92 protein-coding genes and 1 tRNA gene (3 of these 93 running past the window's edge) are annotated in these 115343 nt (G+C 65.1%); 46 read left to right on the forward strand and 47 right to left on the reverse strand.

What is annotated here, in order from left to right:
* The 7 genes from GDH07_RS14810 to GDH07_RS14840 all read left to right on the forward strand — a co-directional run.
* A protein-coding gene (locus tag GDH07_RS14810; RefSeq protein WP_152898019.1) for a response regulator crosses the window boundary here: on the forward strand, nt 1-341 show its 3' portion. The gene continues 19 nt to the left of window position 1, outside the view; 341 of the gene's 360 nt are visible here — the last part of the coding sequence; its start codon lies off the left edge, out of view; the stop codon is at nt 339-341.
* A gap of 74 nt (nt 342-415) precedes the next feature.
* Nucleotides 416-1708 carry a glycosyltransferase gene (locus GDH07_RS14815; protein ID WP_152898020.1) on the forward strand — a complete coding sequence of 431 codons (1293 nt, stop codon included), beginning with the start codon at nt 416-418 and terminating at the stop codon, nt 1706-1708.
* Nucleotides 1709-2101: 393 nt separating this feature from the next.
* The gene (efeU, locus tag GDH07_RS14820) at nt 2102-2950 is read left to right on the forward strand and encodes an iron uptake transporter permease EfeU (protein WP_152898021.1); all 849 of its coding nucleotides are present in this window, start codon (nt 2102-2104) and stop codon (nt 2948-2950) included.
* Between the two features lie 8 nt (nt 2951-2958).
* Nucleotides 2959-4158 (forward strand): iron uptake system protein EfeO, encoded by a 1200-nt coding sequence (efeO, locus tag GDH07_RS14825; protein ID WP_152898022.1) that lies wholly within the window; start codon nt 2959-2961, stop codon nt 4156-4158.
* 18 nt (nt 4159-4176) lie between these two features.
* Complete coding sequence (efeB, locus tag GDH07_RS14830) at nt 4177-5490, forward strand: iron uptake transporter deferrochelatase/peroxidase subunit (RefSeq protein WP_152898023.1); 1314 nt, start codon at nt 4177-4179, stop codon at nt 5488-5490.
* A gap of 36 nt (nt 5491-5526) precedes the next feature.
* Nucleotides 5527-6351: an iron uptake system protein EfeO gene (gene efeO, locus GDH07_RS14835; protein WP_022644256.1), complete on the forward strand. Its 825-nt coding sequence runs from the start codon at nt 5527-5529 to the stop codon at nt 6349-6351.
* A 138-nt stretch (nt 6352-6489) separates the two neighbouring features.
* A complete protein-coding gene (locus GDH07_RS14840) occupies nt 6490-7674 on the forward strand; it encodes an MFS transporter (RefSeq protein WP_152898024.1) in 1185 nt (394 codons plus the stop codon).
* Between the two features lie 165 nt (nt 7675-7839).
* Here GDH07_RS14840 and pssA read toward each other — a convergent pair whose 3' ends face one another.
* Entirely contained in the window at nt 7840-9183 is a 1344-nt protein-coding gene (gene pssA / locus GDH07_RS14845; RefSeq protein WP_022644253.1) for a CDP-diacylglycerol--serine O-phosphatidyltransferase, read from the reverse strand.
* A 179-nt stretch (nt 9184-9362) separates the two neighbouring features.
* Between pssA and GDH07_RS14850 the strand changes: the two genes are divergently transcribed.
* Complete coding sequence (locus tag GDH07_RS14850) at nt 9363-9926, forward strand: TetR/AcrR family transcriptional regulator (RefSeq protein ID WP_152898025.1); 564 nt, start codon at nt 9363-9365, stop codon at nt 9924-9926.
* A 58-nt stretch (nt 9927-9984) separates the two neighbouring features.
* A complete protein-coding gene (locus tag GDH07_RS14855; RefSeq protein WP_103326413.1) occupies nt 9985-10464 on the forward strand; it encodes a nuclear transport factor 2 family protein in 480 nt (159 codons plus the stop codon).
* 149 nt (nt 10465-10613) lie between these two features.
* Here the strand turns inward: GDH07_RS14855 and sfnG are convergent, their stop codons facing one another.
* Nucleotides 10614-11699: a dimethylsulfone monooxygenase SfnG gene (gene sfnG, locus GDH07_RS14860; protein ID WP_031321650.1), complete on the reverse strand. Its 1086-nt coding sequence runs from the start codon at nt 11697-11699 to the stop codon at nt 10614-10616.
* A 333-nt stretch (nt 11700-12032) separates the two neighbouring features.
* On the opposite strand from sfnG, the gene GDH07_RS14865 reads away from it, so the two are divergent.
* Together GDH07_RS14865 and GDH07_RS14870 are read left to right on the forward strand one after the other, a co-directional pair.
* On the forward strand, nt 12033-13268 hold the full coding sequence (locus tag GDH07_RS14865; protein ID WP_152898026.1) for an acyl-CoA dehydrogenase family protein: 1236 nt from the start codon (nt 12033-12035) through the stop codon (nt 13266-13268).
* 124 nt (nt 13269-13392) lie between these two features.
* Entirely contained in the window at nt 13393-14172 is a 780-nt protein-coding gene (locus GDH07_RS14870; protein ID WP_022644248.1) for a TSUP family transporter, read from the forward strand.
* Here GDH07_RS14870 and nudC read toward each other — a convergent pair.
* The 5 genes from nudC to GDH07_RS14895 form a co-directional block, all read right to left on the reverse strand.
* Nucleotides 14140-14970, reverse strand: coding sequence for an NAD(+) diphosphatase (gene nudC, locus GDH07_RS14875; RefSeq protein ID WP_152898027.1), 831 nt, complete (start codon nt 14968-14970; stop codon nt 14140-14142). The two genes, GDH07_RS14870 and nudC, sit on opposite strands and share 33 nt — an antisense overlap.
* A gap of 6 nt (nt 14971-14976) precedes the next feature.
* Nucleotides 14977-15789: a crotonase/enoyl-CoA hydratase family protein gene (locus GDH07_RS14880; RefSeq protein ID WP_053129166.1), complete on the reverse strand. Its 813-nt coding sequence runs from the start codon at nt 15787-15789 to the stop codon at nt 14977-14979.
* A gap of 131 nt (nt 15790-15920) precedes the next feature.
* Nucleotides 15921-16697 (reverse strand): class I SAM-dependent methyltransferase, encoded by a 777-nt coding sequence (locus GDH07_RS14885; RefSeq protein WP_343038241.1) that lies wholly within the window; start codon nt 16695-16697, stop codon nt 15921-15923.
* Nucleotides 16698-16790: 93 nt separating this feature from the next.
* Nucleotides 16791-18089 (reverse strand): ATP-binding protein, encoded by a 1299-nt coding sequence (locus tag GDH07_RS14890; protein WP_152898029.1) that lies wholly within the window; start codon nt 18087-18089, stop codon nt 16791-16793.
* 4 nt (nt 18090-18093) lie between these two features.
* Complete coding sequence (locus tag GDH07_RS14895) at nt 18094-18795, reverse strand: response regulator (RefSeq protein ID WP_022644244.1); 702 nt, start codon at nt 18793-18795, stop codon at nt 18094-18096.
* Here GDH07_RS14895 and GDH07_RS32310 point away from each other — a divergent pair.
* Genes GDH07_RS32310 through GDH07_RS14905 form a run of 3 tightly spaced genes read left to right on the forward strand, consistent with a single transcriptional unit; the run spans nt 18794 to nt 23257 of the window.
* Entirely contained in the window at nt 18794-18940 is a 147-nt protein-coding gene (locus tag GDH07_RS32310; RefSeq protein ID WP_178124065.1) for a hypothetical protein, read from the forward strand. The genes GDH07_RS14895 and GDH07_RS32310 overlap by 2 nt on opposite strands.
* 60 nt (nt 18941-19000) lie before the next feature.
* On the forward strand, nt 19001-20155 hold the full coding sequence (locus tag GDH07_RS14900; RefSeq protein ID WP_152898030.1) for an efflux RND transporter periplasmic adaptor subunit: 1155 nt from the start codon (nt 19001-19003) through the stop codon (nt 20153-20155).
* Between the two features lie 9 nt (nt 20156-20164).
* Nucleotides 20165-23257: an efflux RND transporter permease subunit gene (locus tag GDH07_RS14905; RefSeq protein ID WP_152898031.1), complete on the forward strand. Its 3093-nt coding sequence runs from the start codon at nt 20165-20167 to the stop codon at nt 23255-23257.
* A 142-nt stretch (nt 23258-23399) separates the two neighbouring features.
* Here the strand turns inward: GDH07_RS14905 and GDH07_RS14910 are convergent, their stop codons facing one another.
* From GDH07_RS14910 to GDH07_RS14960, 11 genes are all read right to left on the reverse strand, one after another.
* Complete coding sequence (locus GDH07_RS14910; protein WP_053129157.1) at nt 23400-23909, reverse strand: GNAT family N-acetyltransferase; 510 nt, start codon at nt 23907-23909, stop codon at nt 23400-23402.
* A 72-nt stretch (nt 23910-23981) separates the two neighbouring features.
* A complete protein-coding gene (locus tag GDH07_RS14915) occupies nt 23982-24959 on the reverse strand; it encodes a LysR family transcriptional regulator (RefSeq protein WP_053129155.1) in 978 nt (325 codons plus the stop codon).
* A 177-nt stretch (nt 24960-25136) separates the two neighbouring features.
* On the reverse strand, nt 25137-26096 hold the full coding sequence (locus GDH07_RS14920) for a peptidylprolyl isomerase (RefSeq protein WP_343038242.1): 960 nt from the start codon (nt 26094-26096) through the stop codon (nt 25137-25139).
* A complete protein-coding gene (locus tag GDH07_RS14925) occupies nt 26093-26593 on the reverse strand; it encodes a YbjN domain-containing protein (protein WP_022644235.1) in 501 nt (166 codons plus the stop codon). Before GDH07_RS14925 ends, GDH07_RS14920 begins: the two co-directional genes overlap by 4 nt.
* A 19-nt stretch (nt 26594-26612) precedes the next feature.
* Nucleotides 26613-27260 (reverse strand): DNA repair protein, encoded by a 648-nt coding sequence (locus tag GDH07_RS14930; RefSeq protein ID WP_152898032.1) that lies wholly within the window; start codon nt 27258-27260, stop codon nt 26613-26615.
* 17 nt (nt 27261-27277) lie between these two features.
* Complete coding sequence (locus GDH07_RS14935) at nt 27278-28984, reverse strand: putative porin (protein ID WP_053129149.1); 1707 nt, start codon at nt 28982-28984, stop codon at nt 27278-27280.
* A gap of 39 nt (nt 28985-29023) precedes the next feature.
* Complete coding sequence (locus tag GDH07_RS14940; RefSeq protein WP_152898033.1) at nt 29024-29740, reverse strand: energy transducer TonB family protein; 717 nt, start codon at nt 29738-29740, stop codon at nt 29024-29026.
* 3 nt (nt 29741-29743) lie between these two features.
* Complete coding sequence (locus tag GDH07_RS14945; RefSeq protein WP_053129146.1) at nt 29744-30166, reverse strand: ExbD/TolR family protein; 423 nt, start codon at nt 30164-30166, stop codon at nt 29744-29746.
* A gap of 11 nt (nt 30167-30177) precedes the next feature.
* Nucleotides 30178-31995 (reverse strand): DUF2341 domain-containing protein, encoded by a 1818-nt coding sequence (locus tag GDH07_RS14950; protein ID WP_022644159.1) that lies wholly within the window; start codon nt 31993-31995, stop codon nt 30178-30180.
* A 21-nt stretch (nt 31996-32016) separates the two neighbouring features.
* The gene (locus GDH07_RS14955; RefSeq protein WP_178124066.1) at nt 32017-33705 is read right to left on the reverse strand and encodes a ShlB/FhaC/HecB family hemolysin secretion/activation protein; all 1689 of its coding nucleotides are present in this window, start codon (nt 33703-33705) and stop codon (nt 32017-32019) included.
* Nucleotides 33706-33737: 32 nt separating this feature from the next.
* A complete protein-coding gene (locus tag GDH07_RS14960; protein WP_053129140.1) occupies nt 33738-34340 on the reverse strand; it encodes a transposase in 603 nt (200 codons plus the stop codon).
* Between the two features lie 405 nt (nt 34341-34745).
* Here GDH07_RS14960 and GDH07_RS14965 point away from each other — a divergent pair, with 405 nt between their 5' ends.
* Nucleotides 34746-34961, forward strand: a complete 216-nt coding sequence (locus GDH07_RS14965) for a hypothetical protein (protein ID WP_152898034.1) — start codon at nt 34746-34748, stop codon at nt 34959-34961.
* Nucleotides 34958-35401 carry a hypothetical protein gene (locus GDH07_RS14970; protein ID WP_152898035.1) on the forward strand — a complete coding sequence of 148 codons (444 nt, stop codon included), beginning with the start codon at nt 34958-34960 and terminating at the stop codon, nt 35399-35401. The genes GDH07_RS14965 and GDH07_RS14970 overlap by 4 nt, the downstream gene beginning before the upstream one ends.
* A gap of 16 nt (nt 35402-35417) precedes the next feature.
* Here GDH07_RS14970 and GDH07_RS14975 read toward each other — a convergent pair whose 3' ends face one another.
* The 3 genes from GDH07_RS14975 to GDH07_RS14985 form a co-directional block, all read right to left on the reverse strand.
* Nucleotides 35418-35855: an HIT family protein gene (locus tag GDH07_RS14975; RefSeq protein ID WP_053129134.1), complete on the reverse strand. Its 438-nt coding sequence runs from the start codon at nt 35853-35855 to the stop codon at nt 35418-35420.
* Between the two features lie 50 nt (nt 35856-35905).
* Entirely contained in the window at nt 35906-36574 is a 669-nt protein-coding gene (locus GDH07_RS14980; protein WP_152898036.1) for a class I SAM-dependent methyltransferase, read from the reverse strand.
* A 182-nt stretch (nt 36575-36756) separates the two neighbouring features.
* A complete protein-coding gene (locus GDH07_RS14985) occupies nt 36757-37860 on the reverse strand; it encodes an extracellular solute-binding protein (protein ID WP_152898037.1) in 1104 nt (367 codons plus the stop codon).
* 215 nt (nt 37861-38075) lie between these two features.
* Between GDH07_RS14985 and GDH07_RS14990 the strand changes: the two genes are divergently transcribed.
* From GDH07_RS14990 to GDH07_RS15005, 4 genes are all read left to right on the forward strand, one after another.
* A complete protein-coding gene (locus tag GDH07_RS14990) occupies nt 38076-38921 on the forward strand; it encodes a suppressor of fused domain protein (protein WP_022642174.1) in 846 nt (281 codons plus the stop codon).
* A 19-nt stretch (nt 38922-38940) separates the two neighbouring features.
* The gene (locus tag GDH07_RS14995; RefSeq protein ID WP_152898038.1) at nt 38941-39354 is read left to right on the forward strand and encodes a hypothetical protein; all 414 of its coding nucleotides are present in this window, start codon (nt 38941-38943) and stop codon (nt 39352-39354) included.
* Entirely contained in the window at nt 39351-40208 is an 858-nt protein-coding gene (locus GDH07_RS15000) for a tetratricopeptide repeat protein (protein ID WP_152898039.1), read from the forward strand. The genes GDH07_RS14995 and GDH07_RS15000 overlap by 4 nt, the downstream gene beginning before the upstream one ends.
* A 296-nt stretch (nt 40209-40504) precedes the next feature.
* Complete coding sequence (locus tag GDH07_RS15005; protein ID WP_152898040.1) at nt 40505-42214, forward strand: amidase; 1710 nt, start codon at nt 40505-40507, stop codon at nt 42212-42214.
* A gap of 60 nt (nt 42215-42274) precedes the next feature.
* On the opposite strand, the gene GDH07_RS15010 is transcribed toward GDH07_RS15005, so the two are convergent.
* A complete protein-coding gene (locus GDH07_RS15010) occupies nt 42275-42823 on the reverse strand; it encodes a hypothetical protein (RefSeq protein ID WP_228022286.1) in 549 nt (182 codons plus the stop codon).
* 123 nt (nt 42824-42946) lie between these two features.
* Entirely contained in the window at nt 42947-43318 is a 372-nt protein-coding gene (locus tag GDH07_RS15015) for a hypothetical protein (RefSeq protein WP_152898041.1), read from the reverse strand.
* Nucleotides 43319-43446: 128 nt separating this feature from the next.
* Here GDH07_RS15015 and GDH07_RS15020 point away from each other — a divergent pair, with 128 nt between their 5' ends.
* Nucleotides 43447-43944 (forward strand): hypothetical protein, encoded by a 498-nt coding sequence (locus GDH07_RS15020; RefSeq protein ID WP_152898042.1) that lies wholly within the window; start codon nt 43447-43449, stop codon nt 43942-43944.
* A gap of 36 nt (nt 43945-43980) precedes the next feature.
* Here the strand turns inward: GDH07_RS15020 and GDH07_RS15025 are convergent, their stop codons facing one another.
* The 5 genes from GDH07_RS15025 to GDH07_RS15045 all read right to left on the reverse strand — a co-directional run bounded on the left by GDH07_RS15025 (nt 43981) and on the right by GDH07_RS15045 (nt 51541).
* Nucleotides 43981-46107, reverse strand: a complete 2127-nt coding sequence (locus GDH07_RS15025; protein ID WP_152898043.1) for a TonB-dependent receptor family protein — start codon at nt 46105-46107, stop codon at nt 43981-43983.
* A gap of 167 nt (nt 46108-46274) precedes the next feature.
* A complete protein-coding gene (locus GDH07_RS15030; protein ID WP_246195957.1) occupies nt 46275-46667 on the reverse strand; it encodes a VOC family protein in 393 nt (130 codons plus the stop codon).
* 94 nt (nt 46668-46761) lie between these two features.
* Nucleotides 46762-48333: an FGGY-family carbohydrate kinase gene (locus GDH07_RS15035; RefSeq protein ID WP_152898044.1), complete on the reverse strand. Its 1572-nt coding sequence runs from the start codon at nt 48331-48333 to the stop codon at nt 46762-46764.
* A 13-nt stretch (nt 48334-48346) separates the two neighbouring features.
* Nucleotides 48347-49942 (reverse strand): glycerol-3-phosphate dehydrogenase/oxidase, encoded by a 1596-nt coding sequence (locus GDH07_RS15040; protein WP_152898045.1) that lies wholly within the window; start codon nt 49940-49942, stop codon nt 48347-48349.
* A 3-nt stretch (nt 49943-49945) separates the two neighbouring features.
* Nucleotides 49946-51541: an FAD-binding oxidoreductase gene (locus tag GDH07_RS15045; protein ID WP_022644128.1), complete on the reverse strand. Its 1596-nt coding sequence runs from the start codon at nt 51539-51541 to the stop codon at nt 49946-49948.
* 198 nt (nt 51542-51739) lie between these two features.
* On the opposite strand from GDH07_RS15045, the gene GDH07_RS15050 reads away from it, so the two are divergent.
* The gene (locus GDH07_RS15050; protein WP_152898046.1) at nt 51740-52444 is read left to right on the forward strand and encodes a hypothetical protein; all 705 of its coding nucleotides are present in this window, start codon (nt 51740-51742) and stop codon (nt 52442-52444) included.
* A 169-nt stretch (nt 52445-52613) separates the two neighbouring features.
* A tRNA-Gln gene (locus GDH07_RS15055) sits at nt 52614-52688 on the forward strand.
* Between the two features lie 31 nt (nt 52689-52719).
* Here GDH07_RS15055 and GDH07_RS15060 read toward each other — a convergent pair.
* Nucleotides 52720-53628: a LysR family transcriptional regulator gene (locus GDH07_RS15060; protein WP_152898047.1), complete on the reverse strand. Its 909-nt coding sequence runs from the start codon at nt 53626-53628 to the stop codon at nt 52720-52722.
* Between the two features lie 120 nt (nt 53629-53748).
* Between GDH07_RS15060 and GDH07_RS15065 the strand changes: the two genes are divergently transcribed.
* A complete protein-coding gene (locus tag GDH07_RS15065; protein ID WP_152898048.1) occupies nt 53749-54954 on the forward strand; it encodes an MFS transporter in 1206 nt (401 codons plus the stop codon).
* 92 nt (nt 54955-55046) lie between these two features.
* On the opposite strand, the gene GDH07_RS15070 is transcribed toward GDH07_RS15065, so the two are convergent.
* Entirely contained in the window at nt 55047-55466 is a 420-nt protein-coding gene (locus GDH07_RS15070) for a hypothetical protein (protein WP_152898049.1), read from the reverse strand.
* Nucleotides 55467-55610: 144 nt separating this feature from the next.
* Here GDH07_RS15070 and GDH07_RS15075 point away from each other — a divergent pair, with 144 nt between their 5' ends.
* The gene (locus GDH07_RS15075) at nt 55611-56066 is read left to right on the forward strand and encodes a hypothetical protein (RefSeq protein WP_022644122.1); all 456 of its coding nucleotides are present in this window, start codon (nt 55611-55613) and stop codon (nt 56064-56066) included.
* Between the two features lie 52 nt (nt 56067-56118).
* Here GDH07_RS15075 and GDH07_RS15080 read toward each other — a convergent pair whose 3' ends face one another.
* Nucleotides 56119-56685, reverse strand: a complete 567-nt coding sequence (locus GDH07_RS15080; RefSeq protein ID WP_085598287.1) for a TetR/AcrR family transcriptional regulator — start codon at nt 56683-56685, stop codon at nt 56119-56121.
* Between the two features lie 168 nt (nt 56686-56853).
* Here GDH07_RS15080 and GDH07_RS15085 point away from each other — a divergent pair, with 168 nt between their 5' ends.
* Nucleotides 56854-57651 carry a crotonase/enoyl-CoA hydratase family protein gene (locus GDH07_RS15085; protein WP_152898050.1) on the forward strand — a complete coding sequence of 266 codons (798 nt, stop codon included), beginning with the start codon at nt 56854-56856 and terminating at the stop codon, nt 57649-57651.
* Nucleotides 57652-57752: 101 nt separating this feature from the next.
* The gene (locus tag GDH07_RS15090; protein WP_246195990.1) at nt 57753-58592 is read left to right on the forward strand and encodes an alpha/beta hydrolase family protein; all 840 of its coding nucleotides are present in this window, start codon (nt 57753-57755) and stop codon (nt 58590-58592) included.
* A gap of 60 nt (nt 58593-58652) precedes the next feature.
* On the opposite strand, the gene GDH07_RS15095 is transcribed toward GDH07_RS15090, so the two are convergent.
* The 9 genes from GDH07_RS15095 to gspG form a co-directional block, all read right to left on the reverse strand.
* On the reverse strand, nt 58653-71180 hold the full coding sequence (locus GDH07_RS15095) for a filamentous haemagglutinin family protein (RefSeq protein WP_152898052.1): 12528 nt from the start codon (nt 71178-71180) through the stop codon (nt 58653-58655).
* A 348-nt stretch (nt 71181-71528) separates the two neighbouring features.
* Complete coding sequence (locus tag GDH07_RS15100) at nt 71529-72722, reverse strand: substrate-binding domain-containing protein (protein WP_152898053.1); 1194 nt, start codon at nt 72720-72722, stop codon at nt 71529-71531.
* A 517-nt stretch (nt 72723-73239) separates the two neighbouring features.
* Complete coding sequence (gene gspF, locus GDH07_RS15105; protein WP_053129059.1) at nt 73240-74451, reverse strand: type II secretion system inner membrane protein GspF; 1212 nt, start codon at nt 74449-74451, stop codon at nt 73240-73242.
* Entirely contained in the window at nt 74451-75872 is a 1422-nt protein-coding gene (gene gspE, locus GDH07_RS15110; protein WP_022644113.1) for a type II secretion system ATPase GspE, read from the reverse strand. Before gspE ends, gspF begins: the two co-directional genes overlap by 1 nt.
* Before the next feature lie 67 nt (nt 75873-75939).
* Nucleotides 75940-78339: a type II secretion system secretin GspD gene (gspD, locus tag GDH07_RS15115; protein WP_152898054.1), complete on the reverse strand. Its 2400-nt coding sequence runs from the start codon at nt 78337-78339 to the stop codon at nt 75940-75942.
* A complete protein-coding gene (gene gspM / locus GDH07_RS15120; protein ID WP_053129056.1) occupies nt 78336-78902 on the reverse strand; it encodes a type II secretion system protein GspM in 567 nt (188 codons plus the stop codon). The genes gspD and gspM overlap by 4 nt, the downstream gene beginning before the upstream one ends.
* On the reverse strand, nt 78895-80115 hold the full coding sequence (gene gspL, locus GDH07_RS15125) for a type II secretion system protein GspL (RefSeq protein WP_152898055.1): 1221 nt from the start codon (nt 80113-80115) through the stop codon (nt 78895-78897). The genes gspM and gspL overlap by 8 nt, the downstream gene beginning before the upstream one ends.
* The gene (gene gspK / locus GDH07_RS15130; protein ID WP_152898056.1) at nt 80112-81095 is read right to left on the reverse strand and encodes a type II secretion system minor pseudopilin GspK; all 984 of its coding nucleotides are present in this window, start codon (nt 81093-81095) and stop codon (nt 80112-80114) included. The genes gspL and gspK overlap by 4 nt, the downstream gene beginning before the upstream one ends.
* 7 nt (nt 81096-81102) lie before the next feature.
* Nucleotides 81103-81570 carry a type II secretion system major pseudopilin GspG gene (gene gspG / locus GDH07_RS15135; RefSeq protein ID WP_031321614.1) on the reverse strand — a complete coding sequence of 156 codons (468 nt, stop codon included), beginning with the start codon at nt 81568-81570 and terminating at the stop codon, nt 81103-81105.
* 247 nt (nt 81571-81817) lie between these two features.
* Here gspG and gspI point away from each other — a divergent pair, with 247 nt between their 5' ends.
* Entirely contained in the window at nt 81818-82204 is a 387-nt protein-coding gene (gene gspI, locus GDH07_RS15140) for a type II secretion system minor pseudopilin GspI (protein ID WP_152898057.1), read from the forward strand.
* A 3-nt stretch (nt 82205-82207) separates the two neighbouring features.
* Here the strand turns inward: gspI and GDH07_RS15145 are convergent, their stop codons facing one another.
* A complete protein-coding gene (locus GDH07_RS15145) occupies nt 82208-82642 on the reverse strand; it encodes a type II secretion system protein N (protein WP_022644107.1) in 435 nt (144 codons plus the stop codon).
* A gap of 118 nt (nt 82643-82760) precedes the next feature.
* Here GDH07_RS15145 and gspH point away from each other — a divergent pair, with 118 nt between their 5' ends.
* Nucleotides 82761-83222 carry a type II secretion system minor pseudopilin GspH gene (gspH, locus tag GDH07_RS15150; protein WP_022644106.1) on the forward strand — a complete coding sequence of 154 codons (462 nt, stop codon included), beginning with the start codon at nt 82761-82763 and terminating at the stop codon, nt 83220-83222.
* The gene (gene gspJ, locus GDH07_RS15155; protein WP_053129048.1) at nt 83219-83830 is read left to right on the forward strand and encodes a type II secretion system minor pseudopilin GspJ; all 612 of its coding nucleotides are present in this window, start codon (nt 83219-83221) and stop codon (nt 83828-83830) included. Before gspH ends, gspJ begins: the two co-directional genes overlap by 4 nt.
* A 195-nt stretch (nt 83831-84025) precedes the next feature.
* Here the strand turns inward: gspJ and GDH07_RS15160 are convergent, their stop codons facing one another.
* The 3 genes from GDH07_RS15160 to GDH07_RS15170 are packed head-to-tail and all read right to left on the reverse strand — an operon-like array spanning nt 84026 to nt 86252.
* The gene (locus tag GDH07_RS15160) at nt 84026-84976 is read right to left on the reverse strand and encodes a FecR family protein (protein ID WP_152898058.1); all 951 of its coding nucleotides are present in this window, start codon (nt 84974-84976) and stop codon (nt 84026-84028) included.
* A gap of 38 nt (nt 84977-85014) precedes the next feature.
* On the reverse strand, nt 85015-85560 hold the full coding sequence (locus GDH07_RS15165) for a sigma-70 family RNA polymerase sigma factor (protein ID WP_053129044.1): 546 nt from the start codon (nt 85558-85560) through the stop codon (nt 85015-85017).
* Nucleotides 85557-86252: an STN domain-containing protein gene (locus GDH07_RS15170; protein ID WP_343038243.1), complete on the reverse strand. Its 696-nt coding sequence runs from the start codon at nt 86250-86252 to the stop codon at nt 85557-85559. Before GDH07_RS15170 ends, GDH07_RS15165 begins: the two co-directional genes overlap by 4 nt.
* Nucleotides 86253-86457: 205 nt before the next feature.
* On the opposite strand from GDH07_RS15170, the gene GDH07_RS15175 reads away from it, so the two are divergent.
* Nucleotides 86458-86772: a hypothetical protein gene (locus GDH07_RS15175; RefSeq protein WP_022644101.1), complete on the forward strand. Its 315-nt coding sequence runs from the start codon at nt 86458-86460 to the stop codon at nt 86770-86772.
* Between the two features lie 25 nt (nt 86773-86797).
* Here GDH07_RS15175 and GDH07_RS15180 read toward each other — a convergent pair whose 3' ends face one another.
* Nucleotides 86798-87424: an FMN-dependent NADH-azoreductase gene (locus GDH07_RS15180; protein WP_152898059.1), complete on the reverse strand. Its 627-nt coding sequence runs from the start codon at nt 87422-87424 to the stop codon at nt 86798-86800.
* Between the two features lie 324 nt (nt 87425-87748).
* On the opposite strand from GDH07_RS15180, the gene GDH07_RS15185 reads away from it, so the two are divergent.
* The 4 genes from GDH07_RS15185 (at nt 87749) to GDH07_RS15200 (ending at nt 92342) form a co-directional block, all read left to right on the forward strand.
* Nucleotides 87749-89113 carry a glycosyltransferase family 39 protein gene (locus GDH07_RS15185; RefSeq protein WP_425502109.1) on the forward strand — a complete coding sequence of 455 codons (1365 nt, stop codon included), beginning with the start codon at nt 87749-87751 and terminating at the stop codon, nt 89111-89113.
* A gap of 90 nt (nt 89114-89203) precedes the next feature.
* Entirely contained in the window at nt 89204-90637 is a 1434-nt protein-coding gene (gene pdxR / locus GDH07_RS15190; RefSeq protein ID WP_152898060.1) for a MocR-like pyridoxine biosynthesis transcription factor PdxR, read from the forward strand.
* 105 nt (nt 90638-90742) lie between these two features.
* Nucleotides 90743-91153, forward strand: coding sequence for a cupin domain-containing protein (locus tag GDH07_RS15195; RefSeq protein ID WP_152898061.1), 411 nt, complete (start codon nt 90743-90745; stop codon nt 91151-91153).
* 373 nt (nt 91154-91526) lie between these two features.
* On the forward strand, nt 91527-92342 hold the full coding sequence (locus tag GDH07_RS15200; protein WP_152898062.1) for an META and DUF4377 domain-containing protein: 816 nt from the start codon (nt 91527-91529) through the stop codon (nt 92340-92342).
* A 196-nt stretch (nt 92343-92538) separates the two neighbouring features.
* On the opposite strand, the gene GDH07_RS15205 is transcribed toward GDH07_RS15200, so the two are convergent.
* Nucleotides 92539-93258, reverse strand: coding sequence for a helix-turn-helix transcriptional regulator (locus GDH07_RS15205; RefSeq protein WP_152898063.1), 720 nt, complete (start codon nt 93256-93258; stop codon nt 92539-92541).
* A 308-nt stretch (nt 93259-93566) separates the two neighbouring features.
* Between GDH07_RS15205 and GDH07_RS15210 the strand changes: the two genes are divergently transcribed.
* Genes GDH07_RS15210 through GDH07_RS15225 form a run of 4 tightly spaced genes read left to right on the forward strand, consistent with a single transcriptional unit; the run spans nt 93567 to nt 104047 of the window.
* Nucleotides 93567-100457 (forward strand): non-ribosomal peptide synthetase, encoded by a 6891-nt coding sequence (locus GDH07_RS15210; RefSeq protein ID WP_178124067.1) that lies wholly within the window; start codon nt 93567-93569, stop codon nt 100455-100457.
* A gap of 3 nt (nt 100458-100460) precedes the next feature.
* A complete protein-coding gene (locus tag GDH07_RS15215; RefSeq protein ID WP_152898065.1) occupies nt 100461-100664 on the forward strand; it encodes an MbtH family protein in 204 nt (67 codons plus the stop codon).
* Nucleotides 100665-100695: 31 nt separating this feature from the next.
* Nucleotides 100696-102138 (forward strand): MFS transporter, encoded by a 1443-nt coding sequence (locus GDH07_RS15220; protein WP_152898066.1) that lies wholly within the window; start codon nt 100696-100698, stop codon nt 102136-102138.
* Nucleotides 102139-102151: 13 nt separating this feature from the next.
* Nucleotides 102152-104047, forward strand: a complete 1896-nt coding sequence (locus GDH07_RS15225) for an FAD/NAD(P)-binding protein (protein ID WP_152898067.1) — start codon at nt 102152-102154, stop codon at nt 104045-104047.
* Nucleotides 104048-104122: 75 nt separating this feature from the next.
* Here the strand turns inward: GDH07_RS15225 and GDH07_RS15230 are convergent, their stop codons facing one another.
* Nucleotides 104123-108982, reverse strand: a complete 4860-nt coding sequence (locus GDH07_RS15230) for an NAD-glutamate dehydrogenase (protein WP_152898068.1) — start codon at nt 108980-108982, stop codon at nt 104123-104125.
* A gap of 520 nt (nt 108983-109502) precedes the next feature.
* Between GDH07_RS15230 and GDH07_RS15235 the strand changes: the two genes are divergently transcribed.
* On the forward strand, nt 109503-109856 hold the full coding sequence (locus tag GDH07_RS15235) for a hypothetical protein (protein ID WP_053129031.1): 354 nt from the start codon (nt 109503-109505) through the stop codon (nt 109854-109856).
* A gap of 282 nt (nt 109857-110138) precedes the next feature.
* Nucleotides 110139-111098 carry an AAA family ATPase gene (locus tag GDH07_RS15240; RefSeq protein ID WP_022644092.1) on the forward strand — a complete coding sequence of 320 codons (960 nt, stop codon included), beginning with the start codon at nt 110139-110141 and terminating at the stop codon, nt 111096-111098.
* Between the two features lie 5 nt (nt 111099-111103).
* Nucleotides 111104-112045 (forward strand): DUF58 domain-containing protein, encoded by a 942-nt coding sequence (locus GDH07_RS15245; protein WP_152898069.1) that lies wholly within the window; start codon nt 111104-111106, stop codon nt 112043-112045.
* A complete protein-coding gene (locus GDH07_RS15250) occupies nt 112042-112536 on the forward strand; it encodes a DUF4381 domain-containing protein (protein ID WP_152898070.1) in 495 nt (164 codons plus the stop codon). Before GDH07_RS15245 ends, GDH07_RS15250 begins: the two co-directional genes overlap by 4 nt.
* The gene (locus tag GDH07_RS15255; RefSeq protein WP_053129025.1) at nt 112529-113605 is read left to right on the forward strand and encodes a vWA domain-containing protein; all 1077 of its coding nucleotides are present in this window, start codon (nt 112529-112531) and stop codon (nt 113603-113605) included. The genes GDH07_RS15250 and GDH07_RS15255 overlap by 8 nt, the downstream gene beginning before the upstream one ends.
* Nucleotides 113602-115343: the 5' portion of a vWA domain-containing protein gene (locus tag GDH07_RS15260; protein WP_152898071.1), read on the forward strand. It continues 1 nt past the right edge of the window; 1742 of the gene's 1743 nt are visible here — the first part of the coding sequence; the start codon lies at nt 113602-113604; its stop codon straddles the right edge of the window (only 2 of its three bases are visible, at nt 115342-115343). Before GDH07_RS15255 ends, GDH07_RS15260 begins: the two co-directional genes overlap by 4 nt.
* Nucleotides 115341-115343 carry the 5' portion of a BatD family protein gene (locus GDH07_RS15265; RefSeq protein WP_152898072.1) on the forward strand. The gene runs 1632 nt beyond the window's last position, so the window shows 3 of its 1635 coding nt (coding positions 1-3); it begins with the start codon at nt 115341-115343; its stop codon lies beyond the right edge, outside the window. Before GDH07_RS15260 ends, GDH07_RS15265 begins: the two co-directional genes overlap by 4 nt.

Consider the following 115343-nt stretch of genomic DNA (forward strand, 5'->3'; position numbering starts at 1 on the left):
CCATCCTAGTCGTCGAAGACGATGCCATCGTGCGCATGCTGATCGTCGACGTCCTCGAAGAACTGGAATTTTCGGTGCTCGAGGCCGATGGCAGTGAGGCGGCGCTGGAACGCTTGCAGAACCAGGAGCAAGCCATCGACTTGCTGATGACCGATGTCGGCCTGCCGGGCATGAACGGCAGGGAGCTGGCCGAGCGCGCACTGTTGCTGCGTCCCCGGTTACCGGTGCTGTTCGCCAGCGGTTATGCCGAGTCCATCGACGTACCCGGCGGCATGGCGGTGATCGGCAAGCCGTTCTCCATCGAGCAACTGCGCGACAAGGTGCGCAGCATCCTCGGCTGAAGCGGGTCTGCCCCCGGGGGCTGTGGTTTAATGGCGGCCTTTTTTTTGCCCTCGCCCGCCAGGAACCCTATTCCATGCCCCTCACCGCCGCGACCAAGGTCCTGATCATTGGTTATGTCTGGCCCGAACCGCGCTCCTCGGCCGCCGGCGGGCACATGATGCAGATCCTGCAGTGCTTTCTCGACCAGGGCTGGGACCTGACCTTCAGCAGCCCGGCCAAGCCCGGCGAACACAAGGAAGACCTCGAGGCCCTGGGCATCCGCGAATGCCCGATCGAGCTGAACAACGCCAGCTTCGACCGCTTCGTCGCCGAGCTGGCGCCGGACATCGTGCTGTTCGACCAGTTCATGATGGAGGAGCAGTTCGGCTGGCGCGTGGAGCAGCATTGCCCCGCGGCCGTTCGGGTCCTGGAGACCTCTGACTTGCAATGCCTGCGCCATGCCCGCCACCAGCGCCTCAAGGACCACCTGAACAGCGGCGCCGGGGACGACGATTTCAGCCCGCTGTTCGCCCGGGCCCAGGCGAACGAGTTCCGGTACATGGCCGAGACCGACCTGGCCAAGCGCGAGATCGCCGCCATCTACCGTTGCGACCTCAGCCTGATGATTTCCCAAGTGGAGATCCAACTGCTGCAGGAGCAGTTCCGCCTGCCGCCGGCGTTGCTGCACTGGTGCCCACTGATGCTCGACCCATGGCCCGAGGCCTGCGTGCCCTTCGAGCAACGCGCGCACTTCCTCAGCATCGGCAACTTCCGCCATGCACCGAACTGGGACGCCGTGCTCTGGATGAAAAGCCGCGTATGGCCGCTGATCCGCCAGCAGCTACCCAACGCGCAACTGCAGCTGTACGGCGCCTATACCCCACCCAAGGCGGTGGCGCTGCATAACCCGGCCCAGGGCTTCCACATCATGAACTGGGCCGAAGATGCCTTGCAGGTGATGAGCGCCGCGCGCATCTGCCTGGCGCCGTTGCGCTTTGGCGCCGGAATCAAGGGCAAGCTGCTCGATGCCATGCTCTGCGGCACCCCCAGCGTGACCACGCCGATGGGTAGCGAATCCATGAACGAACCTGGCCTGCCCTGGCCCGGCATGGTCGCCGAATCCGCCAGCGCCCTGGCGACGGCGGCAGTGCGCCTGTACCAGGACCAGGCCTTGTGGCAACAGGCCCAGGCCGATGGCATGCGACTGCTAGAGGCCCGTTACCGGCGGCAAGTCCATGGCCCGGCCTTGATCCAGCGCCTGCAAGAATGCCGCGAGCATCTGGCCCAAGAGCGTCGGGACAACTTCACCGGCGCCATGTTGCGCCACCATCATCACAAGAGCACTCAGTACATGGCCCAATGGATCGAGGCCAAGAACCGCCCCTGACCCTTGGCCGCCGATAATGCAGCGCCGGCGGAAAGTCCCCGGCCAGCCGGCGTTTCGAGCCGTATTCGGGCGGTACATCCCCCTCTTCAACCAGGCCTCTTGCAGCACTGGGGCCTGAGTCCTTGCCCGTGCCACCCGGCACTCCCCTCGCTATCCGGCCTGCGGCCCTCAGCCATTGCCCGGCCAGCCGCGGCCTATCAGGCACTGCGGTTCCCGGTCCGGGACGACGGTCGTCGGCAAGACGCCATCGGCCGAGCCAAACCGACAAAGGCGTCTATTCTGAGAAGCGATCTCGTTCAGCTTCCATTCAGCAGTTGTCAATAATCTTCATTTAGTAATGAGTATCATTATGTTACAACTTAGCTCCCTACCTTGTTTCCCCGCGGGGGCTGAATGCTCGTTCCATTTCTGATCATGCTGCGCGAAGGGATCGAAGCCGCGCTCATCGTTGGCATTATCGCCAGCTACCTGCAACAGACCGGACGCGGCCAATGGATGCCCGCCGTGTGGATTGGCGTGTTCCTCGCCGCGGCCCTGGCCCTGCTGGTCGGCGGCGGGCTGGAGCTGGTGAGCGCCGAGTTCCCGCAGAAGCAACAGGAATTGTTCGAGGGCATCGTCGGCCTGGTGGCCGTGGGCATCCTCAGCTCGATGGTGTTCTGGATGCGCAAGGTCGCACGCTCCATCAAGCATTCCCTGCAAGCCTCCCTGGACCAGGCCCTGGCCGGCTCCCGGAACCAGCTCATTGCGCTGATCGCCATGGTGTTCTTCGCCGTCGCCCGCGAAGGTCTGGAAACCGTGTTCTTCCTGTTGGCGGTATTCCAGCAGAGCGAAGGCCCCGGCGCGCCCATCGGCGCCCTGCTGGGGCTGGTGGCGGCGATCATCGTCGGCTACCTGATCTATACCGGCAGCATGCGCCTGAACCTCGGCGCCTTCTTCCGCTGGACCGGGCTGTTCATCCTGGTGGTGGCCGCCGGCATTCTCGCCAACTCGGTGCAGGCGCTGCATGAGGCCGGGCTGTGGAACCACCTGCAGACCGTGCTCTTCGACTTCAGCGCCAGCCTGCCCATGGACAGCCCCCTGGGCTCGGTCCTGGCCGGCATGTTCGGCTACCAGGAGGCCCCCACCATCAGCACCCTGGGCGCCTACGTGCTGTACCTGGCGGTGACCCTGGTGCTGTTCTTCCTGCCCGGCGCCACGCCTGCCAAGGCGCCCGGCCCGTCGTCTTCCGTTTCCAGTCAGTAAGGTTCCCCATGACCCAGCAAGCCTCTCCACAGGCCTCGCCGCCTCGCGCTCTGCGTTGGGCGGTTGCCGGTTCGGTGATCGTGATGGTCGCCGCCGGCGGGCTGTTCTACTACGCCTCGCAACTGGCGGCCAGCAAGCGCCAGGCCCACCAGGGCGAGATCACCGTGACCATCCACCCGCACAGCTGCGAGCCCAACGCGCTTACCGTGCCCGCCGGCCGCGCCAGCTTCCGCATCGTCAACCGCTCGGAGCGCGCCGTGGAGTGGGAAATCCTCGATGGCGTGCTGGTGGTCGAGGAGCGGGAAAACATCGCCCCGGGCCTGAGCCAGGTGATCAACGCCAACCTGCAGCCCGGCGACTACGCCATCACCTGCGGCTTGCTGAGCAATCCCCGGGGCACTCTGCACGTGACCCCTACCGCCGAGTCCGACGCCCAGGCCAAGGCCCGGCCGTCGCTGGTGGCCTTCGTCGGCCCGCTGTCGGAGTTTCGCGTCTACCTGAGCACCCAGGGCAGCGCCCTGGTCAAGGCGGTCGCGGCCTTGCAGCAAGCCATCGAGGCCGATGACCTGGCCCAGGCCCAGGCCCTCTACGTGCCAGCCCGCGCCGCCTACCAGCGCCTGGCTCCGGCCGCCCAGCGCCTGGCCGAGCTGGACAACGCCATCAATGCCCGCGCCGATTACTTCGAGCAACGCGAGCAAGACCCAGGCTTCACTGGTTTCCACCGCCTGGAGTACGGGCTGTTCCAGCGCCACGACCTCAAGGGCCTGGCCCCGGTGGCCCAGCGCCTGGCCCAGGATGTCGCCAGCCTCAAGCAGCAACTGCTGGCCCAGACCCTGCCGCCGGAACAACTGGTGGGCAGCGTCGCCCGCAACATGCGCAACCTGGCCGAATTGCGCGCCACCAGCGGCGAGGAGGAACGCTACAGCCACAGCGACCTCAGCGGTTTCGCCGCCAACCTGGAGACCACGCTCAAGGTCGTCGACCTGCTGCGGCCCTTGCTGGCCAAGTCCGCCGCGCCGTTGCTGGCTCGGGTGGATGAGGCCGGCAACGCCCTGGGGGCGCGCCTGGACAACCTACGCGACGGCTTCGGCTACCAGGACTACGACAAGGTCGACGCCGGCCAACGCCAAGAACTCGCCGACAAGGCCAAGGCCCTGGCCGACGCCCTCGATGGCATCGATCCCGCACTGGGCCTTTCGGGCCTGTAACCACACGAGTCCTGCGCAATGAACGATTCAGACCAGTCCAACCCTTCCTTCAGCGCCCAGCGCCGGCGCGTGTTGCTGGGCATGGGCGCCGCCGGCGTGGCCCTGGCCGGCAGCAGCCTCGCCGGCCCGGCCATGGCCGAACAGGCGCCGGCCCAAGTGACCGTGGCACCCAGCAGCGACCAGACCCAAGAGCACAACGCCTTCCACGGCCAGCACCAGAGCGGCATCGTCACCGCGCGCCCCGCTGCCGGAATGATAGTGGCCTTCGATGTCCTGGCCAGCGACCGCGAGGACCTGGAGCGCCTGTTCCGCACCCTCAACGAGCGCATCGCCTTCCTCATGCAGGGCGGCCCGGTGCCCCAGGTCGATCCGAAGCTGCCGCCGCTGGACTCGGGCATCCTCGGCCCGGTGGTGACCCCGGACAACCTGACCATCACCGTCTCGGTGGGCGAGTCACTGTTCGACGAACGCTTCGGTCTGGCCGACGCCAAGCCCAAGCGCCTGGTGCGCATGGTGGGCTTTCCCAACGACGCCCTGGAACCGGCCTGCTGCCATGGCGACCTGAGTTTGCAGTTCTGCTCCAACACCGCCGACACCAACATCCATGCCCTGCGCGATATCGTGAAGAACCTGCCGGACCTGCTGCTGGTACGCTGGAAACAGGAAGGCAGCGTACCGCCCCAGGCCCCGGCCAAACCGGGCGAGCCGGCTCAGAGCGCGCGCAATTTCCTGGGCTTTCGCGATGGCTCGGCCAACCCCGACTCCAACGACCAGAAGGCCATGCAGCAGATCGTCTGGGTCCAGCCCGGCAGCGACGAACCGGCCTGGGCCGCCCATGGCAGCTACCAGGCGGTGCGCATCATCCGCAATTTCGTCGAACGCTGGGACCGCACCCCGCTGCAAGAGCAGGAAAGCATCCTCGGCCGGATCAAGGCCAGCGGCGCGCCCATGGACGGCCAGCGGGAAAGCCAGGTCCCCGACTACGCAAAGGACCCCCATGGCAAGGTGACCAAGCTGGATGCCCACATCCGCCTGGCCAATCCGCGCACCGCCAAGACCCAGCAGAACCTGATCCTGCGCCGACCGTTCAACTACTCCAACGGCGTGAACAAGAACGGCCAGCTGGACATGGGCTTGCTGTTCATCTGCTACCAGGCGGACCTGGAAAAAGGCTTCATCACCGTGCAGAACCGGCTCAACGGCGAGCCCCTGGAGGAGTACCTCAAGCCCACCGGCGGTGGTTATTTCTTCACCCTGCCGGGAGTCACCGGCGACCAGGACTTCATCGGTCGCTCGCTGCTCGCCGCCACGGCTGCCAAAGCCAATACCTGATCTGCCCCAACACAATAACCCCCACGGAAACGTCCCATGAAAAAGTCGCCTCTCGCTGTGTTGCTGACCCTTGGCTTGCTCCACGCTCCGCTGTCGGCACTGGCCGCCCCCGCGCCGCTGGAGCTGGTGGGGCCGATCTCCGACTACAAGATCTACGTCACCGAACAACTGGATGAACTGGCCAGCCATACCCAGCAGTTCACCGATGCGGTGAAGCAGGGCGACCTGGCCAAGGCCCGGCAGCTCTACGCACCGACCCGGGTCTACTACGAGTCGATCGAGCCGATCGCCGAGCTGTTCAGCGACCTGGACGCCTCCATCGACTCACGCGTCGACGACCACGAACAGGGAGTCAAGGCCGAGGACTTCACCGGTTTCCACCGCCTGGAATACTCGTTGTTCTCCGAGAACAGCACCCAGGGCCTGGGCGACCTGGCCGACCGCCTGAACAAGGACGTCAAGGACCTGCAAGCCCGCGTCGCTGGCTTGACCTTCCCACCGGAAAAAGTGGTCGGCGGGGCCGCTGCCCTGCTCGAGGAAGTGGCCGCGACCAAGATCTCCGGCGAGGAAGACCGCTACAGCCACACCGACCTCTATGACTTCCAGGGCAACATCGACGGGGCCAAGAAGATCGTCGACCTGTTCCGTCCGCAGATCGAGAAGCAGGACAAAGCCTTTGTCGCCAAGGTGGACAAGAACTTCGCCACCGTGAACAAGATCCTGGCCAAGTACAAGACCGCGGACGGCGGCTTCATGACCTACGACAAGGTCAAGGAGAACGACCGCAAGGCCCTGGTGGGTCCGGTCAATACCCTGGCCGAGGACCTCTCCACCCTGCGCGGCAAGCTGGGCCTGAACTGACTCCTCGGCCCCTGGCGGGAACCGGCGTGCCGGTTCCTGCTCCATCGCTCCCCTCTCTTGCGCTGCAAATTAGGCCTGGGCAGCCGTGCGTTATCCCGATAACGTGCACGCCCCGATGTTCCTCATGGAAGACCCGCTATGCCCACTCCCGCCGCCTCCAGGCCCCTCTCGCTCTTGCCGCTGATGGCGGCCTACATGGCCTGCACCATGTCGATGATGGCCTTCGTCTCGCTGATCGGGCCGATTTCCCGGGTGCTGCACCTGCAAACCTGGCATGCCGGAGTGGCGGTGACCGTGGCCGGGGTGATCTGGGTCCTGCTGGCCCGTCCCTGGGGCCAGGCCAGCGATCGCTATGGCCGCCGCCAGGTGTTGCTGCTCGGGATCGCCGGCTTCACCCTGGCCTACTGGGCCCTGTGCCTGTTCATCGATATATCCCTGCGGACCTTGCCCAGTGTCGCCGTGGCCTTCGCCGGCCTGGTATTGGGTCGTGGCTTGATCGGCGCCTTCTATGCGGCAGTGCCAGTGGGCGGGTTCGCCCTGGTGGCCGACCACTTCGAACCCCAGCACCGGGCCCGGGCCATGGCCTCCCTGGGCGCGGCCAACGCCGTAGGCCTGGTGGTGGGGCCGGCCGCCGCCGCGCTGCTGGCCCGGCACAGCCTGAGCTTGCCCTTCTACGTCATGGCCATCCTGCCGCTGCTGGCGCTGGTGGTGATGCATCGACAACTGCCACGCCAGGAACTGCACCTGGCCCAGGCGCCGGGCCGGGTGCGCCTGAGCGATCCGCGGCTGGCCCGGCCAATGGTGGTGGCCTTCGTCGCCATGCTCTGCGTGACGCTGGCGCAGATCACCGTGAGCTTCTATGCCATGGATCGCCTGCAGATGAATTCCGCCGATGCGGCGCAGACCGCCGGGATCGCCCTGACCATGGTCGGCCTGGCCCTGATCTGTGCCCAACTGGTGGTACGCAAGCTGGAATGGCCGCCACTGCGGATGATTCGCTTCGGCGCCCTGCTTTCCGCGGTGGGTTTTGTCGGGGCCATGCTGGTGGACAGTGCCTGGGGCCTGTGGTTGATGTTCTTCGTCTCGGCGGCCGGCATGGGTGGGGTGTTTCCCTCGTTCTCGGCCCTGGCAGCCAACTCGGTGCAGGCTTCGGAACAAGGCGCCACGGCCGGTAGCATTGGCGCCGCCCAGGGCATGGGCGCAGTGGTCGGGCCAATGGCCGGCACCTTGATCTACGCCATGGAGCCACGCCTGCCCTACCTGCTGGCGGCGCTGCTGCTGGCGTTGGTGGCGCTGTGGCCCTACCCGCCGAAGACAAGCTGATCCACTGGCTGCTGCCCCACGCCGATATCGACTTGCACAAAGGGCCTGTGGCCCTTTGTGCACCTCGCAGGCTCGACAGCGGCCAGGGGTTGGAGCTTCGTGTAGCCCGCATGCCCCGCAGGGACACGGTGATACTCGCCGCCGGCAGGGCCTGGCGGCGACAGATCAGAGGATGCGGTACAGCAGGCGCTCGATACGCACGCGGCTGACCCGACGCAGGAACTTGCTCACCGCCTCCGGGTAGTCCGCCAGGCTGTCCAGGTGCTGGAAGTGCTCGATGCGCCGGGTATGGCGGTAGATATCTTCCAGCTCGGCACGCCGCGGCTCCAGCAACTCGCCCTTGGGATCGTCCAGCAGCAGGGCGTTTTCCAGGTCCAGGCGGAACGCCCGCGGATTGAGGTTGTTGCCGGTGAGCAAGGTATAGCGCTCGTCGATCCACAGCCCCTTGAGGTGATAGGTGTTGTCGCCGTCGCGCCACAGGTGCAGGTTCAACTGGCCATTGTCGATGAACTTCTGGTAGCGCTTGGCGAAGCGCCGCAGGCTGATTTCATACAGATAAGGCAGCGCGGCAATGACCTTGAACGGCTCGCTGGGCGGAATGAAGAAGTCGTTGGCGGTCTTGTCGCCGACCACGATATCGATCTTCACCCCACGCTCCAGGGCGCGATTGAGTTCGCGCACCACCGGCAACGGCAGGTTGAAGTACGGGGTGCAGATGGTCAGCTGGCGCTGGGCCCCGGCCATCAGTTCGCAGATCACCCGATTCAACCGATTGCCCTTGCCCACCCCGAGCAACGGGCTGACCGTCAGGCCGCTCTTGTCCAGGCTGCCGGCGGCGGTGTCGTAGGTCGCATGCTTGAGACGGCTGCGCAGGTCGCCGATATCGTTGCGCAGGCTGCGGGTGGTCGGTGGCTTGGGCAGGTCCAGGCGATGCACCGCCCGTGACTCCACCAGGCCGTGCTGCACCAGGTGGTGCATGGAGTCGGCCAGTTCGCGGTTATGCAACAGGTGATAACGGTCGAAGCGGTACTTGTCGAGCTTGTGCAGGTACACGTTGTTCAGGCTGGCGCCGCTGTAGAGCACGCTGTCGTCGATCACGAAGCCCTTGAGGTGCAACACCCCGAACAGCTCGCGGGTCTGCACCGGCACGCCGTAGATCGGGACCACGCTGGCATGGCTGCGGGTCATCTCCTGGTACCAGGCCGAGTTGCCCGGCTGCTTGCCGGCACCGATCAGGCCGCGCTGGGCACGCATCCAGTCCACCACGACCACCACGTCCAGTTCCGGACGGGCAGCCTTGGCGGCGTGCAGGGCTTCGAGGATTTCCTGGCCGGCTTCATCCTGCTGCAGGTACAAGGCGACGATATAGATGCGCCGGGTCGCCTGGGCAATCTGCTCCAGCAGGGTCTGACGAAATTGCGCAGCACCCCGCAGGGTGGCGAAGGCCTCGGCGGCCAGGGGGAAGCTGCGCAGCTTGGGTAGCAGGGTACGTTTGAAAAGCAACGGCATGGGCTCGCGGTGGCTCGAATCCGAAAGAGCGCAAGAGCTTACACCATGGACCGGGCGCAGTCCCCTGTCTGTCTCATATGACACTCAAACTGTCTGCACCGAAGGGACTTGGCGTCGCTCGGCGGCCAGTTCGCAACAACATATTGACCAAGGAGAACGATCGTTCTACTCTCTGTCGCATGAACGAAATCACTCACTCCGAAACACGCGACATCATTCTCGATGTCACCGAGAAGTTGATCTATAAAAGTGGCATCGCCGCCACTGGCATGGATCTTCTGGTCAAGACCGCCGGCGTTTCGCGCAAGAGCATCTATCGCTACTTCGACAACAAGGAGCAGTTGGTGGTGGCCGCCCTCGAACGGCGTGACGAGCGCTGGATGCGCTGGTACCGCGGCGAGGTGGACAAGGCCCAGGGCTCGGCCCAGCGCCTGCTGGCACTGTTCAGCGTGCTCAAGGGCTGGTTCGCCAGCGAAGGTTTTCGTGGCTGCGCCTTCATCAACACCAGCGGTGAAACCGGTGATCCGCAAGACCCGGTACGCCAGGTAGCCCGCCGCCATAAACAGAAACTGCTCGACTACCTGCTCGAGCTCTGCCGGGAACATGGCGCAGCACATCCGGCACAACTGGCGGCGCAGCTGCTGGTGCTGATCGATGGCGCCATCACCGTTGCCCTGGTCATGGGCGATCACAGTGCCGCCGATAATGCGCAATGCATGGCGCGTAAGTTATTGGACCTTTGATTACCCGCAACCTGAGCGACTTCTTAGTTGGAACAGCAACTTTCACTGGAGATAGGTCATGTCGTCTAACCCGCAAGTGCGTCCACCGCTTCCCCCCTTCACCCGCGAGTCGGCGATCGAGAAGATCCGCCTGGCCGAAGATGGCTGGAACTCCCGGGATCCGGAACGGGTATCCCTGGCCTATACCCTGGATACCCAATGGCGCAACCGCGCCGAATTCGCCCATAACCGCGAGGAGGCCAAGGCCTTTCTCAGCCGCAAGTGGGCCAAGGAACTGGACTACCGGCTGATCAAGGAACTCTGGGCCTTCACCGACAACCGCATTGCCGTGCGCTACGCCTATGAATGGCACGACGACTCGGGCAACTGGTTCCGCTCCTATGGCAACGAGAACTGGGAGTTCGACGAACAGGGGCTGATGGCCCGGCGTTTCGCTTGCATCAACGACATGCCGATCAAGGCCAGCGAACGCAAGTTCCACTGGCCCCTGGGACGGCGCCCGGACGATCACCCAGGCCTCTCGGAGCTGGGTCTGTAATCGCCACGACCTTGTAGCCGCTGCCGAGCTTGCGAGGCTGCGAGCGACAAGGCCGTCAGGCCTGCAATGCTCCAGAGCCCCTTGTGGCCCTGCGGGCCATGCGCAGCCTGCGGCAACGGCTACGCCCAGCACGCAGGGCCTTCAACGCCTCAGGCCGCGGCGTCCTGCCCGGCCTGGGCCTCCAGTTCGCGCACCAGGGGCAACACGCGACGGCCGAAATACTCCACTTCCTCCTGGAAGTGCAGGAAACCCGCCAGCACCAGGTCCACCCCCACGGCCTTGAGTTCGAGGATACGCCGGGCAATCTGCTCCGGCGTGCCGATCAGGTTGGTCTTGAAACCATCGTTGTACTGCACCAGGTCCTCGAAGCTCGACTTGGCCCAGTTGCCCTCGCCCTCCGGCGAAGCCTTGCCGGCCTGCCTGGCCGCATCACCGAAGGCCCGGACCGCCTCCGGGTCGGCCTGGTCGATGATCTGCTGCAACACCGCCCGCGCCTCTTGCTCGGTATCCCGGGCGATCACGAAGGCATTCACCCCGATCTTCACCTGATGCTGGTTGGCCGCGGCCTTGGCGCGGATGTCCTCCACCTGGGCCTTGATCCCCTCCACGCTGTTGCCGTTGGTGAAGTACCAATCCGAGACTCTGGCGGCCATGTCCCGGGCCGCCCGGGAACTGCCGCCCTGGAAGATCTCGGGCTGGCCCAGGGGCTTGGGCTTGAGGCTGTAGTTGTCGAAACGGTAGAAATCGCCCCTGAAGGTGAAGTGATCCTCGCTCCACACCCCACGCAGGCAGCGGATGAATTCCTCGGAACGGCGATAGCGCTCGTCATGCTCCAGCCAATGCTCGCCGATGGCCTGGAACTCGCCCTTGAACCAGCCACTGACGATGTTCACCGCGATGCGACCTTCGGTCAGCTGGTCGATGGTCGCCAATTGCTTGGCCGCCAACGCCGGTTGCCAGGGCCCGGGCAGGATCGCCGCGATCACCTTGAGCTTGCTGGTGGCGGCCAGCAACGCATGGCTGAAAGCCACCGACTCATGCTGGTACTCGGCACCGTAGCCGGCGGTGAAGCGGATCTGCGTCAGGGCGTATTCGAAACCGGCGGCCTCGGCGATCTGCGCCAGCTTGCGGTTGTAGTCGATGCCCCAGTGGGTACGCTGCTCGATCTTGCTGACCACCAGGCCACCGCTGACATTGGGCACCCAATAGGCGAATTTCACGGATTGCTGACTCATGGTTCGGTCCTCGGGACTGGGAAAGGTACCCAGGCCCCGAGCAGCATATGTGCCAACCCCGCCACGGCCTCACATGGCGGCCACTGCGCGCTCGTGCGCAGCCTGCGGCAGCGACTGCACGAGCCTGCGCTCCATGGGTGGCTTTCACGGATCGGCACAGCGCGTGGGAAGTACCGAGGACAGCGATTTGTTGCTGGGCTGTTGCCAGGGCAACAGTTACCGCCGAACCGGGCACGGGCTCGGCCAGCAAAACCGCAGCCATGACAGTCGGCACGCTGTGTGCAATCACCAGCAGGACCTTTTGTCTTTTCCTGCCGATTGCGGAGCCTTGCCATGACCGAACACCAGGTGATCAATCCATTGTCCACGGGGGTCGACTACGAGCTCCTGGCCGAGCGCTTCCGGCCGATCTTCCAGCGTATCGCCGAGGGCGCGGTACAGCGTGAGCAGCAGCGCGAGCTGCCCTACGAACCCATCCGCTGGCTCAAGGAGGCGGGGTTCGGCGCGGTGCGGGTGCCAGTGGCCTACGGCGGCGCTGGCGCCTCCGTGCCCCAGCTGTTCCAGTTGCTGACAGAGCTGGCCGAGGCCGACGCCAACGTACCCCAGGCCCTGCGCGGGCACTTCGCCTTTGCCGAGGACCGGCTCAACGCCACCCCGGGTCCGGGGCGCGACCTGTGGTTCAAGCGGTTCGTCGAGGGCGACATCGTCGGCTGCGCCTGGACCGAGATCGGCGCGGTGGAGATCGGCCAAGTGCTGACCAAGGTCAGTCCGGACGGCGAGCACTGGCGGCTCGACGGCGAGAAGTTCTACAGCACCGGGAGCATCTTCTCTGACTGGATCGATGTCTACGCCCAGCGCAGCGACACCGGTGACAACGTGATCGCCGCCGTTCGCACCCGGCAGCCGGGCGTCGAGCAAAGCGACGACTGGGACGGTTTCGGCCAGCGCACCACCGGCAGCGGCACGGCGCGTTTCACCCAGGCCAGAGTGGAAGCCGGCAACGTCATCGACTTCGCCACTCGCTTCAAGTATCAGACCGCCTTCTACCAACTGGTCCTGCTGGCGACCCTGGCCGGCATCGGCCGCGCGGCGCTGCGCGATGTGGCCCATGAGGTACGGCAGCGCCAGCGCGTCTACAGCCATGGCAACGCGCCACAAGCCAGCGCCGATGCCCAGGTGCAGCAGGTGGTGGGCGAGATCGCCGCCCTGGTGTATGTCGCCGAAGCCGCCACCCTACGGGCCGCCCAGCCGGCACAGCGTGCGTACCTGGCGCGGTTCGCCGGCGACCCGGAGCAGGAACAGGCAGCCAACCTGGCGGCGGAACTGGAGTCGGCCACGGCCCAGGTCGCCGTCACCGAACTGATCCAGCGTGCCACCAGTGAGCTGTTCAATGCCCTCGGGGCTTCGGACGTGCGCCGGGGCAAGGCCCTGGACCGCCATTGGCGTAATGCGCGAACCGTGTCATCGCACAATCCGGCGATCTACAAGGCGCGGATCGTCGGCGATTGGCAGATCAACGGCAACGAGCCGCCGTTCGCCTGGAAGGTCGGCAACGGCCCGAAAAGCTGAGGCGCTGCGCACGCATCAACGGCGGCAGCAGGACCTTGGTCGCAGTCGCGCTGCGGCGCGCGATGCAGGTAAGATATCGGCCTTTCGCGCAGCCCCTTGCGCTCCCGCCGAATAAGCCGAATCCATGCCTTTCGATCTCAGCGTTGACTTGACCACCCTCGCCATCCTCGCCTTCGTGGCCTTCATCGCCGGTTTCATCGATGCCATCGCCGGCGGTGGCGGCTTGCTCACCACCCCGGCCCTGCTCACCGCAGGCTTGCCACCGCATCTGGTGCTGGGTACCAACAAACTCAGTTCGACCTTCGGCTCGGCCACTGCCAGCTTCACCTTCTATCGGCGCAAGCTGTTCCACCCCCGGCAATGGATGCATGCCATCGTCGGCACCCTGGTCGGCGCCCTGACCGGGGCCATAGTCGCCCACTACCTGCCCGCCGAGTGGCTGAACAAGATGCTGCCGGTGATCGTCTTCGCCTGCGGCCTGTACCTGCTGTTCGGCGGCACGCCTAAGGCCCCGCTGGACAGCGAGGCACCGATCAAGAAGAAATGGCAATCGACCCAGGGCTTCAGCCTGGGCTTCTACGACGGCGTGGCCGGTCCGGGCACCGGGGCGTTCTGGACCGTCAGCAGCCTGCTGCTCTACCCCATCGACCTGGTCAAGGCCAGCGGCGTGGCGCGCAGCATGAACTTCGTCAGCAATATCGCGGCGCTGGCGGTGTTCATCTTTTCCGGGCAGGTGGATTGGATCATCGGCCTGAGCATGGGGCTGTCGGTGATGGTCGGGGCGTTCTTCGGGGCACGCACCGCCATCAGCGGTGGTGCCAAGTTCATTCGCCCGGTGTTCATCACCGTGGTCCTGGGCCTGACCGTGCGCCTAGCCTGGCAGCACTGGTTCAGCGTGGCCTAAGCGACGCGCCACATAGAGGTCGATCAGGTAGCGGGCAATCGAGCGCGACGCCGGCAACGGCGGCAGCGTATGCACGTTGAACCACTGGGCATCCTCGATCTCGTCTTCCTGGGGCAGGATCTCGCCACTGGCGTACTCGGCATGGAAACCCAGCATCATCGAGTGCGGGAACGGCCAGCACTGGCTGCCCACGTACTGGATGTTGCGCACCTCGATGCTCACCTCCTCGCGCACCTCGCGCACCAGGCAATCCTCCGCCGACTCACCGGGTTCGGCAAAACCTGCCAGGGTGCTGTAGACCCCGGGCACGAAGCGTGGCGAACGGGCCAGCAGGATCTCGTCGCCCCGGGTGATCAGCACGATCATGCTCGGCGAGATCCGCGGATAGGCCCGCAGGTCGCAGCTCTGGCAGTACATCGCACGCTCCCCTCGCACCTGCGCCATGGGCTGGCCGCAACTGCCGCAGAAGCGATGTTCCCGAGCCCAGGTACCGATCTGCGCGGCGTACCCCAGCACCTTGTACAGGGTGTGGTCGCCCTCCAGCATGAAGGCCCGCAGGCCTTTCCAGCCGCAGCCCTGGACCTGGGCACGGGAAGCGAGCTCGAGCAGGTATACCGGCTCGCCATCGAGGTGGCCGATGCCATGCTCGGCCAGCACCGGCAGGTCCTGGTTCTTGAGCCAGTGCCGGGGGAACAGCACGCCGTTGTCGTCGTAGAGAAAACCTTCCGGGCCACGGGCCACGGCCCAGCCGCCGGGAAGGTCGGTATCCAGTACTGCGGTGGTCCAGCGTGCAATCATCTTCAGTCAGTCCAGGAATTCGGGTTTCTGTTTGCTCATGTGGGCGGCGATGGCCACGCGCAGGTCATTGGACTGGAGCATGGCGGCGTTCCAGGTGGCCACGTACTCCAGGCCATCGTCGATGCGGTGGTCGCGCATGTAGCTGAGCATTTCCTTGGTGCCGGTCACGGCGATCGGCGACTTGGCGGCGATCTCCCGGGCGATTTCCATGACCCCGTCCAGCAGGCTGGAGGCGTCGGCATAGGTGCGATTGACCAGGCCGATCTGGCGCGCCTCCTCGGCGCCGAAGGTCCGTCCGGTGTAGGCCAGCTCACGCAGCATGCCGTCACCGATGATACGTGGCAAACGTTGCAGTGTGCCGACATCGGCGGCCATGCCGATATCGATCTCCTTGATCGAGAACTGCACGTCGGCCGCGGCATAGCGCATGTCGCAGGCGCTGATCAGGTCGATGGCGCCGCCGAGGCAGTAGCCCTGGATAGCCGCCAGCACCGGCTTGCGGCAGTTGTCCACGGCAGTGAACGAGGACTGCAGCTCGAGGATCTTGCGCCGCAACAGGCGGGCATTGCGGCCCACGTCCTTGCCCAGTTCGTTGGCGAATCCGGCCAGCATCATCAGGTCGATGCCAGAGGAAAAGTGCTTGCCGGCACCGCTGAGCACCACCACTCGCACCGCGTCGGTCTCGTCGATCCACTGGAAGATATCGACGATCTCACGCCAGAACGCGGCGTTCATGGCGTTGATCTTTTCCGGGCGGTTGATCTGCACATGGGCGATGTTGTCAGCGAGTTCGACGCGAAAGGCTTGGTATTCGGACATGGCAGCGATCCTTTTCTGGTGAGCAAATGAGGGCCGAACTATAGCAAGTGGCAAGCGCGCCCCGTAAGGCAGCGCATTGGCCAAAAGCGGGACTGGCACAGGCCCTGCCCCGCCAGTGATGGCGCAACCGCTCAGCCCACTTTCGCCGTGCGAAACGCCGCGGTCTCATAGGGCACCGTGACTTCGGCCTTGTCCCGCAATTGGGGTTCGCTGGCGATCAGCGCGGCGATCTGCCGGTCCACCTCGTCGCGCCCGGCCTGGGGCGAGGCGGCGATGAAGCTGGTGGAACGCACGCGATTGAACAGCACGTCCTCCACCGGGCCATGGTGTCCATGGCGAAAATGCTCTTCCTGCAACGGGCCGAAGCCGGGGTGGGGAAAGACCTGGCGCCAGGCTCCGGTGTAGTAGCGCGGCGTATCGCCCTGCAGGGCGTTGACGATGCGGTCCAGGCGCGCCACCCAGGGTACCCGTGCATCGCGCTGGTTCCACACCAGCGCCAGCTGGCCGCCCGGCTTGAGTACCCGATGGATCTCGTCCAGGGCCCCAGGGGTGGCGAACCAGTGGAAGGCCTGGGCGCAGACCACCACATCCACCGAGGCATCGCGCAGCGGCAGCGCCTCGGCAGTACCCTCCAGGACCTGGACCTCGGGCTGGGCCTCGGCCAGCCGGGCACGCATTTGCGCCACGGGCTCCACCGCGATCACCTGGGCGTCGGTGGCCGCCAGGCGCGCAGTGAACTTGCCGGTGCCGGCGCCCAGGTCCACCACTACCCTGGCTGCGCGCAGGCCCAGCGCCTGGCGCAGCCAGGGGTCCAGTTCCGGCGGATAACCGGGACGCCCCCGAACATAAGTGTCGGCAGCCTGCTGGTAGCCGTCGGCCGCTGCATGGTGAATGGACTGATCGTTCACGGAACACCTCCTGGTCACGGATGCTGGCGCTTGAGGATAAACCCTCAACGGCCACGGCCGGGATGAAACAAATGTCAGCTACGCCCGGGCCCGTCAACGGGGTGTGGGCAGGCTCAGGCGAAACCGCGCGCCGCCCAGTGGCGAGGCTTCCACCGTCAAGGTGCCACCCTGGGCCTCCAGGGCCCGGCGACTGATGGCCAGGCCCAGGCCGAAGCCACCGGTGGAGCGATCGCGGCTGCGATCCAGGCGATAGAAGGGTTCGAACACCCGCTCGCGTTCGTCGTCAGGGATGCCGATACCATCGTCGTCGACCCAGATCTCGCACCCCTGGTCGCTGACCAGCACCCCGACCTGGATGCGCTTCTCGCAATAACGGGTGGCGTTGCGCAACAGGTTCTGCAGGGCCCGCGCAGTCAGGCGCGGGTCCAGGGTGAAACGCTCCAGGGTGCCATGCAGCAGCACGTCGATGACCAGGTCCGATTCCAGCTCGTCGTCGACGCTGCCCAGGATGCTGTCGATGAACTCGTCCAGGGCCACCTCGATCTGCTCCGGCAAACAGGCCGGATTCTGCAGGCGGCTGTAGGACAGCAGCTCCAGCACCAGCTCATCCAGCTCGCGGATGTGCGCCACCAACCCTTGCAGGCGCTCACGGCTGGCTGCCGGCAAGTCGTCGGATAACGCCAGGGCCAGGCCGAAGTCGAGCCGGGTCAGGGGCGTGCGCAATTCGTGGGATACCGCATTGAGCAGGTCGCGCTGCTGGTTCAGCAGTTGCTCGATATCTCCGGCCATGGTGTCGAACACATGGGCCAGGCTGCCGATGTTGGAGCTGGCCGGCAACTGCGTACGCTCATCCAGATGGCCCTTGCCGAAGCGCTCTGCGGTGCGCTTGAGGCGCTCCAGGTCACGCCAGTGGGGCCGGACCCACAACAGCAGGCAGGCCAGCAGCACCGCACCGATCAGAACGTTGATGCTCCAGTACAGCAGGTTGACGTCCAGCGGGTCCGGCGGCATCACCAGCTTGACCGCCAACTGGTCGTGCAACGGCGACACCGCCAGGGTCCGCGAGCCCCAGTCGCCAACCCGCACCACCTTCTTGCCAGCCAGCAGGCGGGCCCGTTCGTCGGCACTGAAATCGGGGTCGTCGATGCGTACCAGGGCCACCTGCAACGGGCGGAAGTCCTCGTCCATCTCCCGGGCGAGCGCCGGCCATTGCGCCGGGGGCTGGGTGCGGAACTGCCTGGCGATCAGTTCCTGCAAACCCCGGGACTTGGTCAGGTTGTAATCGATGAAGCGCTGGTGAAACACCTTGATCACCAGGTCAGGGACCAGGTACATCGCGGCGCTGAAGGCCACGATGGTGATCAGGTACAGCCGGACCAGGATGCGCAGCATGGGTTCAGCATTCCCACTCGGAACGGCTGAACAGGTAGCCCTTGCCCCAGACGGTCTTGATCTTGCGCGCCTCGCCGGCGTGGTCGTCGAACTTGCGTCGCAGCTTGGAGATGGCCACGTCCACCGAACGGTCGGTGCCGTTGAACTCGATACCGCGCAAGCGCTGGAGGATCTGATCGCGGCTCAGCACTTCGCCGGCATGCCGGGCCAGCACCACCAGCAGGTTGTATTCGCCGCTGGACAGTTCCACCAGCTGGTCGCGCCAGGTCACGGTGCGTTCCGATAGATCGATGCACAGGTTGCCCATGAGGATCCGGTCGCTGGCGGTCTGCGGCTCGCCCAGGCTGCTGCGGCGCAACAGGGTCCGGACCCGGGCCAGCAACACTCGCGGCTCGCAGGGCTTGGTCACATAGTCGTCGGCGCCCATTTCCAGGCCCAGCACCTGGTCGTGGCTGTCATCGCGGGCGGTCAGCATCAGGATCGGCAGGCTGGCCGAGTCGGCCCGCAGCAGCCGGCACACTTGCAAGCCATCCAGGCCCGGCAGCATCAGGTCGAGGATCACCAGGTCCGGCGGGTTGCTCCGGGCCCGCTCGCGCACCTGGTCGCCACGGCTGATGACGCTGACCTGGTAGCCGTTGCGCTCCAGGTAGCTGGCAATCAGTTCGGAGAGCGCGGGGTCGTCTTCGACAAGGAGGATATTGGCCATGGAAGAGAAATCTTTATTGAAGAAATACGAAGAACCGGCGTTATCCATAGATGCGCCGGGAACTAGCAGCAAGGTTGCCAAGCATATACAACGCGGCCCCGACAGGCTCGTGCGCTTCACATTTTTTCACACAGCGGCTACATAGCTTCACAGCGCCTTAACCCCCATGCCCTTAGCATGCCGGGTTCATCATTGGGGTATCAGTATGTCGAACAAACTCTTCGCGCCGCTTTGCCTGCTGGTCATGGCCGCGACGCTGAGCGCCTGCGGCCAGTCCGGCAGCGAGCAGAAACCGGCGCCGGCCAAGGTCCGCACCGAGATCGTGCGCAGCCAGGCCTTGTCCATCACCAGCGAATTGAGCGGACGGATCGCCGCGCCACGCATTGCCGAAGTCCGCGCCCGGGTGGCCGGCGTGGTGCTGCAACGGACCTTCCGCGAAGGTTCGGACGTCAAGCAGGGCGACGTACTGTTCCGCATCGACCCGGCGCCGTTCAAGGCCGACCTGGACAGCGCCGTGGCCAGCCTGCGCAAGGCCGAGGCCACCGCGTTCCAGGCCCGTTTGCAGGAGCAGCGCTACTCGCGGCTGATCGCCGACCAGGCCATCAGCGGCCAGGAATACGACAACGCCCGTTCCGCTGCGCGCCAGGCCGACGCCGAAGTCGCCGCCAACCAGGCCGCGGTGCAGCGGGCCAGGCTGAACCTGGGCTACGCCACCGTCACTGCGCCGATTTCCGGTCGGGTCGGCCGCGCCCTGGTCACCGAAGGTGCCCTGGTGGGCCAGGGCGAAAGCACGCCCCTGGCGCTGATCCAGCAGCTGGATCCGATCCACGCCGACCTGACCCAGTCCACCCGCGAGCTCAACGATCTGCGGCGGGCCCTGCGCGCCGGCCAACTGCAGCAGGTCGGCAAGGACCAGGCCAAGGCCACCCTGGTGCAGGACGATGGCAGCCTCTATCCGCTACCGGGCAAGCTGCTGTTCACCGATATCAGCGTCGACCCCGGCACCGGCCAGATCACCCTGCGCAGCGAGTTCCCCAACCCGGAACTGGACCTGCTGCCCGGCAGCTTCGTCCGGGTCCGCCTGGAGCAGGCGGTCAACCGCCAGGGCATCAGCGTCCCGCAGCGGGCCATCCAGCGCGATGGCGCCGGTATCGCCCAGGTGTTGCTGGTGGACGCCGAAAACCGCGTGGTACAGCACCCGGTGCACCTGGGCGGCGTGCAGCAAGACCGCTGGATAGTCACCGACGGTCTCAAGCCCGGCGACCGGATCATCGTCGAAGGGCTGCAGCACGCCCGTCCCGGCGAGCAGGTCGAGATCGATGACGCCCCCCTCGCGCACGTCCAGAACCCAGGCCAATAGGTAGTACAGATGCCGCAATTCTTCATTGACCGTCCGGTGTTCGCCTGGGTGGTCGCCTTCTTCATCCTGATCGGCGGCGCCCTGGCGATACCCCAGTTGCCGGTGGCCCAGTACCCCAACGTCGCCCCGCCGCAGATCGAGATCGCCGCCACCTACCCGGGTGCCTCGGCCCAGACCATGGACGAGTCGGTGGTCAGCCTGATCGAGCAAGAGCTCAACGGCGCCGACCACCTGCTGTACTTCTCGTCCCAGAGCAGCCTGGGCAGTGCCACCATCACCGCCACCTTCCAGCCGGGCACCAACCCGGAGCTGGCCCAGGTGGACGTGCAGAACCGCCTCAAGGCGGTGGAGCCACGCCTGCCCCAGGCCGTGACCCAGCAAGGCCTGCAAGTGGAGAAAGTCTCTGCCGGCTTCCTGCTGCTGATCACCCTGAGCTCCAATGACGGGCGCCTGGACGAGGTCGCGCTCAGCGACTACATGGCGCGCAGCGTGCTGAACGAGATCCGCCGCCTGGATGGCGTCGGCAAGGCCCAGTTGTATGGCGCCGAACGGGCCATGCGGATCTGGCTCGATCCGCAGAAGCTGATCGGCTTCAACCTGACTCCGGCCGACGTCAACGCCGCCGTAGCCGCGCAGAACGCCCAGGTACCGGCAGGCAGCATCGGCGACCTGCCCGGCCCTTCCAGCCAGGAAATCACCGCCACCGTGCTGGTCAAGGGCCAACTGAGCAACCCGGAGGAGTTCGCCGACATCGTCCTCAAGGCCAACCCCGACGGTTCCACCGTGCGTATCGGCGACGTGGCGCGGGTGGAAGTGGGCAGCCAGGAATACCAGTTCGGCACGCGCCTGAACGGCAAGCAGTCCACCGCCGTCGGCGTGCAGCTGTCTCCCGGAGCCAATGCGCTGAACACCGCGACCCTGATCCGGGCAAAGATGGATGAGCTGTCGCGCTACTTCCCCGCCGGCGTGGAATACAAGATCCCCTACGACACCTCGCCGTTCGTCAAGGTCTCGATCACCAAGGTGCTCTACACCCTGCTCGAGGCCATGGTCCTGGTGTTCCTGGTGATGCTGCTGTTCCTGCAGAACATCCGCTACACCCTGATCCCGACCCTGGTGGTCCCGGTGGCGCTGATGGGCACCTTCGCCACCATGCTGGCCCTGGGTTTCTCCATCAACGTGCTGACCATGTTCGGCATGGTGCTGGCCATCGGCATCCTGGTGGACGACGCCATCGTGGTGGTGGAGAACGTCGAACGGATCATGGCCAACGAGGGCCTGCCCCCCCGGGAAGCCACGCGCAAGGCGATGCAGCAGATCACCGGCGCGATCATCGGTATCACCCTGGTGCTGGTGGCAGTGTTCATCCCCATGGCCTTCATGCCAGGCTCGGTGGGGGTGATCTACCAGCAGTTCTCGCTGTCCATGGCCACCTCGATCCTGTTCTCGGCGTTCCTGGCCCTGACCCTGACCCCGGCCCTGTGCGCGACCCTGCTCAAGCCCATCGCCGCCGGCGAGCATCACGAGCGTGGCGGCTTCTTCGGCTGGTTCAACCGCCGCTTCGAGCGCCTGACCGACAGCTACCAGGGTGGCGTGGCCTATGCGCTCAAGCGCAGCGGGCGCTACCTGCTGATCTACCTGGCGTTGCTGGTGGTCATGGCGCTGCTGTTCGTGCGCCTGCCCTCCTCGTTCCTGCCAGTCGAGGACCAGGGCTACACCATCACCGATATCCAGCTGCCACCGGGTGCCAGCCAGAACCGCACCATCCGCGTGGTGGAACAGATCGAGGCACACAACGCCTCGGAACCGGGCGTGGGCGACAGCACCATCATCCTCGGCTTCAGTTTCTCGGGTAACGGGCAGAACGCGGCGCTGGCCTTCACCACCCTCAAGGACTGGTCGCAACGGGGCCGCGACGATTCGGCGATGAGCATCGCCGAGCGCGCCACCGCAGCCTTCGGCGAAATCAAGGATGCCGTGGCCTACGCCATCCTGCCGCCGCCGATCGATGGCCTGGGCACCTCCAGCGGCTTCGAGTTCCGCCTGCAAGACCGTGGCGGCGTCGGCCATGAAGCGCTGATGCAGGCTCGTACCGAACTGCTGCAGGCCGCGCAAAAGAGCCCGATCCTGGCCAACGTGCGGGAAAACGCCCTGGCCGAGGCACCCCAGGTGCAACTGGCGATCGACCGCAAGCAAGCCAATGCCCTGGGCGTGTCCTTCGGCGATATCGGCAGCCTGCTGTCCACCGCCCTGGGCTCGGCCTACATCAACGACTTCCCCAACCAGGGCCGGATGCAGCGGGTGGTGATCCAGGCCGAGGGCGACCAGCGCAGCCAGGTCGAGGACCTGTTGCGCCTGAACGTGCGCAACAGCGCCGGCAAGATGGTGCCGTTGTCGTCCTTCGTCAGCGCCAGCTGGAAGATGGGCCCCGCACAGTTGACCCGCTACAACGGCTACCCGGCGGTCGACGTCTCCGGCGAGCCGGCAGCGGGCCGCAGCACCGGCGAAGCCATGCAGGAAATCGAACGCCTGGTGGCCCAGCTGCCGAACGGCCTGGGCCTGGAGTGGACCGGCCTGTCGTTGCAGGAGCGCCTGTCGGGCAGCCAGGCCCCGCTACTGCTGGGATTGTCGTTGCTGATCGTGTTCCTGTGCCTGGCGGCGCTCTATGAGAGCTGGTCGATCCCGGCCTCGGTGCTGCTGGTGGTGCCGCTGGGCGTACTCGGCGCAGTACTGGCGGTGACCTTGCGCGACATGCCCAACGACGTGTTCTTCAAGGTGGGCCTGATCACCATCATCGGCCTGTCGGCGAAGAACGCGATCCTGATCATCGAGTTCGCCAAGAGCCTGTACGACGAGGGCCATGACCTGCTGGACGCCACCCTGCAGGCCGCCCGCCTGCGCCTGCGGCCGATCGTCATGACCTCCCTGGCGTTCATCCTCGGCGTGGTGCCCCTGGCCATCGCCACCGGCGCCAGCTCCGCCAGCCAGCAGGCGATCGGCACCGGGGTGATCGGCGGGATGATCACCGCGACCCTGGCAGTGATCTTCGTCCCGGTGTTCTTCGTGGTGGTGATGAAACTGGTGAAGCGCAACTCGCGCTAACCGCTACACGACCGCTCGCGGCAGGAGTAGCCGCTGGCGCAGGCTGTGCACAACCGCGCAGCGGGCGCCAGCGGAGCACCAGGCCGATCGCGGCCCCACGGCCGCTACGCGCCCGGTCGCTGCCTCGCAGGTTCGGTAGCAGCTACCGATCGCGCAGGCGCGCCATGGCCAGCACATCGACGTAGCGACCGTCACGCACCGCGTAGTCGCGCAACTGGCCCTCGGTCTCGAAGCCGAACTTGCGGTACAGGCCGATGGCCGCCAGGTTATCGGCGTACACCGTGAGCTCGACCCGACGCAGGTTCATCCAGTTGTCCGCCACCTCCAGCACCGCCGCCAGCAGGCGGCTGCCGATGCCCTGGCCCTGCCAGGCCCGCGCCACCCCCATGCCAAAGCTCGCGCAATGGGAGCGCCGCACCCGCCCGATCTGCTCCAGGCTGCAATTGCCGATCACCACGCCCTGGTGCAGGGCCACCAGGGACACCAGCCGCTCGTTGTCCAGCCCGAGGCGCTTGCGCCACAGTTCGGGGGACTGGTAAGGCATCTGCAGGGTCTGGCTGGCCACCGTCGGTTCACTGTAGAGCGCGGTCAAGCCTTCAAGATGAGCCTCGCTGAAACGCTCGATGACAATGCTGGCGGGAGAACTGGGCATGGCGGGGCGTCCTTGTCGTTGGAATGGCCATCGAGTGTAAAACGCCGGGCCCTGCCATGACGAGCGCCTCCCTCAGGCAAACCAGTCCTCGCGCTCGGTGAAGGTATGCAGGATCAGGTCCACCAGTTGCTGGACTTCTTCCTCGTGCTGCACCTGGGCGTTCATCGCCAGCCAGGCGCGGCGCTGCATGCTTTCGCCGAACAGCCCGGGCAAGGCGGTCAAGCCGCGGTCGAAGCGGCTGATGTACTGCGGCAGCAAGCCGATACAGGCGCTGCAGCGGATCATCTCCAGCATCAGCTCATAGGAATGCACGTGCACCACCCCGGCCAGCCGCGAATCCACCAGGCTGTTCCAGGGGCGGAAGGGCTCGATCTGCCGGTCGTGTTGCCACTGCACCAGCATGTAGTCGGTCAGGTCGTCGACGCTGTCGGGGCGCGCCGCGACCCGGGAGTAGCGCTTGGCGATGTGCGGCAGGTAGTCGATACGCGCCAGGGGCATGGGTTCGCGAATGGCGAAGCTAGGCCCCGGCAAGGGCGAGTCGGCGGCCCCCAGCCACAGCACCAGGTCGGCGCTCAGGGCCCGCAGCGACAGGTCGCTGTCGATGGAGATGATTTCCAGGCGCGCGCTGGCGTTGCGCCGCAACAGGGCGATCAGGTCGCGACCCAGGATGTCATGCAGGATGGTCTCGGCCACCGCCAGGCGAATCAGCGGCTGCTCGATCACCGGCAGGCGCCGCTGGTGGGCCAGGGCGATCAACTGGGCCTGCAGTTGCAGGCCTTCGCGGCTCAGGCTCAAGGCGTTGCCCTGGTAGCAGAACAACGCACGCCGCAGGTGCTCCTCCAGCAACGCCAGCTGCTTGCGCAGCAAGGTGGCCTTGATGTTCAGGCTGCGGGCTGCCTGCATGAAGCAACCGCAACGGGCGCTCACCAGGAAATACTGGGCGACCTCTGGATCGATCCCGGCCGCCAGGGCCAGCCAGGCTTCCCGGGGTTCCTGGGGAACACTGTAGGGAACAACGCCCTGGTGTGGAGCAGGTTCGAGAAATGACATCGGTGACTCCCTGTCTTGTTGAGTGTTGCGTCCTTGGCTTGCGCCGGTGTTGGCAGCAAGCAGGCCGTGACGGCACGCGCCACATCCCACTTCCTGCCCTGCCCTGAAACCGCGTGGACCGGACCACGACGCCCCGCAAGATGGCGCCCGCTGCTGGCCCCGCTCCACGCGGGCCGGTTACTGAGCTTTTTCCTCCAGTGCCTGGTTGAGCGCCGCGCCATCGATGCTCAGCGTCGCGGTGTTGAGCATGCCCTCCAGATAGGCCTTGGCGATCTGCTCCTGGCGCTGGGCCCGCAAGGCCTGGACCAGGCGCTCACGCACCTCGTCCAGGCTGGCGGTACGCGCCGGTTGCAGCTCGGTCAGCTTGAGCACATGGAAACCCGCCGCGCTCTGCACCACCTCCGATACCGCGCCGACCTTGAGCCGGGCCACGGCGCCACGCACCTCCGGCACCAGTTGCTGCAGGGGCTGCAAGCCCGAATCGCCACCGTGCCGGGCACTGTCCGGGTCCTGGGAGTACTGCGCAGCCAGGGCGGCGAACTCACCGGGAGCGGCCTGGGCCTTCCTGGCGATCTCCTGGGCCTGGCGCCGCACCTGCTCCAGCGCCTGGGGCTCGGGCACCGCCAGGAAGACCTGGCTGACCCGGTACAACGGCGGGGTCAGCCAGGCCGACTTGCCGCTGTCGTAGGCCTGTTGCAGTTCGGCGGCGCTGGGGTAGTCCGCCGGCACCTGGCTGACCGACTGCATGTAGTCGCGAAAGACGATCTGCTCGGTGGCAGCGCGGGTTTGCTGCTCCACCTCCGGGCGCTGGCGCCAGCCCTGGGCATCGGCCTGCTCCAGCACCGCCTTCTGCGCCAGGCGCGAACGGATCCAGGTCTCCAGGGCCGGGCGATTGCCGCGCAGTTGAGTCCGGGCCTCCTCCGGCAGGCTGGCGAACAGCGCCTGGAGCTCCGCCACCGCCACCTGCTGGTTACCCAGGCGCGCCACCGCCGGGGTATTCGCCAATTGCTGCTGCAGCGCCGCCGGGGCCGGCTGCTGGGCCGCCACCGGATCGCTGCCCGGACGCAAGGCCAGCCCCAGGGCCAGGCCAAGCAGGGTCAGCGCCCCGGCACCGACCACCAGGGTCGGCTTCTTCACAGGACCGCCGCCTCTGCCGCGCCACTGGCCTGCGGCGTGCCGGCTGGCTCGACCTGGGCTTGGGCCTGCAGTTGGGCCGCCTGCTGGCTGTATTCACGCAGGTAGACGATGAACTCCTGGAGCAGGCGGTCCCACAGCTCCAGCTGGCTGCGCAGGTGGGTATCGCTGACCCCGGCCACCACCACGTCCATTTCCATCACCAGGAATTCACCCTGCAACGACAGCCGGGCGAAGCGCCGCGAGGCGTTCCACAGCTCCGCCAGGCCGGCCGGCAACTCGCCTTGGACGCGCAACGCACAGCTATAGGTGAAGTCCACGTAGTGCCCGGCCTCTGCCGCCGGGTTGCCGAAGCGCACGGCGTAGCCGATGCCCTGGCTGGCGCTGAGCAATTGCACGATACCGTTCTGCTCAGTGTGGTTGACCCGGTAACCGGCGCCTTGCAGCAGGTCGGTCAGGCTGTCGGTGGTGACGCTGGTGATCAAGGTTGCTTGTGTCATGTCTGTTCTTCCCTGGTAATCAATGAGCGCTCGCCGCCCGTGGGGCGTCGAACTGAGTCTGGTACAGGTCATCGCCGAAACCCTGGGCCAGTTCCTCGAACTTGACCCTAGCACTACCTGCGAAAGGCTGGCGGATCTTGACCACCTCGGCCACGTCGATCTTTTCGTAAGCCGTGAGGATTTCCTTGGCGACGCCGTACATCCGTTGATTCTTGACTGCACATTGCTGCACTTGTGTGTCACGTTCGTTCAATTGCGCCTGCAGCTTGACCCGCTCGGCCTCCTTGCCCCGGGCCAGCACCAGCAGTTCGTCGTAGGCCTTCTTGAACTTGCCCAGTTGCTCGCTGTTGGCGGCAGCCTGGGCCTGGGCCTGGCTCTGCAGGTTCTGCTGCTGGCCGGCCAGTTGCTCGGCCACGCCACGGCTCTTGGCCAGTTCGGCGGTGAGCTGCTTGACCTGGGCCTGGGCCTCCTTGGCGGCGTTTTCCGCGGCCAGCCGCGCGGCGGCGGCCTGGGCCTGCTCGCTCTGCAGGGCCTGCAACTGCTGGGTAGTGCTGCGCAACTGGGTGCGCAGGCGCTCTTCCATGCCTTCGGCGGCGGCGGGCGCGCTGGCCAGCACGCCCCAGGCCAGCAACAGGCCCACGGCCCCTGCCCTCGTCCGGCTGTTCATAACCTTCCTCCCTGCGCTTAGAAGCGCGTATTGAGTTCAAGCTGCATGACGTCGACTTCATAACGCGGCCCGTAGACTTCCGAGGCGCTCATGTAGCGGGCCGTGGCATAGATGTTCTTGTCGATGCCGTAGTTGCCGCCCAGGAAGTAGCCCTTGGCGTTGGTCCCGCCCAGGTGGAACGAAGAGTCGTTGAAGCCGTCAGGCAAGGCGTCGGGCTGGATGTACTTGTAGCCGGCCAGCAGGTTCCAGTCGCCGGCCTTCTTCATTTCCAGGGCATTACCCAGGGTGAACTGCAGCATCAGTGCATTGCCGCCGCTCTCGAACTCGCCATTGCGGTTGATGTTGTTGACGATCTGGCCTTCGCTGCGCTTGAGCATCTCGGCCTTGTCGTAGGCCAGGTTGCGGATGTAGTTGCCCTGGGTGCGCAGGCGCAGGTCATCCGGCAGCTCGGTGTCCCAGGCCAGGTTCAGGTCCAGCACATCGAACTTCGAGGCCAGGCCCACGTATTGCGGTTGCGGGGTCAGGCCGGGAGTGGCCGGGTTGGGCGCGATGTTGCGCAACAGGAACACGCTGTTGCCCTTCTGCATGAAGGCCACCCGCGAACCGTCGGTATCGCAGCCCGGGGCGCCGGCCCAGGGCGTGCAAGGGCTGGAGCGCTGGCCTTCGATATCCTCGAAGCGGTAGTAGGCCAAGGCGCCCTTGAGGCTGTTGCTGCGGTTGATCTTCCAGTTGGCGCCGATCTGCCCGCCGAACAACCACTTGGTGTCGCTCTCGTTCTTGTCGAAGCCGTTGCTGGTGGACGTGTCGTTGGTGTACTCCACCGGGAAGGCGCCGACCGTGCCGAACAGCCCCCAGTCGCTGTCGAGCTTGTGATTGAAGATCGCCGCCACGCCGTCGAAGTTCAGGTCGTTGGAGTACAGCATGTCGGTGGAATAGAACGGGTTGGCGATCCGTCCGCCGGTCAGGGTCAGGTCCTGGGTGGCCTTCCAGGTCAGGTAGCCCTGGTCGAGCCAGATGTCCTTCTTGCCGAAGCCGCCGCCCAGGGTCTGGGTGGTGGATACCGGGTTGTTGTCCGAGCCGGTGCCGATGCGGATACCCGCGGTCCATTCCGGCGAGATCACCGCCTTCATCCCCAGGCGCGCCCGCAGGCGGAACAGGTTGTCGCGGTCCTCGCGGGTGTTGAGCAGCGGCGGCAGCTTGCTGTTGGTGTCCTTGTTGACGTCGTAGGGGCCGCTGTCGTTGAGCTTGGCGTAGTCGACGATCTCGTTGCTGTTGTTGTCGGCGAAGAACCGCGACTCACTGCGCAGGCGAATGTCGCCATCGAAGGTGATGCGCGAGACCCAGTCCGGGAAGGTGTTGGGCTGGGCCCAGTTCTCCTGCTTGGCGGTGGCCATGACCTCGGCCTTGACCTGGTCGCGGATCTGGTCACGGACGATGGCCGGCACGTATTGCACCCGCACGTCCCCTGGCGCGGCCGCAGGTCCGCCGGCGGCCACCGCAGCCACCGCGGCGTTGGCCTGGCGAGCCTGCTGGGCCTCCTTCTCGGCCTGGGCGATCAGGCCGTCGGCCTGTTCCTGCTTCAAAACCCCCTGTTGCACCAACAAACGGATCAGGTTGATCGTGGCGTTCTCCGAAGGCGCGGCCGCCGCGGCCGTGGCCTGGCCGGCCAGGCCCAGGGCGACCATGCCGAGCGCCAGGGTCAATCGATTCAGGGTGGAAATCATCTGCACACAACTCCTGTAGAAACTGCAAAAGGGGTTCGATCAATTCGGGCGCCGGCCCTTGAGGGACAGGCGCACAGGCAAGGTCAGGGAAGCCGGCATGCGCTCCTTCAGGCGCGGCGTGGCCCGTAGCGCCGCCAGCACCTGTTCGTCGGTCTGGGCATCGCCGCTGGAGTGGGCCAGCAGCACCCGGGTGACTTGCCCGTCAGCGCCCAGCCACAGGTCCACCTGCAGCGAATAGGCCTTCTTGCGCAGCTCCGCATCCTCGCGCAGCGCGCGCTGGAAGGTCGCCGCCAGGTATTGCTTGTAGGTTCCGGTGCCCAGGCCGCCGCCACCGGAGCCAGCCATGCCGCCGCCCTTGCCGGCGCCGATGTTGAAAGCGTCGCCGCCCGCCTGGGCGTCGCCATCGATCTGCATCGGGTTGGCCAGGTCGTCCGCCGGCGATGGCGGTGCCTCTTCCTCGGGCTTGACCTCCTCGGGGGTCGGCGTGGGCTCGGGCTCCGGCACTTTCTCCTCCACCGGTTCCGGCTCCTTGGGCTTCTCCGGCGGCGGTGGAGGTGGCGGCGGTGGTGGCGGCAACGGGATGATGGTCGGCACCTTCGGCGCTTCCCGGCGCACCCCGGCCATGTCGTTGGCCCACTGCCACAGCAGCCAGGCGGCGACGCCCGCCAGCAGCAGCCCGAGGCCCCACTTGAGCAGGCGCACGGCTTTTTGCTTTGGCTGAACCGGCGGGAGCTGGATAGGTTGTTGTGCGGTCATGACTCAGCCCTGGGGTTTGCCGGTAACCAGCCCGACCTGGGACAGCTCCAGGCGGCGCAACAGGTCGAGGACCTCGATCACCTTCTGGTACTGCACCGTGGCATCGCCGCGGACGATGATCGGGAAGTCCGGGTTCTGCGCCTTCTCGATGCGCAGGCGCTCTTCCAGCTCGCCCAGGGTCACCGGGTAGGCATCGAGGAACACCTGGCCGCCGTCGTTCACCGAGATGGCCTTGGTCTTGGCCTCAGACAACGACACCGAGGCGCTGGCCTTGGGCAGGTGGATCTGGATGCCCGAGACCTGGGCGGTGGCGGTGAGGATGAACATCACCAGCACCACCATCAGCACGTCCACCAGGGGCGTGATGTTGATGCTGTCGACGGCGGCATCGTCTTCGTCGTCATGGGAGGCGTTCACGGAAGCCATGGCAGTTCTCCTCAGGCCGGGACCGATGCGTTGCTGTGGCTGACCCGCCAGTGGGCGTTCTCATGCTGCTGGCTCTCGCCGTGCAGCTCCGCCAGGCGGGTAATGAACTCGTCGACGAACACCCGCATGTCGGCCCCCACTTCCTTGTTGCGGGTGATCAGGCGGTTGTAGCCGAACAGTGCCGGGATCGCGACGAACAGGCCCATGGCGGTGGCCAGCAAGGCCGCGGCCATGCCCGGGGCGATGGCGTTGATGTTGACGTCGCCGGCCATGGCGGTGCCGAGGAACACCACCATGATCCCCAGCACCGTGCCCAACAGGCCGATGTAGGGACCGCCGGCGATGGCGTTGGACAGGGTCGAGAGCTTGGCGCTCAGCTGCTGGTTCTCGCGGGTGCGCACCCCGTCCATGGAGCAGCGGATGGCTTCGATGGTGGCCGCCGACACCGACGAGGTATCGGCGCCCTGCTCGCGGCGGGTACGGATCTCCTTGACCGCCACCAGGTACAGGCGCCACAGCGAGGAGTGCTCCAGGCGTGCATCCAGGGCCTGGTCATCGGCGAACATCTCAAGACGGGTGCCGACTTTGGCGAACTGCTCGCGAAACAGCGTATTGGCGGCGCTGACCCGGCTGACCATGCGGTTCTTGCGCAGCATGATCACCCACGACTGGATCATCATCGCCACCAGCACCAGGATGATCACCCAGGCGTCCACCGGCACCGCCTTGAGCAAGAAGCCCAGGCTGCCGAAGCCGAAGCCCGACTGTTCTTCATCGACGCCGTAGGCCACCAGTTTCGACTCGGCGCCCTGGGCGCTGGCATCGGCCAAAAGCAGCGCCGCGGGACGTGCCACCTTGGACAGGCGCAGCTCGTCCATGGCCCCGGTGAACGGCAGGAAATGGCTGGCCTCGGCCCCTGCCGCGACCGGCAGGTCGGCGCCGATGGCCAGCGGCGAATTGAACGACGGGATGGCCTGGGCCAGGCTCGCGGTTTCCCGGCCATTGACGTACAGCGCCAGCCGGCTGCCCTCGCCGCTCAGGGCCAGGTGCTGCCATTGCCCCGGATTCAAGGGCTGGGTGGATACGGCGCGCTGGCCGTCCACTTCCACGAACGGCATGCCCTGGTTGACCCCGACCAGCAGGCTGCCGGCGCCTTCGCGCCGGGCCAGCAGCAGCTGTTCGCCACTGGCCTGGTCCAGGCGGACCCAGGCGCTGAAGGTGAAGGCGCCGCCGGCATTGTGCTGCAGCGAGGGGCTGGCCGGCAGCAGCAATGGCTGGCCACTGAACTGCAGGGCACGGCCGATCACTCCATCGATGCTCGCCCCGGTGGCACCCTGCGCGGTGTTGCCATAGGCGGTGGTGTCCTTGGCCGGGATGCCGTTGCCACCCTCGAAGTGGTAGATGGCGGTGTAGCTGGGATCGAAAGTCAGCTGGCCGTTGGCGGTGGCCGGGGCCTTCTGGTTGCCGTAGTACATCCAGATGTCCTGGCGCTGGCCACCTTCGACCTTGGGTACGTCGACCCAGATCAGCGCCATGCCCATCAGGGGGTCGAAGCTCTCGATCTGGTGGTTGAGCACGGTCTTGTCATCGGCGGCGACGAAGCGCAGGTCGGAGCCGTCCTCCTTGACCCCGTCGAAGGTGAAGTTGCCGGTATGCAGGCGTACCAGCAGCGCGGTACGGCCCAGGGCCTCGTTGATGGCCGCCCCCTGGGGCGTGGTATCGACACTGATCTGCTTGCGGTAATGCCAGTCGTCCTGCCACCAGGCATGGGCCGTGGCCGGGAGCACGAAGCCCAGGCAGATCAACAGGCTCAGGAATAAGCGTTGCATGGAAGGGTTCTCCGTAAAAAGTCAGAACGTGGCTTGCACACTGAAGTGCAGGCGCGGGTCGTATTTCTGGGTGTTGGGGCCGTCTTTGAGGGGGTAACCCCAGTCCAGGCTGCCGGACAGCCACTTGCTCAAGCTGGCGCGGGTGCCCAGGCCGACACTGGCCAGGCTGTATTGGTCTTCCTGCTCGGGCAGTGGCTCGTGCAGGCTCAGGCGCGCACCTTCGGCGAAGGCGTAGAAGCGCCACTCCTGCACGTAGCTGCCGAGGAACTTGGCCAGGGACGGCGTGCGCAGTTCCTGGGAGAACAGCCAACCTTCGTCGCCGGTACGCTCGGCGGCCAGGTAGCCACGCACCGAGGTGGCGCCGCCGGCGGAGTACTGTTCGTTGGAGACCAGCGGGCCCGAGGCCAGCTGGAAAGCGGTCTTGGACGCCGATTGCCAGTCGTTGGCGAAGGTATAGGTGAAGCTGGCATCGCCCTTGAGCACCGAAAAGCTGGCACTGGCTTCGTCACGTTTGTAGTGGAACTCGCGGGCGTCACTGCCATAACCGAAGAAACGCCGGGTACCGATCACCAGGTTCAGGCCCAGGCTCAATTGCGACTTCTCGCTGTAGCGGTAGCCGTTGTAGCCGAAGGTCAGCGGTGCGTACTTGAGCGGGATCTGGTCGCTGCTGCGGCCGAAGCGCATCTCTTCGTCGAAGTCCTTGAAGTCCACGCCCGCCGACAGCGAGTTGGCCCAACTGTCGCTGGCCGGCAAGGCATAGATCGCCGCGACCCCGTAGGAATGGCCCTTGCCCAGCACGTTGCTGCCGCCAATGGTGGCGATGTTGCTGTCGGACTGGTAGCCGGAGAACTGCAGGCTCCAGCGATCGCTCAAGGGAGCGGTATAGGAACCGGACCAGACCTTGGCGTTGGAGGTGTCCTGGGGCGCAGTGAAGAAGGTCAGGGAAACGCTGTGGCCCAGTTGCCAGAGGTTGTCGTAGCCGACACTGGCCACGGTGCGCAGCTTCTCGGTATCGGCGCTGTAGTCGTTGTTCAGGCCGATGCTGGCGCGCCAGGGATTCTTGTCTTCCACCTGCAGGTCCACATCCATGGTTCCCGGCCGCTGGCCTTCGCGCACCAGGGGCATGACCTGGCGCCCGCCACCGCGATTGAGCCCCGCCAGCTGGTTCTGCACCGTGGCGAAGTCCGGCACCTGGCCCTCTTGCAGCGCCGGCACCTGCTCGCGGATCTCCAATGGCGAGTAGTGCTTGGCGCCCACCACGCGCACCCGGCCGACCTTGGTCTCGCTGACTTGCAGGTAGACGATGCCGTCATCGACCTTCTGCTCCGGCAACTCGACATACACCGACTGGTAGCCGCGGGCCTGGTAGACCTTCTGCAGGGCGTCGCGGGCGCCCTCGATGTCGCTCAGGGCCTTCTGCGGCCCGAGGAACGGATACACCGCCTCTTCGATAGCCCTGGCGTCGAGCACGGTATTGCCGCGCACGAAGTACTCGTTGACGTCCACCAAGCGCGCCGGGACCTGGGCCTCCTGCGCGGGTTCGGCTGGCACCTGGCCGCCCTCCTCGGCTTGCACCGCCGGCGCCAGCGCCAGCCATGCCAACCAGCCGCACAACGGCCACCAGCGCCCGCTACTGCCCGGTCGTCCTGATTTGCCCGAATACTCCACACCGCCCCCTAGAAGTCTGAAAATTGGCGCGCGCACGCGCATTGCCGTCGCCGTCTGCACAGCGTTTGGCCGATTCAATTGCTGGTGATCGAGGTATTGTCGTGACGTGCCAGCCAGGTATGCAGCAGCGCGAAGTTCAGCGAGAACTCCGGCATCTGCAGCAAGGCTTTGCAGAACACTTCACCGATGATCTTGTGGATCAGGTGCACCGCCCGAGGGTTGTTCAACAGCGCGGCGATATCGCGGCTCAGGACACTGAAGCTCCAGACCTTCTGGTTCAGGCCCAGGCCGACGAACCAGCGGAACAGCAGGTTGTAGTTCAGCTGTTCGTAGAGCTGCTGTTCGCTGGGCACCGAGTACAAAAGCTGCAGCAACAGGATGTGCATCACCGTGCGTGGGGCGATGCACAGGCCGGCCTCGGCATTGAGGGTCTCGAACAACTCGGCATGGCGGTCCAGCAGCTCTTCGATCTGCGGGCGCAACAGCACCAGCGAGTGCCCTGGCGGGATGTAGCTGGACACCTCCTTCAAGGCGCCCTGCCAGTCATCCTGGGAGACGATCCAGACCCACGGCGCCCCATAGCGATAGACCGAGACCGGCTTCTTGCGCGCCGCCTCGACGATCTTCGACAACCGCTGGTCCAGCTCCTGCATGCCCACTTTCGAGTAGCGTTCCATAGTCCCCATAGCCTCACTCCCGGCGTCCCGCCTCGGCTTAAAAAAGTGGCCTGGCGGCCCCCTCAAGCGCGTTACATACCCAAGACGTGCGTGGCGATGTGCTACCGAACTTTTGTCATAAAAGCTTCATTCACAAGCTGGGCAGCGGCCTGAAGCCGTCCGCCAGGTGGCACGGTGGGTCGGGGTCCTGCGGCCGCTGCGCGGTGGGTCGCAGCCCCGTGTAACCGCTGCCGCAGGCTGCCCATGACCGCGCAGCGGGCACCCTGGCAGTGGGTCAGGTGGGTCGAGGTTCTACGGCCGCTGCGCGACCGGTCGCAGGCTCGACAGCGGCTACACAGGTGGGGCGCCGTAGCTTTTTGCTGGTGGCGGAGTAGACTCGCGCAACCCCCAGGACTACTCGGCAACATGGACGAACTTCACTTCAGCCCCGCGCAACTGGCCAACCGCACCGAAGCCAGCCAGGCCAGCGTAAATAGCGCCGTCGAGCTGCGGCCCCGGCCCGGTATCGCCCTGCTCGCCAGCGGCAGCGACTGGGCTGCCAGCGCGATCCCTGGCCAGGCCGGCCCGCTCGACGCTGGCGCAGGCCGACCTTCCACTGGCAAAACCGGAACCCACCCATGAAGTTCACTTCGGCAGGCAAGCTCATCGAGCCTCGGCGGGTCGGCTATCGGAGCCTGGGTTTCGGCGAAGCTACATCCCTTGAGACAACCCCCTTTGAGCTGCTGATAAACCATTGGGAGCTGGCCCAGGGCTTTATCCAATGCGCCGATGGGTTCATTAGCCAGTGCCGGGAAGACGACCTGGCTCAGGGTTTTGCCGACATCGTGCAATTGCAGCGACTGGACTACCCGAAGTTCGAGAATCTGCTGGCGAACCAGCCGCAACTGGCAGCCGAGCTGATCAAGGACTACCTCTACTTCGAACTGCTGTATGCACTGTTCCCCAATACCAGCGCACTGGAGCTGGTCATCAACGAGATCGCCAGCGTCCTCGTCGCGAGGACCACAGTGACCATCACCGGCCTGACGTTTCCCGTCTATCACCGACACTCAGCGCACTGACCTGCCGGCGCGAACCTCAGCTGGTCGTTTGCAACAGGCGGGCTATGCGCTCACGCAACGCACCATGCTCCGCCTCGGCATAGGCAACGGCGGTTTTCCAGTCGTAGAACCAGACCGGCATGCGACGCTTGTCCTCCGGCTCCGAGGCATAGCGGGGAAAGAGATGGCAATGCAGCTCCGGCTCCGAATTGCCGAGGATCTCGTAGTTCATGCGCAACGCCCCGGTGGCCTCCAGCACCGCATCGCCAAGACGCGCCATGTCCAGCAGGTAAGCGGTCCGGGCCTGGGTATCGAGGTCGTTCAGGCTAGGCACCACCGGGTCCGGCAACAGCAGGCAGTAACCCGGCAGGAACTGCACATCCCCCATGACCGCCCAGCCCGAAGGCATCCGGCAAATCACCTTGTCATTGGCGCCCTGGCGGGCCAGTTCGACACGTTGCGAAATCAGCGACATTCATTTTCCCTTGATATTGGTCCCGGCATCGGTCGCCGGGCACGGAGTGCTCAAGCTTCGCTCGAGGGCGAGCCCACCTTTGCGAGACCGACAGTTTCAACATGCCGCACAGGCCGTTGGCCGATGACATCGAACCGGTGCCAATGCTTGGTTCCGCGCAGACTGGGGCCGTCGTACTCATGGACCTCGAAATTGATCAAGGCGAAGTCGGAAAACAAGGCACGAACCTCTGGCTCGGAGTGAAAAGTCCTCGAAGGATCGCTCGCCCAGCCGTCTCTATCGCCAAAGAACTGCCCCACGAAGATACCGCCCGGTAACAGGGCCGCCCGGACAGTGGCCCAAAACTCCTCAAAATGCCCAGGATGACAAAATGGCATCGACATGCCGGCATGGATCAATGCTGCGCCCGGCAGTGTCGCCAGCGCCTCGAACCTTTGCACCACGGCAGCCAGCTGGTTGCCTGGATAGTCCGCGCTGATGGCCCTGGTCATTGCAATTGCCGCTGGCTCCTGGTCAATGGCCAGGACATCCCAGCCTGCTGCCATGAGGGCACGGGTCGCGTTACCAGAGCCGCAGCCCAGATCGATGGCCTGCCTGGAGCGCGGCAGAGGCTGCGCAAGCTCGATCGCGGCTTGCAGAAGCGCCGATGCCGGACGATCACGATGGTGCTCGTAATAAACGTTCCACTGCGCTGGCTTGACCGAGTCTTGCGGTTGCATTGCTTGCTCTCATGATCGTGATCACCCCGTGCACAGGCGCAGATACTGGCGCGCCTCCTCTACCCCGTCCACCTTGGCCTGCGCTTGCAAGCCTCGCCCGCTGCCCACTCGAAGGCGCAGAACTCCCGGCCAGCAGCGAGCACAGCCGGGGCACGCGTTCCCGGACAAAGCGCAGAGCCTCTTCAGATAGCGCTTTTGACTTTGCTCCAGACCCGGGTGCGGATGCGCTCCAGCTTCAGCGGCAAGGGTTCCAGCGGAACCAGCGTGGCCAGGGTTGGCTTGTCCGGATAGATCCATGGGTTGTCACGCAATGCCTGCTCGACAAACTCGGCCGCGTCCTTGTTGGCATTGGGATACAGCGTGTGATTCGAGGTCTTGGCGATGACCTCCGGGCGCAACATGTAGTTGATGAATGCCAGCGCTTGCCGTGGATGGGGAGCATCCTTCAACAGCACCAGGTTCTCCGACCAGACCAACGCGCCTTCGCGGGGCAGGCTGTAGCTGATCTTGCGTCCGGTATTGGCCTTGTCGTTGGCCGCCTGCGCCGCGAGAGCGCCATTGGCCCAGCCGACGACCACGCAGATATTGCCGCCAGCCAGGTCGGCGTCGATCCGCGATGAGTCGAAATACAGGATATAGGGGCGGATCTTCAGCAGCAGGGCCTGGGCCTTCTGGTAATCGTCCGGGTTCTTGCTATTGCTCGGGAGCCCGAGGTAGTTCAAGGCGATCGAAATGATCTCGCTGGGAGAGTCCAGCATGGCCACGCCGCAGGACTTTAGCTTGCTGATGTTGTCTTCCTTGAAGATCAGGTCCCAGCTGTTAACCGGCGCCTCATCACCCAGGGCAGCCCGGACCTTGTCCACGTCATATCCGATGCCGGTGGTGCCCCAGAGATAGGGCACGGCGTAGCGGTTACCGGGATCGTTGACCGCGAGCTGGGCCAGGATGTCCGGATCGACATGGGACAGGTTGTCCAGCTGGCCGCGATCCAGAGGTTGCAAGACGCCCGCCTGGATCAGGCTGGGCAACACATTGGAGGTCGCCACCACCAGGTCGTAGCCCGTACGCCCGGCCATGACCTTGCTCTGCATGATGTCGGCGCTGTCAAAGGCGTCCATGTGCAGGCGGATACCCGCTTCCTGCTCGAACTCCTTGGGCGTCTCTGGCGCAATGAGGCCGAACCAGTTGTACAGGTAGATCCCGGGCTCCGGGGCCGCCACCGAGGTGCTTGCCCCTGCGCCGAGAACCAGGGCCGAAATAACGCTGCGAAAATAGGCTTTTCCCATGGGACATCCTTGTCGAAACGACACGCCCTCTTGGCTGTCGTGAATGGTGCTGGCGAATATACCGGGCACCGGCGAATAGTAAATATCCGCTACCCAGGAACGTCCGCCATCAAGGAAAATGCCCCTCGCTACAGGTTTCCAGGCCCTCGCCAACCCGGCACAATGCGCCCCGGCCAACGCCCTCGAACAAATCCAATGCCAGCAAGGACCGCCCGTTGAACCTCCTGCACAAACTGCTCAACGCCTTCAAGACACCTGCCGCCACCCGCCAAGAAGCCCACCCCCAGAGCGAACCCGAAGGCTCCAGCCCGGCCCCGACGCCTTATGAGCCCAGCGCCGAAGAACAGGCACTGATCGCCCTGCTCGACGCCGGCGCCGCCAGCCTGGACCGCCACTGGCAAGCCATAGGGACCTGTGAGCAAGACGTCCTGGGTTTCGCCGTCAGCCCCAGTTTCACCGGTGGCCCTGACTGGCCCTCGACGCGCCAGGCCTATCGCATCGTGCGTCGCCCCCACAGCATCATCCTCGCCACCGAGGGCCTGTCCGATCCGTTCGATGGCGTCGAAGGCGAAGACCTGGGCAACGGCTTCGAAATGGAGTTGTTCATCGATACCCCGGACATTCCCGCCCACGCCCAGGGGCCACTGGGCGAAGTGCACCCCTTCGCCGCCAGCTGGTGCTTCGAGCTGCTGCGCTGCGTGGCGGCGACGGTGGCCAATGCCGGGGGGTATCGCCCGCGGCTGGAGCGTCATGGCGTGCTCTCCCTGGAATTGCCCGGGGTCAGCCAGTCCCGCTCCATGAGCGAACAATTGCCCGCGCATTTCGTCAGCGCCGATGACTGCGCCGGGGTGTTGATCGGCGGCCCCGCGGCCAGCTTCCCCACCACCGTGGCCGACATGCCGCTGTCGCCGGTGCTCCTGGTACCGGTGGTGCTGATCACCGCCTCGGAACTGGACTACGTGCGCAATGGCGGCGCCCAGGCCCGCCAGGACCTGGTCGCCCGGCTGGAGGCCGCCGGCCTGGGCCATGTCAGCCATCTGCAACGCGCCAGCGTGATCTGAGCCAGCCAGGAGCCCGTCGATGTCGGAACAGCCGTCGTTCTTCACCTTTCATCTGTTTGCCGCCCGCTTCGCCAGCCACGCCGAGGCCGAGCTGTTCGCCTTCGAGCAATGGGAAGCCGAACCCGGCCCTGAGGCCAGTGATGCTCAATACCAGGCCTGGGAGGACAGCAATCCTTCCTGGCGCCTGGCGCAAGAGCTGGGCCTGCACCTGGACTCGGACTTCATCGAACTGCTGCCCCGGGGAGAATACCCGCGCTACCTGGAATCGCTGATCAGCAGCGAAGCCGAGCGCCAACGACTGCATTCGCAAATCGCCGGCGACCATAGCCATTTCATTCTCGTCGCCAGCGCCGCGCTGGATGATCAGCAACCTGCCCTACAGGGCACCACGACCCTGGACTACCTGGGCTTATTCAACCCAATCCTGCCATGAACAAGATCCTTGCCTTACTGCTGCTCGGCAGCCTGCTTGGTGGCTGCCAGAGCGGCCCCAACGCCCAGAACGATTCCATGGTCAGCCTGCGCTGCTGGCACTACCGCGACCAGGAGACCATCTCCCGGGAGATGCTCGACTATATCCGCCGCCAGGGCGAAGCCGGCAATCCGATGTGCCAGACCCTGCTGGCCACCCTGTACGAACGCGGTCATGGAGTCGCGCAGGATACTGCCCGGGCCAAAGCCCTGTATCTCTCGCAAGCCCAGACAAACCCAAGGGCCTACCACCATCTCGGGCGCCTGGACGAACAAGAGGCCGACTACCTCCTGGCCAGGGATCACTACCAGCGTGCCGCGGCGGTGGGGAGCAAGGAAAGTATCCTGGCCCTGGCCAGGTTGATGGAAGAAGGCAAAGGCGGCCCGCAGGATCTTCCAGGCGCGCAGCAGATGTACTTCAGCGTTCTCAAGCAGAGCGGCGACGCTGCCTGGAAAGGCATCGACCGGCTGCGTGACCAGGGCCTGGAGCTCAATGCCGAGCAACAAGCGCGGTACAACCAGGTCTGGACCGCCTCAGCCAGGAGCCGGCTCAGCCTCAAGCTGCGACTGCTCCAGCACCGAACGCTCGGCAAGCTCAAGCTCGGACCTGATGTAAAGCCCGTGGTGGTCGAGGTGCAGTTCGTGCCCGGCTCCGCTGAGCCGCGGCTCAAGCTGCTGGAAAGCTCCGGCGACACGTCCCTGGACCAAACCATCCTCCAGAACCTGGGCAGCTATCGTTTTGTCGGCCAGCCGATTCCCCAGGCCGGCCAGGATGACTGGCGGGTAAAGGCCCATATCGACCCACATGCCAGATGACCCGGTCTTTTGGCCCAAAGTGCGCACCTGCGATCGAGCGGAGATTCCGCTGACGGGCACTTGGTGCTAAAAAGGCCCCCAAGCCCCAATGCCGATCAGTCAAGTAAAGGGTAGGAGCGCAGCTTGCCCGCGATGGACTTCAGAGCGCTGGGTTTACCCAGTAAACAGGCGCTACCGTTCACGACCATCGCGAGCAAGCTGCGCTCCTACGAGTGGATCACCTCGCTTGACTGACTGGCATCAACCCAAGCCCCGACTCAACCCTTGCCGCGCCAAGCCGTACCACGAGAACCCGCATGATCGAAGTCACCGAAGTCTCCATTGCCCAACTGCGTGCCGCCCTCGAGTCCGGCCAGACCACCGCCGTGGAACTGGTCCAGGCCTACCTGGCGCGGATCGATGCCTACGACGGCCCCGCCACTGCCACCGCCCTCAACGCCGTGGTGGTGCGCAATCCCGAGGCGCTGGAGGAAGCACAAGCCTCTGATGCCCGCCGCGCCAAGGGCCAGCTCCTCGGGCCACTGGACGGTATTCCCTACACCGCCAAGGACAGCTACCTGGTCAAGGGCCTGACCGCCGCGTCCGGCAGCCCGGCCTTCAAGGACCTGGTGGCCCAGCGCGACGCCTTCACCATCGAGCGCCTGCGCGCCGGCGGCGCCATCTGCCTGGGCAAGACCAACATGCCGCCCATGGCCAACGGCGGTATGCAGCGCGGGGTCTATGGCCGCGCCGAAAGCCCCTACAACGCCCAGTACCTGACCGCGCCCTTCGCCTCCGGCTCGTCCAACGGCGCCGGCACCGCCACCGCCGCCAGCTTCAGCGCCTTCGGCCTGGCCGAGGAAACCTGGTCCAGCGGCCGGGGCCCGGCCTCCAACAACGGCCTCTGCGCCTACACCCCCTCGCGAGGGGTGATCTCGGTGCGCGGCAACTGGCCGCTGACCCCGACCATGGACGTGGTAGTGCCTTACGCCCGGACCATGGCCGACCTGCTGGAAGTGCTGGACGTGGTAGTCGCCGAAGACCCGGATAAGCGCGGTGACCTGTGGCGCCTGCAGCCCTGGGTGCCGATCCCGGCCGTGGCCAGCGTGCGTCCCGCTTCCTACCCGCAGCTGGCGGCCGATGCCGGGGCCCTCAAGGGCAAGCGCTTCGGCGTGCCGCGCATGTACATCAATGCCGACGCCGAGGCTGGCACCAGCGCCAAGCCGGGCATCGGCGGCCCCACCGGCCAGCGCATCGCCACCCGCGAGTCGGTGATCGAGCTCTGGCGCCAGGCGCGCCAGGCCCTGGAAGCCGCTGGCGCCGAGGTGCTGGAAGTGGACTTCCCATTGGTATCCAACTGCGAAGGCGACCGCCCCGGCGCGCCCACCGTGTTCAATCGCGGCATCGTCAGCAAGGAATTCCTCCATGACGAGCTGTGGGAGCTCTCGGGCTGGGCCTTCGACGACTTCCTGCGGGCCAACGACGACCCCAAGCTCAACCGCCTGGCCGATGTCGACGGACCACAGATCTTCCCCCATGACCCGGGCACCCTGCCCAATCGCGAGGATGACCTGGCGGCGGGCATGGACGAGTACGTCAACATGGCCAAGCGCGGCCTCAAGACCTGGGACCAGATCGCCACCCTGGCCGACGGCCTGCGCGGCCTGGAGCAGACCCGCAAGCTCGACCTGGAAGACTGGATGGACGCCCAAGGGCTGGACGCGGTGCTGTTCCCCACCGTCGCCGACGTCGGCCCGGCGGATGCGGACATCAACCCGCAATCGGCGGACATCGCCTGGAGCAATGGCATCTGGGTGGCCAACGGCAACCTCGCCATCCGCCACCTGGGCGTACCCACCGTCACCGTGCCCATGGGCGTGATGGCGGACATCGGCATGCCGGTGGGCCTGACCTTCGCCGGCCGGGCCTATGACGATGCGAACCTGCTGCGCCTGGCCTCGGCCTACGAGTCCACCGGCAGCAAGCGCCTGGTGCCGCCGCGCACGCCCAAGCTGGCCGTGCAGTAACGCAAAAAACGCAATCGGGGCCGCCATGGCCCCGATCCTCATTCCTGACCGCTCAAGACCTCACTGCTCATCCACGGGTTGCAGTGGCGAATGCTGCCAGTCGAACCGCGCGATCAACTGCCTGCACAGCTCATCCAGTTGCGGATGGTAGTAATGCATGTGGGGCACCGGAATCTGCGCTTCGCCATGGCCGAACCCCAGGCCGTACAGAGCGCTGGCATAACTTTCCAGCGGGCCGTAGGCGTAGATCAGGTTGTGCCGGTCCCAGACCACCGTGGCCTGATCTTCGGGCGAGTGCACCCAGAAATCGAAGCGGCTGTCGCCACATAGCAATGGCTTGAACTCATCGATGAAGTCCGCGACCTCGGCCAGGGACAACATCGGGCTCATGTAGCGGCCTACCGGCACGTCTTCGCGGCTGGTGTGCAACACGAACAGCAACAGCAGCGGCTGGGTGAGGCAGCGGGCCAGGCTGAGCAACACCTGCGGATCGGACCCCGGCACGCCGGCCACCACCCGCTCGCCGCCGTTGAAGGGCGCGATCTCGAAGACCGGCGGGTAACTGTGCTCGACCCACTGGTCATCGATCATGTGTGCAAATCTGTGCATAACGGCCTGATCCTCCCGATCAACTCTCACACCTGGCCTGACGTCCATTCGTCAGGGCGGCGAATGTAAAGCACTCGGGGCAAGCTAGATAGCCTTATCGAACACGACCTTGAGCCGTGGCGGCTACTGCACCTCCAGCAGCCTGAACTGCAGCGGCGAAGCGGCCTGGCCTGGGCAATGGTCGGCCGTCAGGCTCAGCTCGCCGGGCCGGCCTGCGGACCACAGCCGGCACGTCACCCGCAGCGTGCCCGGCTGCTGGGTCGGGTAGCAGTCAAAGTCCACTCGCCCGCTCCTGTCGGGCGCCAGCGCCATCTCCCAGTCGGGTAGCGCGAGGCTGGCCAGGCAAGCCGCGCCAGCCTCGAGTTCCTCGAGCACTTCCTCATAAATCGCGGTGCTGATGCCGTACTGCGCCAAAGCACTGGATTCGCCGCCCTGGATCGCTCGCAGCAATCCGGCCAGCAAGTCGTAGATCCGTTGCAGGTCCCCTGCGTGCATGGTGGTTCTCCTGAAATTGCGCGGCGGCCATGCTAATGGATGTGCGCCCCGGCACCAACAGTCCGGCCTCGTCAAACCTCGCTGGCGCCCTGTACCCTACTGCCGACCCTTTTGCCCCTAGGACACCGATGAACAACCACCATGTTCCCCTGGCCAACGGCTGGACTGCCCGGTTCACCTACCGTGGCGAATTTCGCATGGGCGCCGAAGGCTGGAGCCTGCTCTTGGAAGGCCCCGGGCAACAGCGTATCGGTTACTTCGACAGCCAGATTGTGCTGGTCAACGACGAAGATGGCGCCCAGGCCCGCTCCTGCATCAGCCTCTCCGAGGACGGCACCCAGGGCTACCTGGCCATGGGGCCGGACCACGGCTGGGTGCTGGACTTCGCCCGGTCCATGCTTGCCCCGCACCGGGTGAACATCTACCACCACCATCCTGGCTACGATGAAAGCATCTCGGTCTGCGAACAACCGACCTTCAAGCGTGAGCGCCAGTACATCCGGGTGATCGGCAAGTTCATCTACCTGACCTTCCCCCTGACCCGGGACGAGGATTTCCCCAAGGTCTGGGAGGAGTACCTGGCGATACGCCGGCGGCAACTGGACGAGCTGTACTTTCGCAACTGACACGGCACGCCGTCGCGACCGGCACAACCATCGGCCTTAGCGCAGGCTCCAGGACATCCCGACATACACCCCCATGCCCTCACCCGGGGTCGAACGGGCGGCATCCTGGCCCTTGTCGTCGTAGCCCGGGGTGACGGTGGCGGCATAACGCTGGCCGGTCAGGTTGCGCAGGTCGACCCAGGCCTGCCAGTCGTTCTTCGGTGCGTTGTAGCCCAGGCTCGCGCCGAACAGCGCATAGGGGTCGGCGTAGTAGCTGTTGGCGTAGTCCACCGCCACCTTGGACACCAGCTGGGTGTTGACGGCGGCGAAGAAGCCCTGCGGCCAGTCGTAGCGCAACTCGCCCTGGTAGTAGTGCATCGGCAGGCCCGGCAGGCGGTTGCCGCCAAAGCGTGGATCGTCGCGGTAGTGGAAGTCGCTGAAGGTGTAGGCCTGGCGCAGGCCCAGGCGCCCTACTCCGGGCCGCGACCATAGCTCGCTCTCCAGGCTGGCCTCCACCCCCTGGTGCACCGTGGGGCTGGCGTTGAGTTCATAAGGCATGGTGGCGTTGGCATCCGGCCATACCGACAACAGCTCATGACGAACCTGGGCGTAGTACCAGGCCAGGCTCCACTGGCCCAGGAGACTGTCGCCACGGCCACCCAGCTCCAGGGTGGTGGCGGTCTGGTTCTGCAGCTTGATCGGGTCGCGCTGGGTTCCCGTGGCGACGCCGCTGCCGGTCGGGAAGCGAATGTTGGAGCTATAGATCAGCGACCAGGGATGCGGCGCCTCCACCGAACGGCTGAGGTTGCCGAACAGCTGCACATCGCGGTTCAACTGGTAGCGCAAGCCCAGGCGCGGGGCATAGTCCCAGTCGCCGAGGCTGGTCTTGCCGCCGCCCTCGGGATAGGTCACTGCACTCTCGCGGCGGGTGTAGATGGCCGCCAGGCCGGTGGTCAGCCACAGGTCGTCGGCGATCTCCAGATCATTGCTGAAATGCACGACGCTGTCCGAACCCTGGTAGGTGAAATTGCGCATCCGCGTGCCCGGTGCGTAACCACTGGTATTGCCGGTGGGGATACGCACGAACTCGCTGGCGCCGTCGTTAGGCAGGTGCTTGGTCACCCGCAGGCCCAGGGTGCTGCGGCTCTCCAGGCCCCAGAGGGTGTCGCGGCGCTTGTAGTCGAGGGTGCCGCTGACATCGCTGTAGGCCACCTTCAGGCGGTTGGGGCCTTCGCGCAGGTCCATGGGGTAGTCGTGGTAGACCAGGCCGGCCTGCAGGCTCGAATCGTCATCGATATACCAGGTGGTCTTGTTGCCGACGAAGGTACTGCCAGGCTGCTTGCGCCGGTCGTCCCGGGACACATAGGCCGGGTTGGCCGCCCTGGGGGAATGCTCGATGGAATGCTTGGTCACCCGCCCGGCCAGGTCGTTGTCGGTCTGCCGGTAGCGCAGGTAGAAACGGGTTTCCAGGTTCGGGTTCAAGCGATAGCCAAAGTTGGCCATGACTCCCCGGCTGTCGCTGGCGGTATGGCGCTGGTAGCCGTCGGCATTGGAATCGGTCAGCGAGACGTAGTAGTCGAAGTCCCCCAGCACTTGCCCGGAACTGACCTGGCGCTGCTGGTAACCGTGGCTGCCGGTGACGTAGCGCACCTGCAACAGCGGCGCGTCGTAGCCGGTATGGCTGATGTAGTCGATGGCGCCGCCCAGGGCCAAGGCGCCGCGGTCGAAACCGTTGGCCCCGCGTAGCACCTCCACGCGGTCGACCCACAGTGGCTCCAGCAACTCGTAGGGGGTACCGCCGGGGCCGGTCAGGGGCAGGCCGTCGAGCATGGTGTAGAGCCCCGAGGCGTGGGCCCCGGGGGCACGGTTGATGCCCGAGCCACGGATCGAGATCTTCACCCCTTCGTTGCCCGCCGATTGGGCATAGACCCCTGGCTGGTAGGCCAGCACGTCCTGGTTGCTGGCCACCCGGCCCTGCAATGGCCGGCTCATCTGTACCAGGTTGCTCCCGCCGGGAACCTGGGCCAGCCGCGCCCGGGCTTCTTCAGCCCCCTGCCCGGCGTCCTCCTGGCCTTGTCCCAGGACCTGCGCCGGAGCCAGTTCCAGGCCCCCGGGCTCGGCCATGGCCGGACAGGCAAGGGCCAGGCCCAACAAAGTGGTGGGCAGGGTTCTGGGCGAAAGCATCGGTACGACTCCGGCGTGGGCAATGGACAATGAAGGTTGCGACGCAGGAAGGAACGAAGAGAACACAGGCCGATTTGGCTTTTTTTGCCAGGACGCGGGCGCGACCTGGCGCGAGGGAGCATGGAGCGGTGGCAGGCGAGCCTCGACGCCCGCCTGCCCGGACCGGATCAGCCCGGAACCGGCTGGCCCTGCATGAACGCCAGGTAGTAGCCGTTGCAGTCGCGGATGCCGAACTCGCGAGTGCCGTAGGGCATGTCCTGCAGGGGCCAGGCAATATCGGCCCGCTCCTTGATCGAATCGAAATAGGCCTGCACATCCTCCAGGGCGAAATACAGGGTCCCGGTACAACCCGGGGCGCTGCCCCACAGGTCCTGCTCGGTGAACGTCAGTCGACAGTCCTGCAACTGCACCAACAGCGTCGACTCCGCGCCATCGCTGACGGCGAAGCCGAGTATCCGCTGGTAATGCTCACGGGTGCGGGACAGGTCATTGCAGCGCAGCAGGCAGGTCAGCGGCATCTCGGACTCCAGGGGCGGCCGGCACGGCGATGGCTTCGCCATGCATCAGGGATCATGCAGCAGGGGAAAGACGCCACCTTAGCAGCAAACGCCCTCCCCCTGGAGCCAGCCCCGCTTGCCGCCGCCGGGGCCGATCTCAGGCCGGATAACCGGTGATCTCGCGAATGCTCTGGTACAGCGGCTTGAGCTGGCGATACATGCGCAAATACACCTGGCTGTACAGCCGCTGGTACATCTGCCGGGCCTGGGGCTGGGGCTCGAATACCGCGCCGACCCGGGTCATGGCGCTGATGGCCGTGGAAAAGTCCGGGTACAGCCCCAACCCCACCGCGCAGGCGATCACCGCGCCCAGTCCCGAGGCCTCGTAGACATGCGGGCGCTCCACCGGCAGGCCGAAGATATCGGCGGTCAGTTGCATCGCCGCATCGCTCTGGGAACCGCCACCGGCCACCCGCAGGCGGGTGATCTTGAGCTTCGAGCGTTTCTCCATGCGCTCCATGCCCTGGCGCAGGGCGTAGGCCAGGCCCTCGAGGATCGCCCGGTAGATATGCGCCCGGGTGTGCACGTCGCCGAAACCGATCATCGCGCCCTTGGCCTCCATCCCCGGCTCACGGATACCCGGCGACCAGTAGGGTTGCAGGGTCAGGCCCATGGACCCCGGCGGCACTGCCTGGACCAGGGCGTCGAACAACTGTTCCGGCTCCAGCCCCTGCTCCGCCGCCTGCTGCACCTCGCGCAGGCCGAACTGCTGCTTGAACCAGCTGACCATCCAATAGCCACGGAAGATCATCACCTCGCAGTTGTAGTGATCCGGCACCGCTGCCGGATACGGCGGAATCAGCGGCACCACCTCCAGGTAACGCGAGCGGGTGGTGGTGATGGTGGCCGTGGTGCCGTAGGAGACGCAGGCCGTGGTGGAATCCTGGACCCCGGAACCCAGCACCTCGCAGGCCTTGTCGGCTCCCGCGGCAATCAGCGGCAGGCCCTCGGGAATGCCGGTGTGGCGACTGGCCTCGGCGGTGATCCGACCCAGGGTTTCACCAGGCTTGTGCAGGGTCGGCAGTTGTTCGCGGCGTACCGCCAGGGCCTGCCATTTCCAATCGCTGGGGGCGGCCCAGCGCAGGCGCTTGTAGTCGAACGGCAGGTAGGCCACGCAGCACCCCACCGAGTCGACGAAATTGCCGGTCAGGCGATGGGTGAGAAACCCCGACAACAGCAGGAACTTGTCGGTGGCGGCCCAGATGTCCGGCTGCTTCTGCGCCACCCAGTTGGCTTCGGCCTGGGCGCGGAAGTAATCCACCGTGGCCTCGGCGCCAATCAGCTTGAACAGCCAGCTCCAGGGCCCCTTGAGCTGGCCCTCGAGTTCGGCCTGGCGCTGGTCCAGCCAGAGGATCGCCGGGCGCAGCGCCCGCCCCTGGGCATCGACGTTGATCAGGGTGCCGCGCTGGGTGGTCAGGGACACCCCGCGGATCTGCGAACGGTCGATGCCGGTCTGCTGCCAGAGGATCTGGCAGGCTTCGCCGAGCTTGGCCCAGTAGTAGTCCGGGTCCTGTTCGGCCCAACCGGGCTGGGTCGAGTAGTAGGCCTCCAGCTCCACCTTGCCCTTGCCGATCAGGTTGCCCTGAAGGTCGAACAGCAGCGCGCGCACGCTCTGGGTTCCGTTATCGATAGCCAGCAGGTAGTCCCGCTTGTTGTTGTGATTATCCATGGGGCTCTCTTGTTTAGGCATCAGTGCTGGGCAAGCTGTGGTGGCGTTGCCACAGGGCGAGGTAACGCTGTTCTTCGGCTTGCCAATGGGCGTCGCTCCAGCCCAGGCGCTCCTGGCACAGGTTGCGGATGGCTGGCAGGTAGCTGGCACCGCCTTTGGCCAGCAACAGGCCCAGGCGCGTGCGGCGCAGCAGCAGGTCGTCCAGGTGCAGGACCATTTCCGCCTCGGCGGCAAAGGCCAGTTCGGCCCACAGGGTGTCGCTGGCGCCGACGCACTCGTGGCCCAACTGCTCCACCAACTGCGCCAGCCGCGGCAGGTCACGGCCATGGCGCCCGGCCAGGCGCCGTAGCTGGGCGCCGCTGAGCCCGGCAATCTCCACCGCCGGTACCGGGGCGAACACCGGGGCGCCGTCGTCGCTGACACTGCGTCCGATCATCGCCCCACAAGCGGCCAGCACCTCGATGGCCTGGGGCCGGAAGGTGGTGAGCTTGCCGCCGGCCAGGGTCACGCATCCCGGCTCCTGCCACAGCACATGCTCGCGGGTTTCGTTGGAGGGCTTGCCCTGGGAGTCCGCACCGCCCGCGGCTACCACCGGGCGCACCCCGGACCAGGTCGAAAGCACGTCGCTGGCAACGATCCGCGCCTCGGGAAACTGCTGGGCACAGGCCGCCAGCAGGTAATGCAGTTCCTGCTGGCTGATGCTGGCGCTCAGGTCCAGGTCTTCGCGATGGTCCAGGTCGGTGGTACCGACCACGGTGGCGCCTTCCCAGGGGAAGACGAACACTGGCCGGCGATCCTCGGCATGCATGAAACTGAAGGCATGGGCCACTGGCAGCCGCCAACCCGGCAGCAACAAGTGGCTGCCACGCAACGGCCGCAGTTGACGCCCGGCATCCGCCGGACGCAAACGCTCGGCCCAGGCGCCTGTGGCCACCGCCAGGCTCTCGCTGCGCAGCTGGCGTGGCGCACCGCCTTCGCTGTCATCGATCTCGACCCCGCAGACCCGCCCCTTCTCGCGCAACAAACCGGTCACCCGCACGCCGTTCAACGCCAGGGCGCCATCGGCCCGGGCCTCGGCCAATACCCGCATCACCAGCCGCGCATCGTCGGTCAGGGCGTCGAGAAAACAGGTGCCGCCCAAGAGGCCCGGTTCCTTGACCCCAGGCGCCAGGAACTGCAACTGCCCGGCATCGTGGAACCTGTGGTTGCGCCGCCCGGCCAGGGCGTCGTAGAGGCTCAGCAGACTGCCGAACACCCGTGGGCCGGGGAACTGGCCCAGGTAATGGGGCATCAGGAAGCTCATGGGGTCCACCAGCCCGGGAGCCTCTTGCAACAAGCGCTGGCGCTCGCGCACCGAGTCCCGGGTCAGGCGCCACTGGCCCTTGGCGATGTAGCGCAAGCCGCCATGGACCATCTTCGAAGACCGGCTGGAGGTGCCCCAGGCGAAATCCCGCTGCTCCAGCAACAGGCAACGCCAGCCACGCCGGGCCGCCTCACGCAGGATCCCGGCGCCGCTGATGCCGCCGCCGATCACGATCAAGTCCCAGCTCTGCGCCGCCAGGCTCGGCAGCGCCTGTTGCCGCCATTGGCCGTTCCAGTCCTGGCCCATGCCTCACTGCTCCAGCAAGGTGCCGGGGTTGAGGCGCCCGGCCGGATCGAAGTGCCGGCCCAAGGCCTGCAGGGTGTCCATGGCCAGCGCGCCTTTCTCCAGCGGCAGGTAGGGCGCGTGGTCCTTGCCCACCCCGTGCTGATGGCTGATGGTGCCCCGGTGCTCGACGATGGTCTGGCTGGCGCCATGCTTGAGCGCCTGCCAGCGGGCCAGGGTCGCCGGGTACTGCTGGTCCGGACGGAACACGTAGGTTGTGTAGATGCTCGAGCCTTCGCCATAGACGTGGGACAAGTGAGTGAACACATGCACCTGTTCGCCCTCGGCGGCCAGGCCGTCGCGCAGGCTGTCCTCGATGCGTTGCAGCAAGGTATCGACATTGCTCCAGTCGGTAGCGGTTTCCAGGGTGTCCACCAGGTAACCGGCATTCCACAGGCTTTCGCGCAGGTAGGGGAAACGGAAGCGGTTCTGCGCCCACTTCTTGCCCAGCAGGGTGCCGGTGAACACCCCGCCAAAGGCCTTCAAATGCTGGCGCGCCTGGCGCAAGGACAAGGCGTTCTGCCGGCGATTGCCGGTTACGCCGAAGGTCAACAGGCACTTGCCCTGGCCCGCGCCCCGCAGCGCCAGGTACTTTTCCAGCCAGGCGATCTGCGTCGGGTGGCCGGCCAGGGCCAGTTGGGTCTCGGTCTCCACGGCGTTGGACAGGCGCAGCATCGACAACGGCACCCGGGCCTGGGCCAAGACCCGCACAGCCTGCAGGGCCTGGGTCCAGTCCGGCAGGAACACCCCGTAGAAACGCTCGTCGTCCGGCAAGCGGCTGACCCGTACCTTGACCTCGGAAATGATCCCGAAGCGCCCTTCGCTGCCCAGTACCACTTCACGCAGGTCAGGACCGGCGGCGGAGGCCGGGAACGTGGCGATCGGCATCGGTCCGGCGAAGGTCTCCAGGGTGCCACCGGCGAACAATTGCTCGATACGCCCGTAGCGCAGCGATTGCTGGCCGCTGGAACGGCTGGCTACCCAGCCGCCGAGGGTCGACAACTCCCAGGACTGCGGGAAGTGCCCGAGGGTGTAGCCCCGGGCGCGCAACTGGCTCTCCACCTGGGGGCCACTGGCACCGGGGCCGAAGGTGGCCAGCAGGCTGTCTTCATCCAGGTCCAGCAGGCGACTCATGCGCGCCAGGGACACCGTCAGCACCGGCCGCTCGGACCAGGCCGGGTTGATGTGGCCGGCCACCGAGGTGCCGCCGCCATAGGGGATCAGGCACAGGTCGCGCTCCTCGGCCATGGCCAGCAGTTGGCGAATCTGCCCGGCGCTTTCCGGAAACGCCACCGCATCCGGATAGACCCCCAGCTCGCCTTCACGCAACGCCAGCCAGTCCGCCAGGCTTTGGCCTCGGGCGTGCAACAGCCGCTCCTGGGGCTCGATGCTGTACAGCGGGTGGGCCGGCAACCGCGATGCAGGTACCCGGGCCAGGGCCTGTTCCAGGGAAGCTTCCGGCAACCTGAATCCCGGCCCCAGGCGCTCGGCGAGAAAGCCCGCGCCTTCGGCCGGCAATTCGACCACCGTGGATGCATCCCCCCAGCCATTCCAGCGTCGCATGCGTATGTCCTTCTGCTGTTCTTATAGGTCTTGCGTAAGGCTCCCTATACTAGTGCGCCGCTGCCACCTGTCACGGTCGCATCGAGCCAGTTGGTGTAGCCGATTGAGTCAGCCACGCCTGCGCCAGGAGCGAAACAGGTGACAAGTCGCCTGTGCTGCCGAACAATCCCCTACCCGTCCCCTGGATCGAATCGCCCCATGCCCGCCTCGCTGAGAACCTGCTCCCCGCTGTTCTGGTCACCGGACCTGGGCATCGACTATGGCGCTGCGACGCTGAGCCTGCGCGACCTGCTGCCGCAAGTAGGCCAGGGCATCTCGGCGTTCTTCGAGCCGCAGGATCGGCTGCTGGTCGGTGAGACCCTGCAGTTGATCTGGCACCCACCCGTGAGCGACATCAACGGCTGGAGCGAACAACCTTCGGAACTGGCCCACAGCCACTTGCTGCAGGTCAGGGTCAGCGGGGCGCAGCAGCCACCCGCCCAGCCGATGCATGACCTGCATCGGGGCAGGCAGCGCTTTGCCTTGCAGGTCCTGGCCTGCACCCCACTGCTGGCGGCCCTCAAGGCCCAGCCGCTGGACCAGCAGGCCTGGAGCCTGCCCGGCATCGGCAGGCCGCAGGGCGCTTGCCTGAGTTGGGATGAAGCCCTCTGGTGCGGGCGCGCCGACGTCGGCGGATTGACTTGCCTGAGCGCCGCCAACGGCAGCGAAGGCATGATGGAAATGATCCTGGAGATCATCGGTGACCAGGTCAGCGGGTTGTTATCGGTGCATCTGGGCCCTGGCGGGAACACTTATGAATTTGGTCGGCGAGTGCTCGCGGGTGCGGAGCTCATTGCCATTCGCCGGGCCCTGGAGCACGCCCGGCCGCTGCAGGACACCCAGGACGCCTACCTCGTGGGTTGAGTGTCAATCGAGGAAAAAACTCCCGGGCAAGACTAAGCAGCTGTTTTCAAACCGATTTTTTTTGCGCTGGGGGCTTCCCAAACCGCCGGCGAGTTGTTAAATTTGCGCCCGTTCTTGCAGCGGTCCTCCCCGGACCGGCACTTCAAGCAAGTAACGTCGCAACAGCTACAGGGGCGTCGCCAAGCGGTAAGGCAGCAGGTTTTGATCCTGCCATGCGTTGGTTCGAATCCAGCCGCCCCTGCCATTTTTCTTCCTCGTTGTTCCTTCATCATTGTTCATTCCTCCAGGCTTCGCGCCAGGAACTCCAGCATCGCGTTGACCTTGGGCAATCCCTGCCGGCTCTTCATCCATAGCAGGTTGATCGTCTGCCCCCGGGTCGCCAAATGCGGCAAGACTTCCACCAGGCTGCCATCCTGCAGTTGGCGCTTGACCAGCCACGACGGCAGGTGGGCGATGCCATAGCCGCCCAGCACCGCCATCAGCAAGCCCTCCCCCGCACCCACCACGCAACTGGCCGTAACCGACCGGCGCTCGATCTGCCCCGGCTCGTCGGTGGCGAAGCTCCAGGGGTGCACGCGCCCGTCCGCCCAGCCATAGGCGATGCACTGGTGTCGCTCCAGGTCGGCGATCACCGCTGGTTCGCCACGTTGCGCCAGGTAACCCGGGGCGGCACAGAACAGGTATTGCTCGGTTCCCAGGTGCCGATGCCCAAGCTCCGCCGGCCACAGGTCGGGGCCACCCAAGCGCACGGCGATATCGACCCCGGCCTCGATGGGATTGGCCAGATGCTCGGAGAAGGTCACATGGGGCTGCAACTGCGGATGCTCCCGGGCAAATTCGAGAATCGGCCCCAGGACCTGGGCCCGGCCGAATGCCCCCGGCAGGTCGATGCGCAGCTTGCCGCGCAGCTCATGCTGTTGCACCTGCAGCTCGAGCTCGGCCTCTTCCAGTTCGGCCAGCACGCCACTGCAAGTACGGTAGAACGCCAGGCCGGCATCGGTCAGGGCCAGGCTGCGGGTGGTACGCCGGAACAATCGCGCCTGCAGCCGCGCTTCCAGGCGGGCGATGGCCTTGCTGATGGCCGACGCCGTGAGGTTCAAGCGTTCGCCGGCCGCCTTGAAGCTGCCACAGTCGGCCACGCAGACAAACACGTCGATACCCTTCAAGCGTTCGGAGGAAAACATTTGGCATCCTGTCTATTAATGAATCTGATTCACCTCAGTCGATAAAAAGCATCATAAAACAGAACCAGATTCCACAGTAAGCTGATCAGCACTCCATCGGTATCACTGCAAGAGGCACAGATGCTGCACACCCTGAAACACTATCCGGCGGCCCTCAACCTGATGTTGGCCGGCACCCTGGTGCTGACGCTGGCCCGGGCGGTGACCCTGCCCTACCTGGTGATCTACCTGGCAGGCAGCTTCCAGCTGAATGTCGCCGAAATCGGCCTGGTGCTGGGCAGCAGCCTGATCATCGGATCGGTGTTGAGCCTCTATGGCGGTTTCCTGGTGGACAGGATGGCCAACCATCGATTGGTCCTGTACTGCTGCGCGGTATTCACCCTGGGCTTCGTCGGTAGCTTCGCCGCCCGCAGCCTCTGGTCGTTCTACCTGTGCCTGCTGGCGATCAACCTGGCCTACGCAGTGTTCGATATCGCCATCAAGGCCGGCCTTGCCCGGCAGCTCCCGGAAAACCAGCGCAGCACGGGGTTTTCCATCAAATACACCCTGACCAACATCGGTTACGCGATCGGCCCGTTCCTTGGCGCCGGGCTGGCCAAGCTGGATATCAGCCTGCCCTTCGTGCTGTCCGCAGCCTTGGGTGGCGGGTTCTTCTGCCTGTACCTGGCCCGAGGCGAGCGAGTCCCGCTCGTCACTGAACCCGCCCAGCCACCCCTGGCGTTCCTGGCCCTGGGCAAGCAATTGCTGGCGGACTACCGCCTGGTCTGCTTCACCCTGGGCGGCCTGCTCAGCGCCGTGGTCTTCGGCCAGTTCTCGGCCTACCTGTCGCAGTACCTGGTGATCACCACATCGGCTGAGGTTGCCTACACCACCATCAGCACCCTGGTGGCCACCAACGCACTGTTGGTGATCTGCCTGCAGTACGCCATTGGCCGGCGCATCCTGCGCCAGCACCTGAACCTGTGGCTGGCCACGGGCCTGGGCCTGTTCCTGCTGGGCATCGGCGGCTTCGCCATGGCCAGCAACCTGGCGCTGTGGGTGCTGGCCATGGCCGTGTTCACCCTGGGCGAAATCATCGTCTTTCCCGCCGAGTACATGTTCATTGACTGCATCGCCCCCGAGCACCTGCGCGGGCTGTACTACGGCGCACAGAACCTGTCCAACCTCGGCGGCGCCCTGGGACCGATGTTCTGCGGCCTGGTCCTGGCCAGCCAGCCCCCCCAGGCGATCTTCTGGATGCTGGGCTTGTTCGTCGTCGGCGGCGGGCTGTTCTACTGCCTGGGCGCCGCCAACCTCGGGCAGGCGCAAGCCAGGCCTGCGGACTGAAGGGCAGTGCTCGGGCGGTGCCTGGCCAAGTCGGTTCGCCAAGTCTCGATCGCCAACGGCACCGTCAAGAGGCTTCCCATCGGTTCGCTGAATCAGTCGTCATCATCCAGCCCCAATACCCTGCGTCTCACCTGCCGGGCAATCGCCCCTCGTCCCTTGCCTCGACCGCGGTTGTGCAAGGCCAGGTTCCATTTGGCGGTGACGTCCTCCCAACGTTCCACCGACTCGACCTGCCGATGCCCGGGACCGGTTTCGATGGCGAAATCGATGAAGCCTTCGTCCTGGGTCAACAAAGTGCCGAACAGGCTGGGCATTCCCGGAAAGTCCACTTCAAGCTTGATGACGATGCTTGACGACCAATCCACCCCGCGAGTCGCCGCGTAGTCACTCAACGCCAACGGCAGGTTTCCCTCTTGCCAGGCCCGTGCCGTGGATTCGATCCAATGGGCATCCAGGGCATTCTGCTCCTGGACGCTCAACTGGCGCTTGCGCAACAAACGGGCAATGTCCATCTCGATTCTTCCTGCTGACTGCGCCAGGGAGAGCGCTCCACGGCCGCGCGTCTTGATATCCAATTCATAACCCGCTGCCAGGCCTTCACAACCCCTGCTGCGTCCCGTTCCTCTGTGCATCTCCCCTGCAAAGAGCGATGCCCCATGAAAAACACCCAATTGAGCCAGTTGATCCTCAACGACCACGCCCGCATCGAAGCAGCCATCAGTACCGGAGCCGCCTGGGAAGTGTGGTTCCAGGTGGAATTCCTGATGCTGTTGCGCGCGGCCCACCTGAGCGCCGCCCGGGAAGTGCCCTATCCGAAGCCCAATCAGGACCTGCGCCTGGATGTCCTGGCGCGCCAGGGCGTCGAAGACTACGCCATCGAGCTGAAGGTCGAGAGCGCCACCAATGCCGGTAACCGGCTGCTGGCCGAAACTCGCAAGGACATCACCAAACTGACCAAGTACACCGAACCGGTGGAAGCCCGCTGGGCAGTGGCCCTGGGATACAGCGACGTGGCCAAGCACGGTCTGCGGGACTTTGCCACGGCCAACAAGACCTGGGTCATCTACCACGAGGCCGGCTACATGGGCTGCATGATCGCCACGGTTCCCTGACCCCCGGCCTGTGGCGGCTGTGCGGCTGTGCGCCCGTGCGCAGCCGCCGCGGCTACAGGCCCTCGCCGAGGCTCGCCAGGGCCCGCCGGGTCACCTGTTCGATATAGGCCGGCTCGCCATAGATCCGCGCGAGCAAGATCGCCCCTTCGTAGTCCGCCACCAACTGCCTTCCCATGGCCAGCGCCTGCTCCGGTTCGTACCGGGCAACGAACAACTGGGCCAGGGCCTTGGCCCAATCATCGAGAAAGGCCCGGATCGGCTGCATCAGCTCGCTCTTGCCATAGGTCGCATCCACCGCGATCACCCCCATCAGGCAACCGATGGCCCCATCCTGGAACAGCTTCATGGACTTGCGCCCGATCTTTTCCAGGCGCTGGCCCGGGGTGAGTTGCTCATCGAAAGCCACGGCGAACAAGCTCCCGGCGATGACCTGGTGGGTCTGCTCCAGCACATCGCGCAACAGCGATTCCTTGTTCGGGTAATGGTGATAGAACGAGGCCTTGGTCAGGCCACAAGCGGCGGCCAGGGTATCCATGGTCGTGCCGTGATACCCCAGGCGCTTGAAGGTGCTGGCGCAGCGCTGGAGCAGTTCGTCGCGGGAAATCTTCGGGGGGCGCATGGCTCATTCCTGGGCGGGATCACGGCCAGTGATTCTAAGGTATAAGCGGCCCTGCCTCAATTTGACGTTTACCGAATGTTTGTTTAGTTTCAATAACCGAACGCTTGGTCAATAACTCGCCAGGCGCTCGCTCACTCAACCAACAACGCATTTCAGGAGAACGCCAAGATGAACCAAGCCACTAGCACAGCAGGTCGGGTCACCCGGGAGCAACGAGGCCAGGTGCTGTTGATCGGCCTGGACCGGGCCACCAAGCGCAACGCTTTCGACAGCGCCATGCTCGAGGACCTGTCCCGGGCCCTGGGCGAATACGAGCGCGATGAACAACTGCGCTGCGCGGTGCTGTTCGCCCACGGCGAGCACTTCACCGCCGGGCTGGACCTGATGGAGCTGACGCCGAAGCTGGCCAGTGGCGGCATCGCCTACCCCGAAGACGGCATCGATCCCTGGGGCGTGATCGGGCCACGGCGCAGCAAACCGGTGGTGATTGCGGTACAGGGCGCCTGCTGGACCGCCGGCATCGAGTTGCTGCTCAATGCCGATATCGCCATCGCCGCCAGCAATGCACGCTTCGCCCAGCTGGAAGTGCTGCGCGGCATCTCCCCGGCCGGTGGCGCCACACTGCGCTTTCCCCGGGTGGCCGGCTGGACCCGGGCCATGCGCTACATGCTCACCGGCGAGGAGTTCGACGCGGCCACGGCCCTGGACATGGGCCTGCTGGTCGAGGTAGTGGCCCCTGAACACCTGCTGGCCCGGGCCATCGACTACGCCGAGCGCATCGCCAAGGCGGCGCCGTTGGCAGTCAGGGCGACCTTGCAGTCGGCCTTCCTCGCCCTGGAGCAGGGAGAAGAGGCGGCCCTGGCCCAGCTCAACCCGCAGCTCATGCAGCAGGTGCGCAGCGAGGATGCTCGCGAGGGCGTGATGGCCATGCTACAAAAACGCCAGCCCGTGTTCCTCGGCCGTTGAACCACCCGGCCCGCTCCCAAACCTCTGCCTCAAGGATGCCTGTATTGAACATTGCAGTCCGTACCGATCAGCCGTCCGCCAGCAGCGAGCCGTTGACCCTGATGGCCGCCGATGGCTATCGCCTGGGCGCCCTGCGCTATCCGGCCATCGGCACCGCCAGGGGCAACTTGCTCCTGGCCAGCGCCGCCGGTGTCCAGCAGCGCTTCTACCGGCGCTTCGCCGAACATGCCGCGCGCCGCGGTTTCAACGTGCTGACCCTGGACTACCGGGGCATCGGCCAATCCCGCGCCGGGAGCCTCAAGGGGTTTGCCATGTCCTTCCTGGACTGGGCCTACCAGGACCTGGCAGCGGCCGTGGAACTGCTGCGCCACGACGCACTGCCCTTGTACTGGGTCGGGCACTCCTTCGGCGGCCACGCCTTCGGCCTGCTACCCAACCACCAGGCCGTCAGCGCCTGCTACAGCCTGGGTAGCGGCGCCGGCTGGAGCGGCTGGATGCACTGGCGCGAGGCGCTGAAAATGCGCCTGCTATGGAAGCTCGTCCTGCCACCGCTGGTGGCATACAAGGGCTACATGGCCTGGAGCCTCCTGGGCATGGGCGAGGACCTGCCGCTGGGGGTCTACCGCGACCTCAAGCGCTGGTGCGAATACCCGCACTACTACTTCGACGACCCGCAGATGGCCCACCTGGCCGAGCTCTACGCCAGCGTACGCACACCCTGCCTGTTCGCCACCTCGGTGGACGATCCCTGGGCCCCGCCGCGCTCGCTGGATGCCTTCGCCAAGGGCTACTGCAACGCCCCCATGACCCGGCTCGACCTCAAGCCGCCAGCCGGCGCCCGCCCCTATGGCCATATGGGTTACTTCCGCGACGATGCCCAGCCCCTGTGGGACGATATCCTCGACTGGCTGCTGGGCCAGCCCACCCCGCTGCCGAACTGATCCGGACAAAAAAGGGGCGATCGATGATCGCCCCCAAAGCGTTGCTACCACGAGAGAACCTTATAGCGTCAGTTGCTTGCGCTCCTCTTCGGTGAGGCGAGCCCGCGCCTGTTCGTTGAGTGGGCCGGCGCCCAGTACCTGCACCGGGCTGTCAGGGTTGTAGGCTGGGGCCTGGCTGGCTTCCTCGCGCGGACGCTGCACCTGCTCGGAACCAAAACCCAACACCTCAACGGTGACGATGGATGCCTGGCCCTGCCTGGACGCCGCCTGCTGGTTACGCGTCGCATCTTGTGCGGCTTGGGAGGCCGCCGAGCCTGCGGCGCTGGCCGAAGTCATGGCACTGGTGTTGATCGTCGCGGTCATCGGGATCCCGGAGGATTTGCCCTGGCTCTGGATGTTCGCGGCGTTGACCACCTGCAAGGCCGCAACGTTGATGCTGCCCGAAACCCGGATCCCCGCTTCGCCGGCATCGACCGTACCCAAGGGTGCGATCAGGTCGATATCGCCCGACGGTACCTCGGGAATCGGTGCCAGGGTGGCAATCCCCGCACCGGTGCTGGGCACCGATGGGGCCAGGCTGACGTTGCCCCAGTTGTCGTAGACCCGCTTGGGCGGGGTGTAGACCACGGTTGTCTTGGAACCCCGGCCGGCGTTGATGTCGCCCTGGGCCGACCAGCCCATGATGGCCCCGCCGAAGGTGGTCATGATCCGGCTCTGGCCCAGCAGGATGCTGCCCAGGGAGTACAGCTGGATGTCCCCCGCCCCCTGAGTGATGATCCCCGCCGAGGCTGGCGGCGCGTCGCCCTCGATACCGAAGGTCTGGCTGCCACCGGGAGTCAGCATCTGGATGCTGCCGCCGAAGTTGGTCCGCACCCCGGAGCCACCGAACAGGGTGATATCGCCCTTGTAGGTGATCGGATTACCGGCCACGTCGGTCTGCGGGAACAACGCGGCGATTGCCGCCCTGCCCCGGGCGTAGCTGCCCTGGCGTACCCCGCCCTCCTCGTTGTACTCGCGGCCGGCGGCCTTGAGCTCGGCAAAATACACATCCCGGGCGAACACCCGCTGCTGTTCTGCCGGCAGTGCCGCGTAGTAGGCCCGGGCCTCGGTCGTGCTACCGACAAAACCGAAACGTTCGGCCAGCCAGGCCACCAGCTCGTTCTCGTAGGTCTTGGCCACCCGCTTGCCCGCCAGGGACTCGCCGCTGCCCCCCAGGTTGTCCGGGTTGAGATAAGCCTCGACGAAGCGCTGGTAATCCGGCCCGCTGGCGCCGACCCCGGCCTGCATCACGATGCTCGCCCCAGGGCGACTATCCCCCGGCGCCACGGCGCCGAGACTGGTGACGCTGACCTTGTCCTCCATCAGGATGTTGCGCCCCGCCGTCAGCTCCAGGGTACCGGGGCCGGCGACGTTGAAGCTGCTGTAGAGAATGTCGCGCCCGGCCCTGACGATGGAGATATCGCTGGGGTTGTTATGGATGAACAGGTTGCCTTGCGATGATGAACTGTCACCCGGGTTACGCTCACCAAAGAGCTGCCCACCACCCACGATGTCGCGCCCTGCCATCATCCAGACCGGACGGCTGCCTTCGTACCAGGTCTGCCCGGTATGCAGCGCACTGGCCCCGCTGCCAAAGCTGATGATCCGGCCACTGCTGACCCCCACCAGATCACCGACTACCGCATAGAACCGTGCCGGATCGGCAGCCCCGTCAACCAGCCCGGCGACACTACCCGAGCCAAAGGCGAACAAAGGCAAGGTGGACGTAGCCGGATTACCGCTGGCCGAAAGATTGCTGGCCACTACGGCATTGCCGACCCGGCCAACGAAGGCCGGACGCCAGGGAGTGGCCATCGAACTGGCTGCGGCGCCTGACTGACTGACGATCAGACCACCGGCATGGATCGAGTCCTGGGCGAGGAACTGCAGCTGCCCCTTGGCGCCCGGCGCCAACAGCAGCGGATAGCGGTAGTTCACGTCCTCACGCTCTGGCGCAGCGGCCTTGCCATAGTAGAGGCTGCCGCTGGCAGCCGTGGCCCGCAGAATCGAGGGATAGACTGCCGCCAGGTCGGTCATGCTAAGGGCACTGGTAAACGGCGTCAGGTTGCCACCGTGGGACAACAGATCGATACCTGTGGTGTCGGTCCACAAGGTGAACCAGCTCTGTCCAGTGCCCTGCTGCCCGCTACGACTGAAGGGCGCGGTATTGAACTGGCGGACCCGCCCCGGATCCTCGACGCTCTGTACCACCAGGTCCCCACGGGATTGCAACTGGAAAGTGGCGTCCCCGGGTACCAGGGTCATGCCGCCCTGAGCCAGGCTGCGAGTTGCTCGCAACGGGTCGAACGCCCGGGTCTCGTTGGGACTGTGATCTTTTGCGGTGCCGCCATACAGCACGTCGATGCTGCCCTGGGAAGCGCTCTGCAGTGCGGTATCACCCCGCAGGTTGACCAGCATGCCGCCCAGATGATCGCTGCTTGTGCTGGCAAGCGGGTTCAGGGCCCCCGCGATACGTACCTGCAGGTCGCCACCACCGGTCAGTTGCAGACTGCCATCGCTGGCGACCCTGCCGGTGCTGCCTACCGCCAATACCAGGCCCTGGCTGCGTGGTCCCATGCCAGCGGACGAACTGGCAGCCGGGGCCAGGATCCCGGCATCGCCAGCGACATTCATCTGCAGGTTGCCGCCGCCCAGGGTACCGAATCCGGTGAACCCCATCAGCTTGTCGGCAGCTCCCGCCGTATAGGTACCGAAGTTGATCCACCAGGCCGTAGGTTGCGCAGAGCCGCCGGTATCGACGCTCGCACTGCCCTGGCGCCACAGCCAGCTGCCCACCTCGGCCGAGTCCCAGCCCTTGTCCTTGGGATTGGGCCATGAGTTGCTAGCCACGCCAGTGATATTGCCGGTCAAGTCGCCGCCGACATCGACCCGCAGGTTGCCTCCCGCCTCTGGATACCAGGCTCGGTACAGGCTGGTAGTACTGCCGTTGACGAACTGTTCGAAGTAGCTGCCCGGATCATTCAGTACCGTGCTACCGCTGCCCAGGCCCCGAGGTTGGTTGTAGGGATCACCGGCACGGGTCGCGATGGAAGAGGTGCCGGCGGTATAGACCCCATACAGCGAGTCCATGCTCAGGCTGCCGGCGCTGAGCAGTTCCAGGTCGCCGGTACCGGTACGGATCACGCTGAAGCGGGTGCTGGACGGCTTGGCTTCATATTCCTTGGCACTCTGGGCCAGGCAGAAGGTTGGCGTTTCGGTACACAGTGCCTCCACCGAAGGCATTCCGAGGTCCTGAATGAATTTCTCGTCGATCACCGCTCCCAGCTTGACCTCGATGCCCGCCAGGGCCAGCTCGTCCACGGCGGCCTGGGTCCAGACATAGGTGGTCTTCATCGCGCAAAATTCCGGAGTCGCGCCACAAAACTCAGCGATGGTGCCCAGGTCCAGGTCATCAAGCACCTTCTGGTCCACCGGATCGCCTTCCTTGACGAAAACCCCGTTTTCGGCCAATGCCTGGACCACTGCGGCCGTCCAGGTAAACACCCCCTTGGCCGGCATCTCGTTGGCGTACATGCCATAGTGGCTGTCGGCCAGATGCAGGTCGCCGTTACGCGGATTGGCCTGCAGGATGCGGCTGTCGGCGGCCTCGGTATCGCCCCCGGCCACCAGACGCAGGGACCAGGACTGCGACCCTTCGGCCAGCATCGGCGCGATGGCCCAGAGCTTGCCCTGGCGCCCGGCCACTTCCGGACGCAACTGCACCGACTCCACGCCCGTCGGCAACTTGACGTTGGTACCAGCTGGAATCAGCGCGCCCTTGGGCAATGGCTTGCTGCCATCGAGCAGCACCAGGTCGCCAGCCAGGCTGGGCAAGGCCACGCCCTTGGGCCAGGTCATGGCCTTGACCCGAGCATTCTGGCCAAGCAGGCTGCCGGCCTCCAGCTGGGTACCGACGGCCAGGGTCTGGGCTTCGCTGAGCAGGGTTCCGGCGGCGAACAGCAAGTTGCCGGCGGCGTCACGTATGGCCGCCGCCAGGACGGTGCCGGCCGGCAGGACCAGGCTCTGGTCGAGGATCGCGGTCACCGGCAAGCGGGTACCCGCCGCCAGGGTCAGGCCCTTGATCGGCAAGTCATAGTTGAGGGTCGCGCCAGTCGGGAAGCTGGTGCCATCGGCCAGGGTCACCCCGGTGCCAGGCACGATGATGTTGCCACCGGTGAAGTCCACTCCCGGCAACAGCACCCAGCCCTTGTCGTCCACGGTCTGTGGTGGCGGGGCGAAGCCATCGTTGATACTGCCGTAGATACTCAGCTCGCCACCGGCGCGCAACACCAGGGCGCCGACCTCGCCCGAGCCATATACCGCAGTCTTCTGGCTGTGGGGGTTGACGCTGGCATAGCGGTAGCCGGACAGGTCCAGGTCGCCCTGCACCACCAGGTCGCCGTCAGGGGTCTTGCTGACGATCTGGACCCCAGGGCGCAGGTGGAAGGCGTCGGCATAACCTGCGTTGTTCAACCCGGCCAGCTTGTTCTGCATCAGGTCGCTGTTCTGCAGGGCGGCGTTGATGAAGGCGGTGCTCAACTGATGCTTCTGGTCCAGGTAGGCCTGGGTAATTTCCTGATAAGGACGGCCGCTGGCGGCATCGTTCTTCTGCGGCGCATCATTGTCATAGCTGACCATGCCGTTGACCGCGATCGAGCGCGCACCCTGGATATCCAGGCGCCCCCGGGCATCGATGGCGATATCGTCGCTACTGCCGTCGGGCTTGAATATCCGTGGCGCGTTGAGCTCCAGGGTGCCACGGCTGCGGCCGTCGTTCTGTCCCGCAGCACCACCGACTGCTACATCCGTGCCATGGCGCAGGTCGATGCGCGCGCCTTCGGCCAGGGTCAACTGGCCCTTGCCGGAACCCAAGACGACGGTGGCACGGTTGGGCGCATCGATGATCTTGCCGTAGCTGTCCACCCGCAGCTTGCTGCCATGGGCATCGAGCACCGCGCCGGAGTCCAGGACCAGGCCATTGCCGGCCGCCAGGTTGATACTGCCGACCCGCTCGCCGCTGGCGTCCACCAGGCCGTTGACCCGCAGGCTGCCGTTGTCCAGGGAGACGTTGATGCTGTTGGCCTTCAGGCCATTGCCGATGGTCAGGTCGCCCTGCTTGAGCTGGAAGCTGCGCGCGCCATGTACCTGGCCCTGGTTCAGGCGCTGGTTGAGGGCAGCGAACTGCTCATCCAGGGTACCGCTGCCACCCAGGCGCTGGGCCTGGATTTCCACCGCGCCGCCCAGGTACGGCACCCGGGTACCGCCGGCATCGTAAGAGCCACTGCTGGCGCCAAGGATCTTGCCCGCCAGGTCCACCAGCCCCGCGCCACTGTCCAGGGCCACGGCGCGCAACTTGCCGGCCTGGTTGTTCTGCGCCGACAGGTCGATGCTCGAACCCGCCGCCTGCAATACATTGCCAGTACGGCTCTGCAGCAGCACCTCGCCGCCGGCTCCGTACTTGGTCAGATCGTTGAAGGCCATGGCACGCCCGGCCACATCGATCAGCGCAGCATCGGTCAACTGCACATCGCCACGGGCATCCAGGGTCACCTTGCCGCTGGGCAGGACCACCGCGCTGGCCAGGCGGATGCTGTCACCGCTCAAGGACAACTCGGCCCCCTGGCCATTGGCCTGGCCACGAGGGCCAGCCGTGGCGCCGATATCGATGGCGCCACCGGCCGTGATGCGGTTCACCGAACCGGCTTCGCCAGTCATCAACGGCGTACGGATATTCAAGTTGCCGCCGCTATAGGCAAAACCCTTGAGTGGGTCGTAGCCGCCCTGGCTCTGGTACACCGCGAGGCTGCCCTTGTGGTTGGCGGTGATGCGCTGGCTGGCGTTGAGATTGACGTTGGCGAACCCCAGGGCCAGGCGATCGAAGGTCTTGGAGGTGCTGGGCTGGGCGAAGGCGCCATACCCGAACTCGATGCGCTCAGCATTGATGTCCAGACGTCCGCTACCGGTGCCGGCACCGCCAGCCACCACTGTCCCAGCCGGGCTGGTGGCCCCCTGCCAGATCAGGTTGGCGGTACGGATGCTGGCCACGTCATTGGCGCCACCGGAACCGTAGATGGCGGGAGTCGAGAGCATGAGGTTGCTCAACAACGATTTGCCGGTCACCGGATCGTAGGTATCCAGGCCCGCACTGCCATAGAAGTTGAAGCTGTCCCGGGCCGAAAGTTGCAGGGTCTCCAGGGCCGGGGCGCCGAACTGGGTATCGCCGCGCAGCAGGCGATCCAGCACTTGCTGGGTCAGGGTCATGCCGGCCGGCAGGCGATTACCCGCGGCTGCCGCAGCCAGGGCCTCGGGGCTGCCCACGTTGATGCTGCTCAAGCCCAGGTTCAGGTGTCGGGTGCCATAGCGCACCTGGTCGCCCAACTCGAAGGTCTTGTCGGTCAAGGCAACGATGCTGCCCTCGGAGTACAACGCGGTTTGTCCGATGCACAGGCTGGTGCCGCAGCTACCCACCTTGATACCGCCACTGGGCTGCTGGGTCGCAGGCGCACTCACCACATTGAGCAAGCCATTGGACACCGCCAACATATTGCCTACCTGATAGGTGAAACCGTCCCGCGCGTCATAACTGGCCTTGCCACGACCGATGGTGTTGATCGAAGCCCCCTGCTCCACCACGATCTCGCCGGAGCTGGCTACCAGGAACACCTCCGGCGCCGCCAGGGCCGCGCCCTGGCGCAGGATGATCGAACCATTGCTGGTATTGGTGCCCTCTGCCAGGGTGATGAGGTTACCGCTCTGCCCATACTTGACCAGGGTCAGGCCGCCGAGCATCAGGCGCCCGGCGCCCAGGGAGTTGAGACTGTCGGCATCCAGGGTGACTCCAGTAAAGCCGTCGGTGGCCGATTGCCCGGCCTGCACCACTTCGATACCGCTACCGCTGCCCCTGTTCAATATCGAAACGGTACCGCCAAAGCCCCCCGCCGCGGCCTCGAAGCGACCAGTGCCCTTGAAGGAAAACGCTTCGCTTCCGGCACCGGACTCCAGCGCCAGCTTCAGGGTCTTGGCGTCCACCGGCAGCAAGGGCCGCGGCACGCCGAGCTTGGCCGCATCGGCCATGGCGAATTGTGCGTAGCTGGTCTCGTTGTACTGCGAATAACGGCGCAGGGTATCGGCCGAGGTCAGGATCAACTGGCTGGCGACGCTGTTGCCGATCCCGGTGTTGGCGATGGACAAGCGCCCGGCGGTGCTCCAGGAACCATTGCGCATCTGCTGGGCCGAGCCCTCACTGCCAAGTCCCGCCAGGCCGTTGATCTCCACACGGAAAGCCCCCGGCATCAGGGCATAGGTGGACGGCATCAGGGTATAGGTACCCGCCGCCAGCCCGGGCACTCCGGCGCCGATGGTCACCTGCTGGCCGATCAGCGGGTCTACCGCGCCGCCCTCCGGTGCCACCGGCGCGTAGCCGGGTTGAGCGCCGGGAACGATGGCGTAGATCGGGTTGCTCGCCAGGCCCGGCAAGACCAGGACGCCATTGGCACCGATCTGCACCAGCGGGCTGTAGCGGGCATCGGTGGAGCCGCCGCGCCCGGAGATGAAACCTGCGCCCAGCAACTCGCCGCCGCCGGACAGATCCAGGGTCGCCCCTTGCTGCACCTTCACCGACTTGCCACCCAGGATCACGCCGACACTCAGCTCACTGTTTTCATTAACCAGCCCACCCTGGCCCACGAAGTTCACGGTCTTGCCGTTGTACTTGTAGACCTGGCCATCGACGGTGCCGCCATAGGGCAGCACCAGGCCCTTGCCGCTGACCGAGGTCAGGCTGCCGGGCAGCAATTCGACCTTGCTGCTACCCAGGTTGCCGATCTCGATCAGGCCCAGGGGGGCGCGCACCACGCCGCCCTGCTTGATATTGGCGGCACCCAGCTGCAGGCGGCCGAAGACCGAGTACGGCACGGCCGAGTCAGTATTGCCGTTGCGCGCAATGGTCAGGGTCCGGGTCGGATCGAATGCGAGGCCTGCGTAATCGTACTTGTAGCCGGCGATCACCCGAGCCCCGACCTCGGTACCCGGATACAACTGCGCCGCACGCAGGGTCATGTCGCCCTGGGTCAGCAGCTGGGTACTGATGCCCTTGGCGATCACATCGGCGCCAGCGCCGGCGAGGAAACGCAGATCGCCCTGGCTATCGAGCCGGACATGATCGAAGCCTCGCCGTTCGATATTCACCAGGCTGTTGTTGGCCTGACGCAGGTCGCCCTTGCTGCCGAACATCACATTGCCGCGCACATCGATCAGGTTGCCGCTGGCGTTGAACAATGCCTGGGTAGCGCGCTCCGACGGCCTGCCGATGGAGACCACCGGACGCACATACTGGTCCTTGGCCTCCGGGGGCGCGAGGATGCCCGCCAACAGCAGGTAAGGCGCCGACAGATTGACCCGGGTATTGGCTGCGGCAGTTTCCGCCAGGCCCAGGGCGCCACTGTACAGGCGCAGGCTCTGACCCATGTTCAGCGACACATCGCCATCGAAGCTCAACAGGCCGTTGCTCAGCAAGGCCAGGTTGCCGAAACCGCCAGCTGTCACTTGATCCACACCGAGGCCGCCATGACCATACTCAAGAGCTGAGCCCGCAACATCGGGGGATCCGGGCAAGACATTGGCCTGGTGAGTCTGGCTGACTACCAGTTCGCGGGCCTTGAGCACCCGGTCGGTCACCGCGTTCTTGGCGTAGTAAGGGCTTTCCAGGGCCACGGACAAACTACCACCGGCCGCACCGGCACCACCGGCCCTGGCGATAAAACTGCCGTCCAGGTACAGGCCATTGTTGGAGGCGAAGCTGATGCTGCCGCCATTGCTGGCGACCTGCACCCGCCCTTGTCCGGGAATGTCCAGGGCGGCCTGGGTGCCGGATGCATCCAGCCGCGCACCGTCACGCACCACCACGAACAGGTCACTGGCCTTGGCGATGCCAGTGGCCAGGTCGATCTCGCCGCCGATGCTGATGTTGCCGCCGTTGCGCACCTGGCCATAGCTGCGCCCACGATTGTCCACGGCGCTCACTGCCCGGGCCGCGACATCGATCAGCGCTTGCTCACCAACCCAGATCGAGCGTCCGTGGCCGGCAGCGTTGGCCGCCTCGGAACTGGCCACGGTGAGGCCACCGAGGCTGACGCTGCCGCCCCAGGCGTTGAGGGTGCCGTTCATGGTCAACTGGCCGACGCTGCGCAAGTTGATGGCTTGTCCCGGATCGACATTGATCACCGCACCCTGGCCCACGCTCAGCGCCGTAGTCGCCAGTTGCGCGCCGGTGGAGTACTGGTTGCCGGCGGTCAGGGTCAGCCCGGCGCCACGGCGCTGGGTCAGCACACCCCTGGTCGCATCCTGCTGGTAAAGATCTGGCAGCCAGCGTTCCAGGATACTGCCCGGATCGCTGCCAGTGCCGGCGTTACCGGCCTGGGAGCCAAGGCGATAGACCGGCATCTTGACGTCGACCCTGGCGCCCTCGGCGACCACCAGTCCTTCGTTGCCGGTGATATCGTAGGCCGAGAAGCCCTTGTCGAAGAAGTCTCCCGCCAACTGCAGGGTGCCGGGCTGCGGCGCCACATCCCGCGCACCGACCAGCACCTTGTGCGCCTGCAGGGCCAGGGTACCGCCGCCGTTGAGTCCATAGCCGCGCAGCTCTGCGTTGAGGTCGAGCTTGCCATCGGCCGCCAGGGTCACATCGCCCCCCTTGCCACCGCTGAGCTTGCCATCGAAACCTATGGTGCCGCCGGAGCTGGCGTCCACCAGGGTGCCGCTGGCCAGGTTGAGGTCGCCACTGCTGCGCAGCGACACCTTGCCGCCGTTGCTGAACGGTACGCCGCTGTTGTTCAGCGGATCGAGGGCCAGGTTGTTCCAACGGCCCGACACATCCAGCTTGACCCCGCTGGTGACATCGATCCGCGCCTGGGCACCGCCAGCGGGGGCAAGGATCACGTCGCCAACCGCGAAATTGCGGTTCACGTCCACCTGACTCAACACGTTGCCGGCGTTGATACTGCCACCGTGGGCACTGAGGTTGGCGTTGATCTTGACCTGGGGACCGAACAGGGTGATGTCGCCACCGTCGGCCACGGTCAGCGCGCCATCGACCTGGATCTGCTGCCGGGCGCCGATCTTGATCGCCCCCAGTTGCAGGCCATTGAGCTGGTCGCTGTCGAGTACCAAGCGCCCCTGGCGATCGGCTGGCAAGGCGCTGTCCAGGTCCAGGCCATCGGCGATCTTCTGCTGGTTGGCGTCGATCAGCACCTGGTCCACGGTGGGGCTCAAGGCATAGCGCAGGACACCGCTGGTCTTGTTATAGATCGGCGTGTAGTTGCCGATGATCAACTGGGCGCGCTGGGCTGCCGCCTTGTGCGATTGCTGGTAGCCATCGAGGTTGGGCTTGGGCGCCTGGATCTGCCGGTCGCCCTTGAACACATCGCTGACCAGTTGCCCTTCGAGCACCGCGTTGCCGGTGCCGATCACCAGCTTGCCGGCATCACGACCCACCGTGTAGCCCGCCTCGTAGCGCTGCTGCTGGGCGATCAGCGGGTTGTAGTAGTAATCGGTGCGCCCCCAGCGCGGACTGCTGTCCACATAGCCTTTGTAGATCCCGGTATAGAGCAGGTCCCCTGGCGCCCGGGACAATTCGTACAGGCGCCCGTCCACCCCCTTGAGCCAGGTCTGCTGGATATAGCCGCTCTGCACGTCCACGGTGCCGCCGGACAGGTTCAACTGGGCGCCGGACTGGGTCACCACATCCTTGCCAGTGAAGGTCAGGGTTCCACCCTGGGCCATCCATTCGCCGATGTTGTGTCGCTGGGTGCCCAGATAACCGCCCACTTCCAACAGTCCGCCGGCGGTGTACCAGCGATCGCTGGCATAACCGTTGGTGCCCGCAGGCACGAAGATCAGCTCGCGCAGGTCGACCCACACATCGTTGTTGATCAACTTGCCGGAGTCACGATTGCCCGCCGAATCGCGTTGCTCGTTGCCCTGGACGTTGATCTTGATGTTGTTGGACTCCATCGCCACCTTGACCCCGACGGCGCCGGCGACGTCGATCACCGCGCCATCGCGCACCAGGCTGCGCTGCCCGGCGCTGACCGCTACCTGGCCACCGGTGGCCAGGGTGATCGAGCCCTTCTGGAAGTCCACGGTACCGCCGCTGACGATCTCCACCCGGGACTGGTCGGTACGGTCGGCGACGCTGCTGAGGTTGTTGAACTGGCCGGTGATCAGGTTGCTCGGGGTGCCGTCCAGATTACCCAGGCCGCTGTTGCGCTGGCTGTCCAGGGCGCCGCTGCCGCTGCTATCCAGGAGAATCGCCGTGGTGCTGCCCTGCCCCAGGGTGACGCTACCGGTGCCGTCGCTGGCGGAGTTGAGCAAATGGATGGTGCCCCGGGTATCCACCGAAGTACTGGCCAGGGCCACGCCGTTCTGCAGCACTTGGTGGCCGGTCATGGTGATATCGCCGGTGGAGGCCATGATCAAGCCATTGTTGCTGACCTTGCCGGCACTGCTGCCCGGCTTGAGCGAGGTGGCCACTTCGTTGCCGCGAGTGGTGGAACGCTGGTTACCCTCGGTCCCGACCCCGCGGCGGATGTAGAAACTGTCGCCGGCGGCCAGTGTGGTCTGGCCCTTGGCGGTGACGATGGTCCCGGCGTTCTGCACCTCGCTGCCCAGCAGCAAGGCGTAGCCACCGGCATCGGTGGAGGTAGCCGGGGCATGGGTCTGGATCAAGGCTCCAGCCTGGACCAGGACCTTGCCGGCGGCGTCGGTGAAGGTCGGCTGGCTGCCGTTGGCGTCGACATATAAGCCACGCTTGTTGAATTGCTCATCGGTGATGGTGGCTGCGGCCGCCACCAGGTTGCGCACATTGACCTGGCTGGTGCCGCTGAACACCACGCCGTTGCGGTTGATGATCATCACCGTGCCGGCGCCCTTGATCTGGCCCTGGATCTCGCTGGGTCGGCCATTGGGATCATTGATCCGGTTCATCAGCGCCCAGTTGGACTGCTGCTGGAAATCCACCGTGGTGTTGCGCCCGACGTTGAAGGTTTCCCAGTTGAGGATGGCCTTGTCAGCAGTCTGCTCGATGGTCACCGTGGTCTTGCCGCCGGATTGGCTCTGCACCGGCCCCTTGGCGTTGATCCAGCCCTGGGTCAGGCTGTTGTCGACCTTCAGTCCGCCCTGGCCGAGGCCATCGGGAACGCTGCTGACGCTGCCGAACGCAGCCTGGCGGGCCGCCGCCTGGGCCGCCTGTTGTGCGGCGATGGCCGCCACCGTGGAGTTGAGGTTGCCCAGCGAACGCTGCAATTGCTGGTTGACCCGCACCTGCTGGGACAGCGGTGGCGGCATGCCCGGCATCTGGCTGCCGGTACGCGCGGCAGTGGCCGCCTGGGAGGCGCCCTTGTCGGCGAACCAGCCGGAACTGAAGGCCGGGGCAGCATTGGCACTGCCGGCCATCAGCAACAGGGCGATGGCCTGGGCCAGGGGCTTGAGCCGCAGGATCGGCGCCTGGGAATCCAGGCCAGGGGTGTTAACCGGTGGTTTGCAGCGAACCATTACTACTCATCCTTTGTTATGACGCCCACGGGTGCGCGACGCTGTACGGCCCAGGGCGTGCGTCACTGCTTTAGGAATAGGCCGTTGCCAAAGGACACGACCGAACGCTTGTCATGGAAAATTCATGTTTTGGGTGTAACGCTCGCCCGTCGGCGACCAAGGCGCCCTTGGTCGACCATCCCGGTGGCCGCGAGCAACCTCGAAGTGAGTCCGCGCTGCCGTCACAGCGGTTGGCGCCAAACTGCGTGCCGACCCTGGCGATGGACTGGCCGGGCGGCCCTGAATGAAAAGATCAGCAACGGTCGAAACCGTTGCTGATCCGGGTGTCGCGGGTATCGAACGCGTCAGTTACAGCGGACGGCCGATGGCGTTGCAGACGCTGGTGTTACCGATGCTCAGGCCGTTGGAAGCAGTGACGAAGCTGTCACGAATTGCGGTTTTCCAGGCAGCTGGCAGCGGCACGAAGCGGTTGTTCTTGATGGCGTTGTCGTTGTTGGTCAGCGAGCTGGAGCCGTAGTGGCGACCGAAGAAGGTGCGCACTTGCGAGGTCTGGGTGGCATCGGCGTAGCACTGGCTGAAGATCAGGTTGGTGAAGCCCAGGATTGGGTAGCCAGTGGATGGGTAAGGCACGACGCTTGGATCGCTAGGGTTAGCGCTGGCGGCGAAGACCGGCACCCAGTTGTTCGGCTTGTTCAGGTCAACGGTTGGCACCGGTACAGCGTTGATGGCAGCCGACACGTTGGCTGGAGCAGGCGAAACGCCAACGATGTTCTTGGCGACGTCTTTACCGACGCGAGCGACCTTGGTGGCGTCATCCAGGCCTTCCAGGGTAGCAGCAGCGTAGTCAGGGCTCATGTAGGTAACGCGACCTTCACCAGCGTTCAGCGCATCCATCACGCCTTGGCTGGTTACAGCGGCCACGGCACCGGCTGGCAGGCCGCCCGAGTAGCTGGAAGCGAAGTTGGTGGTCACGGCGAAAGTGCCGGTCTCAGCGCACTTGGCGTTCAGGAAACGGGTGAACAGCTCGGTGGTGCCGCTGCTTTCGTTGCGGTAGACCACGGTGATGGCGCCAGTACGACCCGAACCGGAAATCTGGCTCCAGTCGTTGACACGGCCCGAGAACACGCCGCACAGCTCGTTGACGCTCAGGTCAACGGCAGCGGAGCCAGCCTTGTTGAACGGAATGGCTACCGAAGTGGCCACCGAAGGCACCTGGATCAGTGGACCCCAGGCAGCATTGTGGGCAGCGGCGTAGTTGGTCAGCTCAGTGGCGCTGAGTTTGGAATCGCTACCGGCCCAGTGCACGTTCTTGCCGGTGGTGCCGGCGACGAACTTGGTGTAGTCGTTGTTCAGGAAGGCAGCCTTGCCGTTGCCGCTGCCTACGCCGATGTAGGGAGCGAAACCGGCGGTCAGAACGCCAGCGGTCTGGTACAGCGGTTGTGGCAGGGTAGCGCCACCGCCGTTGATGTCAGCCATTGCAGCCTGTGCCGAGCACAGGGCAGCCAGGGTCAGGGATGCCGCGAGAACATTGCGCTTAAACATGAAGAATCTCCTTTCGTCGTGTTCGTACGTTGGGTGAATAGCTCTTGCATGACGCCATGGCGCTCGGGCCAGAAGCCTTGATCCAGAGGGCTTGATGGGTGAGGCCATGGGGAGAGAAGTTCGCAGCTTCCGGTGACAGTTAAAGGAAAAATGCTCGGGAGAAGCCGGCTGTCACTGCAAAAGATCCTCGGGTGTTCACAGTGCTTTTTAAGGCTCTTTCGCCCAAGGTGACAGCCAGGTTTCCACTGCCTGGGCCGGCATCTTCCGGCAGGCGCCGTAGCCTCTGGGAGCGAGGCTGGAACATGACAGAACGAGGAACCCGAGGATGCCTGCCGGAAGGGTCGGGAGCGCGGGGAGCGGCCTGAAAAAAGAATCTGCCGGTGCGGCCCTCGCGCTACGAGCGAAAACTCGTACCGGGCAACTTGATACCTGCGGAACAGGCAGGCATCCATGGCCGGCAGACCAGTGCAATGGGTTTGCCGGCCACGGCCGAACGGTGGGAGCGCCCTCGCCCCGATCAAGTCACCAGCTGGTTGATCTCGATGATCGGTAGCAGCACCGCCATGACGATCACCAGCACCACGCCGCCCATGACCACGATCATCAGCGGCTCCAGCAGCGCGGTCATGCCCATGGCCCGGCGCTCCAGGTCGCTGGACAGGGTCTGCGCCGCCCGCTCGAGCATCGGCGGCAAGGCGCCGGTCTTCTCGCCGCTGGCGATCAGATGGATCAACAGCGGCGGGAAGACCTTCTCCACCCGCAGCGCCGCCGCCAGGTTGGCACCCTCGCGGACCTTGGCCGTGGCCTCGCTGACGCTCTGGCTCAAACGGTCGTTGGACAGGGTCTGGCGCGCCGCCTCCAGGGCCCGCAGCAACGGCACGCCGGCGCCGCCGAGGATCGCCAGGGTCGAGGCGAAGCGCGCGGTGTTCAGGCCCAGCACGAAGCGTCCGACCAGGGGCAGGCGCAGGATCCGGCTATGCCAGCTCAAGCGGGCCTGGGGATTGCGCAGGTAGATCCGCCAACCCCAGAACCCGGCCACCAGGGCGGCGAAGCACAGGCCACCCCAGGCGCGGATGAAGTCGCTGGCGGCAAGCATCGCCAGGGTCAGCCCCGGCAGATCCTGGCGCGCCTGGGAAAAAGCACTGACCACCTGGGGCACCACGTAGCTCAAAAGAAAGATCACGATGCCGATGGACACCAGGCCCACCACCCCGGGATAGATGAAGGCCGTGAGGATCTTGCCGCGCAGGCCGTTGCGTTCCTCGATGTAGTCCGCCAGCCGCTCCATGACCTGGGCCAGGTCGCCGGATTCCTCGCCGGCGGCGATCAGCGCACGGTAGATTTCCGGGAAGTCCCGGGGCCTGGCCGCCAGTGCCTCGGCCAGGCGCATGCCACTGCGCACATCGGCCCGCACCGCGCTCAGGGTCTGGGCGATGTGCTTGCGCTCGGCCTGCTCCACCGTGGCGCTCAGGGCCGCCTCCAGGGGCAGGCTGGCCCCCAGCAGGCTGGCCAGTTGGCGGGTAGCCCAGGCCAGGTCGTTGTCCGAGAGCTTCGGGCTGAACATGCCCCCTGCCCCGGCCGCGCCCTGATTGCCGTCCAGTTGCACCTGCAAGGCCGTCAGGCCACGACTGCGCAGGCTGGCGAAGGCCGCGCTCTGGCTGTCGGCCTCCAGGTGCCCGGACTCGATCTTGCCGAGGCTGTCGGCAGCTTCGTAGCGATAGCGATTCATCAGGCGTCCCGTGTCACACGAAGGATTTCTTCCGGCGCGGTGGCGCCACTGCGCACCCAGCGCTCGCCGTCCTCACGCATGCTGAACATCCCGGCGCGCCGGGCCGAGGCGCGCAACGCCTGCTCATCGGCGCCCTGGTGGATCAGGCTGCGGATGTCGTCGTCGATGCAGAACAACTCGTGGATCCCGGTACGCCCGCTGTAGCCGATCTGGTTGCAGGCCGGGCAACCCACCGGACGCCAAGTGCCGGGGTTGGCCGGATCAGGTTCCTTGCACTGGTTGCACAGGCGCCGTACCAGGCGCTGGGCCAGCACCCCGAGCATCGACGAAGCCAGGAGGAACGGCTCGACCCCCATGTCGATCAGACGGTTGACCGCCGACACCGCATCGTTGGTGTGCAGGGTGGCCAGCACCAGGTGCCCGGTAAGTGACGCCTGGACTGCGATCTGCGCGGTCTCCAGGTCACGGATCTCACCGATCATGATGATGTCCGGGTCCTGGCGCAGGATGGCGCGCAGGGCCAGGGCGAAGGTCATGTCGATCTTGGCGTTGACCTGGATCTGGCTGATGCCCGGCAGGTCGTATTCCACTGGGTCCTCCACGGTGAGGATGTTGCTGGTGCTGGCATCCAGCCGGGCCAGCGCCGCATAGAGGCTGGTGGTCTTGCCGCTGCCGGTGGGGCCGGTGACCAGGACGATGCCATGGGGCTGGCGGATCAGGCCGTCGAGCCGGGCCAGCAGCGCCGGGTCCATGCCCAGGGTCTCCAGTTGCAGGCGCCCGGCCTGCTTGTCCAGCAAGCGCATCACCACCCGCTCGCCATGGCCGGTAGGCACCGTGGAGACGCGGATATCGATGGGCCGCCCGGCGACGCGCAAGGCGATCCGGCCGTCCTGGGGCAGGCGTTTCTCGGCGATATCCAGCTGGGCCATGATCTTGATCCGCGACACCAGGGCGCCATGCAACGCCTTGCGCGGCGAAACCACGTCACGCAGGGTGCCGTCGACTCGATAGCGCACCACCGAGTGGGTCTCGTAGGGCTCGATATGGATATCACTGGCCTCGTCCCGCGCTGCCTGGGTGAGCAAGGCGTTGATCATGCGGATCACCGGCGCGCCATCCTGGGTATCCAGCAGGTCGGTGATCTCCGGCATGTCCTGCATCAGCCGGTCCAGGTCCACCTCGTTCTCCGCCGCGCCGACCACCGCCGCGGCGCTGCCAGTGTCGGCGTAGGCGGTAGCCAGCAGGCCGTCGAGTTCGTCGTCGCGCACCTGTTCCAGGCGCGCCGGGCCGAACTGGCGGCGGGCCTCGGCGATGGACCAGCCAGGGGTCGAGGGACACACCAGCAGCACCGCGCCCTCCTCGTCGTGGCGCAGCAGGATGCGCTGGGATTTGGCCCAGGCGTAGGGGAGCTGGGAGGTCATCGCCAAACCTCCATCCGTCCAGGAATCGCTGCACGAAGCAAGCGATGGCATGCGCCAGTCGCCCGGCTCATTGCACTGGTACTGCGCGGATGGTGGCCCGTACGCCCTGGGGCGCGTCCTGCAACGACACCGGCTGCGCCCCGGGAATCGCCTTGGCCGCCGGCGGCAGCTGCGGCATCTGCATGTCGGGCATCACCCAGCTGCGCTCAGGTTGCAATTGCCCCTGGGCCCGGCGCATGAAGTCGTAGCGGTTGAGGGTGATGCTGCGCCCCGCGCCGCTGTCGCGAATGATGTAGGGCCGCAGGAACACCATCAGGTTGGTCTTGTTGACGCTGCGCTTCTCGTTGCGAAACAGCGCTCCCAACCCCGGGATGCTCGACAGCCACGGCACGGCGTCGTTGCTCTGGCTATAGCCATCCTGCAGCAAACCGCCGAGCACCATGATCTGCCCGTCGTCGAGCAGGATGCTGGTGTCGATCGCGCGCTTCTGGGTCACCGTGCCGGCTTCCACGGAGGCTCGCGCATCGATGCTGCTGACCTCCTGGTAGATGTCCAGCTTGACCGTGCCACCCTCGGATATCTGCGGCCGCACGTTGAGCTTGAGCCCCACTTCCTCGCGCTGCACCGTCTGGAACGGGTTGTTGCTGTTGCCACCGCCGCCGGTGACATAGCTGCCGGTGACGAAAGGAATGGTCTGGCCGACGAAAATGCTCGCGGCCTCGTTGTCCAGGGTCAGAAGGTTCGGCGTCGACAGCACGTTGGAGCCGCCCTTGCTCTTGAGCGCCCGGGCCAGGACCTTGAGGTCCAGCACCTTGCCGATCCCCGGGATGTCCACGGTACCGTTGACCACACCGACGTTCAGGCCCTTGGGCAGCACGTCGATGCTGGTCTTGCTGCCCGGGTTGCCGACCACGCCGCTGCCGCCGAGGTTGACCCCGCCAAAACCACCCCGCCCCGCCATGTTGCCCGCCTGCCATTGCACGCCGAATTCGTTGGCATCGTCTTCGTTGACCTCGACGATCAAGCTCTCGATCACTACCTGGGCCCGGCGCTGGTCCAGTTGGTCAATCACTTCCCGCAGGTTGCGGTACAGCGGGTCCGGCGCGGAGATCAACAGGGTGTTGGTGGTGGCGTCGGCCTGGATGGTCACGCCACCGGCACTGAAGGCGGTGTTCTGGTCGCTCTGCTGGCCATTGCTACCCAGGCCGCCGCTACCGCTGCCGCCCTGGCCGTAACCCTTGGTGGTGCCGCTGCTGCCGTTGCCCAGGCTGCTATTGCCGGAGGTGCTGGCGCTGCTGCCGGTCTGGCTGCTGCCCTGGCCGTTGCTGGTGCTGGTGCCGCCGCCCATGCCGCTGAGCATGGCCCGGGCACCATCGTTGCCGCCGCTGTCGCTTTCCCCGGTGAGCAGGCCGCGCAGGGCCTGGGCCAGCTTGCCGGCTTGGGCATTGCGCAGGTACACCACGTGCAGGTTGCTGGGGTTGCTCTGGGCGTTGTCCAGCTTGTAGATCAGGTTGCGCGCCAGCTCGGTGCGCTCGGGGCTGCCGGCGCGGATGATGATGGAATTGGAACGCGGATCGCCGATCACGCTGATCTTCTGGGTCTGGTCGCTGCCCTGGCTTTCCAGCAACTCGGAAACCATGGTGGCAATGTCCACGGCGATGCCGTTCTGCACCGCCACCACATCGGTATCGATGGCGCTCGGGGTGTCGATGCCATTGATGATCTGCGCCACCCGCTGCAGGTTCTCGGCGTAGTCGGTGACCACGATGGTGTTGTTGCCCGGGTAGGCGTTGATCGGGTTGTTGGGCGAAACGATCGGCCGCAGTACCGGGATCAGGTTCACCGCGTTTTCGTACTGCAGGCGGAAGGTGCGGGTCAGCATGCCGTTGCCGGCCGGCTTGTCGGCACTGTAGATCGGCCCGCCCAGCAGCTTGGCATCGGCCTCGGGCACCACCTGGGCCACGCCGCCGACATCCACCACGCTGAAGCCCTGCATGCGCAGCGCCGCCAGCAGCATGTCGTAGGCCTGGTGCGCCGGCACCTGGCCCTCGCTGACCAGGGTCAGGTTGCCCTTGACCCGCGGATCGACCAGGAATTGCTGGCCGGTGGAGCGGGACAAGGCCCGCACCACCGCCTGGATGTCGGCCTCGACGAAGTTCAATTGCACTGGCTGGTCACCCAGCGGATTGCGCGGCACGCTGGTGCTGCGCGGCGTGGCCTGGGCACGACTGTTGGTCACCGGATGCAGCACCTTGGGCCGCTGGGCCTGTTGGGCCTGCAGGCGCTGGCGGTCGGCCAGGACATCGCCACCGCGCCGGGTATCGGCCAGCGGCTGGCCCAGTTCGCTGTCCACCAGCGTCGGCTGTGGCGGGGTGGACTGGCTGGTGCTGCAGGCCCCCAGCGCCAGCAGCAGGAAAGGTGCGGCCTTGCGACACTGGCGCACGTATTTGGAACCTGACCACTTCATGAAGCTTCCTTAGCGCCCTGCGCCTGATCCATGCGAACGGTCCCGGACAGTGTGCCTGCCGAGTCATCGGCGGCGGCCGTGCCTGCGCGTTGCAGGCGAGCCTCCACCACCTGTAGCGAAAGCTGCCGGGGCGAGCCCAGCAACCAGCCGACCACGGCATCCGCCGGGGCCTGCTCGAAGGTCAACCGCCAGCTCTCGGGGCCGGCTTCATCGCTCTGCTGCAATTGGTAGTGATCCTTGAGGCCAGCCCCGTCCAGGGTCTGGCGCAAGGCCTGTTCCAGATCGGCTCCAGCCACCTGGCCCGGGCCCGCCGCCACCTCGTGCAACAGCACTTCCAGGGCCTCGGCCTGGGACCGCAGCTTGGGCGTCTCGACCTGCCAGTAGTCGATCTTGCGCAGGGCCGGCTGGATCAACAGCGACCAGCTCAGCAAGGCCAGCAGGCCGGCGGCGGTGCCGGCCAGCAAGCGCTTCTCGCGCAGGGCCAGGCTGCTCCAATAGGCCCGGGCGCGGGTTCGCAGCGCGCTCCAGCGAGCCCGGTACTGTGCCAACAGGGCTTTATTCATCATCGTCGCCCTCCGGGGCTTCCATGGCGTCGGCGGAACGCGCGCCAGCAGGAGCCAGGGTCCAGCCATTGGCCTCGCGCTGGACGCTGTAGCCGGCCTGGGTCAGTGCGCCCTGCCAGCTGTCATCGGTGACTCGCGGTGCATCGGGCAGCATTTCCAGCTGCAGGCGCTCCTGGGCATAGCTCAGGCTCTGGACACTACCGACCATGAACGGCATGGCGCTGGCGGCCTGCTGCAACAGGCTGGCAAAACCCTGGGCCGGATCCCCCGTCGAGCCGCTCTGCCGAGCCTCCAGTTGCTGGCGGGCCTGCTGCAGTGGATTGAGCACCACCGGCAACTCGGGGAACACTTGGCGCACCCTCTGGTTCATCTGGGTCTTGAGTCGTTGCCCCTGGTCGGCTTCACGCGCGGCATACAGGTTCAGGCCCAGTACCCAGACCGCCAACGCCAGGGCGCAGCAGCCCAGGGCCCGGCCCCAGCCCTTGGCCGCGACACGCCCGGGCAACGCCCCGGCATGCAGGCTCCAGGCCGGGACAGCGCCGTTCCAGCGTTGCTCGGCCGGCTGCTGGGCGATCCCCGCAGGCGCCTGGTCACCGATCCAGGCCAATTCCCCAGCCGTGCCGCGCAGCTGCTCCAGGCTGGCCGGCAAGGCGCCGTCCGCGTCCGGCGCCAACAGCGGCTGAACGCTGCCCAGCGCCAAGCCATGCCGCAGGACCAGCAAGCCATCCACGGCACACAGGTTCAGTTGTCCGGGCGCCGGTACCGCCAGGGCATAGGGCGCCGGGTACAGGCCCTGCAGCTTCAGCCCGGCCTGTTCCAGCCAGCGTCCCAGGGCCTGCAACTGCTCCAGCGGCAGCCAGCCCAATGCCACTTGGCCGTCGGCCTCACGCGGGCCGTGGGCTATGTGCATCAGCTCGATGGGACCGAGGATCAGCGCCTGGGCGGCACAAGCCACCGCCGCCTTGATTCGCGCCGGCGGCAGTTGCGGCAACTCGATGCTGGTCAACAAGCTGTCCTGGGGGTGCAGGAAACACTCCACCGGCAGTGGCTTGGCGCCTTTGCCCATGGCCCCCAGTTGCTCCAGGGGGCAACATCCGCTGGCGCTGACCCGGCCATGGCGGTCCAGGCGGGCAAAATCCACTGGGTGCTGCACGGGATAACCGGCCTGGCCCAGCTCAGCCAGGCTCGGCAAGACAATGCGCAGGCGGCTCATACGCCCACCCGCGACCAGATCACCTGGGGCATGCGGTCCTCGGGGCGGTGCAGCAGGGCTTGCAGGCTGACCCGGCGCTGGTCGCGGCGAGCCTGGCCCTGGAGCAGGAACCATTCGCTGGTGATGCCGACCCGCACTTGCTCCACCGCCACTTCCGGCATGCGCAGACGGTTGACGAAATCACCACGGTTGATGAACCAGTGCCCGGCGTCGCGCTCGGCCACCAGGGCCTTGGCCCGCGACAGCGCCAAGCCCGGCACCACCGCGGCCAACACCTCGGCGGTAGCGGTATTGCCGTTGACCCAGGTATTGCCCGGCAAGATGCTGACGTGCTGGGTCAGGCGCAGCAGCAAGGCTTCGCTCATGCCCGACAGCCCCCGCAGCTCTTCCACGCTGCGCAGCATCGGCTGGCGGGCCGGCAGCACCCGTGCCTCGGCGCCGGGCGAGGTCAGGCGACCACTGTCGAAGGTGCCACGGACCTTGGCAGCACTGTCCGGGCTGTCCAGGCGCTGGGGGTAGGAAGCGATCACCCGCTGGCTGATGCGCCGGCCCAGGGCCGAATCGATGCCGATCAGCTGGCACAGCTGTTCGAACCCCTGCAACTGCACCGGATCCACCTGCCCCTGGAACACCAGGTTGCGCAGGTTGAACTTGCCCTGCTGGTCTTGCAGGCGCCCCTGGAAGGAGTCGTTGAACCCGCCCAGCGCCTGGTCGCCGATGGGCCGCGCCCAGGGCTGGTCGAGGCGCGTCAGGACATCGCGCTGGCGCGCATCCCAGAGCAGTTGCCGGCTGTACTCAAGCCCACCTTGCAACACCGCGCTGCCCACCACCCGCCCCTGCTCGGCCTCCACCGTGCGCATGAAGGACGTCTGGCGGGTGAGCATCGCCGCGGCGATCACCGCCACCACTGCGGCGATCAGCAAGGCGCTGATGATGGCCATGCCACGCTGCTTCGCCACACTGGGCGAACGGCTGTTCATGGCCGGCTTACAACTGCCAGGAGCCGATGTCGGCATTCACGCCTTCGCCATCGGGCTGGCCGTCGGCGCCGAGGGAGAATACGTCCACCTCGCCGTTGGCCCCCGGGTTGAGGTAGTGATAAGGGTGCCCCCAGGGGTCGTTGGGCAAGCGCTCCAGGTAGGAACGCCAGTTGCTGTCCTTGGCATTGGCCGGGCGTTCCACCAGGACCTTCAGGCCCTGGTTCATGCTCGGATAGCTGCCATGGTCGAGGCGATACAGCTTGAGCGCCTGCATCAGACCGGCGATATCCTGCTTGGCCGCGGTGGCACGTGCCTGGTCCGGACGATCCAGGACCTTGGGTACCACCATGACGGCCAGGATCCCGAGGATCACCACCACCACCATGATCTCGATCAGGGTGAAACCGCGCTGGGCGCGGCTGCCCCGGGTCCGCGAGCGCCATGCCGAACTGCCGCCGGCGTCCTGGCATACCACACCACAAGCTTCCTGCTCCTGGCCTGGCGAGGCGATCTCCCGGCCTGCCGGCAACGCTCCGCAGGCTTGGGGTGGGGACGTTTCATGCGCGATATCCATCTCGACATTCCTTGGCTTGAGTTCGATTCGTCGCGCAGTGTTGCAAGAAGATATGTCAGTGGTATTGAAAAACCTCGGGAGTTTCGGTCGCCATTCCGTCAAGCCCGCGGGCTAGTCTGCGAGGCTGTTTCCCGGTTTCGAGCAGCCCATGCGAGCGGTGTCCAAACAAGCTGGATTCACCCTGATCGAGGTCCTGGTAGCCCTGGCCATCATCGCCGTGGCGATGTCGGCGGCAGTGCGCGTGGCGGGCCTCATGACCCAGGGCAACGGTTTGTTGCGCGACAAGTCCCTGGCCCTGCTGGCGGCCCAGAGCCGCCTGGCCGAGCTGCGCCTGGAAGGCAATCTGCGTCCGGGCCTGAAGAATTTCGAATGCGACCAGGGCCGGCTCAAGCTGCGTTGCGAGCAGGCGATAGTTCCCGGCGTTGCGCCGGGCCTGCTGCGGGTCAGCGTGCAGGTACGCGACCGCAGCCGTGAGGCGCCACCCCTGGCACGGCTGGAGAGCCTGGTCAGCCGGCCACAGGCGCCGCGCCAGTGAAGCTCAGCGGGTCAACCGTGGCAGGGCCGGCGAGTCCGGCAGCTTGCTGACCTTGACCCGCGATTGCTCGCCGCCGCGCTCGATGAGCACGCCATCGGCCTCGATGGCAGCCAGGCGCACGCCCTGGGTCAGCCGTTCACCGGCGAGGAAACTGCGCGCAGGCCCGTCGTTGAGGCTGAGGATGGCCACCGCCCCCCGGGCCCCGGCCATGACCCCGGAGACCTTGATATCCACCTGCGCCGGCTGGTTGGCGAACCACTGCAGGGCCGGGCTGTCGGCACGTGCAGCGAGCACCTGGGGCGCGGCCGTCGGCGTCTGGGACTCGGCCGGGGTCAGCAGCAGCGACGACCAGGTGGCGACACCGGCCAGGGCCGCCAGCAGGGCCGTGTACTGCAATAGCCGGGGAGCTGAAGAAGGGTTGAGCATCGCGCGTAGCATGGGCAGGACCTCCTGTTTGTCCGTCCCCGCAGCCTACAGCTCAATTCTCACGGTTTTATTTCACTGGACGATCATCTGCCTCGGGCAGTCTGGACCCATCGCCAAGGAGTGCAACGTGATGCAGAGCGGCAAGCAACAGGGGTTCACCCTGATCGAACTGATGGTGGTGCTGGTGATCATTGGCATCGCCAGCGCCGCCGTGGGCCTGAGCATCAAGCCCGACCCGCTGCAACAACTGCGCAAGGACGCCGAGCGCCTGGCGCAACTACTGCAAGTGGCCCAGGCCGAAGCTCGCACCGATGGCCGGCCCATCACCTGGCGGGCCAATGCCAAGGGGTTCGCCTTCGACCGCCCGGCCGATGGCGGCAGCGGCGTCGACGACTTCCGCCATGACAGCCAACTGCGGCCGCGCCGTTGGGATACCGCCGCCATGGACGTGCGCATCGAGCCGCGCCAGCGCCTGGTGCTCAATGCCGAATGGATCAATCCGCCGGTTCGGGTCGTGCTGTCCGATGGTCAGCATAGCTTGTGGGTGGAGCGCACGCCGGCTGGCCAGTTGCGCGTGGTGGAGCAGCCATGAACAGTCGCCAGGAAGGTTTCACCCTGATCGAGGTAATGGTGGCGATCATGCTCATGGCGGTGGTCAGCCTCATCGCCTGGCGCGGCCTGGACAGCGTGAGCCGGGCCGACGCCCACCTCAAGGCCGGCACCGAGCAGACCGAGGCGTTGCTGCGGGCGCTCAACCAGCTGGACCGCGACGTGGCCCAGCGAGCCGCCATCGAGTTGCGTGAACCGCAACTTGGTGAAAGCGAGAATGCCGAACCCGAGACCCCGGCGCCCCTGAGCGTGCGCAGCTCCGACAGCAAGGGTTTTCGCCTGGAGGTGATCCGCAGCGCCGCCACCTCTGGCGAAGGCCTGCAACGGGTGCGCTGGTGGCTCAAGGGCGACACCCTGTACCGCGCGGTAGCCGAGGCCCGTGATCGCTACCCGTTGCCGGCGCCGCGCGACGGCGTGGCGGTGCTGGAGCGGGTCAGCGATCTGCAGGTGCGTGTGTGGAACCCGGACAAAGGCTGGCGCCAGCTCAGCGGCAACCGCCAGGACAACCCCGCCGGCCTGGAGATCCGCCTGGTGCGCCAGACGCCCCAAGGCGAAGAACGCTACCGCCAGGTACTGGGCCCGCTGGATTGAGCCCGGTCCTGGAGCACTTGGCGGACACCGGCGGTGGGTCAGGTCCGTCGGGATCTACGGTCGCGGCGCAACCGGGCGCAGGTTCGACAGCGGCTACAGGCCGAACAGTGCACGGCTTGGAGTAGCCGCTGCCGCAGGCTGCGCATGGCCCGTAGTGAATATCGGCGGCAGCTCAGGCCGAGCGCGGAGACGGTATCAGCTGAGCAGGACCACGCCACCAGGCAACTCGGTGCACTTGGCGCCATAGGCGTCGCGGATCAACAGCGCCACGCCGGCCAGTTGATCGAGGTTGAAACGCGCCTGGACCTTGCGTTTGCCGAGCTCGGTATTGAGCAATACCAGCATCCCGGGACGGTAGCGGTTGATCTCGCGGACCACGGTATCCAGCGTGGCGTTATCGAACACCAGCACCTGCTCGCGCCAGGCGATCACCGCATGGGGGTCCACCGCCACTGGCTGGCCCACGCCACGCTCGTCGTAGGTCAGCTGGCGGCCGCTGTCCAGGCGAATGCTGCGCCCGGCCACCTCTACCTGCAGACTGCCCTCGATACAGGTCACGCACACCTGGCGCTCGGTATTGCGCAGGTTGAAACGCGCCTGGCGCGCGCTCAGCCGACCTTCCCCGGCCTGGACCTTGAGCGCCTGCCCGCCCTGGCTGAAGACCTCCACCTCGCCCTCCAGCAACTCGATGCCCTGCTCTCCCGCCGCCAGTTCACGGCGACTGATACGGGTCTGGGTGTTGAGTTCCAGGCTCACACCATCGGCCAGGTCCACCCGCCGTTGCTCGCCGACCTCGGTGGAAAAATCCGCTGTGAGCCCGGCAAAACCGCCGGGCACCGTAATGCGCACCATGAACAGTGCCGCCGAGGCCGCCAGCGCGCCGCCGAGAAAGGCCCGGCGCCCAAAAGTCCGGGAGCGTGCCTGCTGTTCCAGGCGCTGGGCCGCCGGCTGCAAGCCATGCCACAGCGTCTTGGCCTGCTCGAAGGCAGCCGCGTGTTGCGGGCTCTGCGCGCACCACTGGCGCAGCGCCCGGGCATCGGCCGCGGTGGCCCGGCCCGACGTCAGGAGGACCAGCCAGTCCCGGGCTTCGCTCAGCAGTTGCTGGTCCGCCGAGGCCCGGGGAGAAGAAATGCTAAAGATGTTCAAGCGCGCAGATACTCACGGATTGATCAGGGACTCTTTGTCTAGGACGGTTTTCCGGCCCCGGGACCGAACCGCTGAATGACTTTTCTTTCAAGACGCAGGGCGCAATGGCCCAGGGCGGCCTTGAGTTCCTTTTCCACCATCCGTGTGGAAATGCCGAAGCGCTGGGAGATTTCCAGGTGCGGCGCCTCTTCCAGGCGCGCAGCGATGAAGATCCGCCGGCGGCGTGCCGGCAGCTCGTAGAGGGCCTTGAGCAGGATCTGGATTTCCTTCTGGCCGCCCACCACCCGGGAAGGGTCCAGGGCCTCGTCGGCGACCTGCAGCAGTTCCTCGACCTCCTCGCCGGTGAGCAGGCGAGCGTCGGACTGGCGCCGGTCGGCGGCGATGTTCAGGGCCATGCGATACAGGTAGGCGTTGGGTTGGGCGAGGTTCGGCGGCTCTTCCATGCGGTCGACCCGCAGGTAGGTTTCATGCAGGACATCGTTGGCCAGGTCCTCGGACCCCAGGCGCCTGCGCAAGCGCACCCGGAAGTCCTCGTAGGACGTCAGGAACAGCCTGACCATCGCACTGTGCCCGGTGTTCTTCATACCCCGGAAGCTCCTTCCCATTCCTTGCAATCCATGCGTTTCCCTGTCGTGTCCGGTACCAAGAGTAAGGTCAGCGGCTGGCTCAACGAGCTGGGCGCCTGACGCTCGACGCGAATCTGTGCCAGGCGCTGCACCAGCGCCTCATCCCGTTGCCAGTCGCCGGTGCTGCCGACCAGGCGACTGTGCTGCACCCTGCCATCGGCCCCCACCCACAACTGCAACAGCGCCCTGAAGCTGCCCGGCCGAGTCAGCGGCGAAGCGCACAAGCTGCGCTCGACCGCCCGCTGCAAGGCCGTGGCATAGCTGCTGTTGAGCCGCACCCCGCGCCCGCCGCCCGTCGCTGGTTGCGCCGCCGGCTGGTTGCCCGGCGGCACTTGCAAGGTGAAGGCGTCGCTACGGGCGTAACGAGCCATCAGGCCACTGCCAGCCAGCAAACGGCCGAGCCCCTCGCGAGCGCTGTAACGCCCCTTGACCCCCACCGAGCGCCGGCCTAGAGCCAATTCCCGGTCCACCAGCACCGCCATCCCGGTGGCACGACTGAACAACTCCAGGGCCTGGGCCAGGTCCTGGGCCGGAATATCCAGCGCCAGCAGGGCCTGGGAATCGACCCGGGGCGGCCCTTGCGGACTGTCCTGGGCCCAGCTTTCGGGCACCTGCAGCCACAACGCGAACCCCAGCACACAGGTCGCCAAGCCCCCGTGCAATGAAGTCCATCGCCCGACCTGCGCTCTGCGTCGCTGCACTGCCTTCCAATCCCTGAAAAGCGTCATCCTGAGGCCAGTTTATGAATCTGGTGTTACGACCACGGCAAAAAAACCATCACTTTTTCAGCACGGTCTTTGCTCTACACTCGGTCGCTATCGAAGCCCGCTTTCCCGGGCCAGCCAGGAGGCCCTCATGAACCGATTCAGTCTTTATGCCGCAAGCCTGTTGCTCAGCGTCCTGCCTTGGGTGGCCCAGGCCGAGGAAGCGCGCGAGGGGTGCGTGGAGGTCAGCGTCGGCGGCTACAAGGCCCCCGACTACAACTGCCTGAGCCGGCAGATGGGCAACGACCCGCAAGCGGCCAAGGCCGCCCAGGCCAATGCCGAGGCGATGCGCAAACCGGTGGAAAAACGCCCGCCGAACCAGCTCGGCCTGTCGACCCCGGCTGCCACCGGCGTGCGCATGGGCAACACCTTCGGCAACTCGGTCACCCCGCAACAGCGTCCTTGAACGGCCAGAGGCTAGCGCCAGTAGCTCAGGCCGCCCACTGCCCGGCCACTTGCCGCAGTTCTTGCCGAGCCCGTTCCAGGGCTTCGCTGCGCGCCTCGGGGTTGGCGAACTGCAACGGCTGGGCATCGACGAACCGTGGATCCTGCACGCCGATGAAGGCAAAGGCGGCCCGCAGCGCCGGGGTCAGCGCATCCATCCAGGCCATGGGAGTGCCCGGGCGTAGGTCGGCGCCACGGCTGGTGAGGAACAGTACCTTCTGCCGATTCATCTGGCCGACGATCCCGTCCGGGGTGTTCAGGTACGTCAACTCGGTACGGGTGATGGCATCGATGAAGGCCTTGAAGGTCGAAGGCATCGACCAGTTGTACATGGGCATGGCGAACAGGCAGGCATCGGCCTGCAGCAGGCGCTGACACAAGACATCGGATGCGGCCAGGGTCTCGCGCATCTGCGGCGTGCGGGCCGCCGGCGCGGTATAGGTAGCGATGGCGAACGCCTCGGTGACGGCCGCCGGAGCCTCCCGGGCCAGGTCCAGGTAGTCGATTTCCAGGTCCAGCCCCTGCTCCTGCAACTGTTCGATGAAATAACGGCCCAGGGCACGGGAGTTGGAGCGCTCGCCCTTGGCGCTGGCGTCGACGTGAAGCAACTTCATGGGAATACCTGTATCGCAGAAAACAAGGAGGCCAGCGCGAACGCTGGATGACTGGCCGACCCCGCTGGCGGGCGATCCTGGCAAGTCCTTGTGCGGTATCGGCGCCGTACAGGCTAACGGCCGCCGCGACATTGCCCTATAGCCAATCCACGGGATTCAGGGCAGACCACTCTCAAACCGGATACTTATACCCACCTGTAACTTGGCACCGACTAGATTGCGCAACCATGTTCCGCAGCAGTTCAGCAAGCAGACAGTCATGTTGCTCTATGGTGTCGGACCGATGGCCACCGCATATTTGTGTATTCCGGAAGTAACGAGCGTATGAGCAACTTGATGAGACAGGTCAGCCAAAGACCTTGCCTGAGTATCTTTCTAGTAGCGCTTGCGCTGTTCATGGGCTTGCAATACAAGCCGGGAATTCTCAACTACACCACGCGCTTCGTCGACTTTGCCGACTATATGCTCCAGCACGGCATGACGCTGTTTCCCATTGCCGATGATTTGCAGCCCTACCCTGACTACACCATCGCCAACACTTTCCTCATCTACTTGTCCTCACTGCCTTTCGGCCGCCTGTCGATACTGTCGATGGGCCTGCCTTATTGCATCAGCGCGGCACTGATCCTGGTCTTCATCTACAAGCTGGGAACGCTGCACGACAAGCAATGGGGCCTGTACGGGGTGCTCTTTGCACTACTGACCTGGGGATTTCTGGATGCGGTCAACTCGCTGGCGCTGGATGTCTATCCCGCATTGTTCAGCGTGGCGTGCTTCTACCTGGCCTACTCCGGCCAGCTGAAGCACCAGCCCTGGCGCCTGGCGCTGGTATTTGTCGGGCTGGCCCTGGGCTTCATGTTCCGCGGCCCCATCGGCCTGATCGGCCCGGCGATCGTGGTGGGCGGCTATTACCTGCTGAGCCGGCAGTGGCGCATGCTGTTGCTGTTCGGCCTGGTCTCGGGCTTGCTGCTCATTGTCGGCGTGGCCTTGCTGGCCTTTGCCGCCCATGTGCAGGGCGGTCCGGCCTTCATGCACGAAGTGCTGATGATGCAGGGCCTGGAGCGGGTCGCCAGCGATCACAAGCCCCGCTACTACTTCTACTTCACTGGCGGCCTGATCACCTATGGCGTCACGGTGTTCTTCGCCCTGAATGTCATCTTCAGGAAGTACAAGACATTCTTCGGCGCCCAGCGCCAGGCCGATAGCGAGTTGCTGCTCTACCTGGCGCTATGGTTCGTGGCACTGATCCTGTTCTTCACCATCCCCAACTCGAAGAAGGCTCGCTATATCGTTTCCATCACCCCCGCCATCGCCTTGCTGGCCGCCTATATCTTCGTCGACAAGAACGATATGTTCGCCCGCGCCAGGAACTGGCTATTGGGGTTCTGCCTGAAGTTGCCCGCCATTGGCGCCGGGCTGGCCGTGGCGGTGTGGGTATACAACTTCTACGGTGCCAAGCCGTTACAACCGAACTATCTCGGCGTATTCGCAAGCTTTGTCGTACTCACCGTGGTGCGTTACTTCATCGACCGCAACTACTACGTACATCCCCATCGCCAATTGATCGTCTTGGCATATGGTGTCGCGGCCTTTCTTGCCCTGGATGCATTCTTCTTCAACCCCATCACGTTCCACCAGGAACTGGCCATAGAGCCGACCCCCAAGTTCCTGCCCTACTGGTTCTGGTGAACTTGTCCCGGCTGGCTGGTCGCCGGGCAACTACACGAAAGGCCACGGGACGAGTAACCTTGCGCCGATCAATCAGACCCGGGCATGGCAATGGAACTTCACGTAGTGATCAACGGCCGCAAGGACCTGGCCGAGCAGCTCTACCAGCAACTGCGCGGCGCCATCGACTCCGGGCGCCTGGCCGCCGGCGCCCAGTTGCCTCCCAGCCGGCTGCTGGCCGCGCAATTGGGCATCTCGCGCAAGACGGTATCCGATACCTACGCCCTGCTGACCTATGAAAACTACCTGGTGGGCAAGATCGGCCGGGGCACTTTCGTCAACTCACGCCCAGTCAAGGCCGAACGCAAGCAGAGTGCCCAGGACCTGGCCTGCGTCCAGAGCCTGGAGCGCTGGCAGACAATCCCCTCGCCGCTGCGCCACCCGACCCTGGAGGGCACCCTGCGCTACGAATTCATCGGTGGCGCCACCACCCGCGCGCAATTCCCCCAGGACCACTGGCGCAGTTGCACCCAGGATGCCTTGCGGCGCATGGCCCAGGCCGGCGGTTTCTACAGCCAGCCGGAGGGCCTGCCGGTCTTGCGCAATGCCATAGCCGGGCACGTGGCGTTTTCCCGCGGGGTGGTGTGCACCGCCCAGGACATCGTGGTGTGCAATGGCGCGCAGCAGGCCCTGGACCTGATCGCCCGGGTGGTGCTCGAGCCAGGCAGCCTGGTGGCCATGGAGGATCCGGGCTATACCCCGGCTCGCCTGCTGTTCCAGGCCCAAGGTGCGCGGGTCGTGGGGGTGCCGGTGGATGCCGAGGGCATCGAGGTGGCGCGGATTCCCGATGGCGTGCGGCTGATCTATGTCACCCCCTCGCATCAGTTCCCCCTGGGCATGCCCATGAGCCAGGCGCGCCGCGAGGCGCTGCTGGAGCGCGCGCGACAGCTGGGGGCCATCGTCATCGAAGACGACTACGACAGTGAGTTCCGCTATGAGGGCCGGCCCACCGACTCCTTGCAGAGCCTGGACAGCCTTGGCGTGGTGGCCTACGTCGGGACCTTCTCCAAAAGCATGCTGCCCCAACTGCGCCTGGGGTATGCGGTGCTGCCACCGGCCATCCTGCCGGCGGTGATCAAGGCCAAGCAACTGTGCGATTGCCATACCCCGACCCTGCCCCAATGGGCCCTGGCCAAGTTCATCGACGAGGGTTACCTGCAAAAGCACATCCGCCGCTGCCACGCGGTGTATGCCGGGCGCCGCGAGCGCATCCTGCTGCGCCTGCAGGGCGACCTGGCGCCCTGGCTGGAAGCGGTGCCCTGCACGGCCGGATTCCATATGGCCGCCCTGTGCAAGGTGCCAGTGGATATCCCGCTGCTGCTGGATCTGGCGAAGAAGGTCGAGGTGGGACTCTATTCGCTGCAGGAGTTCTTCCACGACAGCCCGGTCCGCGAGGGCTTGTTCATTGGCTTCGGCGCCATCGAGACCCTGGACATCGACCCGGCCCTGGACAAGGTGCGCGACATCCTGCAGCAGATCACCTGAAGGACGGTGGATTGGTCTGCGCGTCTTCGCCGGGATTGGTTATAGGGCCCCCGACACCCAGGGCTTAGCCTGAAAGGACATTCCGATCCGCTGGAGAAACCGAAGATGAAAACCCTGACTGCCGCCCTCGCCACCCTCGCGTTGCTCACCTCTGTGGCGGCCACCGCCCACGAGCCGGTGTACGGCAAGGAGAAGCTGGCGATCCTGCAGGACCAGGCCCTGGCCAACCTGCCGGGCAAGAAGGCCATGATGCTCACCGTCGACTACGCCCCGGGCCAGGCCACCGTGCCCCACCGCCATGCCGGGGCGGCCATGGCCTACGTGCTCGAAGGCGCCATCACCTCCCAGGTCAACGATGGCCCGAGCATCACCTACCAGGCCGGGCAGTCCTGGTTCGAGCCTGCCGGCTCGCAGCATCCGGTCTCGGCCAACGCCAGCCAGACCCAACCGGCCAAGCTGCTGGTGTTCATGCTGATGGACACCAAGGACGAAGTGCTGACGCCCCTGGAGCATTGATCCTGTAGCGGCCACACCCACCCGTGGCCGCTGTTGAGCCGGCGAAACTGCGACAAGGCCCGCCGTCCGACAAGACAATCCCATCCCCCCCCCACGCCGCTGCGCGCCCCTGCGCAGCCTGCGGCAGCGGCCACACCCAGCATGTTGCAAGATTTGGTAACACTACCGGGCAAACACCCAGGTGAAACCGAATCGCCATCATGCTGTCCCATCGCTATCGGTAACGGTCGAGGTCGCCCGATCCAGCCTTCGGGCCCATCGGATTGCACAGTGCGCTACCCTCTTCGAGTGACCTCGTACCCTGTTTACCGGCGCGCGCATCCTGCCTGCGCAGGCTGCCGCACCTACTCAATCAAGGCTGAAAGAGCGAACCATGAAACAGAATATTCTCCTCGTTGCCGTCTGCGCCGCCCTGCTCCAGGCCTGCACTCCGGCTTCCACCTCCCATGAAGGATCGCCTTCCATGCCCGCCGCCTCCTCGACTACCGCCGCCCAGCCGGCGCTCCCGGCCTATTACTGGAACCTGGTATCGGCCACCGATGCCTCGGGCAAGCCTATCGCAGCCATGGCCAAGGGCACCCAGGGCAAGCTGCGCCTGACCTTCGGCGACCAGAACCTGAACATCAGCGGCGGCTGCAACGGCCAGTTCGGTGGCTACAGCTACCAGAACGGTGTGCTGAAGGTGCAACAGCTGGCTTCGACCATGATGGCCTGCGACAAGAGCCTGATGGACCTGGACAGCGAGGTCGGTCGCCTGCTCAAGGGCGACCTGCGTACCACCGTCAGCGGCGACACTCCCGAGCCGACGCTGCAACTGACCACCCAGGACGGTTCGGTGCTCAAGTTCCAGGGCGAAGAAACCCCGGAGACCCGCTACGGCAGCCAGGGCGAGATCAAGTTCCTGGAAGTGGCCGCCAAGACCGTCAAGTGCAGCCACCCGCTGATCCCCAACCACCAATGCCTGCAAGTGCGCGAGCGGCGCTATGACGACGCCGGCCTGCAGCTGCCGACCCAGGACACCTGGCATCCGATGTACGACTCGATCCAGGGCTACGAGCACCACGCCGGCGTGCGTACCGTGCTGCGGGTCAAGCAATACGAGTGGAAGAACCCGCCAGCCGACGCCTCGTCGCAGGTCTATGTGCTGGACCTGGTGGTCGAGCAGGACGCCTCGGGCAAGACCAAGTAAGCACTGTTCTGGACAGGCCGGTAGCTCCGGCCTGTCATCGCTGAGCAGCCGATCACAATACCCCCTCCCAATGGAAGCCGGCCGGCTCAGCATCGCAACAAACCCATGCTGGCAGCCAATGCCACAAACAGGCGCCCGCCAATCGATCAATCGGTCACTGCTCCCATCTCTCCAGGCGCCTTCTCCTGGGGAACCGCTATACAACCAACTCGACCGAGACCTGTTGCAGGAACAACGACTCGGGGATCTTGTTTGCGTAGCCTCGATCAAACGCCATCTTTATCAAGTCGAACTTGCTGGAAGCTCCGAGCTTATGTTTGAGGAAGCCTATGTACTGCTCAATAGTTCTATGAGAAAGACTTAAACGCTCCCCTATTTGCCGAGCAGAATTGCCCCTGATCAAGAAGAACAAGACCTCGCGTTCACGACGGGTCATTTCTTGCCAGTTACCACTGTTCTCCGGTTCAAGACTGCCATTATCGAGAAGCCTCGAGATACTAAAGTTATTTTCGCTACCTGCTTGTTGGAGGCACAAGCTAACAACATCCAACACAGGTAAGGGTCTGATGTGAAAAATTATGCCTATCACCTCTCGGGCCTCATCGAAGAGTGGAATCTTTTGCGAGAGATAAGCATGCATCCGCCCCCGAGAATCAGGATGAATGTCCAGGATCTGCATCGATCGCCGATTGCGTTGCACCTTCATGTCCTGCACCCGGAAGACATCACTGAATGTGGCCGCCGGGCATGGTAGATCCGCGGGGGACAAGCCTCGAATAGCTTGCGCATCGGGTAACTCCACCAGACGCGCGAACTCACGATTGACATAGATATAACGCGAGGCGCGGTCCAGGCAGCCCCAACCGCCAGGATAGTGATCAAAGATGAGTCTTAGTTGATCTATAGGTACGGACATCCTGACCCTCCCCTTCCACTTGCGATCCCATGACAGCAGCAGCCCCGCATGCCAAGCATGTGCTTCAGACACGTGAAGTATCAACTTTGACCGAAAAATTGATAAAACTACAAAATCTGGTAGTGGCTTATTGCTCAGGCATTAATTTCGCATCAAGCAGAACCCGTATTTTCTACGGATGCCAAAGATAGCCAGCGGTAGTTAGAGTTCTTTCATCGTGCTGCATGGACAAGTCGGCACTGGCAACTTTATATCTGCCTTCTCCTTGTAAAACCCATTACAAAAACTCAGGACAAGGGAGGCCAGTAATGGCCATTTACAACTTACCTGAAACACAAAATAAACCTCTGACACCACGCTTCGAAGTGATCCATGAGGCTTTTCAACAGCAGGCCACTCGCACCCCCGAGGCAGTGGCATTGGTCTTTCAACAACAGCGACAAACCTATGCCGAGTTGGAGCTAGCCTCGGATGTCATCGCTGCGGCCCTGAAAAGAGCTGGGGTCAACCCAGGAGATATCGTGGGAGTGGCGCTACCCCGCTCGTTGGAGTTGATCGGTTGCCTACTGGGAGTACTAAAGGCCGGCGCTGCCTACTTGCCTCTGGATATCCAGTACCCACGTGAGCATCTGGCCCAAGTGCTGGCAGATGCCGCACCTTCAGCAGTGCTCAGTACTGCCGAAGATGCACAGGCATTGGGAAAACTGCCACCATCGATTGCACTGCTAGATATAACTTGCTTCCCGGACTCGAGAGTCGAGCCCGAACAGCCGCAACCTACCGGGAACAATGTCCAGCCAGGTGACAATGCCTATGTAATCTACACTTCGGGCTCGACTGGCAGGCCCAAGGGCGTACTGGTTACCCATCACAACGTCTTGCGCTTGCTCAGCGTCACCCAGCCAGCATTGGGATTCGGTAACGAAGATACCTGGGTTCTTTTCCATTCCTACGCGTTCGACTTTTCAGTCTGGGAAATCTGGGGAGCGTTGCTTACCGGTGCAACGCTGGTCATCGTGCCCTACACCCTTAGTCGCTCACCGCGAGAGTTTCTACAGTTACTGGTCGAGCAACGGGTCACCATACTCAACCAGACACCATCAGCGTTCTATCAATTGGACAGCACCTGTGAAGCGCAACCACAGATGGCTGCCAAACTGAACCTGCGGTGCCTGATCTTCGGTGGTGAGGCCCTGGATTTTGGTCGGCTCAAAGCTTGGCGTCGCAGGCACGGTGACCGACCACGATTGATCAACATGTATGGCATCACTGAAACCACCGTGCATGTCACTCTGCTCGAAATCTGCGCCGACTCCAGCTTAGAAATCGGTGCCAGCCTCGTTGGCGAAGCCCTGGGCGATCTGTCCATCCACCTGCTCGATGAGCAACTGCAACCAGTGACAACAGGCACCGTGGGACAGATCTACGTCAGTGGAGCAGGCCTGTCCCGGGGCTATCTCAACCGTCCAAGCCTGACAGCCGAACGCTTCGTGGCTTGTCCATTCTCCGACAACGGACAACGGATGTACCGCTCGGGCGATCTCGCCCGGCAAACGGACAGCGGTGATCTGGAGTACCTCGGGCGGGCAGACGACCAGGTAAAGATTCGTGGACACCGTATCGAACCCGGGGAAATCGCCACGCATCTACTGGAACATCCCCAGGTCAAGGCAGCAGCTGTAATAGCCCGAGCCAACGAGCTTGGCTCGATGCAATTACTCGGTTATGTGGTTCCTCAGACGGAGGTATCCGGCAGCCTCGTCGATCAGCAAGTCGTAGACTCATGGCAGGCGGTCTACGAAGAAACCTATCGCCATATCGATGCCCATGACAACGATTCTGCTTTCGAAGGCTGGAACAGCAGTTATGACCAGCAGCCACTGCCTCTGGAAGAGATGCGTAGCTGGCTGCATGAAACCCTAGCGAGCATCCGCCGGCTCAGCCCGCGCAACGTGCTGGAGATAGGGGTGGGCTCTGGCCTGATCCTGCGGGAAATCGCTTGCGAAGCCCAATCGTATTGGGGAATCGACCTATCGGCAGTGACCATCGCCAACCTTCGACAGGTACTCGATGACTTGCCTCATCTCAGGGACAAGGTGACGCTGTACCAGGGCGCGGCGCATCAACTGCGAGACCTGCCGCCGGCTCGCTTCGATACCATCATCATCAACTCCGTCGCTCAATACTTTCCCAGCCTGGACTACCTCGACGCGCTGTTACGACAATTGCAGGAGCGTCTTGCCCCAGGGGGACACCTGTTCATTGGCGATGTGCGCAACCACGATTTGCTGTCCCTGTTCGCAACAGGTGTCATCGCTCGACGCAACCGCACAACGACCATCTCCTGTGTCCAGGCGACAGCCGCCATCGATGAACTCGTCGCCCATGAAAATGAATTAACGATTCATCCCGACTACTTCTGCAAGCTGGCCCGTCAAGCGGATAACGTATTCGGCGGTATCGACATCAGGCTCAAACAGGCACGTGAGATCAATGAGCTGACCCAGTATCGATACGATGTGGTCTTGCATACCGAAGGTGTACCGACCTTCTCTCTCGCGGAGGCAATAGCTGTGGAGTGGGGTGTCGAAGGCGATCCCTTGGGAAGGCTGATCACATTGCTGGCGACCGAGCACCATGACAGCCTGCGCCTACGTGGTGTGCCTTATGTTCGTGTGGCCAAGGAGGTGGCCTGGCAACGTAGCCTGGCTGAAGATGAGCCCTGGCCTGACATGGCTGTTTCCATCCTGGGCGCTCCTGATCTGCAACACCTGTGTTCCCTGGGAGCCGGCTTCGGTTATCAGGGAGCCGCGAGCTGGAGCTCACTAGGCTGCGAGCAAATCGACATCCTGTTCTGGCGAGCCCGCGAAAAAGCCTTTCCTGTGGGATTTTACCAGCGGCCGGCGACTGAACTCACCTTGGCCAACCGGCCAAGACGAGCCCAGGCCGAAGCGCAGTTGCGGACAGAGCTGCAACAGTGGCTACAGGAGCGCCTGCCTCTGTACATGCAGCCACACGCCATCATTGCCGTACAAAAACTGCCACTGACGCCCAATGGCAAGCTGGACAAACGGGCCCTACCAGCACCACCGCGTGATGAAGGGCTCTTGCCGGAACATGCCGAGTCGCCTTTGGAAGCCGCGTTACTACGACTGTTCTGCAACATACTGGAACGCGACGGCATGGGTCTGTCACAAAGCTTCTTCCAGTTGGGAGGCGACTCACTGTCCGCCGTTGCCTTGGCAGCGGCCATTCGCCGGGAGCTGAGCACCGAGGTCACGGTAGGCGACATTTTCGAAGCGCCGTCGATCAAGGACCTGGCTTCACGCCTGCAGATTGGAGCCCAGACCCGCCCTGCGCTGGAGTCCGGACCACGGCCTGAACGGATACCACTCTCCAATGCGCAACGGCGCCTGTGGTTGATCGCACAGATAGAGGCAGGGCAATCGTCCTACAACATCCCCTTGGCCTTCGATATCAAAGGCGACCTGGTGCCTGACGTACTGGAAGGCGCCCTGGATGACCTACTCCACCGCCATGAGGTGCTCCGCACCCTGATCGTCCAGGATCAGGAAGGGCCGTACCAAAAGATCCTGCCGCCAGGCGCTTCGATGGCTCCGCTGATCTACCGCCAATGTGCACCCGAAGAGCTGTCGACATCACTCTCGGAGCTGGCCCGCCAGCCATTTGACCTGACACAGGAGCTGCCTCTTCGAGCGATTCTCTTCGAGATCGAGCACAAGCACTCCGTACTGCTGCTGGTTGCCCACCACATTGCGCTGGACGGCTGGTCTATCGCGCCTTTGCTGCAAGAACTCTCGCTGCATTACCGCAGTCGTCTTGCCAGTGGCCGGCCTGCCGAGCTAGCGCCGCTGGCAATCCAGTACGCTGACTACACCTTGTGGCAGCAACGCCTGCTAGGCACCGCTAAGAACCCTACCCGACTACGCCAGGAGCAACAGCATTACTGGTGCGAGAACCTGCATGGGGCACCTCCGGTCCTCAATCTTCCTGGAGCGGCACATCGACCCCGAGAGCGAAGCGGCAACGGCGGTGCATGCATCTTCAGCCTCGAAAAACCATTGGTTGCCGTATTACAGGAAATCGCCAGGCGCCAACATTCGACCCTATTCATGGTGCTGCATACGGCAGTGCTGGCATTGTTGACTCGCCTGGGTTGCGGCAACGATCTGAGTATCGGCGTAGCTCTTGCGGGACGCGCCGAGGAAGGTCTCAAAGACAGCATCGGCCTGTTCGTGAACACCCTGGTCATTCGTACCGTATGCAATGACAACTCCTGCTTCACGGAGCTTTTGCAGCAAGTGCGCGAGGCCAGCCTCGGAGCCCACGCGAACCAGGATCTGCCTTTCGATAGCCTGGTCGAGGCCGTCGCCCCTTCGCGAAGCCTCAGCCATCACCCCTTGTTCCAAGTATTGTTGACCCTGCAAGACACTCGCGCGCCAGCACTGGACCTGCCCGGAGCAAGCCTCAGCCAGCGCGCCATCAACCCGCAGACGTCGCGATTCGACTGGGCCCTGGATTTTTGCCCGATACCTGGCCAGGGCAACCGGATCGATCACTTGGAATGTCGCCTGGAATATTCCAGCGACCTCTTTGAACATTCCGATATGCAGACTCTGTGCGAGCGCTTCGTGGGTCTGCTCAGCGCGATCGCAGAGAGTCCACAGCAACCGATCACACATCTGGAACTGCGCTTGGACCACGAGCGCCAGGCATTTCCCGAGTATCGGAGCGGGCCTGACCTGGACCTCGGTACCGACAGTCTCTACACCCAATTTGACGCCCAGGTCCAGCGCCGGCCCGACTCGATTGCCCTGGTGGCGGGAGATGCCACATTGCGCTACGCCGAACTGGGCGAACGCGTGGAGATGATCGCCCGGCATCTACAACGAGCCTCCAACTATCGCAGATTGCTGGTGGGTATCGCTCTCGGACGCACGACGACCATGGTGGCCACTCTGCTTGCCTGCCTCAAGACTGGCACAACCTATCTGCCCCTCGACCAGGGTTATCCCCTTGAACGCCTGCAACAGATCATCAATGACGCCAACGTGGACATGATCCTGGGCGATCGCCCAGGACATGCTCTGGCTCAGCACCTGGGCGACGCTCCTTGGGAAAATGTCGAGCAATGGCTGGCGCGCCCCCTTCCTGCAACCAGCGCTCCTTGGCCATACGATCCGCACCACCCCGCCTATCTGCTCTATACGTCAGGCTCTACGGGCCGCCCCAAGGGCGTGCTGGTCAAGCAGCGGTCGTTGCTGAACCTGCTCGTATCGATGGGCCGCGAGCTCGGGATATCTGACGCCGATACCTTGCTGGCCTGTACCCCGATCTCGTTTGACATATCGGCCCTGGAACTGTTTCTGCCGTTGATCAATGGTGCGTCGTTGCACCTGTCTGCTGCCGATGTCGCTCGTGACCCAACCGCACTTGCCCAGTACATAGATGACATCCGGCCAACTCTCATGCAGGCCACGCCGACACTCTGGCAGATGCTCTGTGACGCTGGCTGGAAGGCTCGTTCGCCGCTAAAAATCCTCTGTGGGGGTGAGGCCCTGCCAGAGCCCCTGGCGAAGCGCCTGAGCTTGGAGCCTGGTCATCTCTACAACCTTTACGGCCCCACCGAGACCACCATCTGGTCGATGATCTGCAAATTGGCCCCAGGCCGGCCCCCTTGCCTGGGCAGTCCTGTTGCCAATACACGAATCCAGTTGCTCGATCCCTATCTCAAACCGGTGCTCCCAGGAGTACTGGGCGAAATATGCATAGCTGGGGAAGGGGTCGCGGTGGGTTACCTGAATAATCCGGCGATGACCGCAGAACGCTTCATCGCCGATCCCCTGGGGCCTCCCGGAACACGTTTGTATCGAACCGGAGACCTGGGACGCTGGAGCGCCAGCGGCGAACTGTTGTACTGCGGTCGCCGCGATGCCCAAGTCAAGCTTCGGGGCCACCGCATCGAACTCGGAGATATCGAGTCGGCACTCTGCGACTACCCCGGCATCACTCAGGCCCTGGCCGCGCTGCGCCAGGATAGCCAATCCCGCCCTGTGCTGGTCGCCCATGTCATGGGAGAGCCGGATACAACACTGGATATCAGGGAAATCCGCCGCTTTCTGATCCAGCGTCTCCCCGACTACATGATTCCAGCGCTGATTGGACAAGTCGCCGACCTGCCCCTGACTCCCAGCGGCAAGACCGATCGCATGGCGCTGGCGCTACCATCGCCGAATGGCAGCGGTGTGCCCAGCCACAATGCTCTGGAACAAAAGTTGATCCGCTTGTTTGAAAGACTGCTGGGCATCAATGGTGTAGGACGCGAGGATAACTTCTTCGACCTTGGCGGTGATAGTGCGCTGGCCGTGGCCTTGGCCCGCCAATTCAGTGAGCAGGGACATACCATGCACCCCGCGGACGTATTCCAGGCCCAGACCGTTCGCGCTTTGGTGCAGCGAGTGGCGCCAGAGGAAAACATCGACCCGGCCCACTGTGGCGCTGACGTCCTGCTGCACCTGACCGCCCCCCAGACCACACCGGCACTGTTCTGTTTTCATCCCAAGGAAGGTGTCGGGTTACGCTTCGCCAACCTGCTGCCCCACCTGGACGCCGACCAAGCACTATATGCCTTCCAGTCCAGCTTGCTGGGCAACAACCCTCAGTACGCAGACTCCATCGAGGCCCTAGCCCAGCATTACCTGGACGAGCTGCGCCAGGTCCAACCCCACGGGCCTTATCGTTTGCTGGGGTGGTCATTTGGTGGTTTGGTGGCCTACCAGGCTGCCAGCCAATTGCTTGAGGAGGGCGAAAAAGTGGAGCTATTGGCCCTGCTCGACGCAGCCCCTTGCAACGATGGACTTCGCCATTTCACCAAGCCCGCTGCCCAGGCCCGAACCTATGCCGGAGAGCTGCAAAACGCCAGTCATCACCATCTGGCGTTGATGACACGCTGGACCCCGCCTCCCACTGAAGTGGAGGTATTGTTTTTTTCCTGTGGCTCGAGCGAACAACCAGAACATCCCGCCCCTGGCGAATGGCAAAGGCTCACGGGGCGCCCGGTCACCACTTGGCATCTAGACTGCAAACACGGCGAAATGCTCGACCCACATTGGGCGCCGGTCATCGCTCATGTGATACGTGCCTACCTGGCAACCCCTGACTTCACCCCCGAGGCCTAGATCATGGATACCTTCGACGAAGCAAACGGCCCTTTCCTGGTACTCATCAACGCCCAGCGCGAATATTCGCTGTGGCCCGAGCACCTGGAAACTCCGGGGGGCTGGGTCATTGAATTCGGACCTGCCGCAAAAAACCAATGCTGCCAGCATATCGAGCGGCGATGGCTGAGCCTGCAGCGTAAAGCCGACATGGGCCGCAGCGTATGAGCGCCATGCCAGCACTGCAAGAGATGTCCCCATGAACGCACCATCCGATGTCCAGCAGACAAAAAACCTGAACACATCGCAACCGTCGCTGCTGGCGCTGTTTCCGCTTCTGCTGGGCGCACTCCTGCCACCTCTGGACTACTTCATCGTCAACCTGGCGCTGTTCTCGATTCGCGACGATATCGGCGCCAGCGATACCCAGCTGCAGTTGGTGATCTCGGCATACGCCTGTGCCTATGCGGCAGGGCTGATAACCGGGGGGCGCCTGGGGGATCGATATGGGCGCAAACGAATATTCATGCTCGGCATGGCAGGGTTCCTCCTTGCCTCGCTCCTTTGCGGCTGCGCCCCGAATGGAACAGTTCTGATTGGCGGGAGGATACTGCAAGGGTTCTTCGCCTCGATCCTGGCGCCCCAGGTCCTCGCGACTATCCGCGCGGTCTACCCGGTACATCTGCAAACGCCCATTTCCGCCGTCTATGGCTTCGTATTCGGGATCGCCGCCATCACAGGACAGATTGGCGGGGGAATCCTCATCGACCTGGATGTGCTCGGCCTCGGCTGGAGGGCGATTTTCCTGGTCAACCTGCCGATCGGCATAGTCGCCCTGGCAGCCGCCCTGACCTGGGTACCGGAAAATCGGTCAGAGCGACAGGTCGGCTTCGATGTCTTGGGCATGCTGTTGCTGACGGCCTTCCTGCTGTGCTTCATCTACCCTCTTTCCCGTGGGCTGGAGTCGGGTTGGCCGAGGTGGCTGGTATTGATGCTGGCGGCCAGCTTGCCGATCCTGGTGGTTTTCGTGCGAGTCGAGAAGAAGCTGCAACACCAGGGCGCAACACCACTGGTCAACCTCGACCTACTGCGCAATCCGGTCATCAGCCTTGGCACAGGGCTGGCGTTCCTGTTCTACAGTGATGCCTTGTTCTTCTTCGGATTCGCCCTGTACCTGCAGTCCGGACATGGGCTGAGCGCCCTGGACTCCGGCCTCGGCCTGCTGCCCTTTGCCGCAGGCTTCATCATTGGCCCCTTGTGGACGCCCAGGCTGGTGAAGCTGATCGGCAATAATGTCGCCGCATTCGGCTTCGCGGTCCTCGCACTGGGTTTCTTCCTGCTCGCCTTCATGGCCACGCCTGACCGCCCCCTGGGGGTCTACGACTACCTGACCTTGCTGGTAGCGGGATGTGGCCACGGTATCGTCCTGTCTTCCCTGACCCGGATCGTTTTGGCCTACTCACCGCGCAACCACGCAGGCTTGGTGTCGGGCCTGCTGATCTCGATGTTGCAGATCGGCTCGGCCACAGGGGCAGCGGTACTCGGAGGGCTGTTCTTCCACTTGCTTGGGGAAGCGCCACAGGCCATTGACTATGCCCATGCCTTCCGCGACGCGATGTACGTCCTGGCAGCCCTGCTGGCGCTCTGCATACCACTTGGACTGTGGCTGGCCAAGCTGACCCGGCACGCCGCCACCGATTGAGGAACCTTAAGTGATGACGACACGCCCCCAGATCATCGCAGTGGTAGGAACCGGACCTCGCGGCGTACTCCTGCTGGAGCGCCTCATCGCCCAGCTGAAGCAACAAGTGCTGCAACAGCCGGTGGAGCTGCATGCCATCGATGCCTGCGAACTGGGTTGTGGCAAGGTCTGGCGCACCGATCAACCCGATTGCCTGGTGATGGACAATTCAGTCGACGAGATGACTCTTTATTCGACCGAGGCGGATGTCGACAAAGCTTGTGCCGGCCAAGGCCCCTCCTTTGCCAGCTGGCTCGCCCGGCAGCCTTCGGCCGACAGCAGCGGTATCACGATCGGTCCGGTGACTTACCCGCCGCGCCGCCTATACGGACGCTACTTGAAGTTCGTCTACAATTCGCTGTCCGAGGGCCTGCCCAAACACCTTTCGCTAAAAGGGCACCAAGCAACCATCTCGGGAATCGAACCACAAGAGCTCGGTTACCACCTCATCCTCGAAGATCAAGAATCGCCACTGTTCGCTCACTCCGTCGTGCTCTGCACCGGTCACGCAACCCTGGTTCCAGATACTCGACAGCAGCAGATCCAGGCCTTCGCCGACACTCATGGCCTGACCTATGTTGCTCCCGTACCTGCGGTCGACATGCAACTGGATAGCATCGGCTCGCAGCATAACGTCGGGATCCTGGGCCTGGGCTTGTCGTTCTACGACGCCCTCATGCTACTGACAGAGGCTCGCGGAGGGCATTTCACCCCAGATCGCGAAAACCGCTTGCACTACCGGCGTAGCGGACGGGAACCCGAGCTGATCGTGGCCGGCTCGAGAACCGGAGTGCCGATTCCCGTTCGCGGGCTACAGCAACGCCCTCCAGGCTGGCGATACGTCCCACGCCTGTTCACCGAGCAACAAGCACACATGTTGCGCGAACGAGCGCCCCTGGACTTTCGCCAAGATGTACAGCCCTGGATCAATGCAGAAATCAATCTCGTCTACTTCGAAACGCTGCTACGGCAATGTGGTGCACCCGATACACGTATCCATGCCTTCGCAGAGAATGTCCGATCACGTATCCACGATGGCGCAGGGCTCCTGCAGGCCCTCGGTGAGCAACGAGCCGCTGACGGCCTGGGCCGCTATCCCTTGCTCGACCTGCAACGCCTGGCCAACCCCTTCGCGCATCAGCAGTTCGACTCCCCTGCGGACTTTCAGGATCGGTTGCTCCAGCATGTGCGCCAGGACTTGCAACGCGCCTTGCAGGGCAATGTAGACAACCCTCTGAAGGCCGCCCTGGAAACCCTACGCGACACCCGGGCCATCCAGCGAATCACCGTCGACTTCTGCGGGCTCACTGCGCAATCCCATCGGCAGTTCATTGATACCGACAGCCAGCCACTGTCCTTCCTGTCCGCTGGTACTCCCCTCTATCGTTCGCAGCAGTTGCTCGCCCTGATCGACGCGGGCCTGCTGCGCATCGTCGGTCCAGGGACCGTACTCGAAATGGAGTCCGCGGCAGGCAGGTTCAACCTGCATTCACCCGCTGTGAGTGGCTCTTCAGTCCAGTTGGATGCCTTGATCGACGCTCGCCTGCCCAAAATCAACATCCACCGCGACTACTCTCCCTTGACCAGGCAACTGCTCAACCGAGGTGTATGGAGCAGCAGGAAAAACCTCGCAGGTGCCACTGCGTTCGATACCGGCGGAGTGAATGTAGAGCCTGACGCCTATCGCCCCTTGAGCCCGGAGGGACAGGTATGGAACAGACTGCATGTGCTGGGCCTGCCAACCGAACATACGCGCTGGTTCATGCAGGTGGGCATCGTGCGCCCCGGGCAGGAAAAGTCCGGCCTGGGCCAGGACTGCGAACGGGTAGTGAAACAGCTGTGCAAAGACCTTCATGAGACGTCCCGATGACCCTGCACTGCGCACCATGAAAAAAGCCCCGTATCTTGCGATACGGGGCTTTTGCGTTGCAGCGGGGTCGGTGGCTTACAGGCCCGACTGGCCGCTCATGGCCAGGTCCAGCAGTTCCCGGTTGGCCACTGCGTACATGGCGTAGTCGGTGCCGCTGGCGGCACGGATTTCCACCATCATCGCGCGCCAGCGCTCGACCATGCTCAGGTTCTGCTCAAGCCACAGGGCCACGCGGGCTTCCATGTCTTGCGGCGCATCGGCCATTTGCAGGACCGAGATGGTGATCGCCCGCTGCTGCCAGTCCACGTCGTCGCGGAAGGCTTCGCGTGCCTGGGCCTGCCAGTTGTTGGCCACCGGCAGATCGCTGATCTGCTGCAGATACCACGGCAGGTCCAGGGCACTGCCCACGGCGAAGTAGGCCTTGGCCACATCGGCGGCGTCGTGCCCGGTGACGTCGGCAGCCTCGATGATCGGCAGCAGGGTGTACAGGTGGGTAGTGCCGGCCACCATGCGTGCCAGCAACTCCGGTACGCCAGCCTCGACATAGGCGGTGTAGCGCGACTGCCAGCCTTCACGGGTCGGACCTTCGAGCAGCTCGTCGAGCTTGAGGCCCAGGGCTGCCAGGTGCGGACCGAAATGCGCCACGTCACGGGCGGCATCCTGCTCGTTGCGACGGCTACGCAGGAACCAGCGGGTGGCCCGACGACCCAGGCGCATCAGCTCATCCATCAGCTCCAGCTGCACCTGTGCCGAGACCTGGTGATCCAGGGCCTCGATCTGGCGGAACCAGTGCGGCAGGTGGAAGATGTCGCGCACGATCACATAGGCGCCGGCCACGTTGGCCGGGCTCATGCCGGTGGACTCCTTCAAGCGCTGCACGAAGGTGATGCCCATGTGGTTGACCAGGTCGTTGGCGATCTGGGTGCTGACGATCTCGCGCTTCAGACGGTGACGGCGCATGGCTTCGGCGAACTTGCTGACCAGGGTCGGCGGGAACGCGGTTTCCATGTCACGGGTCAGGTAGTCGTCATCCGGCACCAGGGAGCCCAGCAGCTGCTCCTTGAGGTCGATCTTGCTGTAGGAGATCAGCACCGACAGCTCCGGACGGGTCAGGCCCTTGCCAGCGGCGACGCGCTCGTTGAGCTGCTCTTCGCTGGGCAGGAACTCGATGGCCCGGTCCAGCTTGCCACGGCCTTCCAGGTCGCCCATCAGGCGCTTGTACTCGGCGATCCGCTCGTAGGCGCGACGCGCAGCCAGGGACAGGGCCTGGGTCTGCTTGTAGTTGTTGCCCAGGACCAGGCCCGCCACTTCGTCGGTCATGCTCGCCAGCAGCTGGTTGCGCTGCTTGTCGGTCATGTCGCCGGCCTGCACCACTTCGTTGAGCAGGATCTTGATGTTCACTTCGTGGTCGGAGCAGTCCACGCCACCGGCGTTGTCGATGAAGTCGGTGTTGGAGCCGCCGCCGTTGAGGCCGAACTCGACGCGACCCAGCTGGGTCATGCCCAGGTTGCCGCCCTCGCCCACCACCTTGCAGCGCAGTTCGTTACCGTTGACCCGCAGGGCGTCGTTGGCCTTGTCGCCGACATCGGCGTGGCTTTCGCTGCTGGCCTTGACGTAGGTGCCGATGCCGCCGTTCCACAACAGGTCCACCGGCGCCTTGAGCAAGGCGTTGAGCAGCTCGGTCGGGGTCAGCTTGTCGGCCTGGATGTCGAAGCGTTCCTTCATCTGCGGCGAAATGGCGATGCTCTTCGCGCTACGGGAGAAGATGCCGCCACCCTCGGACATGATGCTGGTGTCGTAGTCGCTCCAGGCCGAGCGCGGCAGGTCGAACAGGCGCTTGCGCTCGACGAAGCTGGTGGCCGGATCCGGATTCGGGTCGACGAAGATGTGCAGGTGGTTGAACGCCGCCACCAGTTGCAGTTTGTCGGACATCAGCAGGCCGTTGCCGAACACGTCGCCGGCCATGTCGCCCACGCCCACCACGCTGATCGGGTCTTCCTGGACATTGATGCCACGCTCGCGGAAGTGGCGCTGCACGCCGACCCAGGCGCCACGGGCGGTGATACCCATCTTCTTGTGGTCGTAGCCGGCCGATCCACCGGAGGCGAAGGCGTCGCCGAGCCAGAAGCCGTAGTCGATGGCGATGCTGTTGGCGATGTCGGAGAAGGTCGCGGTGCCCTTGTCGGCCGCCACCACCAGGTACGGATCATCGTCGTCGTGGCGAACCACGTTGGCCGGCGGCACCACGCCACCGTCCTTGAGGTTGTCGGTGATGTCCAGCAGGCCGGAGATGAAGATGCGGTAGCACGCTACGCCTTCAGCGGCGATCTCGTCACGGCTGCCGCCCAGCGGCAGGCGGCGCGGCAGGAAGCCACCCTTGGCGCCCACCGGCACGATCACCGAGTTCTTCACTTGCTGGGCTTTTACCAGGCCCAGGACTTCGGTACGGAAGTCTTCCTCGCGATCCGACCAGCGCAGGCCGCCGCGAGCGACGTTGCCGAAGCGCAGGTGCACGCCCTCGACCCGTGGCGAGTAGACGAATATCTCGAACTTCGGCACTGGCTTGGGCAGCTCGGGGATCAGCTTCGGATTGAACTTGAAGCTGAAGTACGACTTGTTCTGGCCGTTGGCATCGGGCTGGTAGAAGTTGGTGCGCAGGGTGGCCTTGATCAGGTCCAGGTAGCGCCGCAGGATGCGGTCCTCGTTGAGCACCTGGACGTCGTCCAGGGCGGTGAGGATCGCCTGCTCCAGGCGCTGCTGCTTGTCGTCCAGGTCTTCCTGGGTCAGCTTGCGGGCCAGGTAGAAGCGGGTCTTGAACAACCGGGTCAGCTCGCGGGCGATATCGGTGTGGTTGTTCAGGGTGCTGGCGATGTAGCCCAGGTCGAAACCGAGGCGGATCTGCTTCAGGTAGCGGGCGTAGGCACGCAGCAGCGCCACGTCGCGCCATGGCAGGCCGGCGGTCAGCACCAGGCGGTTGAAGGCGTCGTTCTCGGCGTCGCCGCTGACGATGTGGACGAAAGCGTCCTGCAGCGTGTCGTTGAGCTGCTGGATGTCCAGGTCCAGGCCTTCGGCGGCGGTGAAGGCGAAGTCGTGGATCCAGAACTCGCGGCCATTGTTGTGGCGCAGGCGATACGGGAACTCACCCAGGACCCGCAGGCCGAGGTTTTCCAGGATCGGCAGCACGTCGGACAGCGCCAGCGGGGTATCGGCGTGGTACAGCTTGCAGTGCAGCTCGCGCTGGCCGGTCACCTGGCCCAGTGGCTGGTAGAAGCTCATCACCAGCGGGTTGCTTTCGCTCAGGCTCAGCAGGTGCTGCATGTCCACCACCGCCGAGTGGGCGGCGAAACGCTCGCGGTAGCCGGCCGGGAAACCTTTCGGGAAGTCAGCCAGGACGTTGGTGCCGTGGGCTTCGCCGAAGCTCTCGACCACCAGGCTGGCGTAGTCGTCCTGCCAGCTGCGGCAGGCCTGCACCACTTCGCGCTCCAGCAGCAGCGGATCGATGTCGATGCGCTGCTTCGGGTCGACCCGCAGGATCAGTTGCACGCGGGCAAGGACCGACTCGGAGAAGAAGGTCCAGAACTCGCAGTCGGTGGCCTGCAGGCGTTCCATCAGGACCTGCTGGATCTTCTGCCGCACTTCGGTGGAATAGATGTCGCGCGGCACGTAGGCCAGGCAGTAGCAGAAACGGCCGTACGGGTCCTTGCGCAGGAATACCCGGATCTTGTTGCGTTCCTGGATCTGCACGATGGACATCACGGTGCTGAACAGCTCGTCCACCGGAGTCTGGAACAGATCGTCACGGGGCAGCACTTCCAGGACCTGGGCCAGTTCCTTGCCCAGGTGGGCCTTGGGCTGGAAGCCGGAGCGTTGCTCGATGACCTCGACCTTACGGCGGATGTACGGGATCACCCGCACGCTCTCGCCATACACCGAGGAGGTGTAGAGGCCCATGAAGCGGCATTCCTTGATCACCTTGCCGTCGGCATCGATCTGGCGGATCGACACGAAATCCGGGTAGGCCGGGCGATGCACGCGGCTGGGCAGCGACGCCTTGGCGAACGACAGCGGCGTCGGTTCGCGCAGGTAGTTCACGGCATAGTCTTCGATATGCAAGTCGTCGCCGGTAAGGCCGGCGCGCAGCAGCTTGGCCAGGCCCAGGAAGGAGTTCGGGTCATACTCGATATGCCCGCCGTCCTGGTCGGTGCCGACCACGAATTCCTCGTAGCCCAGGAAGGTGAAGTGGTTGTCCACCAGCCACTCGAGGAAGCTCTTGATCTCGGACTTCTCGTCGGCAGCGATGGCGAACTGGCTGTTGTCGATGCTCTGGATCAGCTCCTGGACCTTGGCCTTCATCGGCTCGAAGTCGGCTACGGCGACACGCACCTCGCCCAGCACCTGCTCCAGCTCCTTGCCCAGCACGCTCAGTTCGGCGGCATTGGCGCAGCGGTCGATCTCCAGGTACATCAGCGACTCTTTCTGCACGCCTTCGCCCTGGGTGCCCTTGGGCAGGATTTCCAGCAGCTCGCCCTTGCTGCCGCGACGCACGCTGAGTACCGCGGTCTGCAGGGTGTGGATGCTGTAGCCGCGACGGTTGAGCTCGGTACGGACCGAGTCCACCAGGAATGGCAGGTCATGGTGCAGGACTTCCACCGCGGTGTGGGTCGACTGCCAGCCATGACGTTCGTAATCGGGGTTGTAGACGCGCACTTGCGGTTGCGCGTGATCGAAGCGCTCAAGCAGGCGCCAGGCAGAGAGGGTGCAGCCCGCCAGGTCGGACATGCGACGCTGGGTGAGTTCGTCCAGGGAAATGATGCCGAAGAATTGTTCAGCGAACAGCGCCACTTGTGGCAGTGCCTGTTCACTGATGTGCTGCGCCAGTGCCGCTTGCAGTTGGTGCTGGAAGTCGGCCTTGCTGGCTGCGGTGAAGAACGCCATCTGTGGTACTCCGCTTGGGCTTGTTATTGATGGTAGCGTCGTGTTCGGCCCCGCTGGGGGGCGCCGGCGCATCCTGTTCCTGAATCTCGGGCAGAGGTTGCAGGATGCCTGGTGAATGAAGCTGGACGAGACGCGCAGGTCACATTCACACCTTCCCGGGATGGGCATCGGCCAGGGCGAACGGGGCAATGCCCTGGCAGGTGATCATCACAAAACAGACGCAACCTATTGCACTTGAGAACAAATTGTCCGCTGCGCAGCTTAACGAGTGCGATGCGACAGCTGCTTGCGATGCTGCGACATATTCGGTCAAAGGCACGCAACCGGGCAGTCACGCCCAGAACAACACTAGCAGCAGCTGGCGGAAAACCCGGGGTTTTCCATGCACGGACCGGACTTGCGTGCGCAAAATGACTTATCCGCGCCAGGCGTTCACAACTGCCGTACTGACAGACAACCCAGCAGAAATTCCCCCGGGCTGGCAGAATCCTCTCTTTTGCCCTGCCCCAGGAATGTGCCCATGCAGATGACCACCGCCCACCTGATCGCCAACCCTTGCGACGACGAAGAAGACAACATGGCCATGCTCTGCTGCCACAGCACCCAGGGCGAGATGTTCCTGATGAGCCGTTACCCGGACGAGGACGAGTTGGAGATCACCCTCGACGGCGAGCCTTCGACCCTGGACGGGGTCAAGGTGACCCTCAGCCCCACCACCTTGCTGATCGAGATCGCCGCGACCGACGCCGATGCCCTCAACGGCTCGGACCACCTGCAAATCCACCACGCAACCAGCGCCGCCGACCTGGCCGAAGTGGAACTGACCCTCAAGAACATCCTCAAGGGTACGGGCACCTACATCAGCCAGCTCTGATCCCCACCCCGGACAGCGGCCGGGCGCAGCCTCGCAAGCTCGACAGCGGCTACAGGGCCACGCCCAACCTCGGGTAGCCCGGGGCTTCATGTAGCCGTTGCGCATGCCCGCCTGGCGGGCACCAGGCTCCCGTCGTGCCAGCCGCCTTGGGAAAAAGCCGGGATTTTTTCGAAATCACTCTTTCCCCGTTAGTCGGCGGGGCCCGCTATGGATTAAAGTATCGCCCCCAGCCCTGGCGTTCTCGCACCGCCCGGGGCGCACCCTCTCCAGGAACAGTCACCGATGGAACATCGTGAAGCGCTATTGGCGCTGCGAACCTTTCTTTCAACGCAGATCCTTGGCCAGGACAAACTCATCGAGCGCTTGCTCATCGCCCTGCTCGCCGACGGCCACATGCTGGTCGAGGGCGCTCCGGGGCTGGCCAAGACCAAGGCCATCAAGGAGTTGGCCGACGGCGTCGAAGCACAGTTCCATCGGATCCAGTTCACCCCCGACTTGCTGCCAGCCGACATCACCGGCACCGAGATCTATCGCCCGGAAACCGGCAGCTTCGTGTTTCAGCAAGGCCCGATCTTCCACAACCTGGTGCTGGCGGACGAAATCAACCGTGCCCCGGCCAAGGTCCAGTCGGCGCTGCTGGAGGCCATGGCCGAGCGTCAGGTCAGCGTTGGACGCAGCACCTATGAACTGTCGCCGCTGTTCCTGGTGATGGCGACCCAGAACCCCATCGAGCAGGAAGGCACCTACCCACTGCCCGAAGCCCAGCTCGACCGCTTCCTGATGCACGTCAAGATCGGCTTCCCGGATGCAGCGGTAGAGCGCCGGATCCTCCAGCAGGCCCGGGGCGAGGCCTTGAACGGCGAGACCCTGCCCGAGCGCCGGGTCAGCCAGCAGGCGATCTTCGCCGCCCGCAAGGAAATCCTCGGCCTGTACATGGCCGACGCGGTGGAGGAATACCTGGTGCAGCTGGTGATGGCCACCCGCACCCCGGGCAAGTTCGACCCGGAGCTGGCCGAGTGGATCGCCTACGGCGCCAGCCCCCGCGGCTCCATCGCCCTGGACCGCTGCGCCCGGGCCCACGCCTGGCTCGCCGGACGCGACTTCGTCAGCCCCGAGGACATCCAGGCGGTGCTGTTCGACGTGCTGCGCCATCGCATCATCCTGTCCTTCGAAGCAGAAGCGGCAGGCATCGACCAGGACCGTGTGGTACAGCGCATCCTCGACGTCGTTGCCGTCGCCTGACCTCCATGACCCACGCCAGCGCCGAACCCGGCATCCGTATCACCCTCGGTGAATTGATCGAGATGCGCCACCGCGTGCGCGAGGTGCAGCTGTTCTCCACGCCCAGCCAGCGCAGCCCGCTGGTGGGGCTGCACCATTCCAAGCTGCGCGGGCGCGGGGTGGACTTCGACCAGGTACGGGTCTACCAGGCCGGCGACGACGTGCGCACCATCGACTGGCGCGTCACCGCGCGGACCCAGGAACCCCACACCAAGTTGTTCCACGAAGAGCGCGAGCGGCCGATCTTCATCATGGTCGAGCAGAGCCGCCAGCTGTTCTTCGGCTCCGGGCTGATGTTCAAGTCGGTGCTCGCCGCCCAGGCCGCGAGCCTGATCGGCTGGGCCGCCCTGGGCCACAACGACCGGGTCGGTGGCCTGGTCTTTGGCGACGACGAGCACTACGAGATCAAGCCCCGGCGCAGTAAGCAGAGCCTGCTGCAACTGCTCAACCGCCTGGTGCGGGTCAACCAGTCGCTGCACGCCGACGCCCAGCCCCAGCGCGACGCCCTGGGCACCGCGCTGCTGCGCGGCCGCGAAGTGCTACGCCCCGGCAGCCTGGTGATCGTGATCTGCGACGAGCGAGCCCTGAGCGATGCCGCCGAGCAACAACTGAGCCTGCTGTCGCGTCATTGCGACCTGCTGCTGATGCCGCTGTCCGACCCCCTGGACCATGCCCTGCCCGCCGCCGGCCTGATGCGTTTCGCCGAGCGCGGTGCACAGCTGGAACTCGATACCCTGAACTATGAACTGCGCCAGGCCTACCGCGCCCAGAGCGAGGCACGCATCGCCCGCTGGGAGCGCCTGGCGCAGAAGCTGCGGGTCCTGCTGATGCCCCTGAGCACCCAGAGCGAGATGGTCGAGCAGCTGCGCGAGTACCTCAACCCGCAGCGTCCGGGAGCCGGCCGATGAGCAGCCTGGAACAACTGCAACCCCTGCTGCAGCCACCACCGGTGGGCCTGTGGCCGCCGGCGCCGGGCTGGTGGCTGCTGGCCGTGCTGCTGCCGGCCCTGGCCTTCGCCCTCTGGCACTGGCGCCACCTGTGGCCACGCAAGAAGGCCCCGAGCCGCGCCGAACAGCCCCTGGACCCGGTGCGCCTGGCCGCCCTGGCGGAACTGGCACTGCTGCCCAAACCCTACGACGGCGCCCCGGCCGGGGCCTGGCTGCAAGCGCTCAACGGGCTGCTCAAGCGCCTGTGCCGCAACCACTACCCCAACAGCCAGAGCCATACCCTCAATGGCCGCAAATGGCTGGCGTTCCTCGACAACCGCTGCCCGGCCGCCGGCCTGACCCGCTGGATGGTGCTGGTGGAAGGCGCCTACAAGCCCGAGTGCAAGCTCGACGACAAAGCCATCGCCGGCCTGACCCAGGCGGTGGACACCTGGATTCGCAAGCATGTTTGAGTTCGCCTGGCCATGGATCTTCGCCCTGTTGCCGCTGCCCTGGCTGCTGCGCCTGGTGCTGCCGGTGGCCGACAGCGGCGAGCCGGCGCTCAAGGTCAGCTTCCTCGGCGACCTGGAGGGCCTGGCCCGGCGCCGCGCCCGGGCCAACCTGCCGGCCTGGCGCCAGCAGGCGCGCTTCATCCTGCTCTGGGTGCTGCTCCTGCTGGCGGCGGCCCGTCCGCAATGGCTGGGCGAACCACTGCCGGTGGCGGCCAGCGGTCGCGACCTGCTGGTGGCGGTGGACGTCTCCGGCTCCATGGACTTCCCCGACATGCAGTGGCAGGACGAGGACGTCAGCCGGCTGGGCCTGGTCAAGCACCTCCTGGGCGATTTTCTCGAACACCGCGAGGGCGACCGGGTGGGCCTGATCCTGTTCGGCAGCAAGGCCTACCTGCAGGCACCCCTGACCTTCGACCGGCACACCGTGCGGGTCTGGCTGGATGAGGCGAAGATCGGCATCGCCGGCAAGAACACCGCCATCGGCGACGCCATTGGCCTGGCCCTGAAGCGCCTGCGCCAGCGCCCGGCCCAGAGCCGGGTGCTGATCCTGGTCACCGATGGCGCCAACAATGGCGGCGAGATCGCCCCCATCACCGCGGCGCGCCTGGCGGCCGAGGAAGGCGTGAAGATCTACCCGATCGGCATCGGCGCCGACCCGGACCAGAGCGCCACCCTGGGCATCCTCGGCATCAATCCGAGCCTGGACCTGGACGAGCCGGCGCTCAAGGAGCTGGCCGAGGTCACCGGCGGGCGCTATTTCCGCGCCCGCGACGGCCAGGAACTGGCGGCCATCAAGGACACCCTCGACCAGCTGGAGCCGGTGGCCCAGCAACCGACCCAGGCCCGTCCGGCCCAGGCCCTGTACCACTGGCCCCTGGCCGCGGCGCTGCTGCTCAGCGTGTTGCTGGTGTTGCGCGAACGCTGGCCGCACAACCCCCTGCAACGCTTCCTCACCAAGGAGCATTTCCTGCAACCCTTGCCTCACTGGCGGCAACGCCTCAAGCGCCTGCGTCTGCGGAGGCGTCGATGATCGGACTCTGGCCCCATTGGTTCCGGCCCTGGTGGTTGCTGGTATTGCCACTGCTGGCCCTGCTGCTGTGGAAGCTCTGGCACCGGCAGAAACGCGCCGGCCGCTGGCAGATGATCCTGCCACCGGCCTTCCACGCCGCCCTGCTCAGCGGCGGCAACGGCCGCGAGAGCAAGCTGCCATGGGTCGCCCTGGGCCTGGCCTGGCTGCTGGCGGTACTGGCGCTGCTGGGGCCCAGCTGGCAGCGGGTCGAGCAGACCAGCCAGAAACCCGCCGACCCGCTGGTGGTGCTGCTGGAACTGACGCCACAGATGCTCGCCGGCGATGTGCCGTCCAACCGCCTGGACCAGGCCCGGCACAAGCTGCTGGACCTGTTGGCCCTGCGCAGCGACGCCCAGACCGCCATCGTGGTCTATGCCGGCAGCGCCCACACCCTGGTGCCGCTGTCCGATGACCTGGCCACCAGCCGCAACCTGCTCGATGCCCTCAAGCCATCGATCATGCCCGAGGCTGGCCAGCGCGCCGACCTGGCCCTGCGCAAGGCCCTCAAGCTGCTGGACCAGGGCGCCCTCGGCCAGGGGCGGGTGCTGCTGCTGGCCTCGTCCCTCAGCGAACAGGAGCGCCAGGGCATTCGCCAGGCCCTGGACGGCGATGCCCCGCAACTGTTGATGCTCGGCATCGGCAGCCGCGATGGCGCCCCGGTGCCGCTGGAAGACGGCAGCTACCTCAAGGACGACCAGGGCGCGATCCTGGTCTCGCGCCTGGACAGCCCCGGGCTCAAGCAATTCATCGGCGAAGTCGGTGGACGCTATCGCCAGGCCCGCCTGGACGACAACGACCTGCGCGGCCTGGGCTTGCTGGGCGGTCCCCGGGGCGTGCGCGACGACGGCCAGACCCTGCGCCTGGACACCTGGGCCGACCAGGGCTACTGGCTGCTGTTGCCACTGTTGCTGCTGGCCGCCTGCGCCGGGCGCCGGGGCTGGTTGTTCTGCCTGCCGCTGTTGTGCCTGGGCCTGCCCCAACCCAGCTACGCCCTGGACTTCAACGACCTGTGGCTGCGTCCGGACCAGCAAGGTGAGCGCCTGCTGCAGCAACAGCGCCCGGCCGAGGCTGCGCGGCATTTCCAGGACCGCCAATGGCAGGGCGTGGCCTTGTACGAGGCCGGCAACTACAATGCCGCCGCCGAGCGCTTCGCCGAAGGCAACGACGCCCGCGCCCATTACAATCGTGGCAATGCCCTGGCCCATGGCGGCGAGCTGGAAGCGGCCATCGACGCCTATGAGCAAGCCCTGGAACTGCAACCCGAGCTGCTACCGGCGCAGCAGAACCTGGCCCTGGTCCAGCAGCTGCTGCAACAGCGGCGGGCAGCGGAGCCCCTGCCAGAGGTGAAACCGCAGAACCCGGATGCCGAGGACAATGCCCGGCCCGAATCCGGCAGCACCGCCAGCACGCCAGTACCGGGCAGCGAGACGCCACCGGCGTCCGCCAGCAACCCACCAGGTCCTGGAGACGCGACCCAGGCCGACCCGCAAGTGCCCGGCCACAGCGAAGTGCCCGGCAGCGAGCTGGACGATGCCCACACCACCACTCCATTGCGCCCGGTGGACGACAGCCTGGACGCTGAGCACCAACAGGCACTGGAGCAATGGTTGCGCAAGATCCCGGACGACCCGGGAGAGCTGCTCAGGCGTAAATTCTGGTACGAACAGCAAACCCATCAGGATCAGGGAAAAACTCGATG

The sequence above is a fragment of the Pseudomonas piscis genome, from assembly GCF_009380155.1.
Classification (GTDB): domain Bacteria; phylum Pseudomonadota; class Gammaproteobacteria; order Pseudomonadales; family Pseudomonadaceae; genus Aquipseudomonas; species Aquipseudomonas piscis.

Bases quoted from the DNA above. Each gene is read 5' to 3' on its own strand.
- GDH07_RS14880 (WP_053129166.1), bottom strand. From the start codon at position 15,789: ATGTCCGAATACCAAGCCTTTCGCGTCGAACTCGCTGACAACATCGCC.
- GDH07_RS14970 (WP_152898035.1), top strand. From the start codon at position 34,958: ATGAAGTTCACTTCGGCAGGCAAGCTCATCGAGCCTCGGCGGGTCGGC.
- gspM (WP_053129056.1), bottom strand. From the start codon at position 78,902: ATGAATAAAGCCCTGTTGGCACAGTACCGGGCTCGCTGGAGCGCGCTG.
- gspD (WP_152898054.1), bottom strand. From the start codon at position 78,339: ATGAAGTGGTCAGGTTCCAAATACGTGCGCCAGTGTCGCAAGGCCGCA.
- GDH07_RS14925 (WP_022644235.1), bottom strand. From the start codon at position 26,593: ATGACACAAGCAACCTTGATCACCAGCGTCACCACCGACAGCCTGACC.
- pssA (WP_022644253.1), bottom strand. From the start codon at position 9,183: ATGCCGTTGCTTTTCAAACGTACCCTGCTACCCAAGCTGCGCAGCTTC.
- GDH07_RS15060 (WP_152898047.1), bottom strand. From the start codon at position 53,628: ATGTTTTCCTCCGAACGCTTGAAGGGTATCGACGTGTTTGTCTGCGTG.
- GDH07_RS15010 (WP_228022286.1), bottom strand. From the start codon at position 42,823: ATGCACAGATTTGCACACATGATCGATGACCAGTGGGTCGAGCACAGT.
- GDH07_RS15065 (WP_152898048.1), top strand. From the start codon at position 53,749: ATGCTGCACACCCTGAAACACTATCCGGCGGCCCTCAACCTGATGTTG.
- GDH07_RS15080 (WP_085598287.1), bottom strand. From the start codon at position 56,685: ATGCGCCCCCCGAAGATTTCCCGCGACGAACTGCTCCAGCGCTGCGCC.
- GDH07_RS14915 (WP_053129155.1), bottom strand. From the start codon at position 24,959: ATGTCATTTCTCGAACCTGCTCCACACCAGGGCGTTGTTCCCTACAGT.
- sfnG (WP_031321650.1), bottom strand. From the start codon at position 11,699: ATGAGTCAGCAATCCGTGAAATTCGCCTATTGGGTGCCCAATGTCAGC.
- GDH07_RS15100 (WP_152898053.1), bottom strand. From the start codon at position 72,722: ATGTTTAAGCGCAATGTTCTCGCGGCATCCCTGACCCTGGCTGCCCTG.
- GDH07_RS14995 (WP_152898038.1), top strand. From the start codon at position 38,941: ATGTCGGAACAGCCGTCGTTCTTCACCTTTCATCTGTTTGCCGCCCGC.
- GDH07_RS14980 (WP_152898036.1), bottom strand. From the start codon at position 36,574: ATGCAACCGCAAGACTCGGTCAAGCCAGCGCAGTGGAACGTTTATTAC.
- GDH07_RS15090 (WP_246195990.1), top strand. From the start codon at position 57,753: ATGGCCGCCGATGGCTATCGCCTGGGCGCCCTGCGCTATCCGGCCATC.
- GDH07_RS15255 (WP_053129025.1), top strand. From the start codon at position 112,529: ATGTTTGAGTTCGCCTGGCCATGGATCTTCGCCCTGTTGCCGCTGCCC.
- GDH07_RS14965 (WP_152898034.1), top strand. From the start codon at position 34,746: ATGGACGAACTTCACTTCAGCCCCGCGCAACTGGCCAACCGCACCGAA.
- GDH07_RS15220 (WP_152898066.1), top strand. From the start codon at position 100,696: ATGAACGCACCATCCGATGTCCAGCAGACAAAAAACCTGAACACATCG.
- GDH07_RS15085 (WP_152898050.1), top strand. From the start codon at position 56,854: ATGAACCAAGCCACTAGCACAGCAGGTCGGGTCACCCGGGAGCAACGA.
- GDH07_RS14850 (WP_152898025.1), top strand. From the start codon at position 9,363: ATGAACGAAATCACTCACTCCGAAACACGCGACATCATTCTCGATGTC.
- GDH07_RS15070 (WP_152898049.1), bottom strand. From the start codon at position 55,466: ATGGACATTGCCCGTTTGTTGCGCAAGCGCCAGTTGAGCGTCCAGGAG.
- GDH07_RS14940 (WP_152898033.1), bottom strand. From the start codon at position 29,740: ATGACCGCACAACAACCTATCCAGCTCCCGCCGGTTCAGCCAAAGCAA.
- GDH07_RS14935 (WP_053129149.1), bottom strand. From the start codon at position 28,984: ATGATTTCCACCCTGAATCGATTGACCCTGGCGCTCGGCATGGTCGCC.
- GDH07_RS15245 (WP_152898069.1), top strand. From the start codon at position 111,104: ATGACCCACGCCAGCGCCGAACCCGGCATCCGTATCACCCTCGGTGAA.
- GDH07_RS15025 (WP_152898043.1), bottom strand. From the start codon at position 46,107: ATGCTTTCGCCCAGAACCCTGCCCACCACTTTGTTGGGCCTGGCCCTT.
- GDH07_RS14985 (WP_152898037.1), bottom strand. From the start codon at position 37,860: ATGGGAAAAGCCTATTTTCGCAGCGTTATTTCGGCCCTGGTTCTCGGC.
- gspE (WP_022644113.1), bottom strand. From the start codon at position 75,872: ATGACCTCCCAGCTCCCCTACGCCTGGGCCAAATCCCAGCGCATCCTG.
- GDH07_RS14840 (WP_152898024.1), top strand. From the start codon at position 6,490: ATGCCCACTCCCGCCGCCTCCAGGCCCCTCTCGCTCTTGCCGCTGATG.
- efeO (WP_152898022.1), top strand. From the start codon at position 2,959: ATGACCCAGCAAGCCTCTCCACAGGCCTCGCCGCCTCGCGCTCTGCGT.
- GDH07_RS15095 (WP_152898052.1), bottom strand. From the start codon at position 71,180: ATGGTTCGCTGCAAACCACCGGTTAACACCCCTGGCCTGGATTCCCAG.
- GDH07_RS14900 (WP_152898030.1), top strand. From the start codon at position 19,001: ATGTCGAACAAACTCTTCGCGCCGCTTTGCCTGCTGGTCATGGCCGCG.
- GDH07_RS15040 (WP_152898045.1), bottom strand. From the start codon at position 49,942: ATGGGCCAGGACTGGAACGGCCAATGGCGGCAACAGGCGCTGCCGAGC.
- GDH07_RS14890 (WP_152898029.1), bottom strand. From the start codon at position 18,089: ATGCTGCGCATCCTGGTCCGGCTGTACCTGATCACCATCGTGGCCTTC.
- GDH07_RS14950 (WP_022644159.1), bottom strand. From the start codon at position 31,995: ATGCAACGCTTATTCCTGAGCCTGTTGATCTGCCTGGGCTTCGTGCTC.
- efeB (WP_152898023.1), top strand. From the start codon at position 4,177: ATGAACGATTCAGACCAGTCCAACCCTTCCTTCAGCGCCCAGCGCCGG.
- GDH07_RS15235 (WP_053129031.1), top strand. From the start codon at position 109,503: ATGCAGATGACCACCGCCCACCTGATCGCCAACCCTTGCGACGACGAA.
- GDH07_RS15165 (WP_053129044.1), bottom strand. From the start codon at position 85,560: ATGAAGAACACCGGGCACAGTGCGATGGTCAGGCTGTTCCTGACGTCC.
- GDH07_RS15020 (WP_152898042.1), top strand. From the start codon at position 43,447: ATGAACAACCACCATGTTCCCCTGGCCAACGGCTGGACTGCCCGGTTC.
- GDH07_RS14945 (WP_053129146.1), bottom strand. From the start codon at position 30,166: ATGGCTTCCGTGAACGCCTCCCATGACGACGAAGACGATGCCGCCGTC.
- GDH07_RS15145 (WP_022644107.1), bottom strand. From the start codon at position 82,642: ATGCTACGCGCGATGCTCAACCCTTCTTCAGCTCCCCGGCTATTGCAG.
- GDH07_RS15075 (WP_022644122.1), top strand. From the start codon at position 55,611: ATGAAAAACACCCAATTGAGCCAGTTGATCCTCAACGACCACGCCCGC.
- nudC (WP_152898027.1), bottom strand. From the start codon at position 14,970: ATGATTGCACGCTGGACCACCGCAGTACTGGATACCGACCTTCCCGGC.
- GDH07_RS15005 (WP_152898040.1), top strand. From the start codon at position 40,505: ATGATCGAAGTCACCGAAGTCTCCATTGCCCAACTGCGTGCCGCCCTC.
- GDH07_RS15180 (WP_152898059.1), bottom strand. From the start codon at position 87,424: ATGAAGTTGCTTCACGTCGACGCCAGCGCCAAGGGCGAGCGCTCCAAC.
- gspL (WP_152898055.1), bottom strand. From the start codon at position 80,115: ATGAGCCGCCTGCGCATTGTCTTGCCGAGCCTGGCTGAGCTGGGCCAG.
- GDH07_RS15200 (WP_152898062.1), top strand. From the start codon at position 91,527: ATGAAACAGAATATTCTCCTCGTTGCCGTCTGCGCCGCCCTGCTCCAG.
- GDH07_RS14955 (WP_178124066.1), bottom strand. From the start codon at position 33,705: ATGCGCGTGCGCGCGCCAATTTTCAGACTTCTAGGGGGCGGTGTGGAG.
- GDH07_RS14865 (WP_152898026.1), top strand. From the start codon at position 12,033: ATGACCGAACACCAGGTGATCAATCCATTGTCCACGGGGGTCGACTAC.
- GDH07_RS14895 (WP_022644244.1), bottom strand. From the start codon at position 18,795: ATGGCCAATATCCTCCTTGTCGAAGACGACCCCGCGCTCTCCGAACTG.
- GDH07_RS15015 (WP_152898041.1), bottom strand. From the start codon at position 43,318: ATGCACGCAGGGGACCTGCAACGGATCTACGACTTGCTGGCCGGATTG.
- GDH07_RS15210 (WP_178124067.1), top strand. From the start codon at position 93,567: ATGGCCATTTACAACTTACCTGAAACACAAAATAAACCTCTGACACCA.
- GDH07_RS15035 (WP_152898044.1), bottom strand. From the start codon at position 48,333: ATGGATAATCACAACAACAAGCGGGACTACCTGCTGGCTATCGATAAC.
- GDH07_RS14960 (WP_053129140.1), bottom strand. From the start codon at position 34,340: ATGGAACGCTACTCGAAAGTGGGCATGCAGGAGCTGGACCAGCGGTTG.
- GDH07_RS15175 (WP_022644101.1), top strand. From the start codon at position 86,458: ATGAACCGATTCAGTCTTTATGCCGCAAGCCTGTTGCTCAGCGTCCTG.
- GDH07_RS15185 (WP_425502109.1), top strand. From the start codon at position 87,749: ATGAGCAACTTGATGAGACAGGTCAGCCAAAGACCTTGCCTGAGTATC.
- GDH07_RS15195 (WP_152898061.1), top strand. From the start codon at position 90,743: ATGAAAACCCTGACTGCCGCCCTCGCCACCCTCGCGTTGCTCACCTCT.
- gspJ (WP_053129048.1), top strand. From the start codon at position 83,219: ATGAACAGTCGCCAGGAAGGTTTCACCCTGATCGAGGTAATGGTGGCG.
- GDH07_RS15000 (WP_152898039.1), top strand. From the start codon at position 39,351: ATGAACAAGATCCTTGCCTTACTGCTGCTCGGCAGCCTGCTTGGTGGC.
- GDH07_RS15225 (WP_152898067.1), top strand. From the start codon at position 102,152: ATGACGACACGCCCCCAGATCATCGCAGTGGTAGGAACCGGACCTCGC.
- gspK (WP_152898056.1), bottom strand. From the start codon at position 81,095: ATGAACAGCCGTTCGCCCAGTGTGGCGAAGCAGCGTGGCATGGCCATC.
- efeO (WP_022644256.1), top strand. From the start codon at position 5,527: ATGAAAAAGTCGCCTCTCGCTGTGTTGCTGACCCTTGGCTTGCTCCAC.
- GDH07_RS15230 (WP_152898068.1), bottom strand. From the start codon at position 108,982: ATGGCGTTCTTCACCGCAGCCAGCAAGGCCGACTTCCAGCACCAACTG.
- GDH07_RS14930 (WP_152898032.1), bottom strand. From the start codon at position 27,260: ATGAACAGCCGGACGAGGGCAGGGGCCGTGGGCCTGTTGCTGGCCTGG.
- GDH07_RS14815 (WP_152898020.1), top strand. From the start codon at position 416: ATGCCCCTCACCGCCGCGACCAAGGTCCTGATCATTGGTTATGTCTGG.
- GDH07_RS14975 (WP_053129134.1), bottom strand. From the start codon at position 35,855: ATGTCGCTGATTTCGCAACGTGTCGAACTGGCCCGCCAGGGCGCCAAT.
- GDH07_RS15205 (WP_152898063.1), bottom strand. From the start codon at position 93,258: ATGTCCGTACCTATAGATCAACTAAGACTCATCTTTGATCACTATCCT.
- efeU (WP_152898021.1), top strand. From the start codon at position 2,102: ATGCTCGTTCCATTTCTGATCATGCTGCGCGAAGGGATCGAAGCCGCG.
- GDH07_RS15045 (WP_022644128.1), bottom strand. From the start codon at position 51,541: ATGCGACGCTGGAATGGCTGGGGGGATGCATCCACGGTGGTCGAATTG.
- gspI (WP_152898057.1), top strand. From the start codon at position 81,818: ATGCGAGCGGTGTCCAAACAAGCTGGATTCACCCTGATCGAGGTCCTG.
- pdxR (WP_152898060.1), top strand. From the start codon at position 89,204: ATGGAACTTCACGTAGTGATCAACGGCCGCAAGGACCTGGCCGAGCAG.
- GDH07_RS14855 (WP_103326413.1), top strand. From the start codon at position 9,985: ATGTCGTCTAACCCGCAAGTGCGTCCACCGCTTCCCCCCTTCACCCGC.
- GDH07_RS15250 (WP_152898070.1), top strand. From the start codon at position 112,042: ATGAGCAGCCTGGAACAACTGCAACCCCTGCTGCAGCCACCACCGGTG.
- GDH07_RS14905 (WP_152898031.1), top strand. From the start codon at position 20,165: ATGCCGCAATTCTTCATTGACCGTCCGGTGTTCGCCTGGGTGGTCGCC.
- GDH07_RS14910 (WP_053129157.1), bottom strand. From the start codon at position 23,909: ATGCCCAGTTCTCCCGCCAGCATTGTCATCGAGCGTTTCAGCGAGGCT.
- GDH07_RS15240 (WP_022644092.1), top strand. From the start codon at position 110,139: ATGGAACATCGTGAAGCGCTATTGGCGCTGCGAACCTTTCTTTCAACG.
- gspF (WP_053129059.1), bottom strand. From the start codon at position 74,451: ATGAATCGCTATCGCTACGAAGCTGCCGACAGCCTCGGCAAGATCGAG.
- gspH (WP_022644106.1), top strand. From the start codon at position 82,761: ATGCAGAGCGGCAAGCAACAGGGGTTCACCCTGATCGAACTGATGGTG.
- GDH07_RS15215 (WP_152898065.1), top strand. From the start codon at position 100,461: ATGGATACCTTCGACGAAGCAAACGGCCCTTTCCTGGTACTCATCAAC.
- GDH07_RS15030 (WP_246195957.1), bottom strand. From the start codon at position 46,667: ATGGCGAAGCCATCGCCGTGCCGGCCGCCCCTGGAGTCCGAGATGCCG.
- GDH07_RS32310 (WP_178124065.1), top strand. From the start codon at position 18,794: ATGGAAGAGAAATCTTTATTGAAGAAATACGAAGAACCGGCGTTATCC.
- GDH07_RS14870 (WP_022644248.1), top strand. From the start codon at position 13,393: ATGCCTTTCGATCTCAGCGTTGACTTGACCACCCTCGCCATCCTCGCC.
- GDH07_RS15050 (WP_152898046.1), top strand. From the start codon at position 51,740: ATGCCCGCCTCGCTGAGAACCTGCTCCCCGCTGTTCTGGTCACCGGAC.